Raw genomic sequence first — 115,343 nt, 5'->3', positions numbered from 1 at the left:
TCACGCACCACACCCGAATCGAGCACCACACCCGACTCCGGCACCACATACGACACCAACGCCGACTCACCCGACGCCAACACCGACCCCACCGTCACCGCAAAACCCACCCCCGGCAACGACGCCAACACCGCATCGACCTCACCCAACTCGATACGGAACCCCCGCACCTTCACCTGAAAATCGCTACGCCCCACATACTCCAACACCCCACCCGAACCACGACGAACCACATCCCCCGTCCGATACATCCGCCCACCCGACGACGAAAACGGATCCGCCACAAAACGAGACGACGTCAACCCCACACGACCGTGATACCCCCGCGCCACCTGCGCCCCCGCCACATACAACTCCCCCACCACACCATCAGGCACCGGACGCAAACGCTCATCCAGCACAAAACACCCCACCCCCACAATCGCCGACCCGATCGACACCCCCGAACCCGGCACCAACTCCGACGAACTCGTCGCCAAAATCGTCGTCTCCGTCGGACCATACGCATTGAAAAAACGCCGCACACCCGGAACAGACCACCGCCGCACCAACTCCGGCGTAAAAGCCTCCCCCGCCACCACCACAGTCGACAACGAATCCAACCCCACCGGATCCATCGACCCCAACGCACCCGGCGTCATGAACACATGCGACACCCGCTCCGCCGCAATCAACTCCGCCAACTCCGGCCCACCACCGACACCCGCCGGAGCCACCACCACCGACGCCCCCGCCGAAAACCCCACCAACAACTCCAACAACGACACATCGAAACTCGGCGAACACACATGCAACACCCGAGACGACCCATCCACCCCGAAATGCTCACGCTCAGCCGAAATCAACGGCGCCACACCCGCATGCGACACCACCACACCCTTAGGCCGCCCCGTCGACCCCGACGTATAAATCATCCACGCCGCATCAGAAACCTCCACCGACCGCACCCGATCCGCATACGACACCGGACGCGACGACAACCCCCCCACCTCGGACACCAAACCCGCATCATCGAACACCACCACCGGCACCGCAGGCGGACACGACACCGACACCACATCCACCACCGACGACACCGTCACCACCAACACAGCACCCGAATCCGCCACCATGAACTGCACACGCTCAGCCGGATACCCCGGATCCACCGGCACAAAAGTCGCCCCCGACTTCACCACCGCCCACAACACCACCACCGACTCCAACGAACGCGGCACCGCCACCACCACCGCATCCCCCGGACCCACACCCCGAGAAATCAACCACCGAGCCCACCGCGACGAACACTCATCGAGCTCCCGATACGACAACGACCGCCCACCAGCAACCACCGCCACCGCATCACCACACGACTCCACCGCCGACACCAACAACTGCGGCAACACCACACCCCGACCACGCCCACCACGTTGCTTCGAGGAGTTCTTCCGTCCGGTCCGTGCGATCCGGCCGCTTTGTCGCAATTCTTCCGCTTCGGCCTGTCCAACCGAACGCGACCCCCGGTCAGCCACCACGAAATCGACTCCTTCCGGTCGAGCAACCCCGACGCCGCTCGACCGGAAGTAAAGTTACCGAACAGTTACCTTTCTTGCAGCACCCACGGATCGGCCGCACCGGCACTCTTGCCTGCCAGCGGGCCTGAAACAACGATGTCCACCCCGGCGTGTCGGTCGGTGACGATCACAGCTTCGAGGTCCTCGGAATCGGACAATGCAGATACCTCAGCGGCCGGAACGAATGCATGGCTGACCCACTCCTCGAGCACGAGTTCGCCGAGATCATCGTCGTGACCAGGAACAACGACCACCGCGCCTGCAACCGCTGCGGCCAGCACTGCGAAAACAGTCCATCGATCGGCAGCTGCGCTGCCCGGCAGGATGCGCGAATCGTAGGTCAGGGCCAGCTCCTGCTGCCCCCGACGCAACGCGGCGACCACTTCACCGTGGTTGAGACACACATCACCGAAGCACAATGCCCGGTCACCGGGACCGAGTACCTCGGGACGATCCGTGTAGCCGAGTGAACGGCCGGACAGGCCGGCCACAGCCGCGTCGACCGCCGGATCGTCGATCGAGATCCACGTCGTTTCGGCAGCCGTCTCAGCCTCCTCGAACTCGACAACCCGGTCGGTCGTGGCCAGACACCACCGTGCGGGCACCTGCCGGTCGACGGACACCGCGGCCCCCGACTTCGCCACCGCCCACAATGCGACCACCAGATCGACACCGACAGGAAGGTCCACCGTCACAACATCGCCCGACGCCGCTCCGAGGGAGATCAGGTATCTCGCCCACTGGGACGAGCGCGCCTCGATCTCCGCGAAGCTCGACTCCATGTCGCCGAACACGACGGCGAGAGCGTCCGGATCCGATTCGACGGCAACCTGGAGTTCCTGCGCGAGGGTGCGATCCACGCTCATCGGCGTCGTCGACGGCACCGAAGGCGCCACCGTCACGCTCGCCGAACGCTCACTGTCCGTACGGATATCGAGGTCGCCGACCACCGCGGCGGGGTCGGCGGCCACTGTGTCGAGGATCGTCACGAACCTGTCTGCGAGCGTCCCGATGGTATCCGCGTCGAACAGATCGGTCGCGTAGGTGAAGGCGAGTGCCATCCCCCCGGCCGCACCGTCATAGCCTTCCCTCGGTTCCGCGGTCACCTGCAGGTCGAACTTTGCTGCCAGCTCACCACCGTCGACGGCTTCGACTGTCAGCCCGGGAAGTTCGAGTCGTGCCGGTTCGATGTTCTGGAACGACAACACCGTCTGGAACACGGGATGTCGCGCTGCCGATCGTGCTGCGACCACCTCGTCGACGATGCGCTCGAACGGCACGTCGGCGTTCGCGAACGCCTCGAGGTCCGTGGCGCGGGCCTCATCGAGGACCGCACCGAAGGTGGCGGCAGGGTCGATGTCGGTGCGCAACGCCAGAGTGTTGACGAACATGCCGACCACGTCGTCGAGCGCGCGAGCACCGCGTCCGGCGACGGGGGTGCCGACGACGATGTCGCGGGAGTTACTCAGCCGCGACAACAAGACCGCAAGTGCGGAATGCACCACCATGAACAGCGTGGACCGGTGCGCCGCAGCGAGTTCGTCGAGGCGCGTGCGGGTTGCTGCGGTCACCTCGGTGACATGCGTGGCTCCACGCAGGCTCGGAGTCGCCGGCCGTGGCCGATCCGTGGGCACGTCGAGCAGATCGGGGACCCCGGCGAGACGCTCACGCCAGTACGCGAGCTGGATGCCCGCCGGTGACTGCGGATCGTCGGCGGCACCGAAGGCTTCCTGCTGCCACAACGCGAAGTCTGCGTACTGGATCTCGAGAGCACTGGGAGCGGGAGCATCCCCTGCAAGTCGAGCCACATACGCCGACATCAGATCCCGAGCGAGCGGCGGCAGGGACGCGCCATCGGCCGAGATGTGATGGACCACGAGCGCAAGGACGTGGTCGTCGGAGCCGATGCTGACCAGCCCACCGCGAACAGGCACCTCGGTGGCAACGTCGAATCCCTGCGAGACCACCTCGACGACGGCCGCGAATGCCTCCGCCTCGGAGTCCACCGTCACCGTCGTGAGGGCATCTACCGCGTCGGCTCCCAAGATCTTCTGGTGGGGGCCCTGCTCGTCCTGCGGATAAACGGTGCGCAATGACTCGTGTCGCTCGACGATGTCACCTACGGCGGCAGCCAGCGCCGCGGTGTCGAGGTCGCCGCGCAATCGGATGGCGAGCGGAATGTTGTAGGTCGCCGATCCCGGATCGAGCTGGTTGAGCACCCACATACGTTGCTGCGCGAGCGACAACGGGATCCGATCGGGCCGTGGCCCGGCCACCAGATCGGGAAGTACCCGGTCGCCCTGCCCGGAGTCGGCTCGCGCCGCAAGACCTGCAACGGTGGGGTCCTCGAACAGTTCACGTATTGCCAGACTCGAACCCAGCGTCTCGTTGATCCGCGCAATCACCCGTGTCGCGATGAGTGAGTTACCGCCCAGATCGAAGAACGAGTCGTCCGCGCCGACCTTCTCGACGTCGAGGATCTGCGCCAGAATCCGCGCGACTGCGCGTTCGGACTCCGTTGCGGGTTCCCGGTAGTCGTCGCCGAGAGCGTCGATCCGCGGAGCCGGAAGGGCTCGTCGGTCGAGCTTTCCGTTGACGGTCAGGGGCAGTTCGTCGAGCACGGTCACGATGTCGGGCACCATGTATCCGGTCAAGAACTCCGACACCTGGGTGCGCACGTCTGCCGCGACCACGGTCTCACCGGCGCGCGGTACGACATAGCCGACGAGTCGTTCACCGAGCCCGTCGTCGCGAACCATCGCAACAGCATGGGCGACACCCGATGCCTGTAGTAGCGCCGCCTCGATCTCGCCGAGTTCGATGCGGAAACCGCGCAACTGCACCTGGGAGTCACTGCGGCCCGCGTATTCGAGAACGCCGTCCGGGTTCCAGCGGGCGATGTCGCCGGTGCGGTAGAGCCTGCCTCCGCCGAACGGATCCGCGACGAACCGCACCGCAGTCAGATCAGGACGTCCGAGGTACCCGCGCGACAACTGGTCGCCGGACACATAGACCTCACCGGGCACACCCTGCGGTACCGGCTGTAGCCGTCGGTCGAGCACGCGCACCGCGAGCCCGGGCAGGGACCGCCCGATCGCGCTCGCCGCACCGGCCCGCGCGTGGATGCGCTCGACCGGGTGGAAGGAGACATGCACTGTCGTCTCCGTGATGCCGTACATGTTGATCAGGCGGGGCGAGACGGGATGCCGGTCGAACCAGCCGCCGAGGCGCCCGGGATCGAGTGCCTCTCCGCCGAACACCACGTACCGCAACGTCGACGGCGCAGCATCGACCTCACCCGAGGCGAGGGCACGGTCCGCCTCGTCGAATTGGTAGAACGCCGACGGCGTCTGGTTGAGGATCGTCACGCCTTCGGTGCGCACGAGACCGGCGAACAGCTCCGGCGACCGCGAGGTCGGGTAGTCGACCACCACGAGCCGGCCACCGTGCAGCAGCGGCCCCCACAGTTCCCACACCGAGAAGTCGAATGCGTACGAGTGGAACAGGGTCCACACGTCCTCCGACCCGAAACCGAACAGCGGTTCGGCGTTCTCGAAGAGGGTGAGCACGTTGCGGTGGGTGACACCGACACCCTTCGGGCGGCCCGTGGAACCCGACGTGTAGATGACGTAGGCGAGATCATCGGGACGCAACGGCGCCGGACGGTCGGCGTCGGTGAGCGCATCTGCCGAGAACGTCTCGGCGACGTCGTCCGCACCATCGGTACGAAGAATGTCGATTCCGCTGTCCCACAGCACACTCGCACCATCGCCACGCCCGATCACGTCGGAGGTCACGATTGCGCGGGGGCGCGCATCGTCGAGCATGTACCGGATGCGATCCTGCGGATAGGTCGGATCGACCGGCAGGTAGGCGCCCCCCGATTCGATCACAGCAAGGAGCGCGACGACGAGGTCGATCGAGCGCGGCAACGCCACAGCCACGAGTGCCCCCGGGCCGACACCGGCGGCGACGAGCCGACGCGCCATCCGATTGGCGCGGGCTGTGAGTTCGGCGTAGTCGATGGTGGCACCGGCGAAGGTGACCGCAGGAGCGGTGGCGTGAGCGACCACAGATTCCGACAGACGACCGGAGAGCGTGGCCGGGGTCCGTGCCGGTGAGCCCGCACCGAGCGAACTCCACGCGGTCAGAACCTGTTCGCGTTCGTCCTCTTCGAGGATCGGCAGATCCGCGACTGCGGTCCTCTCGTCGGATACCACCGCACCGAGGATCCTGGTGAACCTACCCGCGAGGCTCTCCACCGTGGTGTTGTCGAACAGCTCTGTCGCGTAGTTGAATTCGACGGCGAACCCACCGGGTGCACCGTCCGCCCCCACAGTGTCGGCAACGGTGACCTGGAGGTCGAATTTTGCTGTCGCCGCGTCGAATTCGACGCCAGAGATGCTCAGACCCGATAGTTCGAGGTTCGACACGGGCATATTCTGGAACGTCAGCATCACCTGGAACAGCGGGTGACGGGCCTGCGAACGCGGTGGGTCGAGCACCTCCACGAGGCGCTCGAACGGTACGTCGGCGTGCACGAACGCATCCAGATCAGCGACACGCACCCGATTCAGCAGGTCTTCGAACGACTCCCCACCGTCGACCTCGGTGCGCAGCACGAGCGTGTTGACGAACATGCCGATCACATCGTCGAGGGCGGCCTCGCCGCGGCCGGCCACGGGAGTGCCGATCGCGATGTCCTCGGTACCGCTCATCCGAGCAAGCAGCACGGCGAGTGCAGCGTGGACGACCATGAATTCCGTTGCGCCACTGCGGCGTGCCAGATCCGCGATACCGGCACGCAGATCGCGGTCGACATCGACCCGCAGCGATGCACCGCGGTTGCTCGCGACTGTAGGCCGCGGGCGATCGACGGGAAGTGCAAGCTCTTCCGGCAGGTCGGCGAGGGTTCGTCGCCAGAACTCCACCTGCTCGGACATCAGCGACTCGGGATCGGACTCGTCGCCGAGCACCTCGCGCTGCCACAACGCGTAGTCCGCGTACTGCACCTCGAGCGGAGTCCACGACGGCGCGTTCCCCGAGACGTGCGCGCCGTAAGCGGTCACCACGTCGCGTACGAGTGGGCCGATCGAGTAGCCGTCGGCGGAGATGTGGTGCACGACCACGACCAGCACGTGCTCGCGCTCCGACACCTCGAGCAGGCACACTCGGAGCGGAACCTCGCGAGTGACATCGAATCCGGTGGTCACGATCTCCGCGATGCGATCAGGGACCTCGTCTGCGGACAGCGGTTCGGGCACCACGTCGAGCCGCGCATCCGATACCGGGAGCACCTGCTGGTAGCCGATACCGTCGATCTCCGGGTAGACGGTCCGCAGCGATTCATGCCGGGCAACGACGTCGTCGATTGCTGAGCGCAATGCCGCATGATCGAGATCTCCGGAGAGCCTTATGGCCATCGGGATGTTGTCGACGAACGATTCCGGCTGCAGGCGGTTGAGGAACCACATCCGCTGCTGCGCCGACGACAACGGAATACGATCGGGACGCTCCCGAGCTGCCAACGGCACCGAGTCGCCGCCGGCCACGAGTGCGCCGATCCGGGCAGCCAACTCCTCCACCGACCCCGACTCGAACACCACCGGCACCGACACCCGCACACCCACCACCGACGACAACCGCGCCACCACACGCGTCGCCGCCAACGAATTACCCCCCAAATCCACAAACGAATCATCCAAACCGACCCGCTCCACCCCCAACACCGACGCCACCACCGACGCCACAGACTCCTCCAACACCGACCGCGGCGCCCGAAACTCCCGCACCGCAAACACCGGCTCCGGCAACGCCCCCCGATCCACCTTCCCCACCGGAGTCAACGGCACCTCATCCAACACCACCACCAACGCCGGCACCATATACCCCGGCAACACCCCCGCCACCTGCTCACGCACCACACCCGAATCGAGCACCACACCCGACTCCGGCACCACATACGACACCAACGCCGACTCACCCGACGCCAACACCGACCCCACCGTCACCGCAAAACCCACCCCCGGCAACGACGCCAACACCGCATCGACCTCACCCAACTCGATACGGAACCCCCGCACCTTCACCTGAAAATCGCTACGCCCCACATACTCCAACACCCCACCCGAACCACGACGAACCACATCCCCCGTCCGATACATCCGCCCACCCGACGACGAAAACGGATCCGCCACAAAACGAGACGACGTCAACCCCACACGACCGTGATACCCCCGCGCCACCTGCGCCCCCGCCACATACAACTCCCCCACCACACCATCAGGCACCGGACGCAAACGCTCATCCAGCACAAAACACCCCACCCCCACAATCGCCGACCCGATCGACACCCCCGAACCCGGCACCAACTCCGACGAACTCGTCGCCAAAATCGTCGTCTCCGTCGGACCATACGCATTGAAAAAACGCCGCACACCCGGAACAGACCACCGCCGCACCAACTCCGGCGTAAAAGCCTCCCCCGCCACCACCACAGTCGACAACGAATCCAACCCCACCGGATCCATCGACCCCAACGCACCCGGCGTCATGAACACATGCGACACCCGCTCCGCCGCAATCAACTCCGCCAACTCCGGCCCACCACCGACACCCGCCGGAGCCACCACCACCGACGCCCCCGCCGAAAACCCCACCAACAACTCCAACAACGACACATCGAAACTCGGCGAACACACATGCAACACCCGAGACGACCCATCCACCCCGAAATGCTCACGCTCAGCCGAAATCAACGGCGCCACACCCGCATGCGACACCACCACACCCTTAGGCCGCCCCGTCGACCCCGACGTATAAATCATCCACGCCGCATCAGAAACCTCCACCGACCGCACCCGATCCGCATACGACACCGGACGCGACGACAACCCCCCCACCTCGGACACCAAACCCGCATCATCGAACACCACCACCGGCACCGCAGGCGGACACGACACCGACACCACATCCACCACCGACGACACCGTCACCACCAACACAGCACCCGAATCCGCCACCATGAACTGCACACGCTCAGCCGGATACCCCGGATCCACCGGCACAAAAGTCGCCCCCGACTTCACCACCGCCCACAACACCACCACCGACTCCAACGAACGCGGCACCGCCACCACCACCGCATCCCCCGGACCCACACCCCGAGAAATCAACCACCGAGCCCACCGCGACGAACACTCATCGAGCTCCCGATACGACAACGACCGCCCACCAGCAACCACCGCCACCGCATCACCACACGACTCCACCGCCGACACCAACAACTGCGGTAACACCACACCCCGACCACGCCCACCACGTGCGGGGCGCTCTGCGCGGGGGACGCGCGGGGCGCGTGCCCCCCGGGGGGCACGGCCGCCGCCGTGATCGGCGGTGCGGCCGCGCGCGCCCTTCGCCGGACGCTCGGTGCTCGATTCGGGTACCGCCGGCTGCGGCTCGTCCGACTGCGGGGCATTCATCGGAGTAACCCCATCCGAGCCGCCGTCGTGTCGTGAACGCATGTAAAAGCCCACACCCTTCGCTTTCGGTACCTCGAAGCTCGCCTGATGCGAACCGAGCCAGCATAGTCATCCGTATCGGCGAGCATTCCTTACCCGTTAGTAACCTCTTGGTTTGATCTCTCCGGGCAGCTTCGACGTTACCGTCGAGCGAACTCGTCTCCTGCAGACGAACGACCGTGGGGCCGCCTTCAGGCGGCCCCACGTGTATCAGTGCTGGTCAGCCGCGACGTGCACTTGATGTGCACTCCGCCACTCAGTGAGAACTCCTGCCGGAGCCTCGTCGACGACCACGACCACCGCGAGATCTTCGAGACCGGGTTCGAGGGTCTCCAGGGACGACGCCGGCAGATGAGCGTGCGTGACCCATTCGTTGTAGAGAACGCCGTCGAGGTCCTCACCGCCCACGATGCCCTCGGGTACCAGCACGACAACGGCCCCGGTCGCGGTGACGAGCAGCTGCTCGAGCGCCAGTGCCTGTGCACCCGCACCGTCGATCCCTCCACGCGCAACCGCCGCGCTTCGGGACTCGTAGGTCAACGAGTACCGATCTCGCAGGGCGCCGAGGAGGTCGACCAGTTCCGCGTTGGACAGCGTCCGTGAATCGAGGACCACCGCCGGATCCGCCGGATCGACCGGACGCACACGATCGGCGTAGGTGACCGGATCCGCCGGCCTCGCGGCAATGTCTCGCACGACGCCCTCGTCGTCGACCACGAGCCAGTCCCCGACCGACTCGTCGCCTGTCACGGCGTCGATGGTCAAGCCAAGTACCGCACCCATCGGCAGAGTGGTGGTCCACCGCTGCGGGTCGACCACCTCGAAGGCTGCGCCGGTCTTCGCCACTGCCCACTGAGCAACGACCGAGGCCACCGACCTCGGCATCGCGATGGCCACGACATCGCGGGTTCCGAGACCACGTGCGATGAGCACACGTGCAAGCTGCGACGACTGCTCGTCGAGTTCCCGGTACGAGATCTCGCGTCCTTCCTCACCTGTGGCCGCGTCCGCCGGTACCGCCAGCGCCGGCGCGGACGGATCCTCTTCGATCACCTCACCGAGGACAGTGGCCAGAGTGCGCGCCGCGGATGCAACGACCGGGGTCACCGCGCCCGACTCCTCGACGATGCGCGCCGCCTCGTCTGCACCGAGCAGATCGATGCCGCCCACCGAGGAGTCCGGGTCGGCGACGAACGCGTCGAGCACCCGGACGAACTGCTCGGAGACCCGCGAGATCGCGGCCTCGTCGAAGAAACGCTCGAGGTACTTGAACGTGAAGTCGATTGCTGTGTCGGCGACGGTGAGCAGCGTGATCGGGTAGTGCGTCGCGTCCTTGACGCCGACACCGGTGATGGTCATCCCGTCGATCGAGCCCGCCGCGTCGGACAGCGCGTCCCGGTCTATCGGATACGACTCGAACACCAGCAGCGAATCGAACCCGATCGGGGTGCCGGCGCGCTGTTCGATGTCGGACAGGCCGACGTAATGGTGATCGAGGAGTCCGGCCTGCTCCGCCTGCAAACGCGTGAGCAGGGTCGAGACCGACTCGTCGGGGTCGGCGTTCACCCGCACCGGCAACGTGTTGATGAACAGACCCACCATCGACTCGACGCCGGGCAGGTCGGCAGGACGTCCGGAGACGGTCGCGCCGAACACCACGTCGTTCCGTCCGGTCAACCGGCCGGCGAGCACCGCCCACGCCGCCTGGACCAACGTGTTGACCGTGACGCCGAGTTGCCCGGCGAGCGTGGTCAACCGCGTGGTGCGTTCGCTGTCGTACAGCACCGACACCTTGGCGATCGTGTCGTTGTCCGCATCGCGGACGGCCGGCGCGAGGATCGTCGGCTCCTCCAACCCGCGCAGGGTGTCCGCCCACGCGTCGAGGGAATCGTCGCGATTCTGCTCCGACAGCCAGGACAGGAAGTTCCGGTACGACCGGACACGCGGCAGCAACGACTGATCTCCGCGCAGCACGTACAAGGCCATCAGGTCCTGCATGAGCAACGGCATCGACCAACCGTCGAGCAGGATGTGGTGACTCGTGACCGCGAGGTGGTACCGATCGTCGGATTCCTTGACGAGCAGGAACCGCATCAGCGGCGCGGACGCCATGTCGAACCGGCGGGCCTGCTCGGCTGCGAGCACTCCTGCAAGTTCATCCTCACGTCGATCCAGCGGAACATCACCGAGATCTACTTGCGTCCAAGGTAGTTCGACGTGGTCGAGAACCAGCTGAAGCGAGTCGCCTTCATCGTCGGTGACGAACGCGGTACGCAGATTCGGGTATCGATCGAGCAGCGTCTGACCTGCGCCGCGCAGACGCTCCGCGTCGACAGCACCTTCGAGATCGAGCACGGCCTGCATCGTGTACACGTCGACGTGACTCTCGTCGGTCATCGACGCGTGGAACAGCAGACCGGACTGCAGCGGCGACAGCGGCCACACGTCGTCGAGCGCCGGGTAGCGGTGCTCCCAGTGTTCGATCTCGGTCTGATCGAGGTCGACCAGCGGCAGATCCGACGGGGTGAGACCACCTGCACCCGGCCCGGTCGCGTACTTCGCGAGTGCGCTCAGCGCAGCAATCCAGTGCGCAGAGAGCTCGTCGACGTCGTCGCGGTCCAGCAGTCCCTCCGGGAACGCGATGTTCGCGCCCAGTTGCGGGCCGTCCGGCCCGTCGCTGACCACAGCGTTGATATCGACCGCAGCATTCGCGGGCATATCCGCGTCCTGGACCACGTCGAGCTTGCCGAGAGCGTCCGTAGGCGCCCACCCGATCGCCGCCAACTCCACCGGCACATCCGCCGCAGACACACGACCCAAATAGTTGAAACTGATCTGCGGCGACTTCACCACCGCCGCCAACCGCTCCGACGACTCCCCATCCAGATACCGCAACAAGCCGAAGCCCATGCCCTTGTCCGGAATCGCCAGCAACTGCTCCTTCACAGCCTTCACCGCAGCACCGATCGCGTCACCACCGGCGAACGCCTCATCGACATCGACACCGGCCAGATCCACCCGCACCGGATACGCACTCGTGAACCACCCCACCGTCCGCGACAGATCCGCACCCGGCACCACCGCTTCCTCACGGCCGTGACCCTCGAACTTCACCAACGCAGACGACGACTCGATCCCACGATCACGACGCCACCGCACCAACGCCAACCCCAACGCCGCCACCAGACCATCAGCAACCCCACCACGGAACAACGACGGCACCGACGTCAACAACGCCTCGGTGTCCGAGGCGGGCACGCTGATGTCGAATCGCTCGACGGTCGATGCCGTATCGACGGACGGGTCGAACGGCCGCACGCCGAGCAGTGGGTCGGGGCCCTCGAGAATCCGCTCCCACAGTCCCAGTTCGTCGCGATGCGACGGTGCCGCCTCGACCAGACCGTGCGCCCAGCGACGCAACGACGTACCGACAGCGGCAAGTTCGATCTTCTCCTGCCCGGAGACGATCTGACCCCACGCAAGACCGAGGTCCGGCAACAGGATTCGCCACGACACACCGTCGACCACCAGGTGATGGGCGACGACGGCGAGCACACCGGCACGTGCGGCCGAACCGAAGTCGAACCACACGAACTGCAGCACCGACCCGGCGAACGGGTCGAGTCGACCGAGTGCCGCGTCGATCTCGCGTCCGGCGAGAGCGGACAGGTCCTCGTCGCTGATGTCGGCGGGAGCCTCGACGCGAGTGAGGAGGGATTCTGCGTCCACCTCGCCGGCAGCGCGCACCCGGAAGGTGATGCCGTCGCCGTCGCCGTCGCCGTCGAGGATCGACCGCAGCGCATCGTGATGATCCACCACGGCACCGATCGTCCGCTCGAGCACATCCGCAGTGATGTCCTGCGGAAGCGTCACGGAGACGAACTGGGAGAACCGGTCGAAGCCACCGGGCCACCCCAGCACCTCACGCATGATCGGCGTCAACGGAACATCACCGACACCGCCACCGGGCAGTTCCTCGAGTCGCACGATGCCCTGGGACTCATCGCTCCGAACTGCTACCTCGGCCAGGCCCGCCACCGAACGCCGCTCGAACACATCCCGCGGCGAGAACACCACACCACGAGCCTTCGCCCGCGACACCAACTGAATCGACACGATCGAATCACCACCGAGCGCGAAGAACGACTCGTCCACACTCACCTTCTCCAAGTGCAGAACCTCCGCGAACACCTCCGCAATGATCTCCTCGACCTCACTACCGGCCGCACGATACTCACGCTCCTCGAGCACCGGCTCCGGCAACGCATCACGATCCAACTTGCCCACCGGCGTCAACGGCACCTCATCGAGCACCACGATCGCCGACGGCACCATATGCGGCGGCAACGACCGAGCGACGAACTCCGTCAACCCCGCCACATCCACAGTCCGGCCCGCCGCAGGCAACACATACGACACCAACACCGTCGCACCCGACGCCGTCGAACGGCCGAGAGTCGCAGCGAAGTCGACGGTCTCGTGCGCGGCCAGGGCAGCGTCTATCTCGCCGAGTTCGATACGGAAACCGCGCACCTTCACCTGGAAGTCGCTGCGCCCCACGAACTCGAGCTCGAGACGGTCCTCGCCGGCACGCCACCGCACCACGTCACCCGTGCGGTACATGCGTGAACCGTCGGGGCTGTAAGGATTCGCGACGAACATCTCGGCGGTGAGAGCGCTGCGGCCGTGGTAACCGCGGGCAAGCGCGGCACCGGTCATGTACAGCTCGCCGGCGACGCCCTCGGGGACAGGACGCAACCGCATGTCGAGCACGAGCGCGGACACCCCGTGTGTGGGATGACCGATCGTGATCGGACGTCCCGGTTCGAGCCGCGCGAACGACGAGATGATCGTCGTCTCGGTGGGGCCGTACCCGTTGAAGTACTTACGTCCCGGCGCCCACTTGGCGAGCAGCTCCGGGGTGGTGACGTCACCACCGACCGACGCGACCTCCAGACTGTCGATACCCGTCGGATCCATCGTTCCCAGCACCGCCGGGGTGATGATCGTGTGCGTCACCCGTTCGGCGCGTAGCAACTCCGCGAGATCGGGGCCGCCGATGATCGTCGAGGGCACAACGACCAGCGTCGCGCCGCTGGTGAACGCCGCCATCCACTCGAGTACCGACGGGTCGAAGCTCGGCGAGCAGATGTGCAGGAAGCGATGACCGGCGCGCAGGTGGTACAGCTCGACGGCGGTGTCGACCACCCCGCCGAGACCCTGGTGGGTGACGACGACGCCCTTGGGGCGGCCCGTCGAACCCGAGGTGTAGATCACGTATGCCGGATGGAACAGCGACAGCGGACGCACCCGGTCGGAGGCACCCACCGGCAACTCCGATTGCCCGTCGAGTTCACTTACGAACGCCGGATCGTCGAGCACGATCCACTCGGAGTCACCGGGCAGCCCATCGCGGTGGGTCGAGGACGTGATACCCAGGACCGCACCGGAATCGGCGAGCATGTACCGCACGCGGTCGACGGGATAGGTGGGGTCGACCGGCAGGTGCGCGGCACCTGCCTTCGCGATCGCCCACACGCTCAGGACCATCTCGTACGACCTCGGGTACGACACCGCAACGATGTCCTCCGGGCCGACGCCGCGTCCGATGAGGATGCGCGCGAGCTTCGACGAGGTCTCGTCGAGCTCCCGGTAGCTGATCGAGCGCCCCTCGTAGCGGACCGCAGTAGCATTCGGATCCAGTGTGACCGCGGCCGTGAGGATGTCTGCGAGAGTTCCACCCGCACCGACGTGATCCCCGTGGACATGTGTGAGCCGGCGGACCTCGTCGACGTCGAGCATCGGGAGATCCCCGACCGGCGCCTGCGGATCCGCGAGGATGCCGGCGAGCAGCAGTTCGAACCGGCGCGCAAACCGTTCGACGGTGCCATGGTCGAACAGCGCACTCGCGTAGGAGAACTCGGCCGACATACCCGTCGGTGCGCCGTCTTCCCCGATGCCCTCACGCAGCGTGAGCGACAGGTCGAACTTCGCGGTGTCCACCTCGAACGGCACACCGGACACACTCAGCTCCGGAAGTTCGAGACCCGCGGACGGCAGGTTCTCGAACGACAGGGCCACCTGGAACAGCGGGTGCCGCGCCGTCGACCGCTCGGGTTCTACGATCTCGACGAGCCGCTCGAACGGGATGTCCGCGTGCGCGAACGCCTCGAGATCGGCCTCTCGGACCCGCGACAGCAGGCCGGTGAACGACTCGCCTGCGTCGACCCGGCTCCGCAACACCAGAGTGTTGACGAACATGCCGATCAGATCGTCGAGTTCCGACTCGCCACGACCCGCGATCGGCGTGCCGATCGCCACATCATCCGAGTCCGACATACGCGCCAGGAAGATCGCCAGCGCGGTGTGGACGACCATGAACATCGTCGTGCCGGTCCTGCGGGCCAACGCCGCCAGCTCACCGTGCGTGGACTCGTCCAGCGCGAACTCGACCCGGCCACCCGCGAACGACTGCACCGGCGGACGCGGACGGTCCATCGGCAGGTTCAGCTCGTCCGGTACACCGGCGAGCGCACGCTTCCAGAACTGGGCCTGCGTCGACAGCAAGCTCTCCGGATCGTCCTCCGAGCCGAGAACCTCACGCTGCCACAGCGTGAAGTCCGCGTACTGCACCGGCAGCGGAGCCCAGGCAGGTTCTTCACCGGCCGCGCGGGACACATAGGCCGCCATGACATCACGCGTGAGCGGGGCCATCGACCAGCCATCGACACTGATGTGGTGGACAACGAACACCAGCACATGGTCGGATCCGGACTCCCCCACCCGGTACAGAACCGCACGCAACGGCACCTGCGTGGTCACATCGAACCCTGTGCCCACGATCTCCAGGATCCGTGCGGGCAGTTCCACTTCGTCGACCTGCACGGCGTCGAGGTTCGGCATCGCCTCATCCACCGACAGGATCTGCTGGTAGGGACGACCGTCGTCCTCCGGGTAGATCGTGCGGAGCACCTCGTGCCGATCGAGCAGATCGCGCACGGCCGCCTGCAACGCAGCTGTGTCGAGGGCGCCGGTCAGACGGACTGCGACGGGAAGGTTGTCGGCGCTCGACGTCGCATCGAAACGGTTGAGGAACCACATGCGCTGCTGCGCGAGCGACAGCGGCACCCGATCCGGGCGCTGCTGCGGCACCAACGGAGCCCGACGGGCCGAACCCGTGTGCTGCTCTGCCTGCGTGGCGAGCGCCTGCACCGTCGAGGACTCGAACAGCACCCGCACCGGGATCCGCACATCGAGCGCCGATCCGAGGCGCGCGACGAGCTGCGTCGCGATCAGCGAGTTGCCGCCGAGCGCGAAGAAGTCGTCGTCGAGGCCGACGCGTTCGATTCCGAGGACATCGGCGAAGGTCGTCGCGACGATCTCCTCGATCGGTGTCGTCGGAGCACGGAACTCCCGCGCCTCGAATGTCGGCGCAGGCAGAGCCTTGCGGTCGAGCTTGCCCGAGGTGTTGAGCGGGAACTCGTCGAGGACGACCAATGCGGACGGCACCATGTAGGAGGGCAGTGTCGCCGACACGACATCGACGAGCTCTCCGGTGTCGATGTTCCGTCCCGGCGACGGCACGACGTACCCTGCGAGCTGGTCACCGGTCGGGGTCTGTACCACGAGCACCGCGGCCTGGTTCACCGAATCGTGGGCGAGCAGCGCGGTTTCGATCTCGCCGAGCTCGATTCGCTGGCCACGGAACTTCACCTGGAAGTCGGTGCGGCCGATGTATTCGAGTTCGCCCTGCTCGTTCCAGGTCACGAGATCACCCGTGCGATACATCCGGTCGCCGGACTCCCCGTACGGATTCGCAACGAACCGGTCCGAGGTGAGATCGGGGCGGCGCACATAACCGCGTGCGAGCTGGATACCCGCGAGGTAGAGCTCTCCCGGGACACCGACGGGAACCGGACGGAGCCGACCGTCGAGAACGTACGCCTGCACGTTCCATTCCGGGACACCGATCGGCACCACGTCGACCGAACCCGTCGTCGGCGCCTGCCAGTAGGTGGCGGACACGGCGGCTTCCGTAGGTCCGTACAGGTTGTCGATGTCCGCGGAACTGATCCGGCGGACGCCGTCGATCGTCTCCGGCGGCAGTGCTTCACCGATCACGAAGATGTCGCGCAGAGTTCGGCATTCCACAGCGTCGGCGTGGGCAGCGAACACCGTGAGCATCGACGGCACGAAGTCCGTGATCGTGACCTGCTCGCGTGCGATGACTTCCGACAGGTACGCGGGATCGCGGTGACCGTCCGGAGTCGCGATCACGAGCCGGGCACCCACGCTCAACGGCATGAAGAAACCCCACAGCGACACGTCGAACGTGGTGGCGGTCTTCTGGAAGTACACATCGTCCGAGGTCATCTCGAACTCGTGCAGCATCCATTCCGTCTGGTTGACGATCGCGCGGTGCGTCACCGCGACGCCCTTCGGACGTCCCGTCGAGCCCGACGTGAAGATCGCATACGCGGTGTTGTCCGGACGAAGCGGTGCGATCCGATCCGCATCGGTGATCGTCGCGGACGAAGTATCCGACAGATCGAGCACGTCGATGGCGATCGACCGGATATCGAGATCCGACGGCACCTCGAACTCGTCGCGGACCGTCGTCACGATGCAGACCGGATCAGCCGTGTCCAGAATGTGCCGCACGCGGTCGATGGGGTGATCGGGATCGATCGGCACCCAGGCGCCGCCGGCCCGGACGATCGCGTACATGCCCACCAGCAGATCGAGAGACCGTCGGATGGCCAAGCCCACCAACGACTCCGGACCGACCCTCTGCGCAATCAGGTGTCGCGCGAGACGTGTGACGCGAGCATCGAACTCGGCGTAGGTGAGGGATTCACCTTCGTAGACGAGTGCGACAGCATCGGGGGTGCGTGCCGCCTGCGCGTCGAACCGGTCGGTGAGCAGAGCCGACACATCGAGTTCGTGCGCCGAGTCGTTCCAGTCATGGAGGACCCGGTCGAGTTCCGCGGCGTCGAGGAGCTCGATGTCACCCACAGGATTCCGGGGCTGCGCAGCGAGCGACTCGAGTACACGCACGAAACGGGCGACGAGCGTGGATACCTGATCGCGGTCGAACAGCGCACGCTGGTAACGCAGTTCGACTTCCATTCCCGTCTTGACGTGAACGAACAGACTCAACGGGTAGTGCGTTGCATCGTGCGTGCCGACTCCCGTGACGGACATCCCGTCGATCGACGAGGCCTGCTGGGCAAGGCCCTCCTCGTCGAGCGGGTACGACTCGAACACCGTGAGGGTGTCGAAGGCGACCGCCGGACCCGAGGCCCGCTGGATGTCGGTCAGGCCGAGGTGGTGGTGTTCGAGCAGCGCGGCCTGTTCGCTCTGCAGGCGGCCGAGGAACTCCGCGACCGGCTCGTCGGGATCGAACGACACCCGCACCGGCAGGGTGTTGATGAACAGACCCACCATCGACTCGACGCCGGGCAGGTCGGCAGGACGTCCGGAGACGGTCGCGCCGAACACCACGTCGTCGCGGCCGGTGAGCCGGCCGATCAGCACACCCCATGCGGCCTGCACGAGGGTGTTCACGGTGACGCCCAGGCGCGCCGCGGCGTCGCTGATCGCGGTCAGACGCTGCGCGTCCAGCTCGATCTTGACGCGGTCGTCGCCCTGCGCGCCCGGATGTCGGGGCGACTGCGGGGCGAGCAGTGTCGGTTCGTCGAATCCGTCGAACACGTGTGACCAGGCGTCGCGCGAGGCATCCAGGTCGCGTGTACCGACCCACTCGAGGAACGAGCGGTACGACCGCGCACGCGGCAGCATCGACGTGTCTCCGCGGGTTGCGTAGAGGGCCATGAGGTCCTGCATGAGCAACGGCATCGACCAACCGTCGATCAGCACGTGGTGCGTGGTCACGCCGAGCTGATAGCGATCACCGCCGAGCGAGACGAGAACGAACCGCATGAGCGGTCCGGTGTCCATGACGAACCCGCGGGTCTCCTCCTCACGCCAGAACGGGACCGTGGCAGTCACGCCCGAAGACGCGACCTCCGACGACATGTCGACCGTGCGCCACGGCACCTGCACATCGTCGAGCACCAGCTGGACCGAGTCGCCTTCGTCGTCGGTGACGAAGACGGTGCGCAGATTCGTATGCCGATCGAGCAGCCCCTGAGCCGCCCGGTGCAGACGCTCCGCGTCGACAGCACCTTCGAGATCGAGCACGGCCTGCATCGTGTACACGTCGATGTCGTCGTCGGCCGTCATCAACGCGTGGAACAGCAGACCGGACTGCAACGGCGAGAGCGGCCACACATCGGCCACCGGCCGATACCGCGATTCCCACCGCTCCAGGTCGGACTGGGTCACGTTCACCAGCGAGACGTCGGACGGGGTGAGCCCCCCGGCGCCCGGTGCGCCGACGTGGTCGACGAGTGCATCGAGCGCTGCACGCCAATGCTGAGCGAATTCCTCGACATCGTCGCGGTCCAGCAGGCCGGTGGGGAATGCAATTCCGGCACCGAGCTGCGGGCCGTCCGGCCCGTCGTTGACGATCGCGTTGATGTCGATAGCCGCGTTCGCCGGCATATCGGCGTCGAGTGCAGCATCGACCTTGCCGAGAGCGTCCGTAGGCGCCCACCCGATCGCCGCCAACTCCACCGGCACATCCGCCGCAGACACACGACCCAAATAGTTGAAACTGATCTGCGGCGACTTCACCACCGCCGCCAACCGCTCCGACGACTCCCCATCCAGATACCGCAACAAGCCGAAGCCCATGCCCTTGTCCGGAATCGCCAGCAACTGCTCCTTCACAGCCTTCACCGCAGCACCGATCGCGTCACCACCGGCGAACGCCTCATCGACATCGACACCGGCCAGATCCACCCGCACCGGATACGCACTCGTGAACCACCCCACCGTCCGCGACAGATCCGCACCCGGCACCACCGCTTCCTCACGGCCGTGACCCTCGAACTTCACCAACGCAGACGACGACTCGATCCCACGATCACGACGCCACCGCACCAACGCCAACCCCAACGCCGCCACCAGACCATCAGCAACCCCACCACGGAACAACGACGGCACCGACGTCAACAACGCCTCGGTGTCCGAGGCGGGCACGCTGATGTCGAATCGCTCGACGGTCGATGCCGTATCGACGGACGGGTCGAACGGCCGCACGCCGAGCAGTGGGTCGGGGCCCTCGAGAATCCGCTCCCACAGTCCCAGTTCGTCGCGATGCGACGGTGCCGCCTCGACCAGACCGTGCGCCCAGCGACGCAACGACGTACCGACAGCGGCAAGTTCGATCTTCTCCTGCCCGGAGACGATCTGACCCCACGCAAGACCGAGGTCCGGCAACAGGATTCGCCACGACACACCGTCGACCACCAGGTGATGGGCGACGATCAGCAACACACCCGGACGAGTGTCGCCGGTGAAATCGAACCACACGAACTGCAGTACCGAACCCGATGCGGGGTCGAGACGTCCGAGCGCGGAATCGAGTTCGCGCGAGGCGATCTCGGTGAGATCGGCGTCGGAGATCTCGGCACCGACCTCGACCCTGGTGATCAGGGACGCGGGGTCGACGGTGCCCGCCGCGCGAATACGCAGTGTTGTCTCATCGGTTGTCTCATTGCCGCTGCGTTGGAGGATCGACCGCAGCGCATCGTGATGATCCACCACGGCACCGATCGTCCGCCCGAGCACTTCCGCAGTGATGTCCTGCGGAAGGTTGACGGCGATGGTCTGCGAGAACCGGTCGAAACCACCGGGCCACCCCAGCACCTCACGCATGATCGGCGTCAACGGAACATCCCCGACACCGCCACCAGGAAGTTCGGCCAACTTCTGCGGCGCACCCGCATCGACACGCGAGGCGACCTCCGCCAGGCCCGCCACCGAACGCCGCTCGAACACATCCCGCGGCGAGAACACCACACCACGAGCCTTCGCCCGCGACACCAACTGAATCGACACGATCGAATCACCACCGAGCGCGAAGAACGACTCGTCCACACTCACCTTCTCCAAGTGCAGAACCTCCGCGAACACCTCCGCAATGATCTCCTCGACCTCACTACCGGCCGCACGATACTCACGCTCCTCGAGCACCGGCTCCGGCAACGCATCACGATCCAACTTGCCCACCGGCGTCAACGGCACCTCATCGAGCACCACGATCGCCGACGGCACCATATGCGGCGGCAACGACCGAGCCACGAACTCCGTCAACCCCGCCACATCCACAGTCCGGCCCGCCGCAGGCAACACATACGACACCAACACCGTCGCACCCGACGCCGTCGAACGGCCGAGAGTGGTTGCCCAATTGACGGATTCGTGTGTCGAGAGCACGGCGTCTATCTCGCCGAGTTCGATACGGAAACCGCGCACCTTCACCTGGAAGTCGCTGCGCCCCACGAACTCGAGCTCGAGACGGTCCTCGACGGCACGCCACCGCACCACGTCACCCGTGCGGTACATACGATCGCCGGGTTCGCCGTACGGGTTCGGAACGAACCGCTCGGCAGTGAGCGCGTTCCGTCGATGGTAACCGCGCGCAAGGGCCCGGCCCGCCACGTAGAGCTCTCCCGCCATACCGGCCGCGACCGGCCGCAGGCGTGAATCGAGCACCAGGGTGGTCATACCCACGATGGGTTCACCGATGGTGATCGGACGCTCCGGCACCATCGGCCCGAAGGTCGACACGATCGTCGCTTCGGTGGGCCCGTACGCATTGACGTAAGTCGTGCGCTTCGACCACTCCGCAAGCAGTTCCGGCGTGGTGACGTCACCACCGACCGACAGGACCTCGAAGCTGTCGACACCGTCGGACTCCATCGTCCCCAGCACTGCAGGGGTGATGATCGTGTGCGTCACCCGTTCGGTGCGCAGCAACTCCGCGAGATCCGGCCCACCGATGATCGTCGACGGCACGACCACCAGCGTGGCACCGAACGAGAAGGCGGCCAACCATTCGAGCACCGACGGGTCGAAACTCGGCGAGCAGATCTGCAGGAACCGCGATTCGGAGGTCACCCCGTAGAGATCTGTGACCATGTCCTTCAGGCCGGCCAGACCCGAGTGGGTGACGACGACACCCTTGGGCTGCCCCGTCGAACCCGACGTGTAGATCAGGTAGGCGGGCTGGTGCACGTGAGTGGGGCGCACACGGTCCGCATCGCCGATCGGTGTGGATGCGCGAGCATCGATCTCCGCGATGAAGTCCGGGTCGTCGACGAGCAGCCATTCCGCGTCGTCGGGCAGACCGGTGGCGTGTTGCGACGACGTGATACCCAGTGTTGCACCGGAATCCGACAGCATGTACCGCACGCGTTCAGCAGGATACGTGGGGTCCACCGGCACATGTGCTGCGCCGGTCTTCGCGACCGCCATGACGGTGACCGCCATGTCGTACGAACGCGGGAACGAGACGGCGACGAAGTCCTCTGCCCCGATTCCCCGGTCGATCAGCACCCGGGCGAGCTTCGATGACGCCTCATCGATCTCTCGGTAGCTGATCGAGCGTCCCTCGTAACGGACCGCGGTGGCGTTCGGATCCATCGTCACACCTATGGCGAGGAAATCCGCGAGGGTCTTCGGCTCGGTCAGGACGTCGTGCCCTCGCATGCGAGTGAGCTGCGCGAATTCCTCGTCGCCGAGCAGCGGCAGGTCGCCGACCGGCGTCGTGGTTGCGGCGACGATGCCGGTCACGAGTCGCGTGAATCGCTCCGCGAACCGCTCGACCGTGTGGTGATCGAACAGCGCGCTCGCGTACGAGAACTCCGCGGACAGCCCGTCCGGGCCACCGGTGGCATCGACGTGTTCGCGCAGGGTCAGACCGAGGTCGAACTTCGCGATATCGACGTCGAACGGCACGCCGGACACACTCAGCCCGGGCAGTTCGAGGGCGGTCTCCGGCATGTTCTCGAACGACAGCATCACCTGGAACAGCGGGTGCCGCGCGGTGGACCGCTCAGGTTTGAGCACCTCCACGAGGCGCTCGAACGGAATGTCGGCGTGCGCAAACGCTTCGAGATCGGCCTCACGCACCCGCGACAGCAGGTCCTCGAAGCCGTCACCGGCGTCGACGTGGCTGCGCAGCACCAGGGTGTTGACGAACATGCCGATCAGATCATCGAGTTCCGACTCGCCACGACCCGCGATCGGCGTACCGATCGTGATGTCGTCGGAGTCGGACATGCGGGCGAGGAACACGGCCAACGCCGTGTGCAGGACCATGAACATGGTGGTGCCGGTCCGGCGGGCCAGCGCCGCGAGTTCACGGTGCGTGGACTTGTCGAGTGCGAACTGGACCTTGCGGCCGGTGAACGACTGCACCGATGGGCGCGGACGATCCATGGGCAGGTTGAGCTCGTCCGGGACACCTGCGAGGGTGCGCTTCCAGAACTCCGCCTGTGCGGAGAGCACGCTCTCCGGATCACCCTCGGATCCGAGGACCTCGCGCTGCCACAGTGCGAAGTCCGCGTACTGCACGGGCAGCGGGGCCCAACCCGGAGCGGTGTCGGCGGCACGGGAGACATAGGCGGTCATGACGTCACGCGTGAGCGGTGCCATCGACCAGCCGTCGGCACTGATGTGGTGCGCGACGAACACCAGTACGTGATCCGCAACGATCTCCCCGTCGCTTCGCTCGCCCTCGAACCCCCCGTCGCTTCGCTCGCCCTCGAACCCCCCGTCGCTTCGCTCGCCCCTGCTGTCCGTCAGGGCGAACAGGGCCACCCGCAACGGAATCTCGGAGGTGACGTCGAACCCCGCCGAGACGACCTCGCCGACATGCGAGAGCAGGTCGGACTCGGTGACCGAGACGGCGACGACGTCGGGAGCAGCATCGGCAGCGGACACGATCTGCTGGTACGGACGACCGTCGACCTCGGGGTAGATCGTGCGCAGCACCTCGTGCCGAGCCAGCACATCCCGCACCGCGGCCTGCAGCGCAGCCACATCGAGTTCACCCGTCAGTCGCACCGCGACGGGAATGTTGTCGACCGACGACCCGGAGTCGAAACGGTTGAGGAACCACATGCGCTGCTGCGCCAGCGACAGCGGCACGCGATCCGGGCGCGGCTGCGGCACGAGCGGTGCCCTCGAATCTGTGTCCGTATGATGCTCCACAGCGACAGCGAGCGCAGCGACATTCGGGGATTCGAACACGATCCGGACAGGTACACGTGTGCCGAGTGCCGCACCCACACGGGAGACCACCTGCGTCGCGAGCAGGGAGTTGCCACCGAGTTCGAAGAAGTCGTCGTCGACACCGATCCGGGACACACCGAGGACGCCGGCGAACACACCGGCGACGATCTCCTCGACCGGAGTACGCGGCGCCCTGAATGCACGAACCTCGAACACCGGCTCCGGCAACGCCTTCCGATCCAACTTACCGTTCACATTCAACGGCAACGCCTCGAGCACCACGAACGCCGACGGCACCATGTACGACGGGAGGCGGGAACCCAGCGAGGTCTTCAGCTCGGCCACCTCGAGTGCGGCACCCGACTCCGGCACCACATACGCCACCAACTGAGAACCCGTGCGCTCGTCCTCACGCGCGATCACCGCAACCTCGCGGATATCGCTCTGTTCCCTCAACGCCGACTCGATCTCACCGAGCTCGATGCGGAAACCACGTACCTTCACCTGGAAATCGGTCCGCGACAGGTAGTCCAGCTCGCCCTGCGCCGTCCACTTCACCAGGTCACCGGTGCGGTACAACCGCTCCCCCGACTCGAACGGCGACGCCACGAAACGTTCCGCGGTCAGATCCACCCGACCGTGGTAGCCCCGCGCCAACTGTGCACCCGCCAGATACAATTCACCCGGCACAGCCACGGGCACCGGGTTCAGCCGCTCGTCGAGGACATAGACCCGGGTGTTCCACTCGGGCACACCGATCGACACCGACGCACCCGACGGATCCACCACCTCGCCTGCGGTCACCGACACCGCAGCCTCGGTCGGGCCGTACAGGTTCACCAACCGCGCGGTGTTGTGCTCGACGACACGCTCCGCCGTCGCCACCGGCAGCGCCTCACCGATTGCGAGGATGCGGCGCAGCGACCCGGCCAACCGACCGTCACCATCGATCATCAACGCCTCGAGCATCGACGGCACCACATGCAACGTCGTCACACCGTGCTCGCCGATCAACGCATTCAGATACGCCGGATCTCGATGGCCGTCGGCAGATGCGATCACCACGCGGCCACCGGAGACCAATGCCGACCAGAACTCCCACGCCGACAGATCGAACGTCGCGACCGTCTTGAGCAGCACTGCATCATCCGCTCCGAGACCGAAATAGTCTCGCTTCCACAGCATCTGGTTCACGATCGCGGCGTGCGGCACCGCCACGCCCTTCGGGCGGCCGGTCGAACCCGACGTGAAGATCACGTACGCGGTGTTCGACGACCGCAACGGTGCACGCCTATCGGCATCCGTCACCCGCTCTGCCGAGAACTCGGACAGATCCGCAGAATCCACCAGGACGGTGGGCACAGAGTTCTCCCCGGGTGCGACGAACTCGTCGCGCTCGGTCGTCAGTACCACCGCGGGCGCGGCGGCCTCGACGATGTACGCGTTGCGCTCGTCCGGCTGGTCCGGATCCACCGGCACATACACACCGCCCGCCTTGGCCACGGCATACATACCCACGAGCAGTTCGACCGAGCGACGAATGGCCAACACCACCGTCGTCTCGGGCGCGACACCCATCGAGATCAGTTTCCGGGCGAGCCCGTTGACGCGAGCGTCGAATTCGCCGTAGGTAACCGAGCCGGCATCGAACACCAGCGCTGTGGCAGTCGCGTCGCGTCGCACCTGCTCGTCGAACAGATCCACGAGTGTGGCCGCACCGTCGACCTCGTGCGCGCTGTCGTTCCACGCTTCGAGTACCCGGGTCTTCTCGACCGGGTCGAGCAGCGGCACGTCGCCGACCGGCATCGCCGAGTCGGTGACCACCGCGTCGAGGACCCGGGTGAGTCGCTCGGTGAAGCCTTCCACGGTCGACTCGTCGAACAGATCGGTCGCATAGGTGAAGAAGCCGGTGATGCCGGAGGCTCGTCCGTCGGCGTCGTATCGATCGGTGACGATCAGATGCAGGTCGAACTGCGAGATCGCCATGTCGGCATCGATTCCCGAGATCGTCAGCCCCGGCAGTTCGAGCGACGACTGGGCAAGGTTCTGGAACGACAGACCCACCTGGAACAGTGGGTGCCGCGCGGTCGACCGAGCCGGGTTGAGGACCTCGACGAGACGCTCGAACGGAACGTCCGCGTTCGCGAACGCGCCGAGATCCGTCTCGCGGGCCTGCTCGAGGAGTTCGGCGAAGCTCGCCTGGCCATCCACACGGGTACGGAAGACGAGGGTATTGGCGAACATGCCGATCAGGTCGTCGAGTTCACGCTCCGCACGACCCGCGATCGGCGTACCGATCGCGATGTCGTCGCTCGCCGACACCCGCGCGAGGAACACCGCGAAAGCGGTGTGCAGCACCATGAACAGCGTCGTGTTGGTTTGACGGCCGAGGTCGGTCAGTCGCCGATGCAGGTCGGCGTCGACCGTGAAGTCGACCCGTGCGCCGTGGAACGACTGCACTGCGGGGCGTGGGCGATCGGTCGGAAGATCCAGCTGATCCGGAAGCCCCGCGAGGGCTCGCTTCCAGTAGCCGACCTGCTTGGACGCAATGGACTCGGGATCGTCCTCCGAGCCGAGCACCGTTCGCTGCCACACCGCGTAATCCGCGTACTGCACCGGGAGCATTTCCCACGTGGGGACACCGCCCTCGGAGCGCGCCATATACGCCTGCATCAGGTCACGGGTCAGCGGGCCCATCGACGAGCCGTCCGCGGAGATGTGGTGCACGACGAATGCCAGCACGTAGTCCGTATCGCCGACCTGGAAGAGCTTCGCGGCGAGCGGCACCTCGCCGGTGACGTCGAACGTGGTGGCTCCCACGGCAGTCACCGCGTCGATGATCTCGGACTCCGCCACCCACACGGGACTCAGATCCGGCGTGACATCGACAGCCGGGACGATCACCTGGATCGGACCGTCCGCGGTCTCCGGGTAATACGTGCGCAGAGACTCGTGGCGCGTGACGAGGTCCGATACCGCGGCCTGCAGCGCATCCACGTCGAGATCGCCACTCAGCCGGATGGCCATCGGCACGTTGTAGGCGGCCGTGTCGGTGTCGAAACGGTTGAGGAACCACATGCGTTGCTGAGCGGGCGAGAGCGGGACCCGGTCCGGCCGGTGACCGGCTTCGAGCGGCACGCGGATCTCGGCGTCCTGCGACTCGACCACCGCGGCAAGAGCCACGACCGTCGGTGTTTCGAACAAGGCGCGCACCGGGACCTTCGTGCCGAGCGCGAAGCTCAACCGCGACGCCACCTGGGTTGCGAGCAGCGAGTTGCCGCCGAGCTCGAAGAAGTCGTCATCGAGACCCACGCGACCGATCCCGAGTACCTCGGCGAACACCGCCGCCACCGATTCCTCCACCGGCGACACCGGCGCACGGAACTCACGAGCCTCGAACACCGGCTCCGGCAACGCCTTCCGATCCAACTTACCATTCACATTCAACGGCAACGCCTCGAGCACCACAAACGCCGACGGCACCATGTACGACGGCAATTCGGCCGCCAACGCGGACTTCACCGACACCATGTCGATATCTGTGCCCGACCCCGGCACCACATACGCCACCAACTGAGCACCCGTGCGCTCGTCCTCACGCGCAACCACCGCCACGTCACGGACACCGTCCACACCACGCAACGCCGATTCGATCTCACCGAGCTCGATCCGGAAACCACGCACCTTCACCTGGAAATCCGTACGCCCCAGATAATCCAATGCACCCTCAGCACTGAACCGAACAAGGTCACCCGTGCGATACAGCCGCTCCCCCACCGCAAACGGCGACGCCACGAAACGATCCGCGGTCAGATCCACCCGACCGTGATAGCCCCGCGCCAACTGCACACCCGCCAGATACAACTCACCCGCGACACCCACCGGCACCGGATGCAACCGGTCATCGAGCACATAGACCCGGGTGTTCCACTCGGGCACACCGATCGACACCGACGCACCCGACGGATCCACCACCTCGCCCGCGGTCACCGACACCGCAGCTTCGGTCGGACCGTACAAGTTCACCAACCGCGCGTCGTTGGACCCCACGAACCGCTGCGCCGTCGCCACCGGCAACGCCTCACCGATCGCCAACACCCGACGCAACGACCGAGGCAACACACCCGACGACTCCACCAGCAACGCCTCGAGCATCGACGGCACCACATGCAACGTCGTCACACCGTGCTCGGCGATCAACGCATTCAGATACGCCGGATCACGATGGCCGTCGGCAGATGCGATCACCACACGACCACCGGAGACCAATGCCGACCAGAACTCCCACACCGACAGATCGAACGTCGCCGCAGTCTTGAGCAACACCGCATCGCCCGCGCCGAGACCGAAATGATCCCGCTTCCACAGCATCTGGTTCACCACAGCGGCGTGCGGCACCGCCACACCCTTCGGGCGGCCCGTCGAACCCGACGTGAAGATCACATACGCGGTGTTCGACGACCGCAACGGCGCACCACGCTCCGCATCGGCCACCGGCTCCGCCGAGAACTCGGACAGATCGACAGCGTCGATCTCGACGGTGGAAACAGACTTCCCCCCCGCCGCTTCGCTCGCCCCGAAACCATCACCGGTTGTCGTCAACACCGCAACCGGCGCGGCCGTGTCGAGAATGTACGCGTTGCGCTCATCCGGCTGTGCCGGATCCACCGGCACATACGCGCCGCCGGCCTTCGCCACCGCGTACATGCCCACCAGCAGTTCCACCGACCGGCGCATCGCCAGCACGACCGTCGACTCCGACGTGACACCGAGGCCGATGAGATGCCGGGCCAGACGATTGACGCGGGCATCGAACTCACCGTAGGTCAGCAGCTCACCCTCGAACACCACCGCGGTCGCGTCCGGGTTGCGGCGAACCTGCTCGTCGAACAGATCCACCAGCGTCGAGGAGACGACCTCGTGTGCGGTCTCGTTCCAGGTGTCGAGTGTCCGGGTCATCTCTGTCGCGTCGAGCAACTCGATGTCGCCCACCGGGATCGTCGGATCCGCGACGACCGCGTCGAGGACGCGCACGAACCGTTGCGCGAAGCCGTCGATCGTGGACTCGTCGAACAGATCTGTCGCGTAGGTGAAGGTGGCGTCGATCCGGCCAGGAGCGCCGTCGTCGTCATAGTGATCGAAGACGGTGAGCTGCAGATCGGTCTTGGCAAGCTGGAGTTCGAAATCGGTAGAGCTGACCGTCAATCCGGGCAGTTCGAGTTCGGTGCGCGCCAGGTTCTGGAACGACAGGCCCACCTGGAACAGGGGGTTGCGCGCCGTGGAACGGACCGGGTTGAGCACCTCGACGAGACGCTCGAACGGGACATCTGCGTTCGCGAACGCACCGAGGTCCGTCTCGCGTGCCTGCTCGAGGAGCTCGGCGAAGCTCATGCTGCCGTCCACCCGGGTGCGGAACACCAGCGTGTTGACGAACATGCCGATCAGGTCGTCGAGCTCACGCTCTCCGCGGCCGGCAATGGGCGTACCGATCGCGATGTCGTCTGTCCCCGACAGCCGGGCCAGCAACGTCGCGAATGCGGCGTTGACCACCATGAACAAGGTGGCGTTCTTCGAACGTGCGAGATTCTGCAGCCGGCCGTGGAGGTCGGGGGCGAGAGTGAACTGCAGGGATTCACCGCGGAAACTCTGACTCGGCGGACGAGGCCGATCCGACGGCAGATCGAGCTGGTCGGGCAAGCCGTCCAGCGCACGCTTCCAGTGATCGACCTGCTTCGCGGCGAGGGACTCGGGATCGTTCTCCGAACCGAGAATCTCGCGCTGCCACAGCGCATAGTCCGCGTACTGCACGGGCAGTGGCTCCCACCCGGGAGCCTCACCGTGCGACCGTGCCGCGTAGGCCCGCATGAGGTCGCGGGTCAGTGGCCCGACCGACGCTCCGTCGGCCGACACGTGATGGACGACGAGCGCGAGAATGTGCTCGTCCTCGCCGACCCGGAAGATGCGGACCGAAACGGGAACCTGTCGTGTCACATCGAACGTGGTGGACATGAAGGCGACGATTGCAGGCTCGAGCTCGTCGGCGGCCACGTCCTGGATCGCGAGATCCGGCTCCACCCGATCCATCGGGATCACGACCTGATGCGGCCCGTTCGGCGAGTCCGGGTACACCGTTCGCAACGACTCGTGGCGTGCGAACACGTCGAGAGCTGCGGCATGCAGCGCCGCGGTATCCAGTTCACCGAGGAGGCGCACCGCGATCGGGATGTTGTCGACTGCAGACGATGCAGTGTCGAACTGGTTGAGGAACCAGTACCGCTGCTGAGCCGGCGACAGCGGGATCTGTGCGGGCCGTTCTGTTGCCACCAGCGGACGCCGCGGACCGGACGCGTCCCCGTGTTCCAAACAGGTCGCCAGACATTCGACGGTCGAGGCCTCGAACAGCAGACGCAGCGGCACCGTCGAGTCGAGTGCCGCACCGATCCGCGACACGACCTGCGTCGCGATGAGCGAGTTACCGCCGAGAGCGAAGAAGTCGTCGTCGAGACCGACGCGATCGAGACCGAGTACCTCCGCGAATACACTTGCGACGACCTCTTCGATCGCCGTCGTGGGCGCCCGGAACTTCTTGACCTCGAACACCGGATCCGGGAGGGCCTTGCGGTCCAGCTTGCCGGATGCACCGAGTGGCAGAGCGTCGAGGACGATGTACGTCGCGGGCACCATGTACGCGGGCAGTAGCGCGGACAGTTCCCTGTTGACCGCTGAGTCGTCGAAGGTTCGCCCGGCAGCGGGCACGACATACGCGACGAGCTGATCCTGACGGACCAGCACGACCGCCTGATCCACGTTGTCCCGCTCGAGCAGCGCCGATTCGATCTCACCGAGCTCGATGCGCAAACCGCGCAGCTTGACCTGGAAATCTGTGCGGCCGATGTAGTCGAGTTCGCCGGCGGCGCTCCACTTGACGAGGTCGCCCGTACGGTACAGCCGTACGCCCGATCCGAAGGGCGAGGCAACGAACCGCTCGGCAGTGAGATCCGGTCGGCGGACGTAACCTCGGGCCAACTGGACTCCCGACAGATACAGCTCACCCGCAACACCCAGCGGAACCGGTCGCAATCGGTCGTCGAGGACGAACACCTTCGTGTTCCAGACGGGAGCACCGATCGGCACCGCCATGGTGTCCGCGTCGGTCACCTCGTGAGAGGTCACATCGACGGCGGCCTCGGTCGGACCGTAGAGGTTGTGGATGCCCACGGCCGGCAGTGCCGACCGGACTCGGGCGGCGAGCGTCGCCGGAAGAGCCTCACCGGACGCGAAGATGTACCGCAGCTCCGACAGCTCCGACACCGCCGGTTCGGCCGCGAACACCGCGAGCATCGACGGCACGAAGTGCGCCACCGACACCGACTTCTCACGCATCGTCGACGCCAGGTATCGCGGATCGCGATGACCATCGGGCGCCGCAATGAGCAGGCGCGCACCGACCTGCAAGGGCCAGAAGAATTCCCACACCGACACGTCGAACGTGAAGGGGGTCTTCTGGAACACGACGTCGGCGGGCGTGAGGTCGTATTCGTCCTGCATCCAGCGCAGGCGGTTCACGATGGCTTCATGGGTGACGGCGACGCCCTTCGGCCGGCCCGTCGACCCGGAAGTGAAGATCACGTACGCGGTATCGGATGCCCGAAGCGGCGCGGTCCGTTCCGCATCCGTGACAGGTGCGGACACGATTTCCGAGAGGTCGACAGTGTCGATCGAGACGACGGAGACACCCTCGCGGCGCAACTGCTGGACGTCGACAGAGTCCGTCTCGCCTGGAAGCTCGAAACCGTCACGCTCGGTGGACAACACCACGACGGGCGCTGCGGTCTCGAGGATGTAGGCATTGCGGTCGACAGGCTGATCGGGGTCGAGCGGCACATACGCGCCACCCGCCTCGACGACCGCGTACATGCCGACCAGGAGGTCGATCGAACGCCGGATTGCCAGACCCACATGGGATTCCGGCCCCACACCAAGACCGATCAGGTGACGCGCGAGGCGATGGACTCGGTCGGCGAACTGCGCATAGGTCAGCGTCTCGCCCTCGAATTCGAGAGCAGTGGCATCCGGGGCGCGGAGAACGCGGGCCTCGAACAGATCGACCAGGGTCGACGAGGCATCCGACGCCTGGTCCGTGTCGTTCCACTCCTCGACCATCCGCGTACGCTCGTCGGCGTCGAGCAGGTCGACGTCGCCGACCGCCACGGACGAATCGGTGACCGCGGCGTCGAGGACCCGCACGAAGCGATCGGCGACCTCGGCGATGGTGGACTCGTCGAACAGGTCGGTCGCGTAGGTCAGCCCCACAGAGTACGCAGCCGAACCCTCTGAATCCGGGGTCTCGGTGACGACGAACTGAAGGTCGAATTTGGCTGTGGTGGTGTCGATATCGACACCCGACACCGCAAGTTCCGGAAGTTCGACGGTGTCGGCCGCAAGATTCTGGAACGAGAGCATCACCTGGAACAACGGATGCCGCGCCGTCGAACGCTCCGGATTCAGCACCTCCACGAGACGCTCGAACGGCACATCCGCATGACCGAACGCATCCAGATCGCTACCGCGCACCCGGGAGAGCACCTCGTCGAACGACTCACTGCCGTCGACGCGGGTCCGCAACACCAACGTGTTGACGAACATGCCGATCACATCATCGAGTGCAGCCTCACCGCGACCCGCAACCGGAGTACCGATCGCAACATCGTCGGTAGCCGCCAACCGTGCGAGAAGCACCGACAACGCTGCGTGTACGACCATGAACGGTGTCGCGGCGCGCTCACGTGCGAGGCGCAGGATTCCGTCGTGGATGCGTGAGCCGATGGTGAACTCGTACTGAGCACCGCCGTTGCTGGCGACGACGGGACGGGGTCGGTCCGCCGGCAGATCCAGTTGCTCCGGGGCACCCGCGAGCGTGTCGCGCCAGAACGCCACCTGAGCCGAGATCACCGACTCCTGATCGTCCTCCGCACCCAGCACCTCCCGCTGCCACAACGCGTAATCCGCGTACTGCACCGGAAGCGGCTCCCACGCGGGTTCGCTGCCGGCAGCACGCACCGAGTAGGCCGTGACGACGTCGCGCGTGAGCGGGCCCATCGAGAACCCGTCCGCGGCGATGTGATGCACCACCAGGACCAATACGTACTCGGACGACGAGAGTTCGAACAGTCGGGCGCGGATCGGCACCGTCGTCGACACGTCGAAACCTGCCGAGATCAGCGACTGCACGTGCGTCACCAGATCGGACTCCGAGACCGGCACCGGCAGCAGATCTGGCACGACCTCCGACACCGGCAGCACCCGCTGGTACCCGACACCGTCTACATCCGGATACACCGTCCGCAACGACTCGTGCCGACCCAACACATCCGACACCGCAGCCTGCAACGCCGCCACATCCAACGACCCCGACAACCGGATCGCCACCGGAATGTTGTTCACCGCAGAATCCGGCTCGAACCGGTTCAGGAACCACATCCGCTGCTGCGCCAACGACAACGGCACCCGTTCCGGACGCACCTGCGCCACCAACGGCGCACGCCCGTCACCACCGGCCTGCTCCACGCCGGCCGCGAGTTCTTCGACGCCGGATGCTTCGAACAGTGAGCGAACGGGAACGGTGATTCCCAGTGCTGCGCCGAGGCGGGCCACCACCTGAGTCGCAATCAGCGAGTTGCCGCCGAGAGCAAAGAAATCGTCGTCGAGGCCCACGCGGTCGACGTCGAGCACATCCGCGAAGACCCCTGCGACGATCTCTTCGATCGGTGTCGTCGGAGCGCGGAACCGGCGGGTTTCGAAAACAGGCTCGGGCAGTGCCTTACGGTCGATCTTGCCGGAGCTGCCGAGCGGCATGGCATCGAGCACGACGAAGGTCGTGGGGACCATGTACGCGGGCAACACCGAGGCCATGACCTCCTGTGCAGCTGCGCTGTCGAACGTACTCCCTTGCGCAGGAACGACATACGCGACCAACTGCTCGTGCCGTACCTCGGCTGCCGCCTGGGTCACCGGGGTGTGTTCGAGGATCGCCGACTCGACCTCGCCGAGCTCGACGCGCAGACCGCGCAGTTTGACCTGGAAATCACTGCGGCCCAAGTACTCGAGCTCACCGGCGGCCGTCCACCGGACGAGGTCGCCGGTCCGGTAGACGCGCGCGCCCTCCTCGAACGGCGAGGCGACGAAGCGCTCTGCCGTCAACTCCGGACGACCGAAGTAACCGCGAGCAACCTGGATGCCCGACAGGTACAACTCACCCACGACACCCACTGGAACGGGTGCGAGGCGCTCGTCGAGGACGTAGGCGCCGGTGTTCCACACCGGCGAGCCCATCGGCACGGATCCTGCGGTGAGGTCGCCCACCGACCGCGCCGTGGCATGCACGGTCGCCTCGGTGGGTCCGTACAGGTTGTGAAGTTCCGCATCGCTGACGCGCGCGAACTGCTCGGCAACCGAGACCGGGAACGCTTCACCGGCCACGAGAACGACACGGAGAGAGAGGCATTCCTCGGCGGAGACAGCGCCGGCGAACACGGCGAGCATCGACGGCACGAACGATGTCGTCGTCACCGCCCGGTCGCGGATCACCCGCCCGAGGTAAGCGGGGTCGCGGTGACCGTCAGGGGTCGCGATCACGAGACGGGCGCCGACTGCCGGCGCGCCGAACAGTTCCCACACCGACACGTCGAAGGTGAACGGTGTCTTCTGCAGGACGACGTCGGCGGGGCCGAGATCGTATTCGGAGGTCAGCCACAGCACCTGGTTGACCGCGGACGCGTGCGAGACCGCAACCCCCTTCGGCCGACCCGTCGACCCCGACGTGAACAACACATACGCCGCATTCGACGACCGCAACGGCGCCACACGATCCGCATCCGTCAGCGACGCATCCGAGAACCCCGACACATCGAGCACATCGAGCTCGACCGAAGGCACACCACCGGCAACAAAACCGTCACGCGCCGTCGTCAACACCACAACCGGAGCGGCAGTAGCCAGAATGTAGGCATTCCGATCCGCGGGCTGATCCGGATCCACCGGCACATACGCACCACCGGCCTTGACGATCGCATACATACCGACCAACAAATCCAACGACCGACGCATCGCCAGACCCACCGTCGACTCCGGCCCCACACCCACCGAAACCAAATGCCGCGCAACCCGATTCACACGAGAATCGAACTCCGCAAACGTCAACGACCGACCCTCGAACTCCAGCGCCACCGCACCCGGAGTCCGACGCACCTGCGCCTCGAACAAATCGACCAACGTCGACGACGACTCGACCTCGTGCGCAGTATCGTTCCACCGCTCCAACACCAGAGACCGCTCATCACCATCGAGCAGGTCGATGTCACCGACCTTGACCTGCAGGTCTGCGACGACCGCGTCGAGGACCCGCACGAAGCGGTCGGCGAAGGCCGTCATGGTGGGCGCGTCGAACAGGTCGGTCGCGTAGGTCAGGTCGACGAGGTAACCGTCGGCGGTATCGTCCGACACGGTGACCTGCAGGTCGAACTTCGCCACCGCGGCATCGGTGCTGAGCGCCGACACGGTCAGGTCCGGGAGTTCGAGCGAGTCGGTATCGAGGTTCTGGAACGCGAGCATCACCTGGAACAACGGATGCCGCGCCGTCGAACGCTCCGGATTCAACACCTCCACGAGACGCTCGAACGGCACATCCGCATGACCGAACGCATCCAGATCGCTACCGCGCACCCGCGAGAGCACCTCGTCGAACGACTCACTGCCGTCGACGCGGGTCCGCAACACCAACGTGTTGACGAACATGCCGATCACATCATCGAGTGCAGCCTCACCGCGACCCGCAACCGGAGTACCGATCGCAACATCGTCGGTAGCCGCCAACCGTGCGAGAAGCACCGACAACGCTGCGTGCACGACCATGAAGTCGGTGGTACCGGTACGACGCGCCAGATCGGCAATGCCCGCACGAAGGTCGGATCCGATCGTGAACTGCTGCGCTGCACCACGATACGACTCCACCGCCGGGCGAGGACGATCAGACGGCAGCTCCAGCTGCTCCGGGACACCCGCGAGCGTGTCGCGCCAGAACGCCACCTGAGCCGAGATCACCGAGTCCTGATCGTCCTCCGCACCCAGCACCTCCCGCTGCCACAACGCGTAATCCGCGTACTGCACCGGAAGCGGCTCCCATGCGGGCGCACCACCCGCGGCGCGGGATGCGTAGGCCGTGACGACGTCGCGCGTGAGCGGTCCCATCGAGAAACCGTCCGCGGCAATGTGATGCAGAACCAGGACGAGTACGTGCTCGGTGTCGGACAGCTCGAGCAACTGCACGCGGACCGGCACCGAGGAGGTGACGTCGAACCCCGCCGACACGAGCTCGGTGATCTTCTCGACGACATCCGATTCGGTGGCCTTCACCGGTGACAGATCCGGCGCGACCTCCGACACCGGCAGCACCCGCTGGTACCCGACACCGTCTACATCCGGATACACCGTCCGCAACGACTCGTGCCGACCCAACACATCCGACACCGCAGCCTGCAACGCCGCCACATCCAACGACCCCGACAACCGGATCGCCACCGGAATGTTGTTCACCGCAGAATCCGGCTCGAACCGGTTCAGGAACCACATCCGCTGCTGCGCCAACGACAACGGCACCCGCTCCGGACGCACCTGCGCCACCAACGGCGCACGCCCGTCACCACCGGCGGCGATCGCGGTGTCGATGAGGGACGACAGTTCGGCCGCAGTGGGCGCGTCGAAGAATTCGCGGACGTCGATGCGAACCTTGTGGTCGGCGTTGATGCGCGCCACCACGCGGGTTGCGCTCAGAGAGTTACCCCCGAGCTCGAAGAAATCGTCGTCGACACCGAGCCTGGGGGCGTCTTCGACACCGAGCCTGGGGGCGTCTTCGACACCGAGCCTGGGGGCGCCGAGCACCTGTTCCAGCGCCGCAACGACGGCGTGTTCCGTCGGCGTGCTCGGCGCGCGGTATTCGCGTGCGAGAGAACTGAAGTCGGGCTCGGGCAGAGCCTTGCGATCGAGCTTTCCGCTTGCACCGAGCGGGAATTCGTCGATCTCGACGAACAGCGACGGCACCATGTAGTCGGGCAGCCGGTGACGCACCGCGTCAGCGAGTTCGCTCCGCTCCACTTGTCGGCCGTCGGTCACGAGATAGGCGACGAGGTGATCGCCGAGTCCGGGGTCGGAATGCACGACCACGACGGACTGCCGCACACCCGGATGATCGAGCAGGGCGGATTCGATCTCGCCGAGTTCGATGCGCAGGCCGCGCAGTTTGACCTGGAAGTCGGTACGGCCGATGTACACGAGGCGGTCGGCGTCATCGAGTTCGACGAGGTCGCCGGTACGGTACATCCGGTCGCCGGGTTCGCCGAAGGGGTCGGCGACGAACCGGTCGGACGTGAGGTCGGGGCGACGCAGGTAACCGCGCGCGAGTTGGACGCCGGCGAGATACAGCTCTCCCTCGACCCCCGCGGGAACGGGTCGCAGCCCTTCGTCGAGGACGTACAGCCCGGTATCGGCCACCGCTGCACCGATCGGGACGACCGTGTCGTCGGCGGCGGTCGCGAAATAGGTGACGTCGACTGCGGCCTCGGTCGGGCCGTACAGGTTGTGGAGGCCGGCGGAGCTGATCTCGTAGAAGCCGGCAACCGTCTGCGGCGGCAGGGCCTCACCGGACGCGAAGACGTAACGCAGGGTACTCACCGATGCGGCGGTGGGTTCGGCGAGGTAGACCGCGAGCATCGACGGCACGAAGTGCGCGATGGTCACTCCCCTGTCGATCATCGTCCGGGCAAGGTAGGCGGGGTCGCGGTGCCCGTCGGGGATCGCGATGGACAGGGTGGCACCCACCTGCAGCGGCCAGAAGAACTCCCACACCGACACGTCGAACGTGAAGGGCGTCTTCTGCAATACGACGTCGTCGGCGCGCATCGCGTATTCGGATTGGCGCCACGCGATGTTCGCGGTGATCGCACGGTGCTCGACCGCGACGCCCTTCGGACGACCGGTCGACCCCGAGGTGAAGATGACGTAGGCGAGGTGGTCGGCGGTCAGTGCACCGGTCCGCTCGTCGTCATGGATCGGATCGTCGGCGTATCCCGACACGTCGAGGGTGTCGATCGCGACGACCGGCACGGTTCGGGGCAGGTCGACGGCATCGCGCGCGGTGGTGACCACCGCGATCGGCTCGGCCGTCTCGAGCACGTAGGCGCTGCGGTCGGCGGGGTGATCAGGATCGAGAGGGACGTACGCGCCGCCTGCCTTGACGATGGCATACATACCGACGAGCAGATCGAAGGAACGACGGATCGACAGGCCGACCCGGGTGTCCGGTCCGACGCCGAGCCCGATCAGGTGACGTGCGAGGCGGTTGGCGCGGGCATCGAACTCGCGATAGGTGAGGCGCTCGCCCTCGAATTCGAGTGCGGTGGCATCGGGGGTCGCCGCGACCTGCGCGTCGAAGCGTGCCACGAGCGTGTTCGGATCCGCTGTCACGGGGGCGACCGCATCGTCACCGAGCACCTCGGACGAGTCCGCGAGCAGGGTGTCGACGACCGCGGGGAGCCCGCCGCCGCCGAGGAGGCCCGGTGCGACGTTGGACAGAACGACGGGAAGGAGCGCGTCGAATCCGAGCACTCCACCCATTGCTGCGTCGAGAGTGGTGATCTCCTGCTGCAACCTGGCGTAGGTGAGGTGTGTATCACCATCGGAGAGAGCGATGCGGTCGGGGTGGATGTCCACAACTGCGGCGAGCAACCGAGGAAGATCCTCGATCGTCAGCGCCGGCTTGCCCGCCATACCACCCGTCATCTACGTCATCCTCCTGAAATTGCTTACGCCCGGAGTATCACCGAACGCGCCGCAGCCCGATACCACCGGGGACGGTACGGCCCCCGGTGTTCGAACGACAGTCGATCCTCCATTATCCCGAACGACTCCGCAGCGGACTAATCCCCGTCCGTGACGGCTTCCGCGGCTGCGACCACGTCGCGGATCAGTCGAGCGAAGCCGTCGGCGCCGAGTTGCGGCAACATGCCCGGGACGAGCCCGTTGAGCACGACCGACACCAGCGCTTCGGCGGTGAGTGCACCACCTGTCGTCGCGGCCATCGTCTCCAGACGCTGCGCGAACTCGCCGAACGTGACCTCGCGGTCACCATGGCCGAATGCGACGATATCCGGCTCGGCCGCTGCCGCGCGAGCCGCCAGCTCCGGCAGGTCGGCGACGGTCCGGGCCTTACGCGGACGGGCCGTACGAGCGCGTTCGTCCTCGCTGCGCAGGTCGATGGAGCGCAGCACGACCTGCGGATCGTCGGTCACGGCATCGAGGACACGGCGGAACCGTTCGATGAACACCTCGATCGTGCTTCGGTCGAACAGCGCGGTCGCGTAGGTGAACGTCACATCCATGTCGCCCAGCGGGCCACCGTCGGTGAACCGTTCGACGACGGTGCACTGCAGATCGAACTTCGCCTGGTCGGCACCCGTCTCGAGCGGCTGGACCGCCAGTCCCGGAAGCTCGAGGGTACCGGTGTCGATGTTCTGGAAGGTGAGCATCACCTGGAACAGCGGAGTGTGCGCACTCGTGCGGCGCACCCCCAACGTGTCGACGAGCCGCTCGAACGGGACATCGGCGTTGCCGAATGCCGCCAGGTCTTTCTCCTTCGCCTGCCCGAGCAGATCGGCGAACGTCGAGCCTCCTGCGACGCGGGTGCGTAACACCAGGGTGTTGACGAACATGCCCACGAGGTCGTCGAGTGCCTCTTCCCCGCGGCCCGCGGTCGGGGTACCGACCGTGATGTCCTCGGATCCGGACAGTCGCGACATCAGCACCGCGAACGCCGCGTGCATCACCATGAACACGGTGGCACCCTGATCACGCGCGGTCTTCTCGACCCTCTGGGCGAGCGCCTCACCCAGCGAGAACGTGATCGACTCGCCGTCGGTGGACTGTCGCGCCGGACGCGGCCGGTCGGTGGGCAGGGCAAGCACCTCTGGTACACCGGCGAGCTCGTCGGTCCAGTACGTGAGCTGGCGCGCCAGTTCACTGTCCGGATCCCCGTCGTCGCCGAGCACCGTCGACTGCCACAGCGTGTAGTCGGCGTACTGGACGTCGAGCGGAGCCCAATCGGGCGTAGTGCCTTCCACCCGCGCCAGGTACGCGACCATCACGTCGCGGATCAGCGGGCGCATCGAATAGCCGTCGGCGCTGATGTGGTGGGCAACGACGGCGAGCACGTGCTCGCCGGCGTCGGTGACCCGGAACAGCGCGACCCGCACGGGCGGGGTCTGTGCGGTGACGTCGAACCCGGTGCCGAGCACCTCGGTGAGCCGTCCGACGAGATCGCCGGCAGGCACCGCGATCGGTTCGAGCTCGGGCGTCGCATCCGCGACGGGCAGCACGACCTGGACCGGGCCGTCCTCGGTGTCGGGGTACACCGTGCGCAACACCTCGTGCCTGGCGACGACGTCGGTGACCGCGGCGCGGAGCACGTCCGTGTCGAGAGCACCGGCGAGCCGCACCGCAATCGGGATGTTGTAGACGCCCGACTCCGGATCGACCTGGTTGAGGGTCCACATGCGTTGCTGTGCGAGCGACAGCGGGATCCGATCGGGCCTCGGGCCGGCGACGAGCGCGGCGCGTGCGCCGTGTCCGACGGACGGCTGGATGTGCGCCGCGAGCGCCACGATCGTCGAGGCCTCGAACACGGTGCGCACCGCGACACGTGTCTCGAGGGCTGCACCGAGCCGGGCGGACAGCTGCGTCGCGAGCAGCGAGTTGCCGCCCAGTTCGAAGAAGTCGTCGTCCAGACCGACTCGTTCGATACCGAGCAGTTCCGCCACGGTCGCCGCGACGATCTCCTCGACCGGCGTGGTGGGCGACCGGAAGGCTCCTGCCTCGAGTTCCGGTTCGGGTAGTGCCGCGCGATCGAGCTTGCCGTTGGTGTTGAGCGGCAGCGCGTCGAGGACGACGAACGCGGACGGCACCATGTACGACGGCAGGCGCGCCCCGAGACGCACCCTGAGCGCATCGACGTCGACCTCCTCGCCTGACGGCACGACGTACCCGACGAGACGATCGCCGATGTGGGCGTCGCTGCGGACGAGCACCGCGACGTCGCGCACCGTGTCGAGGTCGCGGAGGACCGCTTCGATCTCGCCGAGCTCGATGCGGTAGCCACGGACCTTGACCTGGAAGTCGGCGCGCTCGAGGTAGTCGAGGTGGCCTTCGCGGTTCCAGCGCACGATGTCGCCGGTGCGGTACATGCGGCCTCGACCGAACGGGTCGGCGACGAACCGGTCCGCGGTGAGGTCGGCGCGGGCGTGGTAGCCGCGGGCGAGCTGGAAGCCCGCGAGGTACAGCTCACCGGCGACGCCCGGCGGGACCGGCCTCAGCCGACCGTCGAGCACGTACACGGCGGTGTTCCACTCGGGCACACCGATCGGTACCGCGACGGTGTCGTCGTCGCCCACCTCGTGGACGGTGACGGATACCGCGGCTTCGGTCGGCCCGTACAGGTTGAACAGGGCCGCACCGTTCGACGCGCGGAACTGCTGGGCGACCGGCGCCGGAAGTGCCTCGCCGATGGCGAGCACCTGCCGCAACGACGGCGACACCTCGCCGTGCGCGACGGTCATGAGCATCGACAGCATCGACGGCACCGTGTGCAGGGTCGTCACGCGCTGCTCGCGCAGCAAGGTCAGCAGGTAGTCGGGGTCGCGGTGTCCGTCGGCGGTCGCGACGACGAGACGCGCCCCCGAGGTCAGTGCTGACCAGAACTCCCACACCGACAGATCGAACGTCGCGATGGTCTTGAGCAGCACCGCGTCGTCCGGCCCGAGATCGAACGCGGAACGCTTCCACTCGAGCTGGTTGACGATCGCAGCATGGGGCACAGCGACGCCCTTCGGCCGACCGGTCGACCCGGACGTGAAGATCACATAGGCGGTGTTGTGCGTGTGCAGCGGCGATGTGCGGTCGCGGTCGGTGATCGGTGCGTCGGACAGGTCCGATAGGTCGAGATCGTCGAGCACGACCTCGGGCACACCGGAACGCTCGATCCTGTCTGCCGCCGTGGTGATCACCGCTGCGGGTACGGCGGTGCCGAGGATGTACTCGTTGCGCTCGGACGGCTGATCCGGGTCGACGGGCACGTAGGCGGCACCGGCCTTGGCGATCGCGTACATGCCGATCAGCAACTCGGGTGAGCGACGGACGGCGAGCGCGACGCGGTCCTCCGGCCCGACGCCGAGGCCGATCAGGTGCCGAGCGAGACGGTTGACGGCCGTGTCGAATTCGGCGTACGTCCACTGCGCGCCCTCGTACACGAGTGCCGCCGCATCGCTGTCACGTCGGACCTGCTCGTCGAACAGGTCGACGAGGGTGCGCGAACCGTCGACGTCATGGTCGGTGTCGTTCCATGTGGCGAGCACGTCGTCGCGCTCCCCGGGGAGCAGCACCGCATGATCACCGACGGGCGCGTCGGGTGCCTGCAGGACGGCACCGAGAAGTTGTTCGAACCTGGCAGCCACACCCCGGGCGGTGTCGTCGTCGAACAGATCGGTGGCGTACGTGAGGATCGCGTCGATGCCGGCCGGTGTGCCGTCGTCGTCGTAACGGTCGGCGACGATCAGGTGCAGATCGAACTGGGCAGTTCCGCCCTCGAGATCGAGCGGAGCCACCGCGAGTCCGGGTAGTTGCAGCTCCGTTCCGGCCTGGTTCTGGAACGAGAAGCCCACCTGGAACAGCGGATGACGAGCCGTCGATCGCGCCGGGTTGAGTACCTCGACGAGTCGCTCGAACGGTACGTCGGCGTGCGCGAACGCCTGCAGGTCCGTCTCGCGGGCCGCCGCGAGTAGATCGGTGAACGAGGCTCCTGCGTCGACCTCGAGCCGAAGCACGAGGGTGTTGACGAACATACCGATGATGTCTTCGACGGCCTGCTCGTTACGACCGGCAATGGGGGTGCCCACTGCGATGTCCGAGGTTCCGGACAGTCGTGCGAGCAGCGCCGCGAACGCCGCGTGCACCGCCATGAACACGGTCGCATTGTGGCTGCGGGCCAGGTCTCTGAGCCCGGCGTGCACATCGGCCCCGACAACGAACTCGATGCGGTCACCGCGGAAGGACTGCTGCGCCGGCCGAGGACGGTCGAGCGGCAAGTCCAGCTGATCGGGCAGATCGGCGAGCGCATCTCGCCAGTAGCCGAGCTGCTGTGCCGCAATCGATTCCGGGTCGCCCTCGGAGCCGAGTACCTCACGCTGCCACAGAGCGTAATCGGCGTACTGCACCTGCAGCGGCGCCCACACCGGATCGGTGCCGGAGGTGTGCGCTGCATACGCGGTGACGAGGTCGCGCACGAGTGGAACCATCGACGAGCCGTCGGCGCTGATGTGGTGCACCACGACCGCGAGCACGTACTGATCGGCGGCGACACGCAGCAACTGCATGAGCACCGGCACCTCGGTGGTCACGTCGAAGGTCGTCGCGGCGATCTCCCGCAAGCGTGTCTCGAGGTCGCCCGCAGCGACGTCCACCGGGGTGAGATCGACGGTCGTCTGCGAGGCCGGGAGAATCTTCTGCGCGGGTCCGTCGCCGGTCTCGGGATACTCGGTGCGCAGCGACTCATGCCGCGCGACCAGGTCGGCGACCGCGGACTGCAGTGCTGCAACGTCGAGTTCGCCGGTCAGCCGCAACGCGAACGGAATGTTGTAGGCCGTCGAATTCGGATCGAACCGGTTGAGGAACCACATCCGCTGCTGCGCCAACGACAACGGCACCCGCACCGGGCGTTGCCGCGCCTCGAGCGGAACCCGTCCACCACGACCCGATTCCTGCTCCACCCGCGCCGCCAACGCCGACACCGTCGACGCCTCGAACAGTGCGCGCACCGGAACCTGCGCGTCCAACGCCGCACCGAGCCGCGACACCACCTGCGTCGCGATCAGCGAGTTACCACCGAGAGCGAAGAAATCGTCGTCCGCACCGACCCGCTCGGTACCGAGCACATCGGCGAACACGCCCGCCACGATCTCCTCGATCGGAGTCGACGGCGCCCGGAACTCACGCGTCTCGAACACCGGTTCCGGCAATGCCCGACGATCCAGTTTGCCGTTGACCGTCAGCGGAATCGACTCGATCACCACGAACGCCGACGGCACCATGTATTCGGGCACCACCGCACCCACACCATCACGCAGCGCATCCACATCGACCGAAACACCCTCGACAGGAACCACATACGCAACGATCCGCGCAGCACCCGGCGCATCCTCACGCACGATCACCGCAGCCTGGGCCACCGGATCCTGCGCCAGCACCGCCGCCTCGACCTCACCGAGTTCGATGCGGAAACCACGGATCTTGACCTGATCGTCGGCACGCCCCAGATACTCGAGATCACCCGAGACCACCCAACGCGCAACATCCCCGGTGCGGTACAACAACGCACCGTCCGCCGAGAACGGATCGGCCACGAACCGCGTCGACGACAACTCGGGCCGACGGAGATATCCGCGCGCGAGCTGACCACCACCGACGTACATCTCCCCCGCGACGCCCACCGGAACCGGCTTGAGTCGCCTGTCCAGCACGTACACGCGCAGACCCGCGATCGGCACACCCACCACACTCGCCGACCCGGCCTCGGCGAGTTCGGCACCGATCTCCCGATACGACACGTGCACCGTCGTCTCGGTGATCCCATACATGTTCACCAAGCGCGGCGAGGTGTCGCCATGACGCTCGAACCACCCCGAGAGACGCCGCGGCTCGAGCGCCTCACCACCGAAGATCACATACCGCAACGCCAACTGCCCACCGCCGGACGCCACACGATCGGCCTCGGCAAGCTGGTAGAACGCCGACGGCGTCTGGTTCAACACCGTCACCTGCTCGCGAACCAGCAACTCCCGGAACGCTTCCGGCGACCTGGACGTGAAATAGTCGACGACGACCAGGGTCCCGCCGTACAGCAGCGGACCCCACAGTTCCCACACCGAGAAGTCGAACGCGTAGCTGTGGAACATCGTCCACACGTCCGACGCACCGAATCCGTACACCGATTCGGTGTTGACCATCAACCGCACCGCGTTGCGATGCGGAATCAGCACGCCCTTCGGCCGACCCGTCGAACCCGACGTGTAGATCACGTACGCGAGGTTCGTCGAAGCAAGAGGCCCGCGACGCTCCGCGTCGACGATCGGCGCGTCGTCCACCCCTGAGAGGTCGACCCGGTCGAGTTCGACCACCGGAACACCGCTCGGGAACGACACGTCCTCGCCGGAGTGCGTCACGACCGCGACGGGCTGCGCATCCGACACCAGGAACTCGATGCGCTCAGCAGGCGAATTCGGGTCGATCGGCAGATATCCGCCACCCGCCTCGAGCACCGCGAGCAGCGCCACCACCAGATCGACCGATCGCGGAAGCGTCACCGCCACAAGCGACTCCGGTCCCACACCGACGTCGATCAGGTGCCGTGCCAGACGCCGCACCCGTGTGGCAAGTTCCCGGTAGGACACCGAATCGTCGCCGAACTTCACCGCCACTGCATCGTCGCGCGCGGCGACCTGCGCCTCGAACATGCCCACCAGCGTCACATCTGCCGGCGCCACATCGTCGCCCAGCGAATTCCACCGCGACACGACGAGCTCACGCTCGAAATCGTCGAGGATCCCGATGTCGCCGACCACGACCGCCGGATCCTCCACCACCGCGCGCAGAATTCGTAACAACTGCTCCGCGAACGCCGCGACACGCAGGTCGTCGAAAAGATCGGTCGCGTAGGTGATCGCGAAATCCATACCGCCGGCGCTGTCACCGGCACCGACCGATCCCGCGCCGACGCTGTCGGCGAAGGTGAACTGTAGATCGAACTTCGCCGTGGGAGCTTCGTACTCGAGCGCGCTCGCGGTGATCCCGTCGAGTTCGAAGTCCACTGCGCCGGTGTTCTGGAACGTCAGGGCCACCTGGAACAGCGGATGCCGCGCCTGCGACCGTTCGGGATCGATGATCTCGACGAGCCGCTCGAACGGAACATCGGCGTGCGCGAAGGCATCGAGGTCGGTCTCCCGGACCTGGGCCAGCAACTGCTCGAACGGCACATCGTTGTCGAACGTGGTACGCAGCACCAGGGTGTTGACGAACATGCCCACGAGGTCGTCGAGCGCTGCCTCGCCACGACCGGCGATCGGCGTGCCGATCGCGACGTCGTCGGTGTCCGACAGCCTCGACAGCAGCACACTCAGCGCAGCATGCACCACCATGAACAACGACGTGTTGTGGTCGCGCGCCAGCGTATGGAGGCGTGCGTGCAGCGTGGGATCGATCCGGAAACTGCTGGTCCGGCCTTCGCCGGTCGCAGTCTCGGGGCGCAGCCTGTCGGACGGGAGATCCAGCTGATCCGGAATCCCGGCGAGCTGCGAGGTCCAGTATCCGATCTGCTCCGAGAGCACCGACTCGGGATCGTTCTCGGACCCGAGTACCTCTCGCTGCCACAGGGAGTAGTCGGCGTAGTGGACCGCGAGCGGCGACCAGGCCGGCGGCTCGCCGTGTGTCCGCGCTGCGTAGGCGACCATGATGTCGCGCGCGAGCGGACGCAGCGAGAATCCGTCGGATGCGATGTGGTGCACCACGAGGAACAGGACGTGTTCGCGTGCGCCGAGCTCGAAGAGCACGACCCGCATCGGGACCTCGACGGTCACGTCGAATCCCATCTCGGTGAGTTGCTCGGCCCGTACGATCAGCGACGCCTCGTCGACGCTCTCGGTGGTCAACTCGACCGCGTGCGAGGCGAGTACGGACTGGTGTCCCACACCGTCGATGTCCGGGTAGATCGTGCGGAGCGATTCGTGACGTTCGACGACATCGCCGAGCGCAGCAGCGAGCGCCGCCACATCGAGGGTCCCGGTCAATCGGACACCGACCGGTATGTTGTTCACCGCAGACGCGGCGTCGAAGCGGTTGAGGAACCACATGCGCTGTTGGGCAGGTGACAGCGGAATCCGCTCCGGGCGGGCGCGGCGCGCGAGTTGCGGCCGGGTTCCCGTTCCGGTGGCCTGCTCCACGCGTACCGCAAGCGCTTCGACAGTGGGGGCGTCGAAGAGGGCGCGCACGGGAATCCTGGCACCGAGAGCCTCACCGAGACGCGAGACGACCTGCGTCGCAACGAGTGAATTGCCGCCGAGTGCGAAGAAGTCGTCGCCCCTGCCCACTCGACGAATCCCGAGCACCTGCGCGAATACTCCCGCGACGATTTCTTCCACCGGAGTGCGCGGTGGCATGAACTCGCGGACCTCGAAGGTCGGAGCCGGCAACGCATTTCGATCGACCTTGCCACTGGCATTGAGCGGGAATGCATCGAGGGCAACGATTGCCGACGGGACCATGTACGACGGCAACACCTGCGCCAGTGCGGTCTTCACGTCGAGTGGGTCGAGTGTGGTCCCGGGTGTCGGCACCACGTACGCCACGAGCTGAGTGCCGGCGCCCGGATCGTCGCGGACGATCGTTACAGCGTGCCCCACCCCGCTCACCTCGACGAGAGCCGACTCTACTTCGCCGAGCTCGATCCGGAGGCCACGCAGCTTGACCTGATGGTCCGTGCGACCGAGGTATTCGAGCTCGAGCGTCTCGACGGACGTCGAGCCGTACCGGCCGGACGTCGCCGGGGTCCATTTGACGAGATCGCCGGTCCGGTACATGCGCGCACCGATCGTCGAGCGTGGATCCGCCACGAAACGCTCCGCGGTCAGATCCGCTCGGCCCTGGTAGCCGCGGGCGAGCTGGGCACCGGTGAGGTACAGCTCTCCCGACACGCCGACGGGGACGGGGCGCAGCCGCGAGTCGAGCACGAGCACATCGGTGTTCCATACGGGTCGGCCGATCGGCACGACCCGATCGTCGTCCGCCTCCGCGGTCCGGTGCACGGTCTGCACCGTCGCTTCGGTCGGCCCGTAGACGTTGTGCACAGGCGCATCACCGAGTGTGGCGAACCGGGCGGCGCTGCCGGCCGCGAGTGCCTCGCCACCACAGAACACGTGAGTGAGCGATGTCGCGGCGGCCTCCCCGAGGTGCTCGAGGACCGCGTCGAAGACGGTGGGGACGAACTGCACCACGGTAGTGGCGGTGTTCCCGATCTCCGCTGCCAGGCGAGCGGGATCGCGGTGGAGATCCGGGGACCCCACCACGATGGACCCACCGGTCTGCAACGGCAGGAAGATCTCCCACACCGATGCGTCGAACGTCGCGGGGGTCTTGAGCAGGACCGCGTCGGATTCCGTGAGCGCGAAACGATCCTGCATCCACAACATCTGGTTGACGACGGAGCCGTGGGTGACGCCGACGCCCTTGGGTCGGCCGGTGGAACCGGACGTGTACAGCACGTACGCGAGGTTCTCCGCGCGCAACGGTGCGGTGCGATCGGCATCGGTGAGGGGACTGTCGTCGAATCCCGAGAGATCGAGTGCGTCGAGATCGAGTGTGGTGACCGAGGTACCGGCGAACGCAGATGCGACAGACCCGGCGGTGAGGAGCAGCGACGGCGCCGCGGAGTCGAGGACGAACTCGATGCGTTCGGAGGGCTGGTCGGGATCTACCGGCACGTACGCGCCGCCGGCGGCGATCACCGCATGAATCACGACGACCATGTCGACGGAACGACTCAGTGCGACACCCACGCGGGTGTCGGGTCCGACACCGTGGTCGACCAGGTAACGGGCGAGCCGGTTGACGTCGCGTCCGAACTCCCGATAGGTCCGTGGCGCACCGAGCGCTTCGGTGCCCGGGATCAGTGCGCGAGCATCCGGGGTGCGTTCCACCTGCCGGTCGAGCAGGTCGGGCAGCGTGACCGCGGGGTCGATCCTGTGCTCGGGTCCGTGAGATGCCGCCTCGACCGCGGCGAGTTCGCTGCCCGTGAGCAGCGGAAGGTCGCCGACCGGCAATGCCGGGGTGTTCGTGACCGCCTCGAGCAACGAAACGAACCTCTCACCCATCCCCGCGATGGTCGACTCATCGAACAAGTCTGTGGCGTAGGAGAATTCGACGGAGTAGCCGCCGTCCGCAGTGTCGTCGAGCGGAACGTCGAGAACTGTCACCACGAGATCGAACTTCGACATACCACTGTCGAGTGGGATGTTGGACACGGTCATGCCCGGCAGTTCGAGTGACACCTGGCCGACGTTCTGGAATGCGAGCATCACCTGGAACAACGGGTTGTGGGCCTGGCTACGGACAGGCGCGAGCACATCGACGAGCCGCTCGAACGGGATCTCGGCGTGGGCGAAGGCACGGAGGTCGGATTCACGCACGTGGGCGAGCAATTCGCCGAACGTTTTCGCGGAATCGACATGCGTGCGCAGCACGAGGGTGTTGACGAACATACCGATGAGGCCGTCGAGGGTACGCTCACCGCGACCGGCGACCGGGGTGCCGATCGCGATGTCGTCGGACGCCCCGAGCCGTGCGAGAAGCACAGCGAGAGCGGCGTGGACCACCATGAATTCTGTGGTGCGCTGTTCGTGCGCCAGCCGATCGATCGCGGTGCGCAGGTCGGCGCCGATCTCGAATCGATGCACCGCTCCGGCATTGGTGGCCACCGCGGGGCGGGGACGGTCGGTGGGCAGTTCGAGGCTTGCGGGCACTCCGTCCAGCGCGTCGATCCAGTACCGGACCTGCTGGGAGACCAGCGAATCGGGATCGTCCTCGGACCCGAGGACGTCGCGCTGCCACAGCGTGTAGTCGGCGTACTGAACCTCGAGCGGTTCCCACGCCGGATCGTCACCGGTCGAGCGTGCAGCGTAGGCGATCATGATGTCGCGGGTGAGCGGAACCATCGAGAACCCGTCCGCAGCGATGTGATGCAGAACTGCCACCAGCAGGTGCTCGTCGGGTGCGAGCTCGAGCAGGCAGACGGCAAGCGGAACCTCACGCGCCACGTCGAACGCCGTGCCGGCGAGCTCACGCAGCGCGTCGGGGACGTCCGCCTCGGTCGTGGGAATGCTCTCCAGCGCGATCGCGACGTCGGCCGGGGCGAGGATCTTCTGGTACCCGTAGCCGTCGACGTCCGGGTAGATGGTGCGCAGCGATTCGTGCCGTGCGACGACGTCCCGCAGTGCCTCTTCGAGTGCCGCGACATCGAGCTTGCCCGACAACCGCACCGCAACCGGGATGTTGTTCACCGAAGAGTCGGGATCGAAGCGGTTGAGGAACCACATCCGTTGCTGCGCCAGCGACAGGGGCACCCGAGCCGGGCGGTTCTGTGCAACCAGCGGGATCCGGTCCGTCTCGACCGAACTGGACTCGGCCGCAACGGCGAGCGACTCGACGGTCGACGCCTCGAAGATCATGCGCAGCGGCAGGCGATGACCCAACTCCTCACTGATCCGCGACACCACCTGCGTCGCGATCAGCGAGTTCCCGCCGAGTGCGAAGAAGTCGTCGTCGAGCCCGATCCGGTCGAGACCGAGGACGTCGGAGATGACCGAGGCCACGATCTGTTCGACGGGTGTGGTCGGTGCCCGGAACTCCTTGACTTCGAACACGGGCTCCGGCAGGGCTTTGCGGTCGAGCTTGCCCGCCGGGCTCAGCGGCAGCCGCTCGAGCACGACGTACGCGGTGGGCACCATGTAGGCGGGGAGTCGGGTCGAGAGGACCCGCGAGATCGCTGCAGTATCGAGCGCGACCTGCGGCTGTCCGACGAGATACGCGACGAGCTGCTCACCCGAACGCGGATCCGATCGCACCATGACAACGGCATGGGACACCTCTCCCGCATCGAGGAGAGCGGCTTCGATCTCGCCCAGCTCGATCCGCAGGCCTCGCAGCTTGACCTGGAAGTCGGTGCGACCGATGTACTCGAGTTCGCCGGAACGCCGACCCCATTTGACGAGGTCGCCGGTTCGGTAGAGTCGCTCGCCCGCTGCGTACGGCGAGGCGATGAACCGCTCGGCGGTCAGGTCCGGGCGCGTCACGTATCCCCGCGCCAACTGCACGCCCGCCAGATACAGCTCGCCCGCGACCCCGACGGGAACCGGCCGGAGCCGGCCGTCGAGGACGTAGACACCGGTGTTCCACACCGGTACACCGATCGGGACCGACACCGAGTCGGCCCGGGTGACCTCGTGGTAGGTGACATCGACCGCGGCCTCGGTGGGTCCGTACAGGTTGTGCAGGCGCACTTGCGGCAGTGCCGTGCGCAAGCGATCCGCGACCGTCGCCGACAGCGCCTCGCCGGAGGCGAACACTGCCCGCAGTGTCGACACGTTCTCGACGCCGGACACTGCCACGAACACCGCGAGCATCGACGGCACGAAATGAGCCACCGACACCGAGTTCTCGATCATCGTCCGCACCAGGTAGTCCGGGTCGCGGTGACCGTCGGGGGTCGCGATCACGAGGCGTGCACCCACCTGCAGCGGCCAGAAGAACTCCCACACCGACACGTCGAACGTGAACGGCGTCTTCTGCAGGACGACGTCAGCGGCGTCGAGTCGGTACTGGTCCTGCATCCACACGAGGCGGTTCACGATCGACGCGTGCGAGACCGCAACCCCCTTCGGCCGACCCGTCGACCCCGACGTGAACAACACATACGCCGCATTCGACGACCGCAACGGCGCCACACGATCCGCATCCGTCAGCGACGCATCCGAGAACCCCGACACATCGAGCACATCGAGCTCGACCGAAGGCACACCACCGGCAACAAACCCGTCACGCGCCGTCGTCAACACCACAACCGGAGCGGCAGTAGCCAGAATGTAGGCATTACGATCCGCGGGCTGATCCGGATCCACCGGCACATACGCACCACCGGCCTTGACGATCGCATACATACCGACCAACAAATCCAACGACCGACGCATCGCCAGACCCACCGTCGACTCCGGCCCCACACCCACCGAAACCAAATGCCGCGCAACTCGATTCACACGAGAATCGAACTCCGCAAACGTCAAAGACCGACCCTCGAACTCCAGCGCCACCGCACCCGGAGTCCGACGCACCTGCGCCTCGAACAAATCGACCAACGTCGACGACGACTCGACCTCGTGCGCAGTATCGTTCCACCGCTCCAACACCAGAGACCGCTCATCACCATCGAGCAGGTCGATGTCACCGACTCGCACTGCGGGGTCCGCCACGACCGTCTCGAGGACCCGCACGAAGCGGTCGGCGAAACCGTGCGCGGTTGCCGCGTCGAACAGGTCGGTCGCGTAGGTGAAGGCAGCGCCGAGTCCGTTGGGAGCACCGTCGCCGTCGAATGCCTCGGTCAGGGTCAGCTGCAGGTCGAATTTGGCCACGGCCGAGTCGATGTCGACGACATCGAGGGTCAGTCCGCGTAGATCGATGCGCGACGCACGGAGATTCTCGAACGACAGCATCACCTGGAACAACGGATGCCGCGCCGTCGAACGCTCCGGATTCAGCACCTCCACGAGACGCTCGAACGGCACATCCGCGTGCCCGAACGCACCGAGTGCAGCGTCGCGTGCCCGGGCGAGATGGCGGGTGAACTCGTCGGCTGCGTCCACCTCGGTGCGCAATACGAGCGTGTTGACGAACATACCGATCAGATCGTCGAGCGCCTGCTCACCGCGGCCGGCAACGGGAGTACCGATCGCAATGTCGTCCTGTCCGGACAGGCGCGACAGCATCACCGACAGCGCAGCGTGCACCACCATGAACAACGACGCGTTACGTGTGCGCGCGAGATCGACCAGACCCCGGTGCAATTCGGGATCGATCCGGAACTCGGCGGTCGCACCGGCATACGACTGCTGACTCGGCCGTGGGCGGTCCGCTGGAAGGTCGAGCTGGTCGGGGATCCCCGCCAGGCTGCGGCGCCAGTAGTCGAGCTGGCGCGAGATCAGCGACTGCTCGTCGTCCTCGGAGCCCAAGATCTGTCGCTGCCACAGCGTGTAGTCGGTGTACTGGACAGGCAACGGCGCCCACGACGGCTCTTCCCAGTCGGTACGCGCGGTGTACGCAACCATGATGTCGCGCGCCATCGGGCCGATCGACCAGCCGTCTGCAGAGATGTGGTGCACCACCACGACGAGCACATGTTCCGAGTCGCCGAGTTCGAACAGCTCGGCGCGGATCGGGACCTCGGAGGTCACATCGAGACCCGTGGAGGCGAGCCGACGGACGGCTTCGGGCAGCTCGTCTGCTGCGATCACGGTCGGGGTCAGGTCGGGGACGACCTCGGCCGCGGCGCGAATGACCTGGTGCGGCCCCTCGGGCGAGTCAGGGAAGACGGTGCGCAGCGATTCGTGACGATCGATGACGTCCATGATCGACACCTGCAGGGCAGCGACGTCGAGGTCGCCGCGCAGTCGCAGTGCCATCGGCAGGTTGTAGGTCGCCGACTGGGTGTCGAAGCGATTGAGGAACCACATTCGCTGCTGCGCGAGCGAGAGCGGAACCCGATCGGGCCGAGTCATCTTCGACAGCGCGATTCGCGCACCGCGGCCGGCTTCCTGCTCCACCCGCACGGCGAGCGCGGCTACGGTGGTGGACTCGAACAACGCCCTCACCGGGACCTGTGCGTCGAGCGCGACACCGAGCCGGGAGACGACCTGTGTCGCGAGCAGGGAGTTTCCGCCGAGCTCGAAGAAGTCGTCGTCGAGGCCGACGACCTGCAGGCCGAGAACGTCGGCGAACACCGTTGCGACGGTCTCTTCGATCGGCGTGGTCGGCGCGCGGAACTCGCGGTAGGTGATGACGAGTTCCGGTTCCGGCAGTGCGCGGCGGTCGAGCTTCCCGATCGGGGTGAGGGGTACCTCGTCGAGAACGATGATCTGGGATGGAACCATGTACGAGGGCAGTGTCAGACCCACGTGACGCGCAAGATCGGCGGTGTCGATGTCGGCGGCGTGGACACCTGGAGTGAGGTGTACGTAGGACACGAGAGCCGTTTGCCCCGACGGCATTTCGTGGCCGGTGGTGGCTGCGAAGTCCACGAGGTCATGGGTCAGCAACGCGGCGTCGATCTCACCGAGCTCGATGCGGTAGCCACGAACCTTGACCTGGAAATCGGATCGGCCGGTGAAGACCAGCTGATCGGCGTCGTTCCAACGCACGATGTCGCCGGTACGGTACATGCGGTCGCCGGGACCGCCGAACGGGTTCGCGACGAACCGATCGGCAGTGAGTGACCCGCGACGGTGGTAACCGCGAGCGAGGGCGTCGCCGGCGAGATACAGCTCGCCGGACACCCCGGCCGGTACCGGTCGCAGGCGTCGATCGAGCACGAGGGCGACGACTCCGGCGACAGGAGTGCCCACGGTGATCCGGCCGTCGACCGACAGCTCGGCGCGAGTCGACACGATCGTCGTCTCGGTCGGTCCGTATGCGTTGAAGAAACGGCGGCCCGGTGCCCAGCGGGCGACGAGATCGGCGGTGGAAGCGTCGCCGCCGACGTTGAGTGTCCGGAGTGAATCCAGACCGGTGGGATCGACCGATCCGAGCACCGCCGGGGTGATGACGGCGTGGGTGACCTTCGTGGCCGCGATGAGTGCGCGTAGCTCGGCACCGCCGTAGATCGAGGGAGGGGTGATGACGAGTTCGGCACCCGTCGACCCTGCGAGCGTCCAGTCGAGCACCGACGGGTCGAAACTCGGCGAACAGACGTGCAGGATCCGTGACTCTTCGGTGACCGCGTAGAGCTCGACGGACTCACGGACTAGTCCGGCCAGGCCCATATGGGTGACCGCGACACCCTTCGGCCGACCGGTCGAACCCGAGGTGTAGATGACGTAGGCGGTGTGGTCCGGCCGGAGCGGACGAATCCGGTCGGCGTCGCCGATCGGGTCGCTGGAGAGCCTCGCACATTCCGCGACGAACTCGTCACCGCCGAGGTCGATCCATTCGACGACGGCGGGGAGGGCACCGGATCGGCCTGCCGTGGTCAGGCCCGTCAGCGCACCTGAATCGTCGAGCATGTGGGCGATGCGTTCGGCCGGGTGCTCGGGGTCGACCGGCAGGTACGCCGCACCGGTCTTGGCCACCGACCAGACGCCGAGGACCATTTCCCAGGAGCGCGGGAATGCCAGCGCCACAATCTCTTCGGGACCTGCACCGAGACCCGTGAGGTAGCGGGCGATGCGGTTCGACATCTCGTCGAGCTCGCGGTAGGTGATCGTCGTGTCGCCGTCGCGCACTGCGATGCGGTCGGGGTGGCGGCGGCCACCCTCGACGAGGAGGGCGACAAGAGTCGGGTGATCGGTGACTCCGGAATCATGAGCCGCGACGAGGCGATCGACCTCACCGGGAGACAGGATCTCGAGGTCGCCGACGGGGGTGGTGGGGTCGGTGACGACCCCATCGAGAATGCGCACGAATCGTTCGCCGAACGAGGCCACGGTGGCCTCGTCGAACAGGTCGGTGGCAAACTCGAAGATCGCGCCGAGCCCTGCGGGGTGTCCGTCGCGGTCGAGCCGCTCGGTGACCCAGAGCTGGATGTCGAACTTCGAGATCGGCATGTCGAGCTCTGTGCCCACCGCATGGACACCCGCGAACGACACGTCGCGCGCGTGCGCCGGTTCGAGCGACAGCGCCGCCTGGAACAGGGGGTGCCGCGCCGTGGAGCGGGTGGGGTTGAGCACCTCGACGAGCCTCTCGAACGGCACGTCGGCGTTCGAGAACGCGGTCAGGTCCGTTCCGCGGACATCGCCGAGGAATTCCGTGAACGAGGAGCCCGGGTCGATCCGGCTGCGCAACACGAGGGTGTTGACGAACATGCCGATCAGGTCGTCGAGTTCCTTCTCTCCGCGACCCGCTACAGCGGTACCGATCGCGATGTCGCTGGACCCACTCAGTCGAGACAGCAGCACCGCGTAGGCAGCGTGCACGACCATGAACAGCGATGCGTGATGCGTACGCGCGAGATCGACCAGGCGCCTGTGGGTTTCGGCGTCGATGTCGAACCGGTGCTTGGAGCCGCCGTAGCTGGCGACCGCGGGGCGCGGCCGATCGGACGGCAGGTCGAGCTGGTCGGGAAGCCCGTCGAGCTCCTCTGTCCAGTAGGCGATCTGCTGCGCAGCGGCGGATTCCGGATCGGATTCGAGGCCGAGGGCTTCACGTTGCCACACCGCGTAGTCGGCGTACTGGATCGACAGCGGCGCCCATTGCGGCTCGTGGCCTTCGGCGCGCGCCGAGTAGGCGGTGACGACGTCGCGGGCGAATGGACCGAACGACGAACCGTCGGATGCGATGTGGTGCAACACCATTGCGAGCACATAGGTGTCGGGAGCCAGCCGGTAGAGGCCCACTCGGAACGGAACGTCCGTCGTGACGTCGAATCCGCGACCGGCCATCTCGACAACGGCGGCCTGCAGTCCCGCTTCGTCGACGTGCACCGGCTCGAGGACCGAGGTGACCTGCTCGGTCGGCAGGATCACCTGGCGGGGTTCACCGTCGACCTCGGGGTAGACGGTCCGCAGCGTCTCGTGCCGGTGCACCACGTCGGCGAATCCGTCGGACAGCGCCCGCGGGTCGACGTCGCCGGTGAGGCGAACCGTGAACGGCAGGTTGTAGGCCGCGGTCGTGGTGTCGAACCGGTTGATGAACCAGATGCGCTGTTGCGCGGTCGACAAGGGCAGGATCTCGGGCCGTGGCCGCGCCACCAACGCGCTCCGGGCGCCCGACCCGATCTGCTTCGCCACCCGGGTGGCGAGACCCACCACAGTGGACGCCTCGAACAGCGCGCGCACCGGGATCTGGGTGTCGAGCGCGGCGCCGATACGGGAGACGACCTGGGTGGCGACGAGAGAGTTGCCGCCCAGTTCGAAGAAGTCGTCGTCCAGACCCACGCTGTCGACCCCGAGGACCTCACCGAACGCGGCGGATACTGCCCGCTCCGCGGGGGTACGGGGTTCGCGGAAGGTACGGGTACTGCTGAACACCGGCTGCGGCAGCGCCTTGCGATCGAGCTTGCCGCTGGTATTGAGCGGGAGTTCCTCGAGCACCATCAGCGACGCCGGGACCATGTACGACGGCAACGCACGCTCGGCGTGATCAGCGAGATCAGCGACGTCGATCGTCGCGGTCGGAGTGGGCACGACGTAGCCGACCAGCTGGTCACCGGTGGAGGTCTGCACCACGAGTACGACTGCCTGCGACACCGCGTCGTGAGAGAGCAGGACCGCTTCGATCTCACCGAGTTCGATGCGCTGACCGCGGAATTTCACCTGGAAGTCGGTGCGTCCGATGTAATCGAGGATGCCGTGGTCGCCGTCGGGCGACACCCAGCGGACGAGGTCGCCGGTGCGGTACATCCGGTCGCCCGGCGCACCGAACGGATCGGCGAGGAACCGATCGGAGGTGAGGTCGGGCCGGTCGAGGTATCCGCGGGCGAGCTGGACGCCGGCGAGATAGAGCTCTCCGGGACGCCCCACCGGGACGGGACGGAGGCGGCGGTCGAGCACATACGCACGGCTGTTCCACTGCGGGACGCCGATCGGGACGCTGTGCACGTCGCCCGGTCCGGCGCGGTGGTAGGTGATCGACACCGCGGCCTCGGTGGGGCCGTAGAGGTTGTGCAGACCCGCGGAGCACAATTGCGCGAAGTCGGCAGCTGTCTCGGAGGGCAGCGCTTCGCCGATGACGAAGACGTCGCGAAGGCTGTCGCAACTGCCCTCGGGCGCGTTGGCGACGAACACGGTGAGCATCGACGGCACGAAGTCGGTGAGGGTCACCCGATGCTCGGCAATCTTGTTCGCGACATAGACCGGGTCGCGATGTCCGTCCGGGGTTGCGATCACGAGGGTCGCGCCCACGCGCAACGGCATGAAGAAACCCCACAGCGACACGTCGAATGTGGTGGCGGTCTTCTGCAGGTACACATCGGTGGATGCCACGTCGTACTGGTCGTTCATCCACTGGATTTGGTTGTCGATCGCAGCGTGACCGACCGCGACGCCCTTGGGGCGGCCAGTGGACCCGGACGTGAATATCACGTACGCGGTGGTGTCGGCCCGCACAGGCCCGTGACGCTCCGAGTCGGTGAGCGGGCCACCGTCGCGCGAGGAGTGGTCGAACGTGTCGATCTCGACGATCCGCGCTGCATCGGGGAGCGCGGCGCGGTCACGCGAAGTGGTGAGCACCGCGACCGGTTTCGCGGTGTCGAGGATGTATTCGGTGCGGTCGGCCGGGTGGTCCGGGTCGAGCGGCACCCAGGCGCCGCCGGCCTCGAGGATCGCGTACATGCCGACGAGGAGTTCGAAGGAACGGCGGACACACAACCCGACGAGCGATTCGGGGCCGACACCGCGATCGACGAGCTCTCGGGCGAGGGAGTTGACCCGCGATGCGAACTCGCCGTAGGTCAGCGATTCACCCTCGTGGAGGAGCGCCGTCGCATCGGGTGTCGCGGCGACCTGGGCCCGGAAGTCGGCGAGCAGCGTGCGCCCCTCGACGGGGTGATCGGTGCGGTTCCAGTCGACAACGACACGGTCGAGTTCGACGTTTCCGGCGAGCGGGATGTCCCAGACGAGCCGGTCGGCGTCGGACGCGACGAAACGGTCGAAGAACTCGACGAACCGCGCGTGGTTCGCACGTGCCTGTTCGGCGGCATAGAGGTTGGGATTGGACTCGAAGTCGATGTGGACGCGGGTGCCACCGCTCCGGTAGACGTTGACACCGAGGTCCTCGATGAGACCGGTCGACAGGATATTGATGCGTCCGACCATGTCGCCGAGACGAATTTCGTTCTCGAACAGCATGATGTTGACCCACGGCCCGAAGAACGTGGACTGTGCCCCGGCCGACGTGTCGCGGTCGCGGACGATGTCCTCGTGCCGGTAGCGCTGGTGTCTCAGGGCCCCGGACACGGCCGCACCGGATGCGGCGATCAGGTCGTGCACGGTGGTGTCGTCGGCGACGTCCAGACGCAACGGCACGACGTTCGAGACCATGCTTCCGGAGCGGCGCAGCACCGCGGTCGTCCGCGCGGCGACGGGCAGGCTCAGCACGACGTCGGTGCGTCCGGTCATCTGCGCGACGTACGCGGCGAAGGCAGCAACGACGGCCGTCGCGAGGCTTGCCCCCTCACGCTCGGCGAGCACGTCGACGTGGTGTTCGGTGTCGTCGGTCAGGGCGGCGCTGTCGATGCGGCTGACGGGCGCAGGCGCTGCCGCGCGGTCGGCCAGGCTCGACGGTTCCTCGATGCCCTCGATCTGTCCCGCCCAGTACTCGCGATCGCCGACGAACCGTTTCGAGTCGCGGTAGTCCATCTCGACGTCGTAGACCTTGCGCAGGTCCGACGCGCGGTTCGGGCTGGCCTCGGCCCCCTCGACCGCCGCGGTGTACAGCTCCGCGATCCGGGTCATGAAGGTCGCGGCAGCGAACCCGTCGAGTGCGAGGTGGTGGACGCGGTTGTACCAGAAGTAACGGGCCTCACCGATGCGGAGCACCGTCGCGGCAATGAGCCGGTCGCGGAGCACGTCCACGGGTCGGCTGCGGTCTTCGCGCATCCACTCCAATGCGGCCTGGCGGGGGTCGTCCTCAGCGCGTAGATCCACGTATCCGAGGGGAGCCTCGAGTGTGGGATCGACGAGCTGATAAGGATGCGCGTCCACCTCGATGAACCGCAGAAACCCGGACCCTGTTTCCAGAGCCGCGTGGGCACTGGATTCACGAAGGACCTCGAGATCGAGATCGCCATCGAGTTCGACGTATTGGGCGATGTTGGCTGGCACCGTCGGGTCGACGTGCTGGGCGAACCACATGCCCAGCTGTGCCGGCGAGAGGGGAAACGCACCGGGCGGCACCGCTGCCGCACTCGTCCTCTTCGTTTCCGAGCCGCCGATACCCAGCGAGTCCAAACCCCAACCTTCCTCTCACCGTCGGACGACGACCGACCTGCGCACCGACCTGCGGAGCACATCACCGTACCCCGCGTATATCTGCAGATCAGGTGAGGATCGTTACGGCGAGCCCGGCAGCGGGACCCCCCACTGGCCTGACGACGCAGCCACAAACCCTCCCGACCGGCAACAACCGTTCGAGACAGGTTACTCGCCGGTCATATCAGGTGCCCTTCGCATACACACCGGCCCAATCTACAGGGTCCGTACCAGCGCACGAATGGTCGCGGGCAGGACACGGTGTCACTGCTGCGACGATGAGAGGAGGATCACCACACGACCGCGGTGATCACGTTCAGGATGCCGAGTCCACCGGCTGCGTGGGCGAGCGCAGCGGTGGAGCCGGGGTCCGCTTCTCCTTCTTCGGACCGACGATCGCGACGGTGAGGATGATCAGCGCGATCACCAGCTTGATGGCGACATCCATGACCGCGTATCCGAAATTTTCGGGCGCTCCCTTGTCCAGCAAGGCAGCACTCACGAAGTGGCGCACATCACCCCAGTTCGCGGTACCAGTCAATGAGTTCCGGAACGTCGAGTGCCGTTCGCTCGACGGTCGCCGCGGCGTCGACTCCCTGCAGGATCCGCTTGATCGGAACCTCGAGTTTCTTTCCGGTGCGAGTGTGCGGGATCCCCGGCGCGGCGATGATGTCGTCCGGCACATGTCGCGGTGAGACCCTCGTCCGGAGTTCGGTGCGGATCCGCTCCCGGAGGGCCTCGTCGAGGACCACACCGTCGGCGAGGACCACGAACAAGGGCATCCAGTACTCGCCGTCGGGTTTCTCGACGCCCAACGCAAGTGCCTCGACGATCTCGGGCAGGTCTTCGACCACCTGGTAGATGTCGGCCGTGCCGATCCGGACCCCGTGTCGGTTCAGCGTCGCGTCGGAGCGCCCGTGCATCCGGGCGGAGCCGCGCTCGGTGATGGAGATCCAGTCTCCGTGCCGCCACACTCCGGGGTAGACGGAGAAGTACGCCTCTCGGAGTCCGACGCCGTCGGGATCGTTCCAGAACCGAACCGGCATCGACGGCATCGGCGCGGTGACCACGAGCTCGCCCACCTCCCCGCGCACCGGACGACCCTGGGCGTCGAATGCATCGACGGCGACGCCGAGGCACGGCACCGACAACTCCCCCGGCCAGACCGGAACGGTCCGGACCGACCCGATGAACGCCGACACCACGTCGGTGCCGCCGGTGATCGACATGACCTGGACCCGCTCGCCTGCGTTCTCCCCGAGCCACAGCGACGACGTGGGCGGCAGTGTCGAGCCGGTGACGCCGACGCCCCGGAGAGCGGACAGGTCGTGTTCGCGGCGCGGGACGACACCCGCCTTGATGCACGCGAGGACATAGCCGGGGCTCGTCCCGAAGACCGTGACATGTTCGTCGGCGGCGATCCGCCACAGCCGGTCGATGTCCGGGTAGGAAGGAGCACCGTCGTAACAGACGATCGTTGCGCCGACGAGCAGTCCCGCCGCGAGGAAGTTCCACATCATCCAGCTCGGGCTCGTGTGCCAGAAGAACGTGTCGCGGTGGCCGATGTCGAGATGCAGCGACAGTGCCTTGAGATGCTCGAGCAGCACTCCCCCGTGCCCGTGCACGATGCCCTTGGGCAAGCCTGTGGTGCCGGACGAGAACACGATCCAGAGCGGGTGGTCGAACGGTACCGGGACGGGCTCGAATTCATGCTCGCCTGCGGTTGCCTCTTCCCAGGTGAGAACGCCCGGATCGAGCAGGGTGTCGCCGGAGGTCTCACTGCGCGCAACGAGCACCGTCATCTCGAGGCCGGGCATGTGTTCACGCAGCCAGGCGACCTCGGCGACTCGGTCGTGTCGGCGACCGTTGTACCGGTAGCCGTCCGCAGTGACGAGAACCGTGGGCTCGAGCCGGCCGAGCCGATCGAGCGCGGCGGGGGCGGCGTAGTCCTGCCCGCAGGCGGACCACACAGCACCGATTCCTGCGGTGGCAAGCAGTGCAACCACCGCCTCGGGAATATTGGGCAGGTACCCCACGACCCGGTCTCCCGCTTGCACGCCGCATTCACGGAGCGTGGCCGCGAGGGCCGCGGCCTGGCCGTGCAGTGCCGCCCAACTCGTCTCTCGCCGTTGTCCGTCCTCGTCGATGTGAACCATCGCCGGTCGATCGCTCCGAGCGTTCCGGAAAACGTGTGCCGCATAGTTCAGCCGGGCACGGGGGAACCACACGGCTCCGGGCATCGCGGCGTCGGCGAGCGCGGGCCCGGGATCAGTGCCACCTCGGATCTCGAACCAGTCCCATACGGCCTGCCAGAACTCCGAGGAATGCTCGATCGACCATTGCCGTAGCGCATCGTAGTCCGGCAGGTGCACGGCATGGCGGTGCTCGACGAAGCGGCCGAATGCCGTCACCCTCGCTTCCGCGAAGTCCACCTCGCTGGGAACCCACTGTGGACGGACCATCACCGTCACCTCCGTTCCGGCTCGACCTCCGTGCGACCCGATCGGCACTCGTCGGCGCGCGCCTCCACCGATCGGTGGAGGATCTGTTCGGCATGTCGTAGTACGGGCGCATCCACCATCTGACCCTCGAACCGGAACACGCCCCGAGACTCCGGCACGGCTTCCAGGACCCTGCGAGCCCATTCGACCGACTCGGCGCTCGGCGTGTAGGCCTCTCGAATCACACCCACCTGATCGGGGTGGATCGATACCTTCACGTCGAATCCGACCGCGGCTGCGTCGAGTGCCTCGCTGCGCAGTCCGGCATGGTCCCCGATGTCGAGGTACGCGGCATCGAGCGCCCAGCGTCCGTACGCCTTCGCCGCGAGCAGCACCGACGATCTGACATGTTTCGCAACATCGCGGTAGGTGCCGTCCGCGTGCCGGATATTCTGACCGCCCAATCCGACGGCGAGGCCCTCGGCGCCCCACATGACGCCGATCGTTCCCATCGCCAGTGCTATGTCGGCAACCGCAAGTGCTCCGCGTGGGGACTCGACGAGCGCGATGACCTCGCGTGGCGCGAGCGCCGTCACCTGCTCCGGAGATTCACACTTCGCAAGCATCACCCGGGTGTAGGGCGAGTCGGCGAGGGCCCTCAGGTCGAGGCGATGATCCTCGGTGCCGGCCGGGTTGATCCGGACCACCGTACGCGCCGGATCGAGTGACCGGTCGAGAAGGGAGCGGCGGGCGTAGTCCTTGTCGGCCGGTGCGACACCGTCGTCGAGATCCAGGACGACGACATCGGCGGTCGCAGCGGCCTTGCCGTAGCGCTCGGGCCGATCTGCCGGACAGAACAACCACGCCGGTCCCGGAATCACACTCATGCGGTCGACCTCCTCGTGCATGGTTCGTCCACGTCCGATCATCCCGCGCCCGGCCTGTCCGGTCACCGTTTCGTCGCGAGTGATGGAACGACCGATGGCCCCGCCCGAAAGGGCGAGGCCATCGGCTCGATGCCGTCAGGAGTGGTGGATCAACTCTTCGACCTGGTCATCGATGTGTAGAGCAGGGTCAGGACGACTGCGGCCGCGATACTGATGATCCACCGGATCCAGTCGATGCCGCCGGTGTCCTCGTTCCCTTCCGACGAGATCGCGCCCCAGACCCAGTAACCGATGAGGGCACCGACGATGCCGATGATGACCGTGATGATCATGCCCATCGACTGCTTGCCCGGAATCACGAGCCGGGCCAGCACACCGATGACCGCACCGAAAATGATGGTGCCGACGATTTCCCAGAACATCGCGCGCTCCTCTCGTAGATGATCTTGCCGCGACGAACTGTATGCCAGTGTGTGCGTCCGGATGGTGTCTCCGCGGCGAATTCCGAAGATCGTCTACCGAAAGTTGTGTGGCCGGAGTCCGTTCACGAGGCGTGGACGATCACTCCACGCAGGTTCTTGCCGTCGCGCAGATCCTGATAGCCCTGGTTGACTTCTTCGAGCGTGTACCGGGTGGTGATCAGCTCGTCGAGCTTCAGCTGGCCGGCATCGTAGAGGCGCAGAAGCCGCACGATGTCGTACTGCGGGTTGGCGGAACCGAACAACGAGCCCTTGATCGTCTTCTGGAACAGCGTCAGATCGGTGCCCGACACGTGGACTGTCAGCTTCTCGGGGTTCGCCAAGCCGGTGATCACGACGGTGCCGCCCTTACCGATGACCGCTGTCGCCGCCGACACGACCTCCTCGTCGACTGTGCCCACCAGGATCAGCGCGGCATCAGCGCCCTGCCCCCAACTCAGCTCCTTGACCTTCTCCGCAGCTTCCGCCGCGGTCGCGAACGCATGAGTGGCTCCGAATTTCAGCGCCGCGTCGCGCTTCATCTCGACAGGGTCGACCACCACGACGTACTTCGCCCCGGCGTGTACCGCGCCCTGGACGGCGTTGATACCGAGACCACCGATGCCGTAGATGACGACGATGTCGCCGGCACGCACGTCACCCGAATACACCGCCGTGCCCCACCCCGACGGCACACCGCAACCGACGAGAACTGCTGTCTCCAGGGGGAGCCAGTCGTCGACCTTGACCACAGAGTGCTGCGAGATCGTCGCCCGCTCGGAGAACGTACCGAGCATGCACATGGCACCGAAGTCGAGGCCACCCGAGTGGAAGCGGAAGGAGCCGTCGGGCATGGTTCCTTCGAGGATGGTCGCACCCATGTCGCATAGGTTCTGACGGCCCGTGGAACAGTATCTACATGTTCCGCAGTTGGGGATGAAACTGCACACGACATGATCGCCGGGCTTGACCTTGGTGACGCCCGGGCCGACCTCCTCGATGATGCCGGACCCCTCATGACCGCCGACGATCGGATAGCGCGGCGGCAGATCTCCGTCGGTCAGGTGCAGATCGGAATGGCACAGGCCCGCAGCGGTGTACTTGATCAGGACCTCTCCCGGTCCGGGCCCGTCGAGTTCGAGCTCCATCAGTTCGAACGGCTTGCCTGCTTCGAGCAGTACTGCGGCTTTGGTCTTCATCTCGTCCTCCGTTGTCTCGCGGTCGTTTCAGTACAAGTGGGGTTCAGAGCGCATGCGGGTTCAGAGCGCAATGTTCACGGCTTTGGTCTGCGTGTAGAGATCGATCGCGCTCGCGCCGAGTTCGCGACCCCAGCCCGACTGCTTGAACCCGCCGAAGGGCATGGCGGTGTCGAAGCCGTTGTACTGGTTGACCCACACCGATCCGGCCTTCAGCCGACGGGCAGTGCGATGGGCCTTGGACAGGTCTCGTGTCCAGATCCCCGCGGCGAGACCGTAGATCGAGTCGTTGGCAGCCACATCGATACCGTCGTCGGCGTCGAACGGCATCGCGGCGACGACCGGCCCGAAGATCTCTTCTCGCACCACACTGAACTCGGGCTGTACATCGACGAGGACAGTCGGCTCGACGAAGAAACCTTTGTCGCCCCAACGTTGCCCGCCGGTCAGCGCACGTGCTCCGTCGGTCAGGCCTTCGCGCAGGAAGCCGGTGACGCGATCCAGCTGCTCCTGGGACACCAACGGTCCGAGCTGAGTGGCCGGATCCATCCCCGGACCGATCTTCACCCTGCTCGCGGCATCGGCCATCGCTTCGGTGAACTGCTCGAAGATGGGCCGCTCGACGAACAGGCGAGTTCCGGCGACACAGCACTGACCGTGATTGAACAACCACGCGTCGAGCGAACCGGCGACCGCGGCGTCGAAATCTGCGTCGGCGAACACGATGTTGGGGCTCTTACCGCCGAGTTCGAGAGAGACCTTCTTCAGGTTGCCCTTCGCCGCGTCGACGACCTTCTTCCCGACCTCCGTGGAGCCCGTGAACGCGATCTTGTCCACACCGTCGTGGGCGGAGAGCGCGGCGCCCGCGTCTCCGAACCCCGTCACGACATTGACGACGCCGGGCGGGAAGCCGGCCTCCTCGAACACCTCGGCGAGGAGCAGCGCGGTCAGCGGTGTCTGCTCGGCCGGTTTGAGGATCACGGTGTTGCCTGCCGCGAGCGCCGGCGCAAGTTTGAACGCGGCCATGAGCAGCGGGAAGTTCCACGGCACGATCAGTCCGCACACGCCGACCGGTTCGCGCAGTGTGTAGGCGTGGAATTCGCCGCCCGGCACGAACGGCATCGACACGTTGACGGTGCTGCCCTCGATCTTGGTGGCCCAGCCCGCGTAATAGCGGAAGATGTCGGCCGACCACGCCGTGTCGACGGCCGCAGCGATCGCAGCAGATTTGCCGTTGTCGAGCGCTTCGAGCTGACCGAATTCCTCGGCGCGCTCGGTCAGCAGATCGCCTACCCGCCAGATCATCCGCTCACGTTCGGCCGCCTTCATCGTCGGCCACGGGCCGTGGTCGAAGGCAGAGCGGGCCGCACGTACGGCCCGGTCGATGTCTTCCGCACCGCCGTGAGCGACATCGACGAGCTTGTCGCCGGTGGCCGGGTCGTGGGTGGCGAACACGCGACCCGACGCAGCATCGACGAACTCGCCGCCGATGTAGAGGCGTCGGTTTTCGGAAAGGAACTCTCGGACACGCGGGGCGACGGTGTACTCGGCCACGGCAGTCATACGAACCTCCAGAAGTAGTGTGACACGAGTCATACTTCCTCGGAGGGACGTCCCCGAACTGTCCAAGGTTTGGACACCGCTTTCCGGGGCACGCCACGACGTCAGACGATGCCGAGCGCCTTGATCCGGCTGTACAGCGTGGTGCGGCTGATGCCGAGCCCGGCCGCGGCGTGCACCTTGTTTCCGCCGCTGTCGCGCAACGCGTCGATGATGGCTTCGCGTTCGGCGCGTTCGAGGCCACCGAGCTTCGCCACTCGGCCGGTGCTGCGGTATTCAGGTGCGAGATCTTCGGCCCGGAGCGGCAGTGAGGACTCCCGCTCGGGAATTCCGGCGAGCACCGCGCGGAGTTCGGCGAGGTTGCCCGGCCACGAACGTCCCGCCAGCGCCGCGACCGCACCCGGACCGAGGCGGATGTCGGGTCTGCCGAGCTCATCGGCAAGCGAGGCGGCGAGGTCTCCGATCTCCCGGATACGATGGCGCAGTGCAGGAATGCGTACCCGCCCGACGCATCGCGTGAGGAGTTCGCGGACCGGCTCGCGCACTGTGTCGAGCGGATCCGAGGTGAACACGAATCTCGGTCCCGATTCCAGCACGGAGACGAGCAATCTCAGCACGGGATCCGGAGCCACGTGAACATGCTCGACCACCACGGTATTCGCGCTCGTGGCCGCGTCGACGGTAGCCAGCAGCGCCGCGGACCACTCCCGTTGCCCTTCTGCGACGATGCGTGCAGCGTCGACGAACACCCCACCGCTGCCGGTGAATTCACGCGCCGCCCAGGTGCGTCCGCTGCCGGGTTCGCCGACGACGACAACGCTGCCGGCACCTGCGCGAACACGCGCGAGTTCGTCCCGGAGAGTGCTCGACGTGGTCTGTGCCGCCGCGGTTCGGCGCACCGTCTTCCGGTCGCCCGTGGCGTCGAGGAGGAACAGCGCGCTGCCGTCGATCCCCGGGATGCGGTCGACGCGCAGGGTGGTCCGACCACCCGCGGTGAGCGCGAAGTCCATCGTTCGGGACTCGCCGGAGGGAAGGTCCATCGCGATCGCACGCAACGCCGCGTGATCCGCTGGTACGAGCAGATCCACGGCGGCCTTGTTGGTGAGCATGATGTCCTCGCCCATCGCCGCGACGGCGAGCCCGCGTCGCTGCGCGGCGCGTTGGAACGCTTCGACCACTCGCTGGTCCGCTTCGCGGGCATTCTCGAGCAGGCGCGCTTCGATATCACGGGCCGCGCGGGCGACGATCGGGGCGAACAGGGGATTCGCGGTCTTTCCGACCGCCGTGATGTCGAGGATGCCCTCGATCCTGCGGGTGACAGGGTGGACCAGTGGATGGCCGTAACAGCTGTATCCCTTGAGCGGTTCGAGGAAATGCTCCTCCCCGTGCACGACGAGCCCTTGCCGCATCTCGAACGGAGTGCCCAGCGCATTCGTGCCGAACGTCTCTTCGCTCAGCTCTGCGCCGGGAAGGACACCGAGTTCGTCCATAGCGCGTTGCATGGACGAGGAGTCGAACACGCGGGTCACTATCCGGCAGTCACGATCGACCAGAAGGATGCAGCACTCGGTGCCGGACAGTTGTGTGCCGAGCTCGTCGAGCACCGGCCGGGCAGCGCGGCGCAGCCGCCCGGAAGTGTCGGAGGGGCCCAGCAGCGTGGGCTCGGGAAGGTGCCCCGGATCGAGACCGCTCAGCTCGGAGCGCTTCCAGGACAACGCGATCTCGGGCCGCAACGGGTTCACGTCCGATCGGCCTCCTCGAGGAGCGCGACCGACACCTCACGCATCTCGACCTTGCGGATCTTGCCGGTGACCGTCATGGGGAACTCGTCGACGATGTGGACATAGCGCGGGATCTTGTAGTGCGCGAGTTTGCCGCTGCAGAATTCGCGCAGTGCGTCCGCGTCGAGCGCGTCGGCGCCGTCACGCAGGCGCACCCACACCATCAGTTCCTCACCGTATTTCGCGTCCGGAACACCGACGACCTGGGCATCGAGGATGTCGGGGTGCGTGTAGAGAAATTCTTCGATCTCACGCGGGTAGATGTTCTCGCCGCCGCGGATCACCATGTCCTTGATCCTGCCGGTGACCGAGACGTACCCCTCGGAATCCATCACACCGATGTCGCCCGTGTGCATCCACCGCGCCGCATCGATCGGCCCCAGCCGATATGGTCGCTCCGCAGGCTCCGCTCCTGCGGATTTCTCTGCCTGCTCCCAGTACCCCAGCATCACCGAATAGCCGCGCGTGCACAGCTCACCCGGCTCACCGCGCGGCACGGTGAGTCCGGTCACGGGATCGACGATCTTGACCTCGATGTGCGGTCCGACCCTCCCGACGGTGGATACGCGCTGCTCGATGGTGTCGTCGCTGCGGGTCTGCAGCGAGACAGGCGAGGTTTCGGTCATCCCGTAACAGATGGACACCTCGGCCATCCCCATCCGTTCCATGACCTGCTTCATCACCTCGACCGGGCACGGCGATCCTGCCATGATGCCGGTGCGCAGGCTCGACAGGTCGACGGTCTCGAACGACGGGTCGGCGAGTTCCGCGATGAACATCGTCGGCACGCCGTACAGCGACGTGCAGCGTTCTCCGGCGACGGCCGCAAGGGTGGCGGCAGGATCGAACGCCGGCGCGGGTATCACCATGGTCGCGCCGTGACTCGTGCACGCGAGGTTTCCCATGACCATGCCGAAGCAATGATAGAACGGCACGGGAATGCACACCTTGTCCTGCTCGGTGTAATGGCACAGTTCCCCGACGAAGAATCCGTTGTTGAGAATGTTGTGGTGGCTGAGGGTGGCCCCTTTGGGGAATCCTGTGGTTCCGGACGTGTACTGGATGTTGATCGCGTCGTCGGGCGACAGCTCCTTCCCGGCGGCGACGAGCGTAGACCGATCGGTTTCCAGCGCGGCCCGACCCGCGGCGCCGAGCTCGTCCCACTCCGAGCGGCCGATCAGCACGACCTGCTCGAGGTCTGGACACTCACCGCGTACCTGACCGATCATCGCGGCGTAGTCGGAGGTCTTGAACTCCGGCGCGGAGATCAGCATCCGGATGCCCGCCTGCGTGAGCACGTACTGCAGTTCATGAGAGCGGTACGCGGGGTTGATGTTGACGAGAATCGCGCCGATCTTGGCGGTGGCGTACTGCACGAACGTCCATTCGGCACAGTTTGGGGCCCAGATTCCCACGCGGTCGCCTTTGCCGATGCCCGCTCGCAGCAGTCCGAGGGCCAGGGCGTCGACCTCGGCGGCGAGCTCGGAGTATGTCCAGCGTCGGCCTGTGGCTCGTTCTACGAGTGCGTCGCGGTCGCCGTGCCGGGCGACGGTGCGGTCGAGGTTGTCGCCGATGGTGTCACCCAGCAGCGGGACGTCCCATGCTCCGGAGTCGTAGCTGGGCAGTGCGGGGGTGGCGATACCGGTCATGATGAATCTCCTGCGGTGGGACGCGGCCGGACAGACGGGTTCTTTCACCATCCTCGTCTTTTCGCGGCCGCAGGTGTGCGGATTCTGGACAGCTGACGACGGCGGGAGGCGCCTTCCCCGAGGGTGCCGGGAAAGGCGCCCGCTCCTACAGCGCTCGGTCGCGGGTTTCGACGAGAGCCGCGGTGCAGACGAGACTCACGAGACCGATCACCATGAGCATGACGCCGATCGCGATACCGCCGTACGCGGCGGCGAGCGGGGCGGCGATCATCGGCGGGACGGCGCCGCCGAGCACGCCGGCGAGGTTGTAGCCGAGTCCCGCGCCGGTGTACCGGTACCGAGTGTGGAACATCTCGGGTAGCAGCGCACCGCACGGGCCGTAGGCAATGCCGAAGATCGCGAGGGTGACCATCATGCCGACAACGAATGCGACCGGGGAACCCGTGTCGAGCAGCGGGAACAAGGCAAGTGCCCACACAACCGAGAACGCGCACGACACCATGATCACGCGCCTCCGGCCGAACCGGTCGGAGTACAGGGCGGACAGCACGATCGCCGCACCGAAGACGAGGGCCGAGGCGATTCCCACCATCAGCACGAACGGTCGATCGAAGCCGAGGGTCGTCGTCGCATAGCTCGTGAGGTAGGCGGTGCCCAGGTAGAAGAACGCGAACATGATCGACAGTGCGCCGGCCGCGAGGAGGATCTCCTTGGACTGATACCGGAGAGCGTCGAGGAACGGCAGGGAACGCTTCTTCGCGGGCTCTGCTGCGCGGGCTGCAGATTCGGCACGGAACACCGGTGTCTCCTCGATCGCCAGGCGCATGTAGAGGCCGATGGCGACGAGAACGATGCTGAACAGGAACGGGATTCGCCAGCCGTAGGTGAGGAATGCCTCGTTGGTGTCGCCGAGCGCGAGCCCGGTGAACAAGAAGGTTGCGCTCGAGAGCGCGAATGCGATGGCCGGGCCGAGCTGCGGGAACATCGCGTAGAGCCCGCGTTTGCCCGGCGGGGCGTATTCGGCAGTGAGCAGTGTGGCACCGGCCCATTCACCGCCGACCGCGAAGCCCTGCGCGAACCGTAGTAACACCAGGATGATCGGAGCCGCGACGCCGATGGTGCCTGCCCCGGGCAGCAGGCCGATGAGCAGCGTCGAGATGCCCATGAGGAGAAGGGTCGAGACGAGGGTCTTCTTGCGGCCGATGCGGTCGCCGAAGTGGCCGAAGAGCATGGCCCCGACGGGGCGGGCGATGAACGCGACGGCGAACGTCGCAAACGACGCGACCGTGCCTGCGGTGGCACCGAGCGCCGGGAAGAACACCGTGGGAAACACTAGTGCCGCGGCCGTGCCGTAGATGAAGAAGTCGTAGAACTCGATCGTCGTGCCGATGCAGCTCGCGATCGCGACACGTCGTATACCGGGGCCTCCGGTGTGGCCGGGTCCTGTTCCGGCGGCGGAGCCGGAATCTCCGGCCGCCTGCCCTGTCGGCGGCTTACCCGCCCCGGGTGTCGACACAGTGGTCACGTCGGTCCTCCGTTGTCCGTCCTGACCGCGGCCGGGAAACGTCGCCGCGGGTTGGATGAAAACTAGTGATCCGGCTCACCCCCTCACCACCCCCGAAAGGGGGTGTCCGTGAGGGGGGTCACATAGTGTGTCGAACGAACTACTTTGACGGTGTCAGTTTCCGGACGCGCCTGCGAGCTCCGCGCGCATCTCGCGCCACACCGTCGCGTACGAGTCGATGCTCCCGGCCGTCGCCCATGCGAGCGAGCCGCCCTTGATCTTCTCGAGTGCTTCCGCGAACAGATCCTGGTACCGCGACAGTCGCGGAACGAACGCGGACACGTCGTCGAACAGATTCTGGGCCTTCCGGTCGATGTCGATCAGCGCGTCGAGGAAGCCGTCGGAGTCCGGGTCCTCGAGCAGCTTCGACAGCGTCTCGTCGAGCGGGCCGAACTGCTCGAACAGGTCCGCGATCGAATCCTCGTCGATGGACACCCGTTCCGCGTCGAGCTGATCGGACAGTTCCGTGAGCCCCTTATCGGTCAGCGCGACACCGCCGTCCGACGACACGGCCTTACCCTGTTCGACGAGCGCCGCGAGCGCGGCCTGCCCCGACGACACCGACACACCCAGATGAGCGGCCAGGACCTCCGCCGTGACCTGCTTCTTCAACCGCACCGTCTGCAGCAGTGCCAACTCGTCCACGTTGCCCGCGAAGGCCATATCTCACTCCTCGTCACCCCCGCCGGGGGCACTGAAACCGGGCGGGCCGAGCCCGCATCACATTCGAACCGGGACCGGTTCGACCTCGATTCTCACCCACCGGGTCCGAGGCCGGGGCTGCCACCCTCCAGCACGTCCCGCGCGCTGGTGTCCTTGAGCTCGATGCCTGAGCGCCCCAACCGCCGAGCGCCGTCGACCAGGTTCGCCACCACCCGCGCTGCCTGCGCGTATCCGAGGCCGTCCGGTGGGTGCACGTTCGAGACGCAATTGCGCTCGGAATCGATGCGTCCCGGCCGCGGATGATGCGTCACGTAGATCCCGAGGCTGTCGGCGAACGACAGTCCCGGCCGCTCGCCGATGAGCACCACCACGGTCTGCACATCGAGCGCCGCGCCGATATGGTCGCCGAGCGCGACTCGCGCCGACGTCGCGATGACCGGGGGTGCAACCGACAGATGACGCGGCAACGCGTCCACGATCGCCCGGGCGGCCGGTACGCCGTGCTCTTCGAGAGCATGGGCCGAAAGACCATCGGCAAGAATGATTCCGACGTCGACGCCGAATATCGGCAGGTGCGCGAGGTCGGTAGGCAGCCGCCCGAGATCGGGGCGACGCAGATACTCGCCGCGGTCGCGCGCTCGACTCTGCACGATCAGCGGGGAGCCCAGGTTCGCGTGTTCCACCTGCTGCGTGAGCGCGACGACGTCGAGCTCGCGGTGTACCGCGTCGCGGGCCGCGGCGTGCGCAGCACGGAATTCGAGAAGCTCGGAGGTGGGCAGCGCATCGCCGGCACGTCCGAGTCCGATACGTGCCCGCGTCGACAGGCGCAGGGTCGCCCAGAGGCCACCATTGCCGGTGGCGGGGTCGATCGCGTTCACGCGACACCACCGGTGAGTGCACGCAGCGGTGACGAGGCGACGTCGACGCGCAGAATTCGACCGGCATCGTCTGCCATCCCGAGGCCCTGCAGCCACGATTCGAACTCCGGCGCTGCGCGGAGCCCCAGGGCGCGCCGTGCATACAGAGCGTCGTGGAACGACAGGGACTGATATCCGAGCATCACGTCGTCTGCGCCCGGCACCGTGATCACGAACGACACCCCGGCGACGCCGAGCAGGGTGAGCAAGGTGTCCATGTCGTCCTGGTCTGCCTCGGCGTGGTTGGTGTAACAGACGTCGACGCCCATGGGCAGGCCCAGAAGCTTCCCGCAGAAGTGATCTTCCAATCCGGCTCGGATGATCTGTTTGCCGTCGTAGAGATATTCGGGGCCGATGAAGCCGACCACGGTGTTGACGAGCAGCGGATCGAACTCGCGCGCCGCCGCGTACGCGCGCGCCTCGAGGGTCTGCTGATCGACGGGGTGGCCGTCGGTGCCGAGGTGCGCATCCGCCGACAGCGCCGAGCCCTGTCCGGTCTCGAAGTACATGACGTTGTCGCCGACGGTCCCGCGGCGGAGCGATCTGCCCGCCTCGTTCGCTTCTCCGAGCAGCCCCAGATTCACGCCGAAGCCCTCATTTGCGCCCTGCGTACCTGCGATCGACTGGAACACCAGGTCGACGGGGGCACCCGCCTCGATCAGGCCGAGCGTGGTGGTGACATGCGAGAGCACACACGACTGCACCGGGATGTCGAATCGCGTGCGGATGTCGTCGAGCAGGTGCAACAGCTCCGACGTCGCCTGTGGCGAGTCGGTAGCCGGGTTGATGCCGATGACCGCGTCGCCGCACCCGAGCAACAACCCGTCGAGAACTGCCGCGGCGATTCCTCGCGGATCGTCGGTGGGATGGTTCGGCTGTAGGCGGGTCGCGAGGCGTCCGGGCAACCCGATGGTGGTGCGAAATGCGGACGTGACCTCGATTACACGGGCGACCGCGATCAGATCCTGGTTCGACATGAGTTTGCTGACGGCCGCCACCATTTCGGGTGTCAGCCCCGGCGACAGCTCAGCGAGAACGGCAGCGGCGCCGGGGCGGGACGCTGTGTCGAGCAGCCAGTCGCGCAGGCCGCCGACGGTGAGGTGCGCAGCCGGGCGGTAGGCGCGGGCGTCGTGCCGGTCGAGGATCAGGCGGGTGACCTCATCGCTCTCGTACGGCACGACGGTCTCGGTGAGGAACGTGCCGAGGGAAACCTCGGCGAGAGCCCACTGCGCGGCGACCCGTTCGGCTTCCGTCCGGGCAGCGCATCCGGCGAGTTCGTCCCCGGATCTACGCGGAGTTGCCTTCGCGAGCAGATCGACCAGGCCGTGGAACTCGTAGGTGGTCCCCGACAATTGCTGACGATAGGTCGCCATCACCACCACCTCTGCGCTCGTCGACGGTTCGGGCCCACATCGTCGCGCAGTGCGTCTCGGCCGGCGCGGCGATGTGGTGTCCGTTACGTACGACGTTAGGCCGGTGGCGTCATTCCCGGTACGGGACAGGCGTCGGAGGCCGTCGCGACCACGACCGGCTCGGTGGCCGGTGCGGGCCGAGCGCCACCGCCCCAGTGCTTGCCGAGCAGGGGCTGCTCGTCGTCGAACGACGCATGTTCCTCGGGGGTGAAGGCGCGACCTCGACTGAGAAACCGCAGTCCTTCCGGTGTTTCGAGGCTGAATCCGGAACCGCGGCCGGGCACCACATCGAGGACCAACTGCGTATGCTTCCACGCCTCGAATTGGGAACCCGAGATCCACACGGGTACTGCACTTTTCCCAGACGGTAGATCCGGCGCGGTCTCCCCCACCGCGAGTCGCAGATCGAGAAGCCCCAGCAGCACGTCTCGGTCGCCGACGATGAAGTCGCCGTCGGGGTAACACATCGGGGCAGATCCGTCGCAGCAGCCGCCGGACTGGTGCATCATGAGCGGCCCGTACCGGCTCGACAATCGCCGGAACAGATCGGCGGCGCTCGCGGTCGCGACCACACGAAGTGGAGCGGGCATAGGAACCTCTCATTGCTTGCGGACGGGTCTGTCGGGCGAATGGAACCGGCGCCTGCCACGTCGGTACGTGACAGGCGCCGGGGTCTTCGATCAGAAGAAGCCCTGGGCCTTCGGCGCATAGGACACCAAGAGGTTCTTCGTCTGCTGGTAGTGGTCGAGCATCATGTGGTGGTTCTCGCGACCGATGCCCGACTGCTTGTAACCGCCGAACGCGGCGTGCGCCGGGTACTGGTGGTAGGTGTTCGTCCACACCCGGCCCGCCTGGATCTCGCGACCGGCACGGTAGGCGACGCCGCCGTCTCGCGACCACACGCCGGCACCGAGACCGTAGAGAGTGTCGTTGGCGATCTTGATCGCGTCGTCGAAATCGTTGAACGACGTGACCGACACGACGGGCCCGAAGATCTCCTCCTGGAAGATACGCATCGAGTTGTTGCCCTGGAAGATCGTCGGCTGCACGTAGTAGCCACCCGCCAGATCGCCACCGAGGTCGGCGCGCTCACCACCGGTGATGACCTTGGCACCCTCGCTCTTACCGATCTCGATGTACGACAGGATCTTCTCGAGCTGGTCGTTGGAGGCCTGCGCACCGATCATCGTGTCGGTGTCGAGCGGGTCGCCCTGCTTGACCGACTTGGTACGGACCGCCGCGAGCGACAGGAAATCGTCGAAGATGTCCTGCTGAATGAGAGCACGGGACGGACACGTGCACACCTCGCCCTGGTTGAGGGCGAACATCGTGAAGCCCTCGAGCGCCTTGTCCTGGTAGTCGTCGTTCGCCGAGAGGACATCCGAGAAGAAGATATTGGGGCTCTTGCCGCCGAGTTCGAGCGTGACAGGGATGAGGTTCTGCGACGCGTACTGCATGATCAGGCGCCCAGTGGTGGTTTCGCCGGTGAAGGCGATCTTGCGGATGCGAGGGCTCGACGCGAGCGGCTTGCCTGCCTCGACGCCGAACCCGTTGACGATGTTCAGCACACCAGGGGGCAGCAGATCGCCGATGATCGAGATCAGGTGAAGGATCGACGCCGGCGTCTGCTCGGCCGGCTTGAGCACGATCGCGTTACCGGCGGCCAGGGCGGGGGCGAGCTTCCACACGGCCATGAGGATCGGGAAGTTCCACGGAATGATCTGGCCGACGACACCGAGCGGCTCGTGGAAATGGTAGGCGACGGTGTCGGAGTTGATCTCCGAGAGCGAACCCTCCTGCGCGCGAATGGCACCTGCGAAGTAGCGGAAGTGGTCGATCGCAAGCGGGATGTCGGCGTTGAGGGTTTCACGGATCGGCTTGCCGTTGTCCCACGACTCGGCGAGCGCGATCGATTCGAGGTTCTCCTCGATGCGGTCGGCGATCTTGTTGAGGATCACGGCGCGCTCGGCGGGCGAGGTCTTGCCCCACGCCGGCGCGGCAGCGTGGGCGGCATCGAGTGCGAGCTCGATGTCCTCTTCGGTACCGCGGGCGACCTCGGTGAACACCTGCCCGGTCACGGGAGTGACGTTCTCGAAATACTCCCCCTTCACCGGTGCCACCCACTGACCGCCGATCCAGTTGTCGTACCGGGACTGGAAGGACATGAGGGCGTCGGGCGAACCGGGGCGGGCGTACACGGTCATTGTGCATCTCCTGTTGCGTCGAGGTTCGAAGCTTGTGTGATTCGGAACACTACGAACGCAAAGGTTGCAACTACGTTGCGAGCTCCTTGTCCAGGCGATCGATCTTCGCCTTCACCTGCGCATACAGCGGGGAAGTCGGGGCGAGCGTCGTCAGATAGGCCGACCACGCCGCCAGATCGTCGCGTCCGTGGATCGAGGCCGTCCACCGGGCGAGCAGATCCGCGTCACCGCCACGCAGCAGTGCCGCCTGCACCCGGGTACGCAGGTCGTCCCTGATCTCCTCGACACCGGGAGCATCCGAGCCGGGCAGCACCGGGCCGGAATAGATGCGGATGGCCGACGCGGCGTCACCGCGATCGAGCGCGCGGCGCACTTCCGCGACATCGGTGTCCAGCTCGGTGAGCAGCCGATACGGGCGCGACCCGAGGTGCTCCGATCCGAGCGCTTTCCGCAGCCGGGACATTTCGGCCCGAATCGTGACGGAGTCGAGTTCACCCTCGTCGAGCAGCACGGCGAGCCGGTCCGAGCTCAGCCCTTCGGGATGATCGGCGAGGATCAGCAGGATCTCGGCGTGCCGTTGTGACAGGTGTGTCCGGTTACCGCCGGCGCGGAGCGTCGGCCGGCCCGAACCGAAGGTGTCGAGTCGCGGCGCCGATGCACCGAACAGGTGCGGCGAGGTCATCATGTGCAGCCGGAGTTCGGCTTCGGCTGCCGCCACGGTCGCGCGGACCAGCTGCAGGACTTCCGGCACCGCCACCCGCGAGCCGCCGGTGATGTCGATGGCCCCGAGGATCCGGCCGCTGGTCGGCTCGTGCACGGGCGCTGCCGAACAGCTCCAGTCGTGCACGGTGCGGTTGAAGTGCTCCGCCGCAAAGATCTGCACCGAATGATCGAGTGCCAGAGCAGTTCCCGGAGCGTTGGTGCCCACGCGGTCTTCACTCCAGTCTGCGCCTTCGACAAAGCTCATGGCCTGCGCGCGATCGAGTGCGCGGTGATCACCCTCCACCCACAGCAGCCGACCTTGTTCGTCGCTGATGGCGACGAGCAGACCGCTGTCGGCAGCGTCCTCGACGAGGAGTTTGCGGATGACCGGGCGGATCAGCGCCATCGGATGACCGGCTCGGTGCTGCTCGAGATCGTTGCCCGTGAGCAGGGCGGGCTGCTCGACCAGGTCGGGGTCGATGCCCCGCTGAAGGCTGCGGAGCCAGGAGTCGTGCACGACCGAACGCACACCGTCGGGTCGCCCTCCCACTGATTCACCGACGACCGTGCCGTGGGCGCGGAGCATCGCGCGCGCGTGTGCCACAGCGTCTTCACCCGGACGCAAGGCCACCCAGGGATTGGTTGTCACGGTCCCACGATCGGTCATCTACCAGCGCCCTCCTTGTCCACACTGTAGTCGGGATCACAAGTGTGGTGTTCTGCCAGGTTCGACCGCTTCGGTCCGAGCCGGGCCGATGGTCGGCTATCGCGAACAGCAGGGCGAGCCGGCATGGGCAGCGCGAAGGATCGGCGCCTACTCCGGATGGCGATCATCGTGCACACTCGCGGCAAACCGATGTGCGAGCATCACCGCCGTCGCGTGCGGGCCGCGGCTCGGCACCTCGGGGAACACCGAGGTGTCGACGACACTCAGGCCCTCGATCCCGCGGACCCGGCACCGGTCGTCCACGACGGCGTTCTCGTCGTCACCCATCCGGCACGACCCGGACAGATGCAACGACGTTCCGAGGTGCGCGGCAAGCCAGGCATCGCTCGGGCCGGCCCCGCCCGCCGCAGCATCGACACTGCCGGGTTCGACGAGATCGTGCATCGCATCGAGCAGACCGGTGGCGATCCGCACTCCCTGTCGTAACGTGTCTCGGTCTTCTCGACGACCGAGGTAGTTGTAGTCGAGGACAGGTGGTGACCACGGCTTCGCGGAATCCAGTACCACCTGCCCCCGGCTGCGGGGCCGGGTGAGCACGACGCCGAGTACCGGGTCCACGACACCACTGCCGGGTATCGCGGCACCGAACGGCACAGTGTACGGACGTAATTCGAGTCCGCTGGTGTGCAGTACAGTTTCGAGGAGCGGCGCCCGCAGCGGCACGTCCCGGCGCAAGCGATACGGGATCGTCACTTCGGGGTGATCGGTGGACCCGCTTCCGACACCGGGCAGGTCGTGCCGGACCTCCACACCGAGACGTCGGAGTTCGCCCGCAGGACCGATTCCCGAAAGCATCAGCAGTTGCGGCGAACACACCGCTCCCGCACAGACGACGACGTGCTCTGCCGCGATCCGCCGCGTCCCCGTTCCGTCCTCGACCTCGACCCCGATCGCACGGCGTCCGGACAGAACGACCCGAACCACGCGAGTGTCCGACCGCACCGTGAGGTTGGATCGCTCCACGACCGGCAGCAGGTACGCGAGCGACGGACCGTATCTCATCCCGTCGCGGACGTTCATCGGCACACGTCCGACACCGTCCGGGCCGGGAGCGTTGAGGTCGTCGACCCATTCCCACTCCGCGCTCGATGCGGCCTCGACGAAGGTACCCGACACCGGATGGAGGAGTTCCTCGGGAGTGCGCGACACCGGCACGAGACCGGACGCACCATGGAACGGACCGGAGAAATCGGCGTCGGTCTCGATCTCGCGAAAAACCGGCAGCACCCGATCGTAGGACCATGATCGGGGCCAGCGCGTGAAGTCGTCGGGCCGTGCCCGCACGAAATAGGCTCCGTTGACCGCACCGGAACCCCCCAGGACCCCGCCGCGGACCACGATGGCCGCCCGGTTCGCGGTGAGTCGCGCCGGATACGCGGCGACCCAGTCGCTTCCGGGACCAACGGGCAGCGTTGCAGCATCGCGGATCTCCCGCGGAACATCGGACGGCCCGTATCCCGGTCCGGCTTCGAGCAGCAACACAGAACGATCGGGATCGTCGCTCAGCCGCGCGGCGACCACGCTGCCGCAACTGCCACCGCCGACCACCACGACGTCGGCACGCTGCGGGAGCATGTCAGTTCCGGAAGTCAGGGATCAGCGCAGACGGATCGCGGGCGTCGATCGCGCCTTTCCACAGGCCGGCACCGTAGGCGAGGTCGTCGAGTCGTTTGTAGAGCACGTAGCGGATCGGATCGATCCCGCCGTCCTCTCGATGCCCGACCCAGTCCCAGATGCCCTCGGCCACAGCGAAAGCCAGGACAGCTCGCCGAACCTTCGACGAGAACAGCGACGCGACCACGGTGACCGGCCAGTAGTGCCGGCACACCGCCGACGCGACCTGCCACAGGCCTCCGGCGAACCCCTGGGCGGTCAGTACCGCGGCGATCCGTGTCGGTCGGTCGAGTTCCGCGAACATCCGGCGCAATCGCAGGAGTGTCACCAGCTGGGTCAGCAGCGCTCCCAGCACACCGATCCGAGTGAAGGTCACCAGCGCGAGACAGGCAAGCAGAGTCCAGATCGACATCACCATCGGAGGCACCGATCCGGGATGCCGGGAAGCCAGCGGAGCAGCGCCTGTTCCGTAGAATGCCTTGCGGGTGATCCAGTTCCGGAATTCGGTCCGATGGTCGTGCGCGACACGTGCGATGGGTTCGTACCGCAGCCGCCATCCGTCGGTCTGCAGTCGCCAGCACAGGTCGACGTCCTCCGCCACCTGCATCGACTCGTCGAATCCGCCGCACGCTTCGAGCGCGTGACGACGCACGAGCAGAGCAGCGCTCGGCACGTAGGAGACGGGGCCGCCGGCGACCACCGCGGACTCGCGTCGACCCAGGTCCAGAGACGAGCGCGCGTGCTCGTACCGGGCGAGCGCACCGTTGTCCGGATCGAGCGCGACGATGCGCGGGGCGACGAGCGCAACCGCGGGATCACTGAAGTGTCCGAGGCTCGCTTCGAGCCACCCGAGGCGGGGTACGACATCCGAGTCGAGGAATGCCACGAATTCCGTTGCTGACTCACGTAATCCGGTATTCCGGGCGGCGGCAGGACCCCGCGACACCTCGTGCCGCAGAACACGGACACGTCCGTGTTCGGGTGTCTCGATGGGAGTATCGGATCCGTCGTCGACGACGATGACATCGTGACCCTGCAACGCACGCAGCAGTCGTCGGAGCCCGGCATCGTTGTTCTTGGTGGGAATCACCACGGTGACGTCGGACGTCGACGGCAACACGGTGGGACGTGGGTTTCCGACACCGGAGTCGAGCAGCCGTCTCGCGACGACCGCCGTCTGCGAATCGACGACTTCGAGGAAGTCGCCGTCGATCATGGCCGCGGCAGCGGGAGCAAGCTTGAGCATGCGGGTGGGCGAACCACCGATCAGGACGCGCCCGGCCGCGAACCTACGCACGCGTGGGTCGACACGCACCCCGAAGCCATCGGGAAGCCTGGCCAGCCTGGTCTGCGCTACGCGTGGTGACGTCGACCGACTCACCGCAGTCTCCCCTCCTTGCCCGGCTGCCATCGTGCAACCTGCGCGGTCGCCCTGTCCATGAGGTCCGCGAACATGTCCGCGCCTCGGTCTGCGGAAGCGGATGTCGGGTCACCCAGAACCCCGTTCGCGGACACCGAAACAATACCGGCTTCACGCAGTCGGGGCATCAGAGTGCCGATCGGATCTTTCGCACCGGCGGTGGCACGGCCCATGTTCACCGTGTGCGGGGCGAGGTGCAGCATGAGGCTGGTCTCGGTGTCGCCGGCGTGTGCATCGGCGCCCGGGATCGCGCACGCCACCCACGCGGCGTCGCGACCTTCGTATCGCAGCAGCGTCACGGCCTCGGCCAGTGGATACGCGTTGCCTCCGTGCCCGTTGACGAACACCACCCGCGTCGCCCATCGACACACCGATCGGCCGTACTCGACGATCAACGTCTTCAGCGCTTCGGCGCCGATGGAAACGGTGCCCGCGAACGCCTCGTGCTCTCCGCTCGCCCCATAGGCCACGGCCGGTACGACCGCGACACCCGGCAGGGCCTCGGCGACCGCCACGGCGATTCGGGTGTCGGTATCGAGGGGCAGGTGAGGACCGTGCTGTTCGAATGCACCCACGGGTACGGCGACCGTCACCGTGCCGGATTCGATGTCCGGCCAGTAGGCATTGGCAAGCTCCCGCGTCACCGCTCCGATGCTAGGCGGTGGTGCGACCGCCGCCGCATCCGGCCGATGACCAGGCCCGATCGAATCCGCTCTTCGCGGTCCGGCGCAGGGGTGCATCGGCCGGTGAGTACGCTCCTGCACGTGCAGATCGAACCTCGACCACTCGACGACCCGGAAGTACAGACGCTGATCGACGAAGTTCAGCTCGAATACACCCGCCGCTACGGGGGCCCCGACGACACCGTCCTCGACCCGGACGAGTTCGCCGGACCGAACGGACTCTTCCTTCTCGCCCGAAGCGTCGACGGACCGGTGGGAATCGGAGGCTGGCGCGCCCACGATTCCTCACACCGGGGGCTCCGCGACGGTGACGCCGAGATCAAGCGGATGTACGTGCGGGCCGATGCACGACGTCGCGGCATCGCGCGGCGGGTCCTCGACGCGCTGGAACGCACCGCAGCCGACGCAGGCCGCCGACGCATGATCCTCGAGACCGGCCTCGAGCAGCCCGAGGCGATCGCGATGTATGCGAGCACCGGATATGACCCGATGCCCGAGCGTTACGGTCACTATGCCGACACGGAGGTGGCGTTGTACTTCTGTAAAGACCTGCCGCCGATCCGCCTCGCGACCGAGCACGAGCTGCCTGTCCTGCAGGATATCGAACGTGCCGCCGGGCAACCGTTCGCCGACATCGGGATGTCGTTGGTGGCGGACGACGAACCGCCCACGATCGCTGAGCTCCGCACCCACCTCGATGCCGCACGATGCTGGGTGTGGGTCGACGACGAGAATCTCCCGGTGGGATATCTCGTTGCTGCGGACGTCGATGACGCCCTCAACATCGAACAGGTGTCGGTGCATCCGGATGCCGCGCGACGCGGAGTGGGTCGAGCGCTCATCGACCACGTCGCTGCGGGGGCACGCGATCGTGGTTGTGCCGCATTGACACTCACCACATTCCGCGACGTCCCGTGGAACGCACCGTATTACGAGCGACTCGGCTTCGATGTCCTCGACGACTCGCGTCTCACACCCGAATTGGAGACGATTCTCGCCGCCGAACGCGCCCGCGACATCGGGCAATGGCCACGCGTCGCGATGGTGCGCGCACTCGACTGATCTGCGCTACCGGCTCGCCAGGAACCGAACCTCGTGGGTCTCCTGAGAGGTCGGTGCACAGAGTAGTCCCTCCCACGCATCGACGAGGGCGGGCAACTCGGCCGGGGCCAGTTCGGTTCCTGTGCGAGCGTAAGGCGCGAGTGTTCCGAGCACACTCGCATACACCATGATGATCCGTTGTCTCCGTGTGTGTTCCGGAAGCCCGGTCAATACACTCCGCAGGGCGTGGTCGATCTCGAATCCACTCGCGGTGCCACGGGGGTCTGCTGCCGTGAAGATCTCGCCGATGACGTCCGCCTCCAGGAGTCTGTCGAGCAGGGCCACGTAGTGTTCGCCCCGGCGGATGCTGTCTGCCAACGGCGCGACGAGACACCACAGTGCGTCCCGGGCAGTGAATTTCGCGCCGACCGCAACCCATTCGCGGATCAACTCACCGCGATATGCACTGATCCGAGGGAGGCGATGGTCCAAGATCGCGGTGAGCAGACCCTCCTTCGAGCCGAAGTAGTACCTGACGACCGACGCGTTGTTCTGCCCCGCGGCGGCCCTGACATCTGCCAGTGTCACCGCGTGATATCCCCGCATCGCGAAGAGGCGTTCGGCGGCTTCCACCAGCAGCAGCCGCGTCTCTTCTCCCGAGCTGTACCGGCCTCTTCGGCTCGTCACGCAATCTCACCCCGAGTCTGAAATCGTGCGGCAATACGGCCGCGGAACCTGTCGGATCCGAAGCTCTACCGGACGACCCGGAGAATGTAAACCCTTCGACGCGCATTGATCGTATGCGTATCCAACTTAACTTTTCGCAATTACTTTGACGCTCGTTGAACCACCCACGATGCGTCGAGAGGCCCGATCGATGACCACGCTCGAACAACCCACAGCGACCGTTGTGCCCCTCGCCGGGGCCATCGGCGCCGAAATCCACGGACTGCGTCTGGACTCACTGACGGACGCAGATGTCCGCACGGTCCAGGACGCTCTCACTCGGCACTGTGTGCTGTTCTTCCCCGACCAGGGTGTCGACCCGACCGTCCACCGGGCCTTCTCGCAGCATTTCGGCGAGATCGTGTATCCGCACCAGCATCTGGCAAATCTCGAGTCCGAGGGCTTCCGCGAGATCAGCGTCATCGGCACCGACAACGGCAGTGCCTATCAGGCGAACCGCTGGCATTGCGATGTCGCGTGGCGAGCAGCTCCGTCGCGGTTCTCCATCCTGCACATGCAGGTTCTGCCCTCCGCCGGTGGTGACACACTGTGGTCGAACCAGTACGCCGCGCTCGACGCGCTGTCCGCCCCGATCCGCGAGGCCCTGTACGGCCTGACCGCGACACATCGAATCTCGCCTCGGCCGGATGCATCCGAAGCAACGCATCCCCTCGTGATCCGTCACCCGGAGACCGGCCGCGAAGCACTGTTCGTCAACGATCTGTTCACGTCGCACATCAACGAGTTGTCCGCAGACGAGAGCGAGGCACTGCTTCGACTCCTCGTATCGGTCTCGATCCGACCGGAATTCACCGTGCGCCGCCGCTGGCAGGTCGGCGACATCGCGATTTGGGACAACCATTTCGTCCAGCACAACGCCATCTACGACTACGGCGACGAGCCGCGCCGCATCCATCGCATCGAGGTGGCACCCGAGGCACCCGTCCCTGCCCGTTGATCCTGCTTTCCACTACCCGGCTATCCACTACTTCGCGTTCACAAGAGGAGAAGCACATGACCACCGTCGAAACCCGTCCCAGTACCGCCACCGACATCTATGCGGCCGGCGGAATCACCGTCACCAAGCTCGGTGAGAACATCGGCGCGCTCATCGAGGGCGTTCATGTCTCCGGCGACATCTCGCCCGACACCGCCTACGCCATCCGCTACGCACTCGCAGCCAACAAGGTGGTCGTCTTCCGCGGCCAGCATCACCTCACGGACGAGATCCAGTACGAGTTCGCCGGGACGCTCGGTACCCCGACCACCACTCACCCGACGCTGACCTCGGAGGACAACCGGACCCTGATCCTCGAAGGCGCCGCCAACAGTTGGCACACCGACGTCACCTTCATCGATCGGATTCCGAAGGCCTCGATTCTCCGTGCCGTCGAGATCCCGCCCTACGGCGGTGCCACCACCTGGGCGTCGACGACCGCCGCGTACGCGCAGCTTCCCGCTCCGTTGAAGGCACTCGTGGACAACCTGTGGGCGGTCCACAGCAACGAATACGACTACGCCGGGGTGCACGCCGACAAGCAAGGCATCGCCGACAAGCAAGGCATCGCCGCACGGACGAACGAGACGATGCAGAACTTCACCCGCACGGTGTTCGAGACGGAGCACCCGGTGGTTCGTGTCCATCCCGAGACCGGCGAGAAGTCGCTCGTGCTCGGCCATTTCGTCAAGAAGTTCGTCGGGCTCAAGAGCTCCGAGTCGACCGCGCTCTACCAGCTCCTGCAGGAGCGGATCATCAAGCTCGAGAACACCCTGCGGTGGGCCTGGACGCCGGGCGACCTCGTCATCTGGGACAACCGCGCCACTCAGCATTACGGCATCGCCGACTACGGCGACCACAAGCGCAGCGTCCACCGGGTGACCGTGGCCGGCGATGTTCCTGTCTCGGTCGACGGCGAAACCAGCCGCATCATCACCGGCGACGCGTCGCACTTCTCCGTCGTCGACACCCCCGACCGCTTCCCCGGTTTCGAATCCTGATTCACCTCCCCCCTTCGGATCCGGCCACTCCACCTCATGAGTGACCGGATCCGCTCCCGAAAGGAACCCTCCGTGTTCAGCCGCCCCGCACACCTTCGGCGCCGCTTCATGCTTGGAGCTATCGCCCTGTCCCTCTCCGGTGTCCTCGCCGTTGCGGGGTGTACCTCGGCGGTCGACCAGGCCGCGACGGAGGCCGGCAGCGCGGAGGTCACCGAAGGTGGTGTGCTCCGAATCGGAGATGGCGGCGACCTTGTCCCTGCCTCGTTCTACTCCGGTGCCCTGGCGGCGGCCACCATCACCGGATTGGTCTACGACACCCTCGTCAGCTATCCCCCCGAAGGATTGGAACCGGAACCCGTGCTGGCGGAGTCGTGGGAGATCTCGCCCGACGGCAGGTCGGTGACCCTCGCGTTGCGACCCGACGTGACCTTCCACGACGGTAAGCCGTTCACCTCCGAAGACGCCGAGTTCAGCCTGCGTACCTACGCAGATCCCATACGGGCCGGCCAGCTCGCGAGTACCGCGGCGCTGATCACCGAGTACGACACCTCGGACCCGCATGCCCTCACCCTGACGCTCTCGCAGCCGGCGAGCAACATCCTCGACCTGCTCGACATCGTGCCGATCATCGACAAGAACACCCTCGCCGACTTCGACGCCGGTTCCGGTTACAACGGAACCGGAGCGTTCCGCTTCGTGGAGTGGAAGCCGAGCGCGTCGATCACGTTCGAGGCCAATGAGGACTACTGGGGCGGAGCACCCCACCTCGACGGTGTCGAGTATCTCGTCATTCCCGACGCCCAGACGCGAGTCTCCCAGCTGCGCTCCGGGCAGCTCGACCTTCTGCTCTCGATAGCTCCACGCGACGCCGAACAGCTCGAGAGCGACAACCGCTACCAGCTGGTCGACCAGACAGGAGTGGAACGCAACTGGTACATCGGCGCGAATGTCCAGGCACCCGGGATCAGCGACGTCCGGGTACGTCAGGCCATCGCCTACGCGGTGGACAACGATCGCATCCTCGCCGACGTCTACCAGGGATACGGAACCGTGGGCAGTCTGCCCTGGCCGGACTACTCTCCCGCGTACGACGCAGACCTCAACGACACCTACGCCCAGGACGTCGACAGAGCCAAGGCACTGGTTGCGGAAGTCGGCGCCATCCCGGTCATCCCGATCACCTACACGACGGGCTCGAGCGACTCCGAGGCCGTCGCGCAGATCATCCAGGCGGATCTCGCCGCAGCCGGGATCGAGACCAGGCTCGAGCCGGTGGACCAGGCAACCAATCTCAAACACTTGATCGGCGGGACCTACGGCGGGCTCTGGATCACGGCCCACACGTACACGCAGTACACGCCGGCGACCCTTCCGACCAGCGCCTACCCGTTCAACTCGAAGAAGAACACCTCGAACTTCATCGATCCGGACTATCAGGCAGCCGTCGCAAACGCGTGGCAGATCGTCGATCCGACCAGCGCCGAGGCCGAGGCCGCATACAAGGTCCTCAACACCGAGTTGCTAGACAACGCGTTCCTCATCGAGTTGTTCGCGTCCGAGAACTGGCTCGCCATGTCAGCAAACGTCCACGACGTCGACTGGTCGAAGAAGGCCGAGCTCGACCTCAGCGACACCTATCTGAGTGAGTGACCGAAAATGCTGAACTACGCTCTGCGACGGATTCCCTCCGCGCTCATCGTCCTCGCCGTCGGATCCGTTCTGATCTTCGCGCTGCTCCGATTGGTCCCCGGCGATCCCGCCATGGTCCTGGCCGGACCGGATGCGCCCTCCGAAGCGGTCGACGCTCTGCGCGCCGAGCTCGGACTCACCGGATCTCCCATTGCACAGTATTTCTCGTGGATATCCGGGATCATCACGTTCGATCCGGGCAGGTCACTGATCCTCGGTGGTGAGATCAGCTCGCTCCTGCTCGATGCACTCGGGAACACCCTCGTTCTTGCGCTGTCGGCCCTGGTCCTCGCGGTTGCCGTGGCACTGACTCTGAGCACCGTGTCGGTGATCGTGGACCGCAAGTGGCTGGACAGCATCGTGACCACTTTCGGCACTGTCGCCGTGGCCATTCCGAACTTCGTCACCGGTGCGGCCTTGGTGGTTCTCTTCGGTGTCGTGTGGGCCGTCCTACCGGCCGGTGGCACACCCCGCAGGGGATTTCTCGACGACATCGGCATCTCGGCGCAGTACCTGATCCTGCCTGCGGTGTGCCTGGCGTTGCCGATCGCAGCCTCACTCACCCGGTTCCTCACCGAATCGCTGCGCACCCAACTCGAGGAGCCCTACGTCACGACCGCGCGGGCTCTGGGTATCTCCCGGCGGCGGATCGTGCTCACGCAGGCCCTCCCGAATGCTCTTCCTGCATCGATCACCGTCCTCGGCATCCAGATCGGCCACCTGCTCGGAGGCGCCGTGCTGGTGGAAGCGATCTTCGCGTGGCCCGGGCTCGGCCATCTCATCGAGCGCGCCATCTCGAGCCGGGACTATCCGGTGGTGCAGGTGATGCTGCTGTTCTCGGTGGCACTGTTCGTGATCATCCAGTTGATCACCGACCTGGTCAATGCGGCGCTCGATCCTCGAATCCGGCTGGGAGACAAAGCATGAGCACTACGATTGTCACCGCTGACCCGATATCCCCGGTGGGTGCGGACCGCGACAGCGCCTGGAGCGCACTTCGCCGCGGCCGCGGTCTGGCCGGTCTGATCCTGGTCGGGATCGTGGTCCTGGCCGGAGTGTTCGCGCCGTGGCTCGCCCCGTTCGCCCCGGACCAGCAGATCCCCGGTGCCACCCTCCAGCCGCCGGGCGGCGAACACCTCCTCGGTACGGACTCCGTCGGCCGCGACGTCCTCTCCCGCACCCTGTACGGCATCCGCATCGACCTGCTCGTCGTGTTCCTGGCAGTTCCGGTGGGCGCAGCGCTCGGTTCGCTGCTCGGTCTGGCCGCGACCCGGTACGACTGGCTCGACACGCTCGTCCAGCGCGCGTTCGATCTGATCCTCGCGTTCCCGACCATCGTGCTGGCCATCGCTCTGGCGATGGTGATCGGCCCGGGTGTATGGACGATCGCCACGGTGATCGTGCTCGCTGAGATCCCGGTGTTCGGACGGCTGATGCGGACATCGGTCCTCACGGTGCGCCAGGCGCCGTACGTCGAGGCAGCACGATCCGTCGGCGCCGATGAGGGATGGATCATGCGCCGGCACATCCTCCCGAACTGCCTCGAACCACTCACGGTGCAGCTCGCGCTCGCGATGTCTGTCGGAGTGTTCATCGAAGGTGCAATGAGCTTCCTCGGTCTCGGGATCACGCCGCCCACGCCGTCCCTGGGCTCGCTCATCAAGGAAGGCACCCAGAATGCCTATCACTCACCGTTGTTCGTCGTGGGTCCGCTGGTCGTGGTCGTCGTTCTCGTCCTCGGCCTCCTCCTGATCTCGCAAGCACTGGCCGCGCGTTCGCGACGCCGGTGACCCCAGCCGCACTCTCCAGCAAGGACCTCCCCGTGACCACTCCACTGCTCACAGTCTCCGGCCTCACCATCGACTTCGGAACCGGGCGTCCCGCCGTCGACAACGTCTCACTCCAGGTCGAACGGGGCGAGGTCGTGGCGCTGGTCGGCGAATCCGGATCAGGCAAGTCCATGACAGCGCGGGCGATCCTCGGTCTCCTCCCCGAAACCGCGTCCGCAACGGGCTCGATCCTCCTGGGCGGAACCGAGATGATCGGCGCCGAGGAGAGCGACCTCGCGCGCTATCGCGGCTCCGACGTCGCATTGATCTTCCAGGAACCACAGAGCGCGTTGAATCCTGTGCGCCGCATCGGCTGGCAACTGCGCGAGGCCATTCGCGCACACAGGAAGGTCTCGAAAGCCGAGGCGAGGGCACTCGCGATCTCGCTTCTCGAACAGGTCGAGATCCCCGAGCCCGCCGAGCGGGTCGACCACTTTCCCCATCAGCTCTCCGGCGGACAGAAACAGCGTGTCGCGATTGCGCTCGCACTGGCGAACGATCCCGATCTGCTCGTCGCCGACGAGCCCACGACCGCACTCGATGTCACTGTCCAAGCAGAGATCCTCGCACTGCTCGGTCGCATTCGTGAGCGCACAGGGATGGGCATCCTGCTCATCACCCACAATATGGGCGTCGTCGCCCAGCACGCCGATCGTGTGGTGGTCCTGCGCAACGGGAACGTCGTCGAGACCGACACGGCGCACTCGCTCTTCGATGCACCCGAGCACGCGTACACCCGGGCACTGCTCGCCGCTGTACCCCGGTTGCCCGAGCATGCGAGCACCACCGTTGCCGAGAAGCCCGCCGGGGACGTCGTCCTCGAACTCGACAAGGTGGGCGTCACCTATCCTGCGCGGCGCGGCACCGCGGCGTTCCGCGCTGTCGACTCCGTCGACCTGACCGTGCACGCCGGCGAAGTGGTCGGCCTCGTCGGCGAATCCGGTTCCGGCAAGTCCACTCTCGGTCGCGTCGCGATCGGCCTCGTGCAGGCGACATCCGGGCGGGTGTCCGTCGAGGGCCAGGACCTGTCCTCCATCTCCGCCACTCGGCTCCGCACCCTACGTCGCGATGTGGCGTTCGTGCAGCAGGATCCCGCTACATCACTCGATCCGCGGCTTTCCGTCGGAGCCAGTGTCCGGGAGCCCCTGGACGTGCATTCCGTGGGTACCCCGGCAGAACGACGGAAGCGGGTGCTCGATCTGTTCGATGCTGTGCGCCTGCCTGCGGCCCTCACCGACCGTTTCCCACATCAGCTCTCCGGCGGACAGCGGCAGCGTGTCGCGCTGGCCCGAGCGCTGGCTCTGGCTCCGCGGCTGCTCATCGCGGACGAGCCCACCAGTGCGCTGGACGTGTCGGTGCAGGCCGAGGTGCTCGACCTGTTCGCCGAGATCCAGCGCGAACTCGGGTTCGCGTGCTTGTTCATCAGTCACGATCTGGCTGTGGTGCATCAGGTCGCCGATCGCGTCGTGGTGCTGCAGTCCGGGGTGATCGTCGAGACCGGTCCGGTCGATACCGTCTTTACTTCACCGCGCGAGCCGTACACCCGCGCACTGATCGATGCGGTGCCCGTTCCGGATCCGGCGCGACGCCGGCACCACGCTGCACTTGCTGTCTGACGCCTTCCAGCACCGCACGACCTGTAGAGGTCAGACTCCCAATTCCAGCGCCGCGCGGTCGCCTTCGAGGATCGCGGCGTGGGCTCGTCGCGGTGTCACGGCGTCACCCACCCGCGACACGTGGATCCCGCTCTCCGACAGTGCTGTCCACAGTTCGCCGACAGGTTCCTGGTGGGTCGCGACGACCACGCCGTCGACCGTGAGCACACGGGTTCGCCCGGTGGGGTGATGCGCCAGTGACACATCGAGTCGTTCGTCGCGGACCGCCAGCCCTGTCACCGTCACGTCGGTGATCCTGTCGATGCCCTTCTCGTGTGCACGACGCAGCCAGCCGTCCATGTCGAGGGTGAGGCCGAGGTCTTGGCCGACGATCATTCCGGGGGTACACACCGTCACATCGCAGCCGCGGTCGGCGAGTAACTCGGCGACCGACGTCGCCTCGTGGAATCCGAGATCGTCGACGACGAGTATCCGGCCGGACGGCTCCGCGCGACCCTCGAGCACGTCGCGCACATCGACGACCCGCTGCGATTCACCTGCCCATGCGGGACGGAATGGGCGCGCGCCCGTCGCGACGATCACCGCGTCGGGTCGCAGTTGCTCGACAACCGCGACATCGACGTCGATACCGGTCCGGATCTCGACACCGGCCCGCAGGCATTCCGCTTCGAGACTCGTCACCATCGCGAGGAGTTCAGCGCGGTGGGGTGCTGTTGCCGCACCTCGAACCTGACCTCCCAGCGATGCCTCCCGCTCGCAGAGGGTGACGACGTGTCCCCGATGTGCAGCCGTCGCCGCGGTCTGGAGACCGGCCGGTCCCCCGCCCACCACGAGCACTCTGCGGCCCGGCGACCGCAGCTCGGGCAACGGCACCGACTCCCGGCCCGCGCGCGGATTCACGGTGCAGCCGATCCACCGGCCCAGTCCGACGCGGCCGATGCATTCCTGGTTGCACCCGATGCACGGGCGCACCTCGTCGTCGTGACCGGAGAGCGCCTTTCCGGCGAAGTCCGGATCTGCGATCTGTGCTCGCACCGCACCCACGAGATCACACACACCGTCGGACAAGGCTGCTCGAACCTGGTCCGGTCTCGTGAACCGCCCGACACCCACGACCGGCAGAGACACCGCGGCGCGGATCGCGCTGGGCACGAACAGTGAATAGCCGTGCGGGGTCGCCATCGGCGCCTCGATGAGGTGCAGAGTTTCGGTCGCGACACCCACCGAGGTGTTGAGGTAGTCGACGTGACCGGTGGTCTCGAGCATCCGGGCAACCTGCACCGCGTCGTCGACGTCGATACCGCCGTCGGTGCCGTCGTACCCGCTCAGCCGCACCCCGACCACACGGCCCGGCCCGATCGCGGCCCGAACACCCTCTACCACCTCGAGCAGCAGCCGTGCACGTCCGTGCAGGTCGCCGCCGTATCGGTCGGTGCGCGGATTGGTACCGGACGCCAGGAAGGCACGCAGGATCGACGCCTGCGAGCACTGGATCTCGACGCCGTCGAACCCGCCGTCGATGCATCGACGCGCGACGTCGGAGTATCCGTCGACGAGTTCGGCGATCTCGGGTTCACCGATCGCCATCGGTACTTCCCGGAACAACGGATCCGGATCCGTTCCCGGCGACCACAGCGGGCGTCCGGTGTACATCGAGCTGCCTTGTGCGCCGTTGTGATTGAGCTGCGCGAGGATTCGGGTTCCGTGTCGATGCACGGTGTCGGTGAGTCGCCGGTATCCGGGAATCACCGCCGGATCCCACCCGCGGATCAGTTTCTCGTACGGCCGATCGGAGGGGTGCACGGTGTGCTCCTCGGTGATGATCATGGCCGCCCCGCCGCGGGCGCGCGCCTCGTAGTACGCGATGTGCTGCTCGGTGACTGTGCCGCCGGACGAGAAATTGGTGAGGTGAGCGGGGAAGATCATTCGGTTGCGCAACGTGAACGGGCCGATCCGCAGGGTGTCCTGCGGATCGGCTCCGCCCACGACGCGCGACACCGGTCAGACCTTCGAATTACCCTGGTCGAGCGCCATCTGGCTTCCGGTGATGGTCTTCGCGCGGTCGCTTGCGAGGAAGAGCACCGAGTCGGAGATGTCGTCGGGATCGGCGATGGGCTTCTCGGTGAGGATCGGGACGAAGTTCGGACCCCACGACGGGTACTTCTCGAACAGCTTAAGGACGGCGACGTCGGTACCCATGGGAGTGTTCACACCGTACGGGTGGATGGAGTTCACGCGGATGTTGAACTCGCCGAGTTCTTTGGCCGCAGCCTGCGTGAGCCCGACGAGTCCGAATTTTGCTGCCGCATAGTTGATCTGGCCGGGCATCGCCTTGAGTCCTGCAACCGAGCTGACGACGATGACGGAACCGCCGTTGCCCGCCTCGATCATCGCGGGTGCCGCAGCCTTGAGGGTCTTGAACACGCCCGTGAGATTGATGTCGATGAGCTCTTCGAACTGGTCGTCGGGCATCTCCCAGAAGCGGCTCCATGTGCAGATGCCGGCATTGGCGACGACGACGTCGAGCCTGCCGAACTGCGCCACGCCCTCGTCGACGACGGCCTTCAACGCGGCGCTGTCGCGGACGTCCCCGATGCGGGCCACGATCTTGCCACCGGCTTCTTCGACCGACCGTACCGTCTCATGGAAGTCGTCCTCGGTCGCCTGCTCGTAGGTGGCGTACTCCGTGACCGGCTTCGCGATGTCGATACCGATGATCGATGCGCCTTCACGTGCGAACCGCAGGGCATGGTTTCGGCCCTGTCCGCGCGCGATGCCGGTGATGAAGACGACCTTGCCGTCGAATTCGCCCATTGCAGCCGTTCCCTTCGATCGTCGAGTAGAACTTGTTTCAGTTTCCTCAGATTACAGCGTGCTTCCCAGTGCGTATCCCGCTTCGACCGCTGAGCGGACGCTTCGCGGCGCAACACAGTCACCGATTCGAGCCACTCCCTCTCCCGGCCGTGCCGTGCCCGGACGTAGCGGCGTGCAGTCGACGACCGTCGCGCCCACCACCGACAAGGACTCCTTCGTTGTGAGGTGTGTGAGATGAACGCCCTCGTTGTCGACCGCACACACCGTGGCACCGAGGTGCCGGGTGATATCGGCCCGCGCCATCCTCGTGTTTGCCGCGACCAGGTCGCCGGTCGGCGCCAGCCGTGAACCGGCGATCGAGTCGGCTGTCGCATAGTGCACCTCCGCGCCGCGCTCGGCGAGATGCTCGGCCACCGCGACGGCGATCGGGCCGCCCGCCGGATCCCAGACAACTACCGGGCCCGACGGCAGGTCGGGGTGCGTCAACGCCTCGGTCGCCGTGACATACCGACTCTCATCCACGACCGGAAACCCCGGAGACCGGGGCTCTCCACCGGTCGCCAGCACCACTGCGATACCGGCTGCGACTGCCGACTCGATGTCGGTGTCGACGGTCTCGCTGCCGGTCCGGATCTCGACGTCGAGTGCACGACACCGGCTCTCGAGCCAGCCACCGAGTGCGGCGAAGTCGGCACGCCCTTGTCCGACCGAGATCAGGTGCAGCATGCCCCCGACACGTTCCTCCCGTTCGATCACCACGACACGGTGCCCGCGTTCGGCGAGCACGCGCGCAGCTTCGAGACCTGCCGGCCCCCCACCGACGACCATCACGTCTCGGGTGGCCCTCGTAGGCCGCACCGGCGGTCTCGTTTCGTGGCCAGCCTCGGCGTTCCCGATGCATCCGACGATCGGGTTGCGGAAATCCCGGACGAGACACGCCTGGTTGCATCGCACGCACGGTCTCGGCTCTCGCCCGTCTCGGATCGATCGCACGAGGTCGGGATCGGCTATCTGAGCGCGCGTCATCTCGACCATGTCGCAGGTCCCGTCGAGAGCGCGCGCCGCACGAGCGGGGTCGACGACACTGCCTTGGAGGACCACTGGCACCGCGCCGTCGACAGCCTCGCTGATCCCGCGGCACAGCTCGTCGTTGAACGTTTCGGGGGTGTGTGCGCCGGGCCGATAGGTCTCCGGTGTGTACAGGCCGCCGCGCACGACGGTGAGCAGGTCGAGATGCGGGGCGAGATCGCGGGCCCACACGGCTGCAGCATCCGGAGTGATGCCCGCCCAGGGAGCGTTCTCGTCGCACGAGAGGCGCAGTGCCACTATTCGTTTCGTCCCGAGCTCCTCGCGAACAGCGGTCAGCACCTCGCGCAGCAGGAGCAGTCGATCGGCACCGTATTCATCCACGCGGTGGTTGGTGAGCCCGGACAGGAACTGGCGCAGTAGCGCGGTGGGGCCGGCATCGAGTTCGACACCGTCGGCATCCGCCGCGACGGCGATCGCCGCGGCACGCCGGAATCCCTCGATGACGGCATCGATGTCCGCACCGGTCATCTCGGCGGGAAGTTCACGGGTCGACGGATCGGGTACGCGGGACGGCGCCTGGAGGGCCGACTGCGACCAGGCGCTCGACCCTTGCAGGCCGCAATGCCCGAGGCCTGCGAGAACGAGAGTTCCGTGAGGTCGGCACGCTGCGACGATCCGCGCCCATCCGTCGCCGTTGGTCTCTGCGAGTGGCGCGCGTTCGTAGGGGTGATCGAGGCGGTGGACCGACGCGACCTCGGTGACGACGATGCCGGCACCACCGCGCGCCCGCCGCTCGTAGTACGCGACGTGTCTGCCCGAGAACAACCGTCCTTCAGCGAGATTGGTCTCGTGCGGACCGAAGATCACCCTCGCCGGAGCAGTGCGCCCGGCGAGGGTGATCTGATCGGTGAGCGCGCGGCTCATCTGCGTCGGTCCGAGGTCGGTCGTCAGACTCCGAGGTCCCGGCGGAATCCCTCGGGGACGAACACGTCGTCCGGAGTGAGCTCGTGGATGGAGTTCTTCCCGAGACCCATCAGTGCAGAACCGATTCCCCCGCTGAGGATGTCGAGGACGTTCTCCACACCCGCCTGTCCGTTCGCGGCGAGGCCCCACAGGTAGGCGCGTCCGATGAGGACACCCTTGGCACCCAATGCGAGTGCCTTGACGACATCGCTGCCGCGGCGGATGCCGCCGTCGAGCAGCACCTCGACGTCCTTACCCACTGCCTCGGCGACGGCAGGCAGTGCACGGATCGGCGCCGGGGTGCCGTCGAGGTTGTTGCCGCCGTGGTTGGACACCGAGATGGCGGTGACTCCGGCATCGACGGCGCGCTTGGCGTCGTCGACCCGCATCACGCCCTTGAGCACGAACGGGGCGTCACCCCACTGCTCACGCAGCCAGGCGACGTCCTCCCACGTGGGCAGTGGCGTGGTCATCCACTGGCCGTACGCCCCGAAGAACGTCGGTGCGTCCCCGCCTGGGAGCGTGAGGTTCGGGGTGGTCAGGTCGGGAACAGCGCCCGTCTTGGCCCACTCGAGCAGCCACTTGGGACGGAGGACGCCCTCGGGGCCGAACTTGACCATCGCGCCGAGGTCCATCTTCTCGGGGATCGCAGGGCTGCCCCAGTCACGTCCGTTGGAGAACGACCAGTCGAGGGTCATGATCAGGCCCTTTGCCCCGGCTGCACGGGCACGCTCCATACGCTGGACGAGCACCTCGCGGCTGCCCACCCAGTACATCTGGAAGAACGTCTTGTCGTTGACCGCGGCGACGTCCTCGATGGATTTGCTCGCGAAGGAGCTCAGCCCCATCGCGACACCGCGGGCAGCAGCGGCCCGCGCCACCGCGACCTCACCGTCGGGGTGCACGGCCTGCACACCGGTCGGGGAGATCATCACGGGCAGCGACACGTCCTGCCCCAGGAGGTGGGTGCCCATCTCACGTTTGTCGGACAACCCGGCAACGTGCGGAGCGAAGCCGAGTTCGCGGAACGCGGCCGTGTTGTCGTCCACCGTGAGACCGGCTTCCGACCCGGCGACCAATGCGCCGTAGACGGACTTGGGCAGTCGTTTGCGGGCGCGCTCCTGCGCGATCGCGACCGTTTCGAACCACGGGTCCTGGGCCCACGGGTTCTTCAGCCAGGAAGGCTTGGCCATCTGAAGTGGTCTCCTCGGGATCTACAGGCCTGCGAGCGGATTCTCGTCGCAGAACTTGGCTGGGGGTTTGGTGAGCAGGGTCAGGGGCACCGGCGCTGCCGGGGTGCGACGCTCGGCGCGCTTACCGGTACGTGAGTGGTCGACGCTCGACTGCGGCACGGTGCGGTCCCCTTCGAGGGCCGACTGTCCGTATCCCTGAACACATTCGGGGTCCGGTCCGTCCATGGGCAGACCCGTGAAGAACTTCGCGGCCATGCAGCCGCCGCGGCACGAATCGTAGAAGTTGCACGACGCGCACGCGCCGGCCGACTGCGGCTCACGCAGTGAACGGAACAGCTCGGAGGTCTTCCAGACCTGCGAGAAACCACCGTCGGTGAGGATGTTTCCGGCGAGGAAGTTGTCGTGGATCGCGAACGGGCAGGCATACACGTCGCCGACCGGGTCGATCAGGCACACCACACGACCCGCACCGCACAGGTTCAGCCCGGGCAGGCCACCCCCACCGTCGGAGCCGCCGAAGGCCGACAGGTGGAAGAACGAGTCGCCGGTGAGCACTCCCTCACCGTGCGCGACAAGCCAGTCGTAGAGCTGCCGCTGCTGTTCATGGGTGGGGTGGAGGTCGTCCCACACGTCGACCGCACGACCCGACGGACGCAGACGCGTGATCCGCAGTGTCGCACCGTATTGATCGGCGAGGGCTTTGAACTCGTCGAGCTGATCGACGTTCTGGCGGGTGACGACCACGGAGATCTTCGCGTCGCGGAAACCTGCCTCGGAGAGGTTCTCGAGGGCTCGCACGGCCATCGCGAACGACCCCGGACCGCGCACCGCGTCGTTGACCTCGGCGGTCGCGCCGTCGAGGGAGATCTGCACGTCGACGTAGTCGGACGCGGCCAGTCGCGCGGCCACCTTCTTGTCGATCTTGACGCCGTTGGTGGAGAACTTCACGCCCACCTGGTGTGCAGTGGCGTAGTCGACGAGCTCCCAGAAATCGGAGCGCACGGTGGGTTCGCCACCCCCGATGTTGACGTAGAACACCTGCATGCGCTGCAGTTCGTCGATGATCGACTTGCATTGTTCGGTGCTCAGTTCGCGCGGATCGCGCTTACCCGACGACGACAGGCAGTGCACGCACGACAGGTTGCAGGCGTAGGTCAGTTCCCAGGTCAGGCAGATCGGGGCATCGAGGCCCTTCTCGAACTGGTCGACGAGACGACCCACCTTCGGTGGAGCAGCGGTAACGGGCGGTTCGAGCAGAGACGTCATGGCGAATCCTTGCTGGGTCGGAACGTCAGGCGGGAACGATCATGTGAGAAGCGGCCAGCGTGCCGAAGGCACGCACGTAAGGCCCCTCGGCGCTCTCGTCGATCCCGCGGGCGCGCAACGCGTCTCGCACCGAGTCATGGTCGGCGAGAGTCTTGACGACATCGACGATGACGGTGTTCTTCAGGAACGACAACTTGCGGGTGCCGAAGTGGTAGAGCAACGCCCCGAAAGGTTCGGGGCGAAGCGCTACCTGCGGATGGAGCCGCCAGGTGGCACCCGGATCGAACGCATCGGTGCTCATTTTCTCGGGGGACACGTCGGTGGCTCCAGGCGCGGTCATGTCAGTACACGCCGCACATACCGTCGATGGACACCTCTTCGACGAGGGATTCCTCGATCAGGTCGGACTCGATCACCGCGTTGTCACGATCGGACATGCTTCCTCCTCGGGTTCGTTCACGCTCCAGGGGTGGAGCCGGTGTCACAAGACACTTGCGCTGTGACCCGATTCACCACTCTAATGGCATTGAGTGCAGAATGTCACGCAAGGAGGGAAACAACGATGCGAAGCCGACGAAAACCGTCCGCTCGGGTAGGGCGACGCCCGTCCACCACGAAGGAGAGCCTGTCCGCAATCGGCATCGAGCTGTTCCAGAAGGCCGGCTTCGACGAGACCAGCGTCGACGACATCGCCGAGGAGGCGGGCATCGCGCGGCGGACCTTCTTCCGCTACTTCCCCTCGAAGAACGCTCTGGCCTGGGGCGATTTCGATGCACACCTCGACCACATGCGGGATCTCCTCGCAGCGATCCCCGACGACGTCCCGCTGACCGAAGCACTCACCACCGCAATACTCGACTTCAACACCTTCCCGGATTCGGAAGCCGATCGCCATCGCGCACGGATGAGCCTGATCCTGCGCACGCCGGCACTCCAGGGGTACTCGTCGGTGATGTACGAAGGGTGGCGCCGCGTCGTCGCCGAGTTCACCGCGCGTCGCACCGGCGCGTCTCCGGACGACCACCTGCCACGCACGTACGGATACCTGCTCCTCGGCGTGGCTCTCGCCTCCTACGAGGCGTGGCTCGACGACCCCGCGGCGAATCTCCGAGAGCTACTCGCCACCGGAATGCGTCCCCTCACAGCAGGACTCGACTACAGTGGTCTCACTGTCGCTCCACACCCCACCGAGGTTGGCCTGTCATGACCGTGCTCGATTCCCTCGCCCCCTGCCCTCCCGGACGCTGGACGCACGACCACGTCACGGTCGAGCACGTTCCGTCCGGCGATCTCACTCTGCACCGCGGCGACGACCGGTTGCACGTGACGCACTCACTCACCGCGGACCAGCTCAGCGAACGACTCGTCGCCGAAGTCACCGCGTCGGTACAGGACGCCGCGTTCGGACAGGACGAGTTCGAACTGACCATGGTCGGGCTCGTCCGCTCCACCATCCCCGGCGCCCTCGATGCGTGGGTCACCTACTACCGCAATTCGCTGGGCGAACTACTCGACGGCACAGCCGATTTCGCCCCGATCCACGACAAGGCCGAAGAACTCGTCCGGGGCCACGTGCTCGACCTCGGGTCGTGCTTCGGTTTCCTCCCGCTCCGCCTTGCCCGCGCCGGTACGCGCGTGACGGCCACCGACATTCTGCCCGGAACCATGCGCCTGCTCGACGCCGTCGCGCCCGAGCTCGGCATCGAACTCGAGACGATCGTGTGCGACGCCGCGCACGTGCCCGTCCCCGACAACAACTCCGACACCGTCACCGCCGTCCACCTGCTCGAACACGTCGACGACGAGATAGGCGACGCCGTGCTGCGCGAGGCCCTGCGGGTCGCACGTGAACGCGTCGTGGTTGCCGTGCCGTTCGAGGACGAGGCAACAGCGTGCCACGGGCACATCCGGACGTTCGATCTCGCCGCGCTCGAGGCACTGGGCCACAGCACAGGACTGCCCTACGAGGTGTTCGAGCACCACGGTGGCTGGCTGGTGATCGACGCCGGCTGACGCACATGGATGCCCGGCCCACCTTCGCCGGCAGGGATGTGCGGCAACAGCACGTGATCGGCGTCGTAGTCACCGGAACGTAGCGCCCGGAAGTCGATTGCCGGTGCGGTGTCGAGCTCGTCGAGCCGGGCGTGCAACCGCTTCTCCTCCACGTCGAAACCCTGCGCGTCGATGAAGTTCGCACTCGCGATCAGATGCGGTCGCAGCACCCGCATTCCGGTGTAGAAGCCGGTGCCGTGGAGCAACGGCCACAGGACGTGATCGATGGAACCGCTGATTCCTCTCGGACCCAGCGCCGACTCCCGGTCACCCGCGGTCACGACGACGAGCAGTGTCTTGCCCGCGAGGCCACCGTCCCCGTACTTGACGACGCGTCCGTGCTCGTCGTGCACTCCGAACGCGAACCCGTTGGTGAACACGCGGTCGAACCAGCCTTTGAGTATCGCGGGCATGCCGTACCACCACAGCGGGAACTGCACGACGATGTACCGGGCCACCCGCACGGCGTCCTGTTCACGACGAATGTCGGCAGCGAGCCCTCCCGTTGCGGTGGCATGCTTCTGCTGCGCCGACAAGGTGTCGCCCACCGGATCGACGAAATCTGCGCCGGAGAGTACCGGATTCCAGTTCTGCGCATACAGATCCGAAATCATCACATCATGGCCGACGCACCGCAATCGATCCGTACCGGACCGGAACAGGGCGTGATTCAACGAGGTTCGATCGGGATGCGCGTGCACCCACAGCACGCTTTCTTTCGACGTCATACTCCCATAGTCTGATGCTCCAGCCCTGTTGTGAAGTATGCACATTCATGTCCGATAGTGACAGAAACGTAAGCATTGGAGGTCCCGTGCACAGGAAAGCGGTGGAAACTGCGCTGCAGGTATGTCCGGTCGAGGTGGCGGTCGCGGTCCTCGGCGGGGCGTGGAAGCTGACGATCGTCAAGCATCTGCTCGACGGACCACGTCGTTTCGGGGAACTCGGACGGCTCGTCGGACCCGTCAGTCCGCGGGTCCTCACCCGGCAACTCCGCGACCTCGAAACCGACGGTATCGTCTCGCGCACCGTCTTCGCCGAGGTGCCGCCGCGGGTGGAATACGATTTGACCGACCTCGGGCGGACACTCGACATCGCGGTCGCCTGGCTCGACGAGTGGGGCAAGAACTTCGAGGAGCAGCTGCCCTCACTCTGACGAGGTCAGATCAGGCCCTGCTTGCTCGCCGCATACACTGCCTCCGCACGCCGGCTGACTCCGAGCTTGCGCATGATGTTGCTGACGTGGAACTTCACGGTGGTCGCCGAAATATACAGCTGCTCACCGATCTTCGCGTTCGACAGACCACCCGCGAGCAGTTGCAGCACCTCGAGTTCACGCCCCGTGAGTTGTTCGGCCGAGACGCCCTGCCCGTTGAGGGACCGCACCACCGCCGCCGCACTGCGCGAATCGAATGCGCTCTCCCCACGCGACACCGCGCGAATGGCACGAACGAGTTCGGTGGTGTCGACGTCCTTGACGACGTAGCCGCGCGCACCTGCATGCACCGCACGGACGACGATCTGCTCGTCGAGGAAGGTGGTGAGGACGAGCAGACCGATCCCGGGGTGGGATGCGGACAGCTGCCCGCACAGGGCGAGGCCTTCGAAATCGGATCCTGCCGACAACTTCAGATCGAGCAGGACGATGTCCGGACGCATCCGTTCGACGAGCGCCACCGCCTCCACGTCGGTGGACGCCTCCCCCACGACTTCGAGGTCGGGTTCCCGATCGAGGATCGACCGCAATCCCTGACGGAGGATCGCATGATCATCGACCAGGGCGATCCGGATCGTGCCGGAATGGGCACGCTGTGTTTGCTGTTGCGGCAAGGTCATTGCAGTTCTCCCGTCGTGGCCGGTGCAGCCGGGCTGCGAACCGGGATCCGGACGGCGACGCGAACCCCGCCGATCCTGGCTCGGCGCACCTCGAGGGTGCCGCCGAGTTCGTGTGCGCGGGTCTTCATGTTGGCCAGCCCGCGATGACGGCCGTCGAGGTCGTTGCCGTCTGCCAGTTTCAACATCAGCCGCATGCGTGCGGGATCGCCGTCGCCGTCGTCGGCGACGGACAGCAGCACCGAGTCGGGGCTGTAGGTCAGGCGCAGGATCGCCCGGGTCGCGTTGGCGTGTACGGCGACGTTGAACAGGGCCTCACCCGCGATGCGGAGAAGCGAGTGTTCGGCGTCGCCGGACAGCTCGACGGGAGTGCCGCCCACCCGTACCGCGATGTCGAGTTCCGCGGGCGTGTGGGCGACTCGCAGTTGCTCGAGCATCTCGGGAAGCGACGAGCGATCGGCGTCGGAGGTGCGGTTGAGGGCGTAGATGGCAGACCGGAGTTGTTCGACGGCGCGGCGGGTCAACTCCTTGGCGAGATCGAGCCGCTCACTGCGTTCCTCGGCGGGAATGTCGCTGCGACACACCTCTATCTGCATGCCGGCGGACAACACGGCCTGGGTGACGCTGTCATGGAGTTCGCGTGCGATACGGTGGCGTTCCTCGTCGAGCGCCTGATGTCGATGCGCCGCGCCGAGCCTGCGTTGGGTCAGCGCCAACTCGCGCAGCGTCGCCTCGAGTTCTTCGTTGCGCGCTTGCAGGTCCGCCGCCGAACGATTCGCTTCCTGGTACGCCTGCTCGGCGCGGTGGAGCAGCAACTGCCCTCGTTGGTACAGCGCCGAGTTCTGGAGCGCGACTGCGGTCTGGCTCGCCAGGATCGACAGCACCGCCCGATCCGTGCTGTCGAGGACGCGGTGCTCGGGTGTCCACGCCGCGATCGCTCCGGCCACACCCCCGTCGAGGACGATCGGTACGAACGCACGATGCGGCGCGACCTCAGCGTCCTGCTCTATCGATCCGCGGCGGATATCGGCGAGGACGGAGACCACCTCGTCCGGCAGCGGCGGCCCTTCGACGTTGTCGACCAGGAACGGGGTGGCGTCGGGCCCGAGCACGAGTCGGCGCGGCCCCGCATCCGGCAGGGTGCCGTCGGTGAGCGCGAACGCCACCCAGCGGGCACTCAGATGTGCGCGAGCAGCCTCCGCAACGGCGCAGATCAGTGTCTCGGGGCCCTCGACGGTGCGGACCAGGGCTCGGGATACCAATTCGAGCGCGTACACGACCCGTTCGAGACGTTCTGCCGCACCGCGATATTGAGGATAGAACGTCGGCTTTCCCGACCTGAGGCCGGTGAGTGCCGAGAGGTCCGGCGCGCTCACAGCGCCGTCCGGAACAGTTCGATCATCTGCGCGTGGGTTGCGGTGCGCGGATTGGTGGACATGCAGGCGTCGCGGAGTGCCCCCTCGGCGAGCCGCGGGAGGTCGCTCTCGGTGACTCCGAGTTGCTTCAACCCTCGCGGCACACCCACCCGGCGGGAGAGGTCGTCGATCCGCGCGGCCACTGCTTCGACCGCGTCGGCTGCGGGTCCACGTGCTTCGTCGAGTCCGAGTGTCGCGGCGATCGTGACGTATGGGTCGGGATCGGCCGCGCCGTTGAATCGGATGACATGCGGGAGCAATACACCGTTGATGACGCCGTGAGGCTGATCGAGGAGACCGCCTACCTGATGGCTCATCGCATGAGTGGCACCCAGAATCGCGTTGGTGAAGGCCAGCCCGGCCTCCAGGCTCGCCTGTGCCATCGCCGCGCGCGCCTCCATGTGGAGTGGGTCGTCGATCGTGCGGACGAGCGTGCCGGTGACCATGTCGATCGCCCGCAGCGCGTGATGGTCGGTGAGGGGATTGTGTGCGAGGGAGACGAATGCCTCCACGCCGTGCGTCAGCGCGTCGAGGCCGGTTGCCGCGTTGAGGTCGTCGGGCATGGTGGTGAGCAGTCGCGGGTCGATCACCGTGAGATCCGGCACCAGGGACCGCCCGATGATGGTGATCTTGCTGCCGCGTGCGGTGTCGGTGACCACACAGAACTGGGACACGTCGGCACCGGTACCGGACGTCGACGGCACCATCACCATCGGCGGGATCGGCAGGCTCGCGCGGTCGACGCCCTCGTAGTCGAGGATGCTGCCGCCGTTCGCGGCGAGGATCGCGATACCCTTCGCGGCGTCGATCACGGAGCCTCCGCCGAGCGCCACGAGCACGTCGCAGCCGGCCTCCCGGTACACCTCGTGACCTGCCGTGACCTCGTAGTCCTTGGGGTTCGGAGTCAGGTCCGACCAGACGGTGGGGCTCAGGCCCCGGTCGAGGAGGTGACGTCGCAACTCGTCGACCCAGCCGGCTGCCGTCAGCCCTGGGTCTGTGACAAGCATCGGCCGGACCCCACCGAGGCGCGCCGTGGCGTGTGCCGCCTCGACCAGCGACCCCTCCCCGAACACGATCTCGGGGGCGTGGAACTTCACGACCCCGGGGCGGCTCCCCTCGCCGATGTGGTGGCCCATCCCTGCATACCCGGGCTCCGGCACGACGACGGCCACGGCTCACTCCTGACGATCCTGACGAAATTTCTGTGATCCAGCTTACGTGTAATTCCTCGAGCTTATGCCGCTGAGGACAGGTGCGCACCGGACCGGCGGGCGGGGGGCTCGACCTACCCGATCGGGTGGGCCCGGTCGCGGCAGATCTCGTCCGGGCAAGCTGTGGTCACTGCCCCGTGTCTCCCATGACGGCGCCCTCACGGCGCGGATCGGCGCCGCCGATCCAGCCGTCGCCGTCGCGCTGGAGCGCACTGAGCCCGCTGGATTGCGGGGCGACGGACACTTCGTGCCCCATGTCGCGGAGCTGTTGCACCAGGGGGTCGTGTGCGCCGTCGTCGGACGCATCGATCGCGGGGTGTTCCCCACCCACCCCGGTGACCGGGGTGTTCGCGGCCCCGAAAGACACCGCGGAGATGGCCTGCTGCGGGTCGAGTCCCCAATCGAGCGAGTTGACGAGGGTCTTGACCACGAACTGGATGATCACCGCGCCACCGGGCGATCCGACGACCATCTGCAGATCGCCGCGTTCGCCGTCGGGCGTGCGGTCGAACACGAGAGTCGGGGCCATCGAGCTGCGCGGCCGTTTGCCGGGGTCTACGCGGTTGGCGACGGGCAGGCCCTCCTCGTCGACCGGCTCGGCGGAGAAGTCGGTCAGCTGGTTGTTCAAGAGGAATCCGTCGGTCATGTGGAACGACCCGAATGCCGATTCGATGGTGGTGGTCATGGATGCGACGTTGCCGTAGCTGTCGGCAACCGAGATGTGGCTGGTTCCGTGTTCGGTGCTCTGCGCGGGAACGCCGAGTGGTACGGGGCCGAAGTCGCCGGGCTGCGCCTCACCCATGCTCTTACCCGGATCGATCAGGGCGGCACGTTCTGCGAGGTACTCCGGGTTCACGAGGGTGTCGAGCGAACCGCCGGGTAGGGGAACGAAATCGGAATCGGCGACGTACTTGTCGCGATCCGCGTAGGCGAGTCGCTCGGCCTCCGAGACCAGGTGGACGGCATCGGCGTTCGGTACACCACCGTCGGCATCGACGTCGCTGGGCGGCAACCCGGCGAGGTCGAAGTTCTCGAGGATGCCGAGAGTTGCGGCCACCGCCGTACCACCGGACGACGGATTCGGCATCCCACAGATCTCGTAGTCGCGGTACGGGGTACACAAGGGTGTGCGCACCTTCGCCTCGTATCCGGCGAGATCGTCGAGGGTCATCGTGCCGGGCGTGCGCCCACCCGAGTCGGTCGCCGTCGCGTCGACGACGGCCTGCGCGATGCCGCCTGTGTAGAAGGCGTCGGCGCCGCCCGTGGCGATCGCACCGAGGGTCTTGGCCATGGCCGGGTTGGTGAGCGTCTCCCCCGCCGGTTTGGGGCTCCCGTCCGGGAGCAGGAAATACGCGCGGGCGTCGTCGTCGACCGCGAGCTGCGCTGCGGAGTCGGCGATCGAATCGGCCATGCGATCGCTGATCACGACTCCCTGGTCGGCGAGTTCGATGGCGGGACCGAACAGGTCCGCCCAGCCCGTCGAGCCGTGTTCGGCGTGCACCATCTCGAGCATGCGCAGCACGCCCGGCACACCGATCGACCGGCCGCTGGCGCGCGCGTCGGGCTTGGGTTCCGTGCGGTCGGTGTCGCTGATCCACCGCAGATAGTTCTCGGTCGCGGACATGGGGGCCGTCTCGCGACCGTCGTAGGCCTGGACCTCGCCGGATTCGGCGTCGTAGTACACCAGGAACGCGCCACCACCGATTCCGGACGATTGGGGTTCGACGAGTCCGAGCACCATCTGCGCCGCCACCAGTGCGTCTGCCGCGGTGCCACCATCGCGGAGGACCGCGCACGCCACCTCGGTGGAGACGGGATTCGCGGTCGAGACCGCATACGAATCGGCGGTCACCGCGGTCATGCCCGTGCGATAGCCGGTGGCGATCTCCGGATTCGTCGAGATGTCGCGGTCACCGGTCTCCGGCGACGGTGGTGCGCTTGTCAGCGGCGTGCCGTTGGGCGCCGCGGTACAGGTCGCGGCGGCACCCTGCGTGTCGTCACCCCCCTCGCCCTCGGATCCCGACGCGCACGCGCCGACGAGCGCGAGCGACACCGCCGCTGCAGCAGCGACCCTGATTCCCGACCGAATTCTCGCCCCCGAGATCATCCTCCGACGGTAACCGGGCGATCGCAGCTGCGCGGGCATTCGAACTACACGGCAATTCGAACTTCTCCGAACGGCCTTGACAGGAGGCGCGTACGAGCGCATCCTTTTATCAACTGGATGGTTGATAAACCAAAAGGTTGCCAAGATGGAGGCCCAACCGTGTACGACGACGCGAACGACGACCAACTCGACCTGGCGTTCACTGCCCTGGCCGACCCGGTCCGCCGCCGCATCGTCGCCCGGCTCAGCCGCGGGCCCGCCACCGTCAACGAACTCGCGGAACCGTTCGCGATCACCAAACAGGCGATCTCGAAGCACATTCAGGTTCTGGAACACGCCGGACTCGTCACGCGCACACGCGACGCCCAGCGCCGTCCCGTCCATCTGAATCCCGCGCGGCTGGAGATGCTGACCGCCTGGATCGACCGCTACCGGTTGGTCAAGGAACAGCAGTTCCGCGATCTCGACGCCGTGCTGGCCGGGGAATCGGCCGACCCGAAACCATAGAGGTTCCCCGAGGAACCTCCCTCGGAAAGGTTCGTCATGAGCAACGCCCTGAACGTCACTGTCCCCGAAGGTGTCCCCTTCATCGACTACGAGCGCGAATTCGACTTTCCTGTCGCCGACGTGTTCCGCGCCCACAAAGACCCTGATCTCATCGCGCAGTGGCTCGGCCCGCGGGGCATGGAGATGACGATCGACCACTACGATTTCCGCACCGGCGGCAGCTACCGGTACACCCATACCGACAACGATGGTTCGTACACCTTCACGGGAGTCTTCCACACCGTGCGCGAGAACGAATTCGCCGTTCAGACATTTGAATTCGACGGTTTCTCCGATGTGGTGAGCATCGAGTTCCTCACCTTCACCGATCTCGGCGGCGGGCGCTGCAAGCTCAGCGGCCACGCTGTGTACCCGAGCATGGAAGCACGCGACGGAATGGCATCGTCCGGCATGGAGACCGGCCTGAACCAGGGCTACGAGCAACTCGAAGAAGTACTGGCACGCGTGTCCGCGTCGTGAACAGCCAGGCTCGGCCATGCACGGATCACCGAAGTGCGTGGCCGAGTTCTGCTGCGTGCGAGAGCAATTGTTCGCCATCACGCGCAACGACCACGTGATCGCACACGTCCGCATAGTCGGGCATCGCACACGTCGCCTGCGCCCAGTACCGTTCCGGCTCAGGCGTGATCCACGCCAAGCGGTGGACCCGTCGCCGCAGTTCTTCGAGCTGATCGACCCGCGCCGGCAACCCGTTGCACCGCCCGTCCCCCACGACCAGAACCGAGGTCCGATTGTCGATCGAGCCCGCGTGGTCGGCGAGCAGTTCGTCGAACATCCTGCCGTAATCGCTGCTGGCCTCGAGATCCACGCCGGGGTGCGCGAGCACCGCCGCGAGCGCACCGTCTCCGTCGGCAGCGAGCAAGCGCTGTGTCACGTCCACCGGGCGATCCACGAACGCGACCACCCGGCAGCGATGCGCGCGACCATGCATCGCCTGTGCAAGACGTAGCGTGAACGCAGTGATCGGGCGGACCGACAGCGACACGTCGGCGAGCACGAGCAACCTCACGCGATCCGGTCGCGGGGCGCGGACGACGAGGTGGAACGGCACTCCGTCGGTGCGCATCCCGGCGCGCGCGGTGCGGCGCATGTCGAGCCGGCCGCGGGCCAGTTCACGAGGGCGTGGCCGCGCGGGACCGCGCATCCGTCGCAACACTTCGTGGCACGCGAGCTCGATCTCGGCGCGATCCACACCCGCAGCGTCACGTGATTCCGGAGCGTCGATCTCCTCGGTGCCGGACGGGCTCGCGCCGGCCAGCGACGCCACGAACGCCTCGACCGCGTCGACGAGACGGCTCAGTTGCGCCTCGGTGAGCGGCTCGTCGAGGACGTCACCGCCGTACATTCGGTGCGGATCGTATGCATCGAGCCACGCGAGGATGGTCGCCGGGTCGTCCCACGACAACGACCCGACGACCGCGGCACCAGGATCAGCGGACAGTTCGCCGACCGTCGTCGAACCTGCCCGCTCGACGTCGACCGTGTAGGTCACGCCCCGCCGGCCCGAGTCCGCACCGGTGTCGACAGACAGCTCGGCATCGGACGACGTCATCGACACATCGTCGTCGTCCTTGTGCGGATTGAAGCCCTTCTCGGCCTCTGGAGTATCGAAGTGGTCGCCGACTTCTGCAGCACGCTCGTTGTATTCGGCGTAACGGGCGATACTCGGATCGTCGTCGATCTCGAGGGCCGTGGGAAGGGAGTCGGCGAACTGGGCACGCAACGGGTCGTGGGCGTCGGCCTTTGCCGCGTCCACCGCACCGAACAGCTCGTCGAAAGCACGCTCGAAGCCGGCACGTTCGTGCGGGTACTTCGCGCACGCCGCGCGCAGGCAGGACCGCAGCGCCACGCGATCACGGGCGCCCACAATGCCGAGCACCCTCCGCACTTCGATGGTTTCGGCGGGTGAAGCCGCGACACCGTGCTTACGCAACAGCAGACCGAACACCGCAGACACCACGTCCAGCGGATATCCCGCACGCCGCCGCTCAGGGGCACTCACATGCATGACGCGGTCACCGCCGCGCACCACTGGCGGCCGCGGCGCGACCGCCACCACCACGACCCCGGAACACCGCAGTGGTGGTGTTCGCAGGATTCGACGCCACGGTCACACGTTCCGCGGGCACCGTCGCCGCAGCGGGTACCGGTACGGAAGCGGAACCGTCGAGGCGATTCTTGACGAGGTCCACATCACCGGTGTATTTGAGCAACGTCGACAACAGTACGTCGCGCATATCGATGACCGGATTCGACTCGGGTGCAACGCCTTCCATCACCGATGCGGCACGAGCCGCATCGATCACCTCGGAGATGGACGGGCTTTTCCGCAATGGCAGATCGCGCAGTGTGCGGGCCAGTTCAACGACTTGCCCCGCAGTACCCGAGGACACCTCGGGTGCGCGGGCGGTCACGATCTCACGTTCGCGCTCGAGGGTGGGGTAACCCACGTGATAATGCAGACAGCGGCGCTTGAGCGCCGGGGACAGCTCTCGGGTGTCGTTGGATGTGAGGATCACCCACGGCATCGAACGGGCGGTGAACGTACCGACCTCGGGAATCGTGACCTGACGCTCGGCGAGAACCTCGAGCAGCAACGCCTCCATGGACTCCTCGGTGCGGTCCACCTCGTCGACGAGAAGCACCACCGGCTCCGGCGACAGCACGGCATCGAGCAGCGGACGGACCGAGAGGAACGCCTCGGAGTAGAGGCCGAAATCCTGTTCGGCGAGGAATCGGGACGCGTCGGCAACGTCGGGGTACTGGCCGAGAAGTTCGCCGATACGGTCGCGGAGCATCTGCACGTGCAGCAACTGTTTGGCGTAATCCCACTCGTACAGCGCGCGACTGTCGTCGAGACCCTCGTAGCACTGGAGCCGAACGAGCCTGCGACCTCCTACCGCTGCGAGCGCCTTGGCGAGCTCCGTCTTACCCACACCGGCCGGACCTTCGAGCAGCAGCGGTCGCTCGAGCGCGGTGGCGAGGTGAACGACGGTCGCGAATTCGTCGTCGGCGATGTAGTCGTGCCGACGCAGTGCGTCCTGCAGTTCGGCGCCGTTGGAGAAGGTGGTCATGGGTCCTCCGGTGCGTGCGGGCTCGGGCCCGGGATCGGGCGGTGCTCGGGATCGCGCCCGGGAGCGGGCAGGGGGCGAACCGCCCCCGGGCGCGGGGTCTGGTCGGGTCAGTACGACCGATTGATGCAGTGATCGACGACGGGGATCATCGACTCGACTGTGACCTCACGGGGGTTGCCCGGGGTGCACCAGTCGCCTTGGATGTGCTCCGAGATCGCCCGCACGGTCTTCTCGTCGCCCGGGATCGTCTCGCCACGGCCGGCGTACTTGCCGGTGTTCATCCGGTTCTTGTCGTACGAGTCGGTGCGGACCTGGCCGAAGTTGTCGGGAATCCCGACGTCCTGCGCTAGCCGGATCGCGGCCTCGACTGCAGCATCGGCAGCCTGCACGGTCGTCATGTTGCGGGTATCGACACCCATCGCCGTCGCAATGCGCGCGTAGCTCTCGTACCGCGACGGCAGGTTGTACTCCCACACCCGGGGAAGCGCGATCGCGTTGTTGAGACCGTGGTGGCTGTCGAAGAACGCCGACGTCGCGTGCGAGATGGAGTGCACGATGCCGAGGCCACCGGAGTTGAACGCCTGTGCGGCGATGTACTGGGCATTCATCATGCCCTCACGCGCCTTGAGATTGCGGGGCTCGTACACCGCCTCCCGCAGGTTCTTCGCGACGAGTTCAATCGAGTACAGGGCGTTACCGAGCGACGGTGCGAAGTCCAGGCGTGAGACATAGGGCTCGGAACCGTGAGCAAGGACGTCGAACCCGCAGTACGCCGTGAAGTGTTGCGGGCAGGTGTAGTAGAGCAGCGGATCGTCGATGGCCAGGGTGACGATCGTCGCCTCGTCGAAGCCGACCCACTTGTGGGGGTGATCCATGTCGGAGGTGTCGGTGATGACGTACGCCCAGGAGGTTTCCGAGCCGGTGCCTGCCGTGGTGGACACCGCGATGTGGGGCGGGTTCTCCTTGTTGGTGGACTTCGCGAAGCCCTCGAACTCATTGATGTTGCGGCCGTCGTGCGCGATGACGACGCGCGCGCCCTTCGCAGCGTCGTGGCTCGAACCGCCGCCGATGGAGATGATCGAGTCGCACTTCTCCTTCTGGTACAGCGCCGCCGCTTCCATGACGTTGTAGTCCTTGGGATTGGACTCGACCTTGTCGTAGAGGACGACCTCGACACCCTGGTACTCGATCTTGCCGATGAGTTCTTCGATGATCCCGGAACCGCGCAGGCCGGTGGTCATGAGAAGGGTGCGCTTGAACCCGAGATTCTTGGCCTCGACACCGATGATGTCGTGGGCACCGACTCCCATGAGAGCGCGCGGGAAGGGGTGGAACTCCTTGATGGGAAAGTCCCAGATCTGGTTGAGCTCGATTGCCATCGTGATTCTCCTCGATTATCGGCGGGGATGATCGGCGGGTGTGATGTACGCCTCATGCCCGACCAACGATCGGCCAGGGAGCTCACCGAGAGAAGAGCTGCGCACGGAAACCGTCCGGTCGCGGCGACAGGACCGTCCGATCGGACAGGCAGGCCAGGACCGAACGGGTGGGCAACGCATCCCGGCCCCACTCCCGGTAGCGTGTCGGTGCCGCCTTCCGGCTGGTATTCTCAATACTAGAACACGTTCTAGAAATTGTGGTGAGCAGCACACCGCGGCCCCACGCTTGCACGAGAGGTGACATGCCGATGACGACTGTCGAGGTGCCGCACGGATCGCGCTCGGTGATTCTCACCGTGTCTGCCGTTATCGAGGAGACGTCCGACAGCCGCTCGATCGTCTTCGCCGTGCCCGAGGATCTGCGCGACAAGTTCGAGTACAGGCCCGGCCAGTTCCTGACACTGCGCATCCCGAGCGACCGCACCGGCTCGGTCGCGCGCTGCTACTCGCTGGCGAGCTCACCGTTCAGCGATGACGCCCCGAAGGTGACGATCAAGCGCACCGCCGACGGGTACGGCTCCAACTGGTTGTGCGACCGGATCTCCGCCGGCGACAGCCTCGAGGTCCTCCCCCCGTCCGGGGTCTTCACGCCGAAGTCCTTCGACCACGACTTCCTGCTCTTCGCAGCCGGCAGTGGCATCACCCCGGTCATGTCGATCCTCAAGTCCGCGCTCACGCAGGGGTCCGGCAAGGTCACGCTCGTCTACGCCAACCGCGACGAGAAGTCGGTCATCTTCGCCGAGGAACTCCGTGCGCTCGGCGAGAAGCACGCCGACCGGCTCACGATCGTCCATTGGCTCGAGTCGGTGCAGGGCCTGCCCACAGCCACGCAACTCGCCACCGTCGCAGCCCCGTTCGCCGACCGTGAAGCCTTCATGTGCGGCCCCGGCCCGTTCATGGACGCGGTGCACCAGGCACTACACGATGCCGGAATGCCGCGCACCAGCGTGCATGCCGAGGTGTTCAATTCGCTCGCCGGCGATCCGTTCGCCGACCACGAACCGGTCGAAATCAGCGACGACGAGGCGGCCGACGCCGCAACCGTCGAGGTCGAACTCGACGGCGAGGTCCACACCCTGTCGTGGCCGCGCAAGCAGACGCTCGTCGACATCATGCTGGCCAAGGGCATCGACGTGCCGTACTCGTGCCAGGAGGGTGAGTGCGGCTCGTGCGCGTGCACTGTCCTCGAAGGCAAGGTCGAGATGGAACACTGCGATGTCCTCGATCCCGAGGACATCGAGGCAGGCTACATCCTGGGTTGTCAGGCACGTCCGGTCACGGACACACTCAAGATCGAGTTCTGACGGCCGTCAGTCTGCCTGCCGCTCCGGCACCGGCGTGACCTCCTCGAGACGCACCGGCGCCGGCTTCGGGCGACGTAGCACCAGCGCGACCCCGGACGCGAGCGCGAGCGTCGCGACGATCGCGCTGTAACCGACCGCTGTGGCAGTGAGGCCGAACCGTCCTGTGGCCACGCCTGCTCCGATCGCTGGAACCGAGAACGCGATGTAGCAGACAACAAATGTGGTCGCGAAGACCTGTGCGCGTTGGTTGGGGCGGCCCAGCCCGGCGACGATGCCCATGGCACCCAAGAACGTCGATCCCCAGCCGAACCCGGCGATTGCCGTGCCCACGAAATACAGCACCACCACGCCGGACAGCAGCGCACCCGCCACCACGACCACACCGGTCGCGAGCAGGACCACGCCCGTCACCACGACGCGAAGTTCGGCGAAGCGACGCATGACCACTGCCGCGACCGAACCCGACGTGAACATGGTCGCGACGGCGAGCCCGGCAACAAGCCGATCGTCGATGCCGAACACCACATCGACGATCGACGTCCCCAACGACATGTACAGGCCGCCGAGCGCCCATGCCGACATCAAGCACGGCAATACCAAGAAGAACTGCGCACGCACGTCCGGGGGCAACGCCACGCTCGGTTTCAGTGCACGCAGTGCGTCTCCCCGAGAGGAGAACCCTGTGGGCTGCGAATTCTCCGGCACGAACAGGAGAGCGATGACGATTCCGATCGCGAGGACCGCGATGAGCGCATAGCTCAACACCGTCGGGAACGGCGCGAACTGAACCAGCAGACCGGCACCCGCCGCGCCCAGCCCGAGCCCCAACGACGGCGCGATGCTGTTGATCAGCGGACCGACCCGAGGGTTGGGTTGCAGATCGATCATCCCCGCGGCGACTGCTCCCGTGGCAGTGCCCACCGCCAACCCTTGGATGATGCGCGCCGCGATCAACCACCCGACATTGTCGGCGAAGATGAACACGACCATCGAGATCGCGAGAATCACCATCGCTGCCCCGATGATCGGACGACGACCGATGCGGTCGGACAACGCACCGACGGTGAGCAGCGTCGCGAGGAGAGAAACGACGTAGATCGCGAAGACCACGGTGAGCACCGCCGCCGAGAATCCCCACATCTCCTGGTAGACGGGATACAGAGGCGACGGCACCGACGACGATCCGGTGAGGGTGAACGCCCCCACCCCCATGACCGCGAATCCGAACACACGGGACCCGGTAGCGGATGGGGCGGGCGAGACCATCGAACCTCCAACAGGGAAACAGCGAATAAGAACCAAAGCTACGAACACAAGCAGCAGCGCCGCCACGCGGCGCTGCTGCTTCTGGAACATCCTCCGCGGAGGAAATATTTCGCCTACGTCACGATCAACATCGAAAAGGTCACTCCACCTGCAGAAAGATTTATCACTTAGCAACTCTCCTCGACATTGACCGACCGGTCGATCAGGCCTATACCGAGTAGAGGGGACACATTCTCACGAACCATCACCGAAGGAGGCTCACCATGTTCTCCGACAGCCGGCTTCAGGATTACGTAGCCGTCGTCCTGGGCGTCTTCGCCGCCCTGTCTCCGCTCTGGTTGGACACCAACACCAACGCAATGTGGTCGCTCATCGTCCTCGGCGTGCTCGTCGCCCTGTGCGGCATCGCGCAGATCGCGCGCCCCACGATGGCCGGGATCGACTACGCGATGGGCCTCTTCGGCGCACTGCTGTTCATCTCGCCGTGGGTCATGAGCTACACCGCCTTCAGCGGCGCATCGTGGACCGCGTGGATCGTCGGCGTACTGAGCGTGGTAGTCGCCGTCGCGGCACTGCCCGTCATGAACACCCGCATGCACGGAGGCGGCCTGGCAACACATCACTGATCCGATCACCGTCCCGCCGGTGAGGCCGAGCCGTCCCGGCCGACTTCACCGGCATTCTCCTACTCGGAGGTGATCAGTGAGCAGACACCCCGGTCCCTCGAGCGGCAACCGCCGTGACGGAATTCGCAGCACAGCGCAGGCTGCGCGCACCCGCATCCTCGATGCAGCCGAGGCACTGTTCGCGGAGCAAGGATTCGACTCGACCGCCACCACTGCCATCGCGACGGCAGCGCACGTGCCGAAGGGCCTGATCTTCTACTACTTCCCCACCAAGGAGGCGATCCTCGACGCGTTGATCGCCGAACGACTCCCCACCG

54 protein-coding genes (2 of these 54 running past the window's edge) are annotated in these 115,343 nt (G+C 66.3%); 15 read left to right on the top strand and 39 right to left on the bottom strand.

The window, feature by feature from the left end:
- The 22 genes from ACZ46K_RS13970 to mftE all read right to left on the bottom strand — a co-directional run.
- Positions 1–1,514, bottom strand: partial view of an amino acid adenylation domain-containing protein gene (locus ACZ46K_RS13970; RefSeq protein ID WP_464748793.1) — the 5' portion only. Its footprint begins 1,192 nt before the window's first position; 1,514 of the gene's 2,706 nt are visible here — the first part of the coding sequence; its start codon is at positions 1,512–1,514; its stop codon lies off the left edge, out of view.
- Positions 1,515–1,579: 65 nt separating this feature from the next.
- Positions 1,580–9,076, bottom strand: a complete 7,497-nt coding sequence (locus ACZ46K_RS13965; RefSeq protein WP_464748791.1) for an amino acid adenylation domain-containing protein — start codon at positions 9,074–9,076, stop codon at positions 1,580–1,582.
- A 207-nt stretch (positions 9,077–9,283) separates the two neighbouring features.
- Complete coding sequence (locus ACZ46K_RS13960; protein WP_464748789.1) at positions 9,284–39,052, bottom strand: non-ribosomal peptide synthase/polyketide synthase; 29,769 nt, start codon at positions 39,050–39,052, stop codon at positions 9,284–9,286.
- Positions 39,053–39,189: 137 nt separating this feature from the next.
- Positions 39,190–60,069: a non-ribosomal peptide synthase/polyketide synthase gene (locus tag ACZ46K_RS13955; RefSeq protein ID WP_464748787.1), complete on the bottom strand. Its 20,880-nt coding sequence runs from the start codon at positions 60,067–60,069 to the stop codon at positions 39,190–39,192.
- 337 nt (positions 60,070–60,406) lie between these two features.
- Positions 60,407–60,592, bottom strand: a complete 186-nt coding sequence (locus ACZ46K_RS13950; RefSeq protein ID WP_464748786.1) for a hypothetical protein — start codon at positions 60,590–60,592, stop codon at positions 60,407–60,409.
- A gap of 13 nt (positions 60,593–60,605) precedes the next feature.
- Positions 60,606–62,552, bottom strand: coding sequence for an acetoacetate--CoA ligase (locus tag ACZ46K_RS13945; protein ID WP_464748784.1), 1,947 nt, complete (start codon positions 62,550–62,552; stop codon positions 60,606–60,608).
- A 5-nt stretch (positions 62,553–62,557) separates the two neighbouring features.
- On the bottom strand, positions 62,558–63,418 hold the full coding sequence (locus ACZ46K_RS13940) for an HpcH/HpaI aldolase/citrate lyase family protein (RefSeq protein WP_464748782.1): 861 nt from the start codon (positions 63,416–63,418) through the stop codon (positions 62,558–62,560).
- Between the two features lie 149 nt (positions 63,419–63,567).
- Positions 63,568–63,840: a GlsB/YeaQ/YmgE family stress response membrane protein gene (locus ACZ46K_RS13935; protein ID WP_464748780.1), complete on the bottom strand. Its 273-nt coding sequence runs from the start codon at positions 63,838–63,840 to the stop codon at positions 63,568–63,570.
- A 122-nt stretch (positions 63,841–63,962) separates the two neighbouring features.
- Positions 63,963–65,075, bottom strand: coding sequence for an NDMA-dependent alcohol dehydrogenase (locus ACZ46K_RS13930; protein WP_464748778.1), 1,113 nt, complete (start codon positions 65,073–65,075; stop codon positions 63,963–63,965).
- A 60-nt stretch (positions 65,076–65,135) separates the two neighbouring features.
- Positions 65,136–66,635 carry an aldehyde dehydrogenase family protein gene (locus ACZ46K_RS13925; protein WP_054806323.1) on the bottom strand — a complete coding sequence of 500 codons (1,500 nt, stop codon included), beginning with the start codon at positions 66,633–66,635 and terminating at the stop codon, positions 65,136–65,138.
- Positions 66,636–66,736: 101 nt separating this feature from the next.
- Entirely contained in the window at positions 66,737–68,374 is a 1,638-nt protein-coding gene (locus tag ACZ46K_RS13920; protein ID WP_464748776.1) for a sigma-54-dependent Fis family transcriptional regulator, read from the bottom strand.
- Complete coding sequence (locus tag ACZ46K_RS13915; RefSeq protein ID WP_464748774.1) at positions 68,371–70,062, bottom strand: AMP-binding protein; 1,692 nt, start codon at positions 70,060–70,062, stop codon at positions 68,371–68,373. The genes ACZ46K_RS13920 and ACZ46K_RS13915 overlap by 4 nt, the downstream gene beginning before the upstream one ends.
- A 145-nt stretch (positions 70,063–70,207) precedes the next feature.
- Positions 70,208–71,587 (bottom strand): MFS transporter, encoded by a 1,380-nt coding sequence (locus ACZ46K_RS13910; RefSeq protein ID WP_054810132.1) that lies wholly within the window; start codon positions 71,585–71,587, stop codon positions 70,208–70,210.
- A 153-nt stretch (positions 71,588–71,740) separates the two neighbouring features.
- Entirely contained in the window at positions 71,741–72,289 is a 549-nt protein-coding gene (locus ACZ46K_RS13905; RefSeq protein WP_054806320.1) for a helix-turn-helix domain-containing protein, read from the bottom strand.
- A 92-nt stretch (positions 72,290–72,381) separates the two neighbouring features.
- Positions 72,382–73,167, bottom strand: a complete 786-nt coding sequence (gene eutC, locus ACZ46K_RS13900) for an ethanolamine ammonia-lyase subunit EutC (protein WP_464748772.1) — start codon at positions 73,165–73,167, stop codon at positions 72,382–72,384.
- On the bottom strand, positions 73,164–74,579 hold the full coding sequence (locus tag ACZ46K_RS13895) for an ethanolamine ammonia-lyase subunit EutB (protein WP_464748770.1): 1,416 nt from the start codon (positions 74,577–74,579) through the stop codon (positions 73,164–73,166). The genes eutC and ACZ46K_RS13895 overlap by 4 nt, the downstream gene beginning before the upstream one ends.
- Before the next feature lie 95 nt (positions 74,580–74,674).
- A complete protein-coding gene (locus ACZ46K_RS13890; protein WP_464748768.1) occupies positions 74,675–75,208 on the bottom strand; it encodes a DUF779 domain-containing protein in 534 nt (177 codons plus the stop codon).
- A 90-nt stretch (positions 75,209–75,298) separates the two neighbouring features.
- Positions 75,299–76,822 (bottom strand): aldehyde dehydrogenase, encoded by a 1,524-nt coding sequence (gene adh / locus ACZ46K_RS13885; protein WP_464748766.1) that lies wholly within the window; start codon positions 76,820–76,822, stop codon positions 75,299–75,301.
- Positions 76,823–76,892: 70 nt separating this feature from the next.
- Complete coding sequence (locus tag ACZ46K_RS13880; RefSeq protein ID WP_464748765.1) at positions 76,893–78,191, bottom strand: GAF domain-containing protein; 1,299 nt, start codon at positions 78,189–78,191, stop codon at positions 76,893–76,895.
- A 147-nt stretch (positions 78,192–78,338) separates the two neighbouring features.
- Positions 78,339–79,826 carry a mycofactocin dehydrogenase MftG gene (mftG, locus tag ACZ46K_RS13875; protein WP_054806119.1) on the bottom strand — a complete coding sequence of 496 codons (1,488 nt, stop codon included), beginning with the start codon at positions 79,824–79,826 and terminating at the stop codon, positions 78,339–78,341.
- Position 79,827: 1 nt separating this feature from the next.
- Positions 79,828–81,246 (bottom strand): mycofactocin biosynthesis glycosyltransferase MftF, encoded by a 1,419-nt coding sequence (gene mftF / locus ACZ46K_RS13870; protein WP_464748764.1) that lies wholly within the window; start codon positions 81,244–81,246, stop codon positions 79,828–79,830.
- Positions 81,243–81,929 carry a mycofactocin biosynthesis peptidyl-dipeptidase MftE gene (mftE, locus tag ACZ46K_RS13865; RefSeq protein WP_054806120.1) on the bottom strand — a complete coding sequence of 229 codons (687 nt, stop codon included), beginning with the start codon at positions 81,927–81,929 and terminating at the stop codon, positions 81,243–81,245. The genes mftF and mftE overlap by 4 nt, the downstream gene beginning before the upstream one ends.
- 120 nt (positions 81,930–82,049) lie before the next feature.
- Here mftE and ACZ46K_RS13860 point away from each other — a divergent pair, with 120 nt between their 5' ends.
- The gene (locus ACZ46K_RS13860; RefSeq protein WP_464748762.1) at positions 82,050–83,030 is read left to right on the top strand and encodes a GNAT family N-acetyltransferase; all 981 of its coding nucleotides are present in this window, start codon (positions 82,050–82,052) and stop codon (positions 83,028–83,030) included.
- A 6-nt stretch (positions 83,031–83,036) separates the two neighbouring features.
- Here ACZ46K_RS13860 and ACZ46K_RS13855 read toward each other — a convergent pair whose 3' ends face one another.
- Entirely contained in the window at positions 83,037–83,696 is a 660-nt protein-coding gene (locus ACZ46K_RS13855) for a TetR/AcrR family transcriptional regulator (protein WP_464748760.1), read from the bottom strand.
- A gap of 190 nt (positions 83,697–83,886) precedes the next feature.
- Here ACZ46K_RS13855 and ACZ46K_RS13850 point away from each other — a divergent pair, with 190 nt between their 5' ends.
- The 6 genes from ACZ46K_RS13850 to ACZ46K_RS13825 all read left to right on the top strand — a co-directional run bounded on the left by ACZ46K_RS13850 (position 83,887) and on the right by ACZ46K_RS13825 (position 90,867).
- Positions 83,887–84,693, top strand: coding sequence for a TauD/TfdA dioxygenase family protein (locus tag ACZ46K_RS13850; protein WP_054806121.1), 807 nt, complete (start codon positions 83,887–83,889; stop codon positions 84,691–84,693).
- 56 nt (positions 84,694–84,749) lie between these two features.
- On the top strand, positions 84,750–85,733 hold the full coding sequence (locus ACZ46K_RS13845) for a TauD/TfdA dioxygenase family protein (protein ID WP_464748758.1): 984 nt from the start codon (positions 84,750–84,752) through the stop codon (positions 85,731–85,733).
- A 72-nt stretch (positions 85,734–85,805) separates the two neighbouring features.
- Entirely contained in the window at positions 85,806–87,383 is a 1,578-nt protein-coding gene (locus tag ACZ46K_RS13840; RefSeq protein WP_464748756.1) for an ABC transporter substrate-binding protein, read from the top strand.
- 6 nt (positions 87,384–87,389) lie between these two features.
- Positions 87,390–88,349 (top strand): ABC transporter permease, encoded by a 960-nt coding sequence (locus ACZ46K_RS13835; protein ID WP_054810042.1) that lies wholly within the window; start codon positions 87,390–87,392, stop codon positions 88,347–88,349.
- A complete protein-coding gene (locus tag ACZ46K_RS13830) occupies positions 88,346–89,212 on the top strand; it encodes an ABC transporter permease (protein WP_054806122.1) in 867 nt (288 codons plus the stop codon). Before ACZ46K_RS13835 ends, ACZ46K_RS13830 begins: the two co-directional genes overlap by 4 nt.
- 32 nt (positions 89,213–89,244) lie before the next feature.
- Positions 89,245–90,867, top strand: coding sequence for a dipeptide ABC transporter ATP-binding protein (locus ACZ46K_RS13825; protein ID WP_464748754.1), 1,623 nt, complete (start codon positions 89,245–89,247; stop codon positions 90,865–90,867).
- A 30-nt stretch (positions 90,868–90,897) separates the two neighbouring features.
- Here the strand turns inward: ACZ46K_RS13825 and ACZ46K_RS13820 are convergent, their stop codons facing one another.
- From ACZ46K_RS13820 to mftA, 7 genes are read right to left on the bottom strand one after another with little or no spacing between them, the layout of a single operon-like run.
- Positions 90,898–92,865 (bottom strand): mycofactocin system FadH/OYE family oxidoreductase 2, encoded by a 1,968-nt coding sequence (locus tag ACZ46K_RS13820; RefSeq protein WP_464748752.1) that lies wholly within the window; start codon positions 92,863–92,865, stop codon positions 90,898–90,900.
- Positions 92,866–92,868: 3 nt separating this feature from the next.
- Positions 92,869–93,681, bottom strand: a complete 813-nt coding sequence (locus ACZ46K_RS13815; protein WP_464748750.1) for a mycofactocin-coupled SDR family oxidoreductase — start codon at positions 93,679–93,681, stop codon at positions 92,869–92,871.
- Between the two features lie 51 nt (positions 93,682–93,732).
- Positions 93,733–95,634 (bottom strand): mycofactocin system FadH/OYE family oxidoreductase 1, encoded by a 1,902-nt coding sequence (locus ACZ46K_RS13810; protein WP_464748748.1) that lies wholly within the window; start codon positions 95,632–95,634, stop codon positions 93,733–93,735.
- A gap of 23 nt (positions 95,635–95,657) precedes the next feature.
- Positions 95,658–96,866 (bottom strand): pre-mycofactocin synthase MftD, encoded by a 1,209-nt coding sequence (mftD, locus tag ACZ46K_RS13805; RefSeq protein WP_464748746.1) that lies wholly within the window; start codon positions 96,864–96,866, stop codon positions 95,658–95,660.
- A gap of 21 nt (positions 96,867–96,887) precedes the next feature.
- On the bottom strand, positions 96,888–98,132 hold the full coding sequence (gene mftC, locus ACZ46K_RS13800) for a mycofactocin radical SAM maturase (protein ID WP_054714646.1): 1,245 nt from the start codon (positions 98,130–98,132) through the stop codon (positions 96,888–96,890).
- Between the two features lie 25 nt (positions 98,133–98,157).
- Complete coding sequence (gene mftB / locus ACZ46K_RS13795) at positions 98,158–98,472, bottom strand: mycofactocin biosynthesis chaperone MftB (RefSeq protein WP_054714643.1); 315 nt, start codon at positions 98,470–98,472, stop codon at positions 98,158–98,160.
- Between the two features lies 1 nt (position 98,473).
- A complete protein-coding gene (mftA, locus tag ACZ46K_RS13790; protein ID WP_006553546.1) occupies positions 98,474–98,569 on the bottom strand; it encodes a mycofactocin precursor MftA in 96 nt (31 codons plus the stop codon).
- Positions 98,570–98,694: 125 nt separating this feature from the next.
- On the opposite strand from mftA, the gene mftR reads away from it, so the two are divergent.
- Positions 98,695–99,339, top strand: a complete 645-nt coding sequence (mftR, locus tag ACZ46K_RS13785) for a mycofactocin system transcriptional regulator (RefSeq protein WP_054806654.1) — start codon at positions 98,695–98,697, stop codon at positions 99,337–99,339.
- Entirely contained in the window at positions 99,336–100,145 is an 810-nt protein-coding gene (mftM, locus tag ACZ46K_RS13780; RefSeq protein WP_464748744.1) for a mycofactocin oligosaccharide methyltransferase MftM, read from the top strand. The genes mftR and mftM overlap by 4 nt, the downstream gene beginning before the upstream one ends.
- On the opposite strand, the gene ACZ46K_RS13775 is transcribed toward mftM, so the two are convergent.
- The gene (locus ACZ46K_RS13775) at positions 100,094–100,912 is read right to left on the bottom strand and encodes an NAD(P)H-dependent oxidoreductase (protein ID WP_054806653.1); all 819 of its coding nucleotides are present in this window, start codon (positions 100,910–100,912) and stop codon (positions 100,094–100,096) included. The two genes, mftM and ACZ46K_RS13775, sit on opposite strands and share 52 nt — an antisense overlap.
- 101 nt (positions 100,913–101,013) lie before the next feature.
- Between ACZ46K_RS13775 and ACZ46K_RS13770 the strand changes: the two genes are divergently transcribed.
- A complete protein-coding gene (locus tag ACZ46K_RS13770) occupies positions 101,014–101,340 on the top strand; it encodes a winged helix-turn-helix transcriptional regulator (protein ID WP_464748742.1) in 327 nt (108 codons plus the stop codon).
- Positions 101,341–101,345: 5 nt separating this feature from the next.
- Here the strand turns inward: ACZ46K_RS13770 and ACZ46K_RS13765 are convergent, their stop codons facing one another.
- From ACZ46K_RS13765 to ggt, 4 genes are all read right to left on the bottom strand, one after another.
- A complete protein-coding gene (locus ACZ46K_RS13765; RefSeq protein WP_054714637.1) occupies positions 101,346–102,020 on the bottom strand; it encodes a MadR family response regulator transcription factor in 675 nt (224 codons plus the stop codon).
- Positions 102,017–103,393 (bottom strand): MadS family sensor histidine kinase, encoded by a 1,377-nt coding sequence (locus ACZ46K_RS13760; protein WP_132471692.1) that lies wholly within the window; start codon positions 103,391–103,393, stop codon positions 102,017–102,019. Before ACZ46K_RS13760 ends, ACZ46K_RS13765 begins: the two co-directional genes overlap by 4 nt.
- Positions 103,390–104,568, bottom strand: a complete 1,179-nt coding sequence (locus ACZ46K_RS13755) for an iron-containing alcohol dehydrogenase (protein WP_054806658.1) — start codon at positions 104,566–104,568, stop codon at positions 103,390–103,392. Before ACZ46K_RS13755 ends, ACZ46K_RS13760 begins: the two co-directional genes overlap by 4 nt.
- 202 nt (positions 104,569–104,770) lie before the next feature.
- Positions 104,771–106,750 carry a gamma-glutamyltransferase gene (gene ggt / locus ACZ46K_RS13750; RefSeq protein WP_464748740.1) on the bottom strand — a complete coding sequence of 660 codons (1,980 nt, stop codon included), beginning with the start codon at positions 106,748–106,750 and terminating at the stop codon, positions 104,771–104,773.
- 117 nt (positions 106,751–106,867) lie between these two features.
- On the opposite strand from ggt, the gene ACZ46K_RS13745 reads away from it, so the two are divergent.
- Both ACZ46K_RS13745 and ACZ46K_RS13740 read left to right on the top strand, forming a co-directional pair.
- Positions 106,868–107,257 (top strand): winged helix-turn-helix domain-containing protein, encoded by a 390-nt coding sequence (locus ACZ46K_RS13745; RefSeq protein WP_054720602.1) that lies wholly within the window; start codon positions 106,868–106,870, stop codon positions 107,255–107,257.
- A gap of 36 nt (positions 107,258–107,293) precedes the next feature.
- Entirely contained in the window at positions 107,294–107,776 is a 483-nt protein-coding gene (locus ACZ46K_RS13740) for an SRPBCC family protein (RefSeq protein ID WP_054720601.1), read from the top strand.
- 25 nt (positions 107,777–107,801) lie between these two features.
- On the opposite strand, the gene madC is transcribed toward ACZ46K_RS13740, so the two are convergent.
- The 3 genes from madC to mdo form a co-directional block, all read right to left on the bottom strand.
- Positions 107,802–109,325, bottom strand: a complete 1,524-nt coding sequence (gene madC, locus ACZ46K_RS13735) for a MadC family VWA domain-containing protein (RefSeq protein ID WP_132471696.1) — start codon at positions 109,323–109,325, stop codon at positions 107,802–107,804.
- Between the two features lie 7 nt (positions 109,326–109,332).
- Positions 109,333–110,391, bottom strand: a complete 1,059-nt coding sequence (locus ACZ46K_RS13730; RefSeq protein WP_054807958.1) for a MadB family AAA-type ATPase — start codon at positions 110,389–110,391, stop codon at positions 109,333–109,335.
- 107 nt (positions 110,392–110,498) lie between these two features.
- Positions 110,499–111,770 carry an NDMA-dependent methanol dehydrogenase gene (mdo, locus tag ACZ46K_RS13725; protein WP_464748738.1) on the bottom strand — a complete coding sequence of 424 codons (1,272 nt, stop codon included), beginning with the start codon at positions 111,768–111,770 and terminating at the stop codon, positions 110,499–110,501.
- A gap of 308 nt (positions 111,771–112,078) precedes the next feature.
- Between mdo and ACZ46K_RS13720 the strand changes: the two genes are divergently transcribed.
- Entirely contained in the window at positions 112,079–113,134 is a 1,056-nt protein-coding gene (locus tag ACZ46K_RS13720; RefSeq protein WP_054810644.1) for a 2Fe-2S iron-sulfur cluster-binding protein, read from the top strand.
- Positions 113,135–113,140: 6 nt separating this feature from the next.
- Here ACZ46K_RS13720 and ACZ46K_RS13715 read toward each other — a convergent pair whose 3' ends face one another.
- Positions 113,141–114,400 (bottom strand): MFS transporter, encoded by a 1,260-nt coding sequence (locus ACZ46K_RS13715; protein ID WP_054807366.1) that lies wholly within the window; start codon positions 114,398–114,400, stop codon positions 113,141–113,143.
- 263 nt (positions 114,401–114,663) lie between these two features.
- Between ACZ46K_RS13715 and ACZ46K_RS13710 the strand changes: the two genes are divergently transcribed.
- Together ACZ46K_RS13710 and ACZ46K_RS13705 are read left to right on the top strand one after the other, a co-directional pair.
- Positions 114,664–115,026: an SPW repeat domain-containing protein gene (locus ACZ46K_RS13710; protein WP_054807365.1), complete on the top strand. Its 363-nt coding sequence runs from the start codon at positions 114,664–114,666 to the stop codon at positions 115,024–115,026.
- A 76-nt stretch (positions 115,027–115,102) separates the two neighbouring features.
- On the top strand, positions 115,103–115,343 hold the 5' portion of the coding sequence (locus ACZ46K_RS13705; protein ID WP_464748736.1) for a TetR/AcrR family transcriptional regulator. Its footprint extends 425 nt past the window's final position; the window shows 241 of its 666 coding nt (coding positions 1–241); it begins with the start codon at positions 115,103–115,105; the stop codon falls past the right edge of the window.

This window comes from Rhodococcus sp. JCM 9793, assembly GCF_055380405.1.
Note: the sequence above shows the minus strand (reverse complement) of the source record. Positions and strands in the feature narration are given on the sequence as shown.

What these genes read in the sequence shown, in the direction of transcription:
- ACZ46K_RS13830 (WP_054806122.1), top strand. Translation starts at nt 88,346, where the DNA reads ATGAGCACTACGATTGTCACCGCTGACCCGATATCCCCGGTGGGTGCG.
- ACZ46K_RS13710 (WP_054807365.1), top strand. Translation starts at nt 114,664, where the DNA reads ATGTTCTCCGACAGCCGGCTTCAGGATTACGTAGCCGTCGTCCTGGGC.
- ACZ46K_RS13845 (WP_464748758.1), top strand. Translation starts at nt 84,750, where the DNA reads ATGACCACCGTCGAAACCCGTCCCAGTACCGCCACCGACATCTATGCG.
- mftR (WP_054806654.1), top strand. Translation starts at nt 98,695, where the DNA reads ATGCGAAGCCGACGAAAACCGTCCGCTCGGGTAGGGCGACGCCCGTCC.
- ACZ46K_RS13765 (WP_054714637.1), bottom strand. Translation starts at nt 102,020, where the DNA reads ATGACCTTGCCGCAACAGCAAACACAGCGTGCCCATTCCGGCACGATC.
- ACZ46K_RS13940 (WP_464748782.1), bottom strand. Translation starts at nt 63,418, where the DNA reads ATGAGTGTGATTCCGGGACCGGCGTGGTTGTTCTGTCCGGCAGATCGG.
- ACZ46K_RS13835 (WP_054810042.1), top strand. Translation starts at nt 87,390, where the DNA reads ATGCTGAACTACGCTCTGCGACGGATTCCCTCCGCGCTCATCGTCCTC.
- ACZ46K_RS13960 (WP_464748789.1), bottom strand. Translation starts at nt 39,052, where the DNA reads ATGACGGGTGGTATGGCGGGCAAGCCGGCGCTGACGATCGAGGATCTT.
- madC (WP_132471696.1), bottom strand. Translation starts at nt 109,325, where the DNA reads ATGCATGTGAGTGCCCCTGAGCGGCGGCGTGCGGGATATCCGCTGGAC.
- ACZ46K_RS13890 (WP_464748768.1), bottom strand. Translation starts at nt 75,208, where the DNA reads ATGCCCGCTCCACTTCGTGTGGTCGCGACCGCGAGCGCCGCCGATCTG.
- ACZ46K_RS13880 (WP_464748765.1), bottom strand. Translation starts at nt 78,191, where the DNA reads ATGACCGATCGTGGGACCGTGACAACCAATCCCTGGGTGGCCTTGCGT.
- mftD (WP_464748746.1), bottom strand. Translation starts at nt 96,866, where the DNA reads ATGGCCAAGCCTTCCTGGCTGAAGAACCCGTGGGCCCAGGACCCGTGG.
- ACZ46K_RS13895 (WP_464748770.1), bottom strand. Translation starts at nt 74,579, where the DNA reads ATGGCGACCTATCGTCAGCAATTGTCGGGGACCACCTACGAGTTCCAC.
- ACZ46K_RS13915 (WP_464748774.1), bottom strand. Translation starts at nt 70,062, where the DNA reads ATGACCGGTATCGCCACCCCCGCACTGCCCAGCTACGACTCCGGAGCA.
- ACZ46K_RS13815 (WP_464748750.1), bottom strand. Translation starts at nt 93,681, where the DNA reads ATGGGCGAATTCGACGGCAAGGTCGTCTTCATCACCGGCATCGCGCGC.
- ACZ46K_RS13810 (WP_464748748.1), bottom strand. Translation starts at nt 95,634, where the DNA reads ATGAGCCGCGCGCTCACCGATCAGATCACCCTCGCCGGGCGCACTGCT.
- mftA (WP_006553546.1), bottom strand. Translation starts at nt 98,569, where the DNA reads ATGTCCGATCGTGACAACGCGGTGATCGAGTCCGACCTGATCGAGGAA.
- ACZ46K_RS13745 (WP_054720602.1), top strand. Translation starts at nt 106,868, where the DNA reads ATGGTTGATAAACCAAAAGGTTGCCAAGATGGAGGCCCAACCGTGTAC.
- ACZ46K_RS13740 (WP_054720601.1), top strand. Translation starts at nt 107,294, where the DNA reads ATGAGCAACGCCCTGAACGTCACTGTCCCCGAAGGTGTCCCCTTCATC.
- ACZ46K_RS13850 (WP_054806121.1), top strand. Translation starts at nt 83,887, where the DNA reads ATGACCACGCTCGAACAACCCACAGCGACCGTTGTGCCCCTCGCCGGG.
- ACZ46K_RS13715 (WP_054807366.1), bottom strand. Translation starts at nt 114,400, where the DNA reads ATGGTCTCGCCCGCCCCATCCGCTACCGGGTCCCGTGTGTTCGGATTC.
- ACZ46K_RS13965 (WP_464748791.1), bottom strand. Translation starts at nt 9,076, where the DNA reads ATGCGTTCACGACACGACGGCGGCTCGGATGGGGTTACTCCGATGAAT.
- ACZ46K_RS13930 (WP_464748778.1), bottom strand. Translation starts at nt 65,075, where the DNA reads ATGAAGACCAAAGCCGCAGTACTGCTCGAAGCAGGCAAGCCGTTCGAA.
- ACZ46K_RS13755 (WP_054806658.1), bottom strand. Translation starts at nt 104,568, where the DNA reads ATGGGCCACCACATCGGCGAGGGGAGCCGCCCCGGGGTCGTGAAGTTC.
- ACZ46K_RS13935 (WP_464748780.1), bottom strand. Translation starts at nt 63,840, where the DNA reads ATGTTCTGGGAAATCGTCGGCACCATCATTTTCGGTGCGGTCATCGGT.
- mftG (WP_054806119.1), bottom strand. Translation starts at nt 79,826, where the DNA reads ATGCTCCCGCAGCGTGCCGACGTCGTGGTGGTCGGCGGTGGCAGTTGC.
- ggt (WP_464748740.1), bottom strand. Translation starts at nt 106,750, where the DNA reads ATGATCTCGGGGGCGAGAATTCGGTCGGGAATCAGGGTCGCTGCTGCA.
- ACZ46K_RS13775 (WP_054806653.1), bottom strand. Translation starts at nt 100,912, where the DNA reads ATGACGTCGAAAGAAAGCGTGCTGTGGGTGCACGCGCATCCCGATCGA.
- ACZ46K_RS13905 (WP_054806320.1), bottom strand. Translation starts at nt 72,289, where the DNA reads ATGGCCTTCGCGGGCAACGTGGACGAGTTGGCACTGCTGCAGACGGTG.
- ACZ46K_RS13730 (WP_054807958.1), bottom strand. Translation starts at nt 110,391, where the DNA reads ATGACCACCTTCTCCAACGGCGCCGAACTGCAGGACGCACTGCGTCGG.
- adh (WP_464748766.1), bottom strand. Translation starts at nt 76,822, where the DNA reads ATGACCGTGTACGCCCGCCCCGGTTCGCCCGACGCCCTCATGTCCTTC.
- ACZ46K_RS13720 (WP_054810644.1), top strand. Translation starts at nt 112,079, where the DNA reads ATGACGACTGTCGAGGTGCCGCACGGATCGCGCTCGGTGATTCTCACC.
- mftM (WP_464748744.1), top strand. Translation starts at nt 99,336, where the DNA reads ATGACCGTGCTCGATTCCCTCGCCCCCTGCCCTCCCGGACGCTGGACG.
- mftB (WP_054714643.1), bottom strand. Translation starts at nt 98,472, where the DNA reads ATGACCGCGCCTGGAGCCACCGACGTGTCCCCCGAGAAAATGAGCACC.
- mdo (WP_464748738.1), bottom strand. Translation starts at nt 111,770, where the DNA reads ATGGCAATCGAGCTCAACCAGATCTGGGACTTTCCCATCAAGGAGTTC.
- ACZ46K_RS13925 (WP_054806323.1), bottom strand. Translation starts at nt 66,635, where the DNA reads ATGACTGCCGTGGCCGAGTACACCGTCGCCCCGCGTGTCCGAGAGTTC.
- ACZ46K_RS13945 (WP_464748784.1), bottom strand. Translation starts at nt 62,552, where the DNA reads ATGGTCCGTCCACAGTGGGTTCCCAGCGAGGTGGACTTCGCGGAAGCG.
- mftC (WP_054714646.1), bottom strand. Translation starts at nt 98,132, where the DNA reads ATGACGTCTCTGCTCGAACCGCCCGTTACCGCTGCTCCACCGAAGGTG.